This is a genomic window from Mycobacterium sp. NPDC004974, assembly GCF_053600815.1.
In genome coordinates, this window is record NZ_JBSGAQ010000006.1 from 1 (window position 1) to 112,393 (window position 112,393).

Sequence of the window (112,393 nt, forward strand, 5' to 3'; positions counted from 1 at the left end):
CGGGTCCAAGACAAACTCAACAGCCGGCCCCGACCCACCCTGGACCTCGACACCCCAGCCCAACGCCTCGCCACCCTCCTCAATCAAGCTGCGTAACCACGTTGCACTAGCCACTTGACTTTGAGGGCGCTCCGGCCGCCACTGCGTTACGAACGTGAGCGCACAATCGATTCCGTGATTGTCGCGTTCAGCATCAGCCCGACGGGCGGGGATGAAACCGGAAGTGTCGGCGCCGCGGTGGCCGAAGCGGTGCGGGTGGTGCGGGCTTCGGGCCTGCCCAACGAGACCAATGCCATGTTCACCAACATCGAAGGTGAATGGGACGAGGTGATGGCCGTGGTGAAGCAGGCCGTGGAAGTTGTGTCCGCCGTGTCGCCACGCGTCAGCCTGGTGTTGAAGGCCGATATCCGTCCCGGCTATACCGGGCAGCTCACCGCGAAGGTCGAGCGCATCGAGCAGGCCTTGGCCGACTAGTTCGATTTCGGGTCGTCATCGAGCGGTTCCTCGGCGACGATCTGGACGTTGTCCTCGATCGGCGGGGTCCAGTTGCCCGCCATCGGCGCTCCGTAGCGCGCCGCGTAGGGAACGCTGAGGTCCACCAGGCCCGGGTCCTTTCGCCACCGCCGGAGGCCCGTGGCGGCGATGAAGAGCAGTGCCGCCACGATGAAGACGATGAGGGCGATCTTCAGGACCAGCATGCTCAGGAGCGGACCAGGCGGGCGATGGCAGCCGATGCCTCGGCCAGCTTGGCCTCGGCCTGATCTCCGCCTTCGGAGACGGCCTGCGTCACGCAATGTCCGAGGTGCTCGTCCAGCAGGCCGAGTGCCACGGACTGCAGCGCACTGTTGACGGCGCTGATCTGGGTGAGGACGTCGATGCAGTACTTGTCCTCGTCGATCATCTTGGCGATGCCCCGGACCTGGCCTTCGATCCGGCGCAGCCGTTTGGCGTAGTTCTCCTTCTGCGCCGAGTAGCCATGTGCACCCGAGTTGTCAGCCGCGTCCATGACATCAGTATACGGGTACCCCACAGGGGTATCCATATCCTTTTGGCCGGGCGAAATGGTGCGAACGGGCCGCCCCTGGGCCGGATACGCTCGACGCGATGTCACAGCCACCCTGGCCTGGCCCGTACAGCGAGCCCCCGGCCTACCCCCCGTATGGCTGGCCCGTTCAACCACAGCCCCAGCCGGCAGAGCCGCGCGCCCGCTCCGGGCTCGGCACCGCCGTCACAGTGGTCAGCATGATCCTCACCGTCGCACTGTGGATCGTCGCCGTGCTCGGCGCCGCAGCGGCCGCGTGGCTGTCGTTGTTCTTCGGGATGTCGACCGACGTCTGCCACGCGACGTGCGGCCCGACCCCCTATGACGATCAGGTCTATCCGACCACCTTCGGCTGGATCGGCGGCGGACTGATTGCGGGGTTCAGCGGGAGCGTCATCATGGTGTTCTTCACCCGCCGGTGGCTGTGGGTATGGCCCCTCGTGTCGATCGTGTGCACCATCGTGGGATTCCTGATGGGGCTCGACCTCACCATCAAGTCCACCGAGTGGACCGGCTGAACACATACCCCCTTGGGTATCAGAAGAATTTGGGCGGCTAACAAAGCGGGAGGCATACTTACCTGCATGTCTGCCGAGACCCCTGACATCAAGCCCCGCAGCCGCGACGTCACCGACGGCCTGGAGAAGACCGCAGCCCGCGGAATGCTCCGCGCGGTAGGGATGGGCGACGACGACTGGGTCAAGCCGCAGATCGGCGTCGGGTCGTCATGGAACGAGATCACCCCCTGCAACATGTCCTTGCAGCGCCTGGCGCAGGACGTCAAGAACGGTGTGCACGAGGCCGGCGGCTACCCGCTGGAGTTCGGCACCATCTCGGTGTCCGATGGCATCTCGATGGGCCATGAGGGCATGCACTTCTCGCTGGTCTCCCGCGAGGTGATCGCCGACAGCGTCGAGACCGTGATCCAGGCCGAGCGCCTGGACGGCTCGGTCCTGCTGGCGGGTTGCGACAAGTCGATCCCCGGCATGCTCATGGCCGCGGCCCGGCTGGATCTGGCCTCGGTGTTCTTCTACAACGGCTCGATCATGCCCGGCGTCGCCAAGCTGACCGACGGCACCGAGAAGGAAGTCACCATCATCGACGCCTTCGAGGCGGTCGGCGCATGTGCGCGCGGGCTGATGTCGCGCGAGGACGTCGACATCATCGAGCGGGCCATCTGTCCGGGTGAGGGCGCCTGCGGCGGCATGTACACCGCCAACACCATGGCGTCCGCCGCCGAGGCCCTCGGTATGTCGTTGCCGGGCAGCGCATCTCCGGTGGCCGTGGACAAGCGGCGCGGCGAGTACGCCCGCAAGTCCGGCGAGGCGGTCGTCGAGATGCTGCGCCGCGGCATCACCGCGCGCGACATCCTCACCAAGGAAGCCTTCGAGAACGCCATCGCCGTCGTGATGGCCTTCGGCGGTTCCACCAACGCGGTGCTGCACCTGCTTGCGATCGCCCGCGAGGCCGAGGTCGAGCTGACGCTGGACGACTTCACCCGCATCGGGGCCAAGGTCCCGCACCTGGCCGACGTGAAGCCCTTCGGCCGTCACGTGATGAAGGACGTCGACCAGATCGGTGGTGTGCCGGTGGTGATGCGTGCGCTGCTGGATGCCGGTCTGCTGCACGGTGATTGCCTGACCGTCACCGGCAAGACCATGGCCGAGAACCTCGCTCACATCGCGCCGCCCGACCCGGACGGCAAGGTGCTGCGGGCGATGAACAACCCGATCCACCCCACGGGCGGGATCACGATCCTGCACGGCTCGCTGGCCCCCGAGGGTGCCGTGGTGAAGTCCGCAGGGTTCGAGTCCGACGTGTTCGAAGGCACCGCAAGGGTTTTCGAGCGCGAGCGGGCTGCCCTGGACGCGTTGGAGGACGGCACCATCACGCACGGCGACGTCGTGGTGATCCGCTACGAGGGCCCCAAGGGCGGCCCCGGTATGCGCGAGATGCTGGCCATCACCGGCGCCATCAAGGGTGCCGGGCTGGGCAAGGACGTGCTGCTGATGACCGACGGCCGGTTCTCCGGCGGGACGACGGGCCTGTGCGTCGGGCACATCGCCCCGGAGGCCGTCGACGGCGGGCCGATCGCGTTCGTGCGTGACGGCGACCGGATCCGCCTCGACGTGGCGAACGGGACGCTCGACGTGCTGGTCGACGAGGCCGAGTTCGAGGCCCGCAAGGCCGGTTTCGAACCGCTGCCCCCGCGCTACAAGACCGGCGTGCTGGCCAAGTACATCAAACTGGTCCAGTCCGCCGCCGTCGGCGCTGTCTGCAACTAAAAGAACCCGGCACGCTACGGACCGTCGGCATTTCGCCGACGGTCGCGGGCCGGTAGAGTGACGTCGGGCGTGCAGGAACGCCCGACGTCCGCTCGAAGAGGCCCAGCCTCCCTGCACACTGAGTTGCCTTGTGACCGACCTCTTCTCAGCCCGATTGCGGACGCGGGTGCGTGAGAGGAGGCCGTCATGGCCAGCCGTCTGCCGAGCAATCCCTCGATCGACCACCTACGGGTGGAAGCCCGCAAGCTGCAGCGCGCGAATCGCATCCCACTGCACGAAGCCCAGTTCGACGTCGCTCGCGACTACGGTTTCAGCAGCTGGCCCAGGCTCGTGCACTACCTGCGCGACGCGGCCGCACTCAGCGTCGACCCCGGCGCACTCGATGAGGACACCCTGGGTGCCGCGGACCGGTTCAGTTCATGGGCATCGTTGCGCTACAACGAAACCGACGCACCGCCGCGCCGGGATGCCGCCGCGGCCCTACTCGCCGCCGAGCCCGATCTGGTCGACGCCCATGTCTGGGCCGCCGCGTCGGCGGCAGATCCGGTGGCGCTGGCCCGCCATCTGACAACCCGGCCCGCACTGGCGAACACCGGTGGCGGTCCGTTCGGCTGGGTTCCGCTGATGTACCTGTGCTATTCACGAGTTCCGTTGAGCCGCAACGCCGACGAGGTGCTCGCGGCCGCAACCCTGCTGCTCGATGCCGGTGCCGACCCGAATGCCGGATACCTGTGGTGCGGGCTGTCGACACCCTTCACGGTGCTGACCGGAGTTTTCGGCGAGGGCGAGCAAGGTCCACGGCGTCAGCCCCGGCACCCGTTCGCCCCCGAACTGGCCACGTTGCTGCTGACCAGAGGCGCACACCCGGTCGACCAGCAGACGCTGTACAACCGGATGTTTCGCGCCGACGATTCACACCTGGAACTGCTGTTCGCGCACCGACTCATCGACGCCGGGCCGAGCCCATGGGAGCTGCGGCTGGGCGAGGCAATGGAATCCCGTGACGAGATGTGGCGGCGCCAGGTCACCTGGGCTGCCGAGCACGCCTTCACCGACCGGCTCGACCTGCTCGCCCGGCACGGAATCGACGTATCCGGAGTGGATGTGGTCGCTCCGGTGTTCCCCGACGACCCGAACGCCGTCGACGACGAAGGCGCGACAGCCCTGCACCAGGCCGCCTGGGCCGGCGACCTCCCGCTGATCCGGCGCCTCCTCGATGCCGGGGCCGATACGACGATCACCGACCGGCGCTTCGGCTCGACGCCGCTGGCCTGGGCCGAGCACGCCTACCAGACCGAGGCCGCGGACGTGCTGCGTCGGCACGTCATGCCGGCCCCTTCGGACCACGACGGATGATGGCGGCGAGCTGCTCACGTGAGCTGGCGCCCACACGCTGGCAGGCCCGGTAGAGGTGACCTTCCACGCTGCGCACCGACATCACCAGCCGCTCGGCAATCTGCTTGTTGGACAGGCCCGCAACGACGAGTTCGACGATCTCGCGCTGCCTGCCGGTCAGCGGCTGACCGGCCGGGTTGCGCAGCGCCGGGGTACACAGCCCGCCGCATTCGTCGGCGCCCTCCTGCGCCACGGCAGCCGCATAGGCGCTGCGCTTGCCCTGACCATGGCGACCGAACGCGACCGCGGCCTGCGCGGTGGCGTCGGTGGCGGTGGCCCGGTCACCGATCACGCGGTAACCCTCTGCGGCAGCAAGCAATCCGGCACCATCGTCGGCCGCCAGTGCCTCGATGTGGCGCGCCACCGTTTCGGCCAGCGGCAGTTTCAGCGTGTCCGCCAGCTCCCGTGCGCGCGCCGCGCCCGCGGTGTCTCCCCACTGCGCGGCCGTCTGCAGGCACAGCAGTTCATGCGTCGGCTGTTCACGTCGCGCCGCGTCGCGGCCCGCTTTGCGCACCATCTCGATGGCGTCGGTCAACGCGCCGCCGGCGGCCAGCGTCCACCCGGTGGCCACCGACATCGCGGTACCCATGAACACGTAATCCTCCGGCACCCGCTGCCGGGCCCGGGCCAGCGCTTCGGTGGCCGCGTCGGCCTGGCCGAGTTTGGCGTACGCCTCGGCCAGAGAAAAGCAGCTGGCAACCCGTAAACCCGTTGTTATTTCATGTGTTTCGGCACCGGCATACGCCTCGTGCAGGTGCTTGACGGCAGCGGCGAGATCGGCCCGGACCAATTCAGCGTGGCCGAGCAGGTAGGCGAGGTTGGCATAGGCGAGGCCGGGAACGTCACGTGCCGACTCGTCCAACCGGGCTGCCATGGCCAGACATTCGTCGATGCGGCCGGTCAGTCGGCAAGCCCGGCCGTGAACCGCGCCGAACCAGAATCGTATCGGCGAGGATTCGAATGATGTGATGGCCCGCGCGATAGCCTGCTCGGCGACGTCGGGGATCTCATCGACGTGTCCGAGGGCGCCGAGCGCCATCATCAACGCGAGCGAGGCCATCATCGCGTGCAGGTCGGGCAGCCCGCCGGAATCCAGGGCGGCCCTGGCATTCTTCTCGGCACTCGCACATTGCCCGAGTACGGCGTCGACACAAGCCTGCATCGCCAGGCGTTCCATCCGCTGCTCATCGGATTCGTTTGTGCCAGTCAGGTTTTCCAATATGGCACCGGCACCACGAGGCCTGCCCAGGATCCAGGCCAGGTTGGCCGCCCGCACTGTCGCCCAATGATGGCTGTCCGGCCTGCCGTCGGTGCTGATATCACTCAGGACCGCCTCGGCGTCGTCACCTCGGCTCAGCAAGAACAACGTCATGGCCCGCATCGGCGCGGCCTCCGGTGCACCGCATTCGCCTGCGGCAGCGGCGAATCGGTTCGCGGCATCGGGATCGAGCAGGACTGCGGCGCACCGTGCCGCAGTCAGATACAGCTCAGGATCAGGTGGCAGGTCGGAGTGCAGCGTCAGGAGCGCCCGGCGCACCGTCGCGCGCATATCCCCGTCGGGCTCCGACGCCAGCCGCCGCGCGAGCTCCCCACGGATTTTCGACAGGTGTATCTCACCGGCGGTGGCCCTACGCAATTCGCCGTACAGCGGATGAGCAAGCGTGGCCACCAGACCACGTCCGGCGCGTTCGACCGTGACCAGATGCATCTGCTCGGCGGCCTCCAGGTCGGCCTGATCGACCAGGTCAACCAGGACGTCGACGCTCAGCGGCTCGCACTGCGAAAGCGTGTCCAGCACCAGCGCCATACCGGGTTCGAGTTCGCCCAGTCGGCGTCCGACCATGTCGGTGATGCTCTGGGATACCGCCACATCTCCGTCCCACATCCACACCCCGGCGGATTTGTGCATCCGCCCGGCGGCGATCTGGTCCTTGACCAATTGCAGCAGGTACAGCGCGTTGCCTCCGGTGAGTTTCCAGAAGCGGCGCGTGCTGCGGCTGTCGACCGGTCCGGCGACCGCGGATTCGACCAGCACGGCGGCCGCGGTGGCGGACAGCGGTTCGAGGTCTATCCGGTCGAGCAGGCTGTCCTTCCACAAGGCGGTCACCGCGTCGGGTTCCGGACCGCCGGAACGCGCGGTGACGACGAGACGCACCCCCTGCGTCTGCGCCAGTTGGTGTACGACATGCGCGGACAGCGGGTCGAGCAGGTGGGCGTCGTCGATGCCGATGACGACCTTGCCCATGCGCTGCTGAGCGACGAAGGAATCGATCAGGCGCCGCACGTCCGGCAACGGGTCGCACATGCCCTGGCTGATCGATCCCGTGAATGCTCCGAGCGGGATGGCCCGCGCCGATTCGGTTCCGACGAACCAATTGGTCCGGTGCCCGGACGCCGCGGCATGGCTGAGGGCCTCCCGGGCCAACCTGGTCTTGCCGACGCCGGCACTGCCGACGATCACCACACCGTGATGGGTTCCCGGCCCACCAAGGGAACGACGGATCGCCGCCAGTTCTTCTTCCCGCCCCGCCAGCTTCATCTCAGCAGTTCGTACCCGCCATCGCCGTCATCGGAAGTCCTGCGTTTGCCCAGGATATGGCGCGAAACCCGGACCGGGGCGCAAATTGACGCATCCTCAGATACCAGGGTCGGCCCGGGCGCGCAGATTTCCCTCCCAGCCGGGATCCGGCTGGCCTCTCAGCGGCGCCTACCGGCCACTGTGCCGGTCAGGCATGCCGCGCTTCAGAATTGCGCACCCGCATCCCGAAATACATCGCGTTGAAGCCCAGCACCATCACGAGCGCACCGCTGATCACGTGCGACCAGATCATGCCTGCGGTCGGTCCACTGACAAACACCCACGGCGAGATGATCAGCCACACACCGAAGATCGGCAGTGTCCAGGTCATGCCGTGCGCCCGGTCCAGCGCGAAGCTGAAGCACATTGACAGGAACGCGATCGCCCCTCCGACGATCAGATCGTTGACCGTCAGCCTGTTGAAGGCGTCGAAGCCGACGATCCAGGGTGACAGCGCGACGTACATCGCCGTCAGCAACGTCAGGCCGAAGGTGACCTGCGCGGCCATCGACTCTGCGACACGGTCATAGCTCGCCCTCAGGGCCATGATGTCCGGGTGTAGGTCGATTGATGAATGGACTGTACTCATTTCTTATCCTTTCCGTTACACGGCAAGGCGTTTGGGCCCTACCGCACCCATCCATCGCTTTTCAGATTACGCCGCAAACGGCCAGGCGGCGCCGGCTGCCGACGACCCATGACGGCCGCCCGGTACAGTCGTCTCAATGCGGTGGCGCAGCAACGCCCGAACGGACGACCCCACCGGCGCACGTCAGCAACTCGGCTGGTTCGCAACGCTGTTCGCGATGGCGTTGGTTTTCCACTACTCCGACAGCCAGCCCCTCGCGGTGGCGCCGGCTTTGGTGGCCGGCCTGCCCGCCCTGATCTTTCCCGGCTCGGTGGCCGCCGCCGGTCTGGCTGTGGCGGCCGGCGCCACGGTGGCCGTGCTGAACCTGCCTGCCGCGTCGAACCATCTGATGTTGAGCCTGCTGGTCGCGGTCGCGCTCGCGACCGCGGCGTTATGGGCGCTGGCGGTCCGGAACCGGCCGGGTGTGCCGGACAGTTTTGTCGAGCGCTGGCTGGACGCCGCGCGTAGTCCGGTCGGCCTGGTGTTGCTGGTGGTCTACCTGTTCACCGTGTTCGACAAGTTGAACACCGCCTACTTCTCCCCGGAAATCTCGTGCGGCAGCGACCTGTTCGGCCAGCTCATCTGGCTCAATGGCTTCGCCGATGTGGTGCCGGGTCCGGCTGTCGGGCAGTTCGTGGCCGTTGTCGCGGTCGTGATCGAGGCCGCCATCCTCGGGTTGCTGGCGGTTCCACGCCTGCGGTTCTGGGGCGTGCTGCTGGGGGTGGGCTTCCACTCGATCCTGGCGCTGGCCTCGTTCTATGATTTCGCCACGGTCGTGTTCGCGGTGTACGTGCTGTTGGTCCCGACCGAGGTGTTCGCGGCCCTGGCGCCCCGAACCACTGCGCTGCGCCGGGTGGCGCTCACCGGTTTCGCGGCCCATGTGCTGCTCAGCGTGGTGTCGAGTTCGGCCGAGTCGCCGGCCAGCCCGATCGGCCTACCGTGGCACACCCTGCTCGTACTCACCTGGGCCATCGCCGTGATCCCGTTCATGGTTGCGCTGCTGCGCGGCTACCGCACCACACAGGCGACCGGCGTCCGCGCCCCGAACTGGCACCTGCGCCCCCTGGTGCTGCTCGTCGCGCCGCTGCTGGCGCTCGCCAACGGGGTCACCCCGTATGTGGGGCTCAAGACAGTCGCGAACTTCTCGATGTTCAGCAACCTGCACACCGAGGAGGGCACCACCAACCACCTGCTCCCCGGCGTCACCGCCCTCCAACTCGCGGGCTACCAGCGCGACACCGTCACCGTGGTCGGGCTGGAGTTGCCCGCGCATCCGGGCGACATGACATTCCTTCGCCGGCAGACCCGCTGGATGTCCGAAGATCCTCCGGTCCGCATCCCCTGGCTCGAGCTGCGCCGCACGGTGCTGTTGTGGAAGGACGCCGGCCTCACCGGCATCCGAATCGCCTACCTGCACGGCGGACCGCCGCAGGTGGTGAACGACGCGACCAACGACCCGGTCCTCGCGGCGCCGCTGCCGTGGTGGCAGCGGCATCTGCTCGCCTTCCGCGCCGTCGACTCCGGTTCCGGCGCCGACGTCTGCCGCTGGTAACCCAGCACCGCGGGTGCAGAATCGCGGAATGGACATCGCAGATCGGCTGAAACTCGATGTACCAGTGGTCCAAGCGGGCATGGGCGGCGGCATTGCGGGTGCACCACTGGCCGCCGCGGTGTCAGCGGCAGGCGGACTGGGCACATTAGGGCTGCTGCCGCCCAGGCAGCTCAAGACCGCCATCTCGAGGGTCCGGGAACAGGCTCCCGGCCGTGCGGTCGCGGTGAATCTGTTGATGCCGTTCACCCGTCGCCCCCACATCGAGGTTTGTCTGGAAGCGAGGATCGATATCGCGGTGATGGCCTTCGCGATCGATCGAGCCTTGATCCAACGACTCTCAGACGGTGGCGTGTTCGTCATGGTGATGGTCGGCACCGAAGAGCAGGCCACCGAGGCGCTGGCCTGCGGGGCCGACGGATTGATCGCACAGGGCCGTGAGGCGGGCGGACACCTCGTGGGCACCGTGCCGCAGGCCGATTTCCTGCCAAAGGCACTGGCATTGGCCGGTTCCCGACCGGTCTTCGCCGCGGGAGGCATCGCCACGGCAGCCGATACCCGTGCGGCGCTCAGCGCCGGCGCCGCGGGTGTGCTGGCAGGCACCCGGTTCCTGCTCACCCACGAATCCGGCGCCCACCCGGCGTACCGGCAGCGAATCATCGACGCGGACAGCACAATCGAGACGACGGTGTTCGGCCTGGGCTGGCCGGAGCGACATCGGGTGATCCCGAACGCTATGACCCGGCGCTGGTGCCGCCCCGAGGGGAGCGCACGCCGGCTGCCGGCGGCAATCAACAAATACAGCGCGCCGATGGCCCGGATCCCCGACCGCGGGGATGGTGCACTGCTGCACCTGCAACATCCGGCGCTGCCGTTCCTCACCCCGATCACGCTCACCGCAGACATGCCGGTGCACTGGGCGGACCGGGCCGCGCTGTACGCCGGTGACACCGCGTTGCGATTGCACCGGGTCACGTCGGCTGCGCAGGCCGTCGCGGACCTCGCCCCGTAGACCACATTTCAGGCGACTCCGCGCCGTACAGTCAGGTCGGGCCAACGAGGCGCTGTCCGTGAGGCCTGCCACCTCAAAGCTCGGTGAAGTTCCATCCGGCGAGGTGCGCAAGCTCCTTGGCCGCCTGCCAGCCACCTCGCTCGGGCAGAGTTTCGTCGGCGTACGGCGCTGGCACACCTTGTGCAACGCGACGCACCCACGGCGTCTTCTCCAGGGAATGGACGTGGTTGACGTTTCGCCCTGACGCACGCGGCTGCCCGACCAGCATGAGCTGATCGGCGCTCGGCATCTGCGGGAAGACTCCGGAGAGGAATTCCGTCTTCGCATAGGGACGGTCTCGGGCGAGCATGATCTCGTGCACGTACACAGTGACCCAGGCATCGGGTCGCACTCGCACGGCCCACACGTCACCCACCTCCGGCGGTCCCGTGCCGATCGATGCCGGAACCTTCCGAGGCCTCGGCGTCAATGCACGAACTCGCGCCGCCAGCCCGCCCAGCGTGGTCTCTTTCAACGGCGGAGCAGGAGACGGCCGTGGCGCTTCCGGGTCGACCACCGGAACATCGAGGAATCCGAACAGGCGGTCGAACACATCATCACGCCAACCACGATCACCGACGCTCGTATCCCACCATGCCAGCGGGGCCTGCGGTTCGATGCGCACCTTTGGGCGTTGATCCCGCTCGCGATACGTGGTGAACCTCTCGGCAAGTCCCGGGCGCTCCGGCGGCGCGAGCACCCCGACCAGCGCGAGTGTTTCGAGGAACCCGACCGCCTCATGACGGTCCATCGTTATGACCTTGGCTGCCTTGAGCGCGGTAGCCGCATTCGCGTATCGGGTCTGTGGGGGTAGAGCTTTGATGACTGCCCGCACCGCGCCGAGAACCCAACGGTCGTAGTCGGTTGCGACGGGCCGGTCCCCCACCGTCCACGAAAGCACCAGCCCACAACCGACGGGGTCTCCGTCCAGCGGCGTCGTTCCCGCCATCCGCGATGCCCACTCCTCGACGACCTGCGTGCGCCGTGCCTTCCAGCCGCACACCTCACACACATCGGCAGAATCCTCACTCCACGGCCTCAGCTCGTGCTCCGGGGCCGACGTCGCAAGCAGAACTGCCGGTAGGACGCTGCGCCATGCTCCGGGCGCGGACCACATCGAGGCGGTGAAGGCCTCCGCAGCCGCAGGCAAGTCCCACTGCGCAGCTCCCGCACGCAGGCGATCCCAGCATGAGTGGTGGCTGACCTCATCCGTCGCGTCGTGGTCAAGCCCCGCTTCACGGAGCATGCCGACCAACGGTGTGAGGTCGGCATCCCGCGACGGCACGAATCGACTCATCCCGGTTGCGTCGTCCCATTCGTAGGGGACTCGTTTGCGGATCACGCGCCAGGCAGCGAGCAGCTCGCGCACCGCGGCGTCGTGCCCAGCCGGAATGCGTGCATCAAAGGTCATGACTGGGCGCTCCCGCCTCTCGTGCGGACATCACTCGATGAACCAACGGCCCTGGAGATTAACAGAATTGGGAGACACGCTTAAGTCATCGAAACCGAGCGCTAGGGCGCCAATTTCAGGCGACGCCCACGCGTTGCGGGTTTCGGTAGATCTCGGCGTGCGCCGCGATCACATCGGGGGTGGGTAGCGGCTCGTCGCTGTCCACGTACACACCGCCGGCCCGCAGGGTGTCGTCGACCAGCAGCCAGATCCACCGCACCAAATCGGCCACCAGCCGGTCCTGCCCGGTGGAGCCGGGTTGATCGAGCCACCGACCGGTCGTCGATTCGACCAGCCCGACGATGGCGAACGCCAACGGCTGCGGATCGGTGTCAACCCCAAACGCGTTGAGGTACACCGTGAACAGCGCACCGAGCTGAGTACCGATGGTCAGCCTGATGTCCGCGATGGCGTCGGGCGCCGAACTGTCTTCGCCGAGTGAGCACCGGGCCAGGTAGCGATAGAGGTTGCGGTGCTCGACGAGGAACCCCACGTGGGCGCCGACGCTGGCCTCGATGATCTGGGCCATCGAACCGTGCGGTGTCCACAGCGGCGCGAGTTCGGTGTTGAGCATCTCGGCGGCGCGCTGCGCGATCGCGCGCTGCAGGTCGGCGGCGCCGGAGAAGTGCCGGTAGAGCTTGGTACGGGTGACACCGACGTGAGCGGCGATCTGCTCGGTCGAGGTCTGCGGACCGTGTTCGGCGATCGCGGACAGTGCGGCGTCGACGAACTCGACCCGCCGGCGTTCCCGCTGGCCCGCCCATCTCCCGGTAGTGCCGCTCTCCACAGACACACCCTAGCCAATCAAGTGGTACATCACGTACCATTCCTCCAACTGGTACGTCACGTACCACTAGATTTCGAAGGGAACGACGCAGATGGACGCGCTAATCGCACTTCGCAGAGCGGCAGGCCTGCCGGCAGTCGCCGAACCGTTGGCGCCGGCCGAGGACTACGGCTTCTTCGGCCCGGGTTCGGTCACCTGGAAGGTGTGGAGCTACCCCACGTCGATGTTGATCGGCTTCTCCCGTGCGGTGACCATCGAGCACCTCGACCCGTTCCTGGCCGCCGCGGTCGACGCCACCGGGCAGGTCTACGCGCGCACCCGGCTGCGCTACGACCGGACCATGCAATACTTCGCGCTGGTGGCCTTCGGCGACGCCGAAGCGGTCCTCAATGCGTCCGAGATCCTGGTCAAGATCCACTCCAAGGCCGTGGGCACCGAGCCGATCACCAAGCGCCCGTTCGACGCCAACGATCCGCACTCCCAGCTGTGGATCCACCTGACCGCCTGGCACTCGATTCTGTACAGCTACGAGATGTTCGGCCCCGGCAAGCTGTCGCCTGCCGAAGAGAGCCAGTACTGGGAGGAATGCGCGCGGGCCGCGGAGTTCCAGACCATCAATCCCGACGATGTGCCGCGCACCCGCGAGGGAATCCGCGAGTACTTCGAGAGCAACCGGGCCGATCTGGTCGGCTCGGAGGTGGCCCAGCGCATGATGGATTACCTGGTCGATCTGGGCTATCACATCCTGCCCGAGCGGATGCCGCGCTGGCTGCGCAAGGCGATCAACGTCCCGATGCGCGCCGCCATCATCGCCACCATGCCCCAGTGGATGCGCCTGCTGGGCGGTATCCCGCAGCGCCGGTTCGCCGACGTCGCGGCGCGCGCCGTGGTTCGCCCGGTCCTACGGGCCATCGCGGCCAATCCGCGTCTGGAACTGGCGATCCTCGACCTCACCACGCCGCACACCACGGCGATCGTCGGCCCCACACTGCTGGGAATCCCGGCCAAGAACACCGTGAGCTACAGCCCGGCCGAAGCCAGGGCGAAATGGGACCGGACCACTCCGTTCGCGCAGTACGCTGCGATCGTGGCCAAACGGGAGACGGGCGACGGCCCCACCCCGTACGCCCACAACCACCACGACGCACTGGTGCAATTCGACAAGAGCGCGAGCTGACATGACCGAAACGCAGATCGACGAGGCCCTCGGGGAACTCGCCGAGGGCGAAAAGACCTGGGCTTCCCTGTCATTGGCGGCCCGCCGCGGATTGCTCGACGAGGTGCGCGCACTGACGGTGCGTCATGCCGCGGAATGGGTCGACGCTGCCGTCGGGATCAAACAACTCGACCCGTCCTCACCGCTGGTCGGCGAGGAGTGGATGTCCGGCCCGTACTCACTGGCAGCCGGACTCGGCGCCCTGTCCGAGAGCCTGGCCAAACTCGAAGTGGGCCGCAGCCCGCTCGACGGCGCCGGGTTCGGCTACGCCCCGGGCGGCCGGACCACGGTGAAGGCCCTGCCGCTCAACACCTTCGACCAGCTGCTGCTGTCCGGGTTCAGCGCCGAGGTATGGCTGCAGCCGGGTATCGAGAAGGCCGAGGCAATTCGGTCGGCCGGTCTGGCCCAACGCGACCCGTCCCGCACCAACGGCGTGGGCGCGGTTCTGGGCGCGGGCAACATCTTCTCGATCGCCCCGCTGGACACCATCTACGAGCTCTACGCCAACAACCGCGTCGTGGCCCTCAAGCTCAACCCGATCACCGATCCGTTGCTGCCGGTGCTGACCAAGGTGTTGGCCCCGTTCATCGCCATCGGCGCGGTACGCATCCTGACCGGCGGAGCCGAGGCCGGTACATATCTGGTGCGGCACAAGCTCGTCGACCACGTGCACATGACGGGTAGCGCCCTGACCTATGACGCCATCGTGTTCGGCACCGGGGAAGAGGGTGCCCGACGCAAGGCCGCTGATGAGCCGGTGCTCGACAAGGAGATGACCGCCGAGCTCGGCGGGGTGTCGCCGACGATCGTATTGCCCGGCACGTGGAGCAGGGCCGACATCGAGTTTCAGGCCAATCACGTTGCCACGCAACGACTGCACAACAACGGTTACAACTGCGTGGCCGCGCAGGTGGTGGTGCTGCCCAAGCGCTGGGCGCAGCGCGACGAGTTCATCGCCGCGGTCCGCAAGGCCGTCAACGACGCGCCGGCCCGGGCCGCCTACTACCCCGGCTCCGACGTCAGGGTGGCCAGCGCGGACACGTCGTATCCGGACTCACAACACCTGGGCTCGCGGGGTGCCCGGGTCCTGGTGGTCGATCCGGCCGATCGCGAAGCATTGTTGTGCACCGAGTACTTCGGCCCGGTGCTCGGTGTGATCGAACTCGACGTCCCGGATGAGCAGTTCTCCGAGGAGGCCGTTCGGGTCGCCAACGACGAGTTCGTCGGCACCCTCGGAGTGAACATCATCGCCCACCCGGACACCCTCGCCGGCCTCGGCGAGAAGTTCGACCGCCTCGTCGAGCAGCTGCGCTACGGCACCATCGCGATCAACGCCTGGACCGGCGTCGGCTACCTGACACCGACGGCCACCTGGGGAGCGTTCCCCGGACACAAACGCAACGACATCCAGAGCGGAACCGGCGTGGTGCACAACGCTTTTCTGCTCGACCGCCCGGAGCGCACCGTGGTCCGGGGCCCGTTCCGGCCCGCGCCGCGTTCGGTGTTCCGCGGCGAGTGGTCGTTGTCGCCGAAGCCGCCATGGTTCGTCAACAACCGCACCGCGGCGACGACAGGCCGATTGCTGGTGGACTTCGCCGGAGCACCCGGATGGGGCAAGCTGCCGGCGATCTTCGCGTCGGCGCTGCGGGGATGATTGCTTCCGCCTGAATATTATCGGCGGACATGCGCACCCCTCCGGCATCGGTCAATGACGAACTGATCGCTCAAACCCTTGCCGACCATTGGTCGCTGGCCGTCGAAGACATCGAGCACCTTCCGGTAGGCGGCGGCGCCCACCATTGGCGGGCCACCGGGGCCGGGGGCACACTGTTCGTCACCCTGGATCAGCTCGGGACACGGCACTCGGCAGCATCATTGGAAGACGCGTATGCCACGGCCGCCGAGCTCGCGGCCGGCGGCCTGGAGATGGTGTGCGCCCCGTTGCGTAACGGGCTGGGGCGGTTCACTGTCGATGCCGGCGTCGGCATTCTCAGCGCGACGCCCTGGCTGGACGGTCATTCGCCCACCGAAGTCGAGTACCGCGCACCGGCGCACCTGACAAAGGTCATCAACGCACTCGACTCGCTTCACGCAACGACCGCCCGCGGGCCGCTGCGGGATTGGTCGCCGCGCGTCGCGTCCGACTTCGCCCAGGAGGTGCGGTTCCGCACTGAGCACCCGTGGCACTCGGGACCGTTCGGCGAAGCGGCCCGCACCGCGCTGGCCGCGCACGGTTCCGACATCGAATGCTGGACCCAGCGCTACCACGAACTCACGCAGCAGGCGCAAAGCCGATGGCACACTTGGGTACCGACGCATGGGGAACCGCACGAGGGCAATCAGGTGGTGCACGGCACTTTCCTGAAACTCGTTGACTGGGAGACCGTTCGGTTGGCTCCCCGGGAACGGGACTACTCAGACCTGATCGCCGCGGGCTGCTCCGACCGGCTGGATGCCGACCCGCTCATGGTCGAGTTGTTTGCGCTCGATTGGCGACTCAGCGAGATCACCGAGTACGCGGACTGGTTCGCCGGGCATCACGTCGGCAGCGAGGACGACGAGGAGGCGATACAAGGGCTGCACGAGGAGTTGTCCACCCAGCTACCGCTCGGCGACTGATCACAGGCTAGGCAGGAACGACGGGCGTGCGCAGCAACCGCTGCGCGCAGTCCAGCAGTACCCGGTGCAACTCCTCGTCGTTGACGTCGTTGAGCGTGGGGTCGGTGGCGCTGCCGTAGACACCGGCGGCGAGCACCGACATGCAGATCCGGTCGGCGGCATCGGGATCGGGGCCCAGCAGGATCCGGGTGAGCCGTTCGATCGTGTCCTGGAGTTCGGCGCGGCTGTGTACCAGGCTGTCGATGACGGGATCGCCGTGGAACACCGCGGTCACCCGGCGATGCCGCACCGCCATCTCCACCATGCCGCTGACCGCGGCCTCCCGCCGGGCCTCCGGCGTGGACATCGCCTCGGCGATGCGGACCAACCGCATCATGTCGTCGAAGACCGGCTGGATGACCGCCAGCGCGATCTCGTCCTTGGAATGGAACTGGTAATAGACGGCAGCCTTGCTGACGCCGAGGCGGTCGGCGATCATCTGCAGCGACGTGCCGTTGACACCGTGCTCGGCGAACAGGCTCAACGCCGCTTCCAGCACCCGCTCGCGGGCAAAGCCACGCGGCGCCACAGCCTTTGCCACACCTGTCCCTTCGTCGCGCTGAGCGTACCCAAGGGTGCTAGATCACACCGTCAATTAAACGAACTAACTTGATCGAAGTTAGCCGACTGTATAGGTTTCACTTTACATCCGGCAAGGAGAGCTGCGGGGAGGAGTGCTGATGTCGAGCTCATGCGTGGCGCACCCGTCGGACCTCCTCGACACCTATCTGATGACAGCCGTCGAGACCGGCGCCGAGCAGGTGGTTTTCCTGGCCTCCGATCTGGACCCGCGTCCTTATCAACTGCCCTGGCCCGCCGGCACCACCGTCTACGTCGTCGACGACCCGGCGATCCTCGAGGTCAAGACCGACGCCCTGGCCGGCACCACACCCACGGCTGACGTGCGCAGTGTCCCCGCCAACATCAGCGGAGACTGGCCCGCCGCGCTCACCGGGGCCGGATTCGACGCCGACCGGACCACCCTGTGGAGCGTGGAAGGCGTACTACCCTTCATCCCATTGGATGAGCAGCGTCGGCTCGTCTCCGACATCACCGCCATGAGCGCGCCGGGCAGCCGGCTGATCTCGGAGATATCGGTCAGTCCCTTCCGGGACGATTCCGGCGAGGAAGTCGCCGCTGATGTCGACGTAGAAAGAAGTTGGCGGGAATCCGCCGACGCCGACATGATCACGAAGTGGCAATGGAGCTTCGCAGCTAGCCGGTACGTCACCGCGTACCTGACCTCCGAAAGGCCGACCAGCGAATATGAAGCTGTTGAGACGGTTCTGGATTCCGTTCATCATCATCGTGGTGGTGTTGGTGGGCGGGTTCACGGTGATGCGGGTACGCACGTTCTTCGGCGCAGGCGGCGGCTCCGGCATCTCCAGCGCCAAGGTCGATGACACCAAACCGTTCGACCCCAAAGTCGTGGTCTATGAGATCTACGGCGAGCCCGGCGCGACCGCGGACGTGAACTATCTCGATCTCGACGCTCAGCCCCAGCGCATCGACGGGGTGACCCTGCCGTGGACGCTGCGGTTGGAATCCACCGCACCGTCGGTGTTCCCCAACATCGTGGCCCAGGGCGACGGCAGCACGATCAGCTGCCGCATCACCGTCGATGACGAACTCAAGGACGAGAGAACCTCCAACGGCGTGAACGCCCAGACCTTCTGCTTGGTGAAATCTGCATGAGCAATTACGACACCCCGACCGACTCGATCCCGGTCGCCTCCGCACCGCAGCACAGCAACCACGGCGGCATCGCCAAGTGGATCCGGCGCCTGGCCATTCCGATCATCCTGGCCTGGATCGCCGTCATCGCGTTCCTGAACGTGATCGTTCCCCAGCTCGAGGAAGTGGGGAAGATGCGTTCGGTGTCGATGACACCGGACGATGCGCCGTCGATGATCGCGATGAAGCGCGTCGGCGAGGTGTTCCAGGAGTTCAAGTCCAACAGCTCGGTCATGGTCGTCATCGAGGGCGACAAGCCGCTGGGCGATGACGCACACAAGTACTACGACCAGATCGTCGCCAAGCTCGAGGCCGACAAGAAGCACATCGAGCACGTCCAGGATTTCTGGGGCGACCCGCTGACCGCGTCCGGCGCGCAGAGCTCCGACGGCCTGTCGGCCTACGTGCAGGTCTACACCGCCGGTAACCAGGGCGAGGCGCTGGCCAACGAATCGGTCGAGGCCACCGAGAAGATCGTCCAGAGCGTCCAGGCGCCGGACGGCGTCAAGGCCTACGTGACTGGCCCGGCGGCGATGGCCGCCGATCAGGAGATCGCCGGTAACCGCAGCCTTGAGATGATCACCGCGCTGACGTTCGTGGTCATCATCGTCATGTTGCTGTCGGTCTACCGCTCCATCGTGACCGTGATCCTCACCCTGTTCATGGTGGTGTTGTCACTGTCGGCGGCCCGCGGCCTGGTGGCGTTTCTGGGCTACTACAACATCATCGGGCTCTCGACATTCGCCACCAACCTGTTGGTGATGCTGGCCATCGCCGCCTCCACGGACTACGCGATCTTCCTGATAGGCCGATATCAAGAGGCTCGAAGTGTCGGTGAAGACCGAGAGTCGGCGTACTACACGATGTTCCACGGCACCGCCCACGTCATCCTGGGCTCGGGCCTGACCATCGCCGGCGCCACGTTCTGTCTGCACTTCACGCGCCTGCCCTACTTCCAGTCGCTCGGTATCCCGCTGGCCATCGGCATGGTCATGGTGGTGCTGGTCGCGCTCACCCTCGGCTCGGCGATCATCACGGTGGCCACCAAGTTCGGCAAGACGCTGGAACCCAAGCGGGCCATGCGGACCCGCGGTTGGCGCAAGATCGGTGCCGCGGTGGTGCGCTGGCCCGGACCGATCCTGATCGCCACCATCGCCATCTCGCTGATCGGTCTGTTGACACTGCCCGGGTACAAGACCAACTACAACGACCGCAAGTACCTGCCTGCCGATCTGCCGGCCAACACCGGCTACGCCGCCGCCGACCGGCACTTCTCCCCGGCCCGGATGAACCCCGAACTGCTGCTGATCGAGAGCGATCACGATCTGCGCAATTCCGCCGACTTCCTGGTGATCGAGCGGATCGCGAAACGCATCGTCGGAGTGCCGGGCGTCTCCCGGGTCCAGGCCATCACGCGCCCGCAGGGAACGCCGATCGAGCACACCTCGATCCCGTTCAACATCAGCATGCAGGGCACGACCCAGACCATGAATCAGAAGTACATGCAGGACCGCATGGCCGACATGCTCAAGCAGGCCGACGAAATGCAGATCACCATCGACACGATGGACAAGATGATCGCGCTCATGGAGCAGATGCGCGACGTCATGAACAGCATGGTCGGCAAGATGCACGGCATGGTCGACGACATCAAGGAACTCCGCGACCACATCTCGGATTTCGACGATTTCTTCCGGCCGATCCGCAACTACCTGTACTGGGAACCGCACTGCTACGACATCCCGATGTGCTGGTCGATGCGCTCGGTGTTCGACACCCTCGACGGCGTCGACACCATGACAGCCGATTTCGAGCAGATCGTCCCGGACATGGACAAGATGAACGCCCTCATCCCGGTGATGATCGCGAACATGCAACCCATGATCGCGACCATGAAGACGATGAAGACCATGATGCTGACCATGCAGGCCACCCAGGGCGGCATGCAGGATCAGATGGCGGCGATGCAGGACAACTCCACCGCCATGGGGCAGGCCTTCGACAAGGCGAAGAACGACGACTCGTTCTACCTGCCGCCGGAGACCTTCGACAATCCGGACTTCAAGCGCGGCATGAAGATGTTCCTGTCCCCGGACGGGCATGCGGTGCGGTTCATCATCAGCCACGAGGGCGACCCGATGAGCCCCGAAGGGGTCGCTCACGTCGAACCCATCAAGCTGGCCGCCAAGGAGGCGATCAAGGGCACCCCGCTGGAGGGATCCAAGATCTACCTCGGCGGTACCGCGGCCATGTTCAAGGACATGCAGGAAGGCGCCAACTACGACCTGCTGATCGCCGGAATCGCCTCGCTCTGCCTGATTTTCATCATCATGCTGATCCTCACGCGCAGCGTGGTGGCCGCCGCGGTCATCGTCGGCACGGTGGTGCTGTCCCTCGGCGCATCCTTCGGTCTGTCGGTGCTGATCTGGCAGCACCTGATCGGCCTGGAACTGCACTGGATGGTGCTGGCCATGTCGGTGATCATCCTGTTGGCCGTCGGTGCGGACTACAACCTGCTACTGGTCGCCCGGTTCAAAGAGGAGATCCACGCCGGCTTGAACACCGGCATCATCCGCGCCATGGGCGGCACCGGGTCGGTGGTCACCTCAGCGGGCCTGGTGTTCGCGTTCACCATGATGTCGATGGCGGTCAGCGAGCTCGCCGTGATCGGCCAGGTCGGCACCACGATCGGCCTGGGCCTGCTGTTCGACACCCTGGTCATCCGGTCCTTCATGACCCCGTCGATCGCGGCACTGATGGGCAAGTGGTTCTGGTGGCCGCAACGGGTGCGTCAGCGGCCCAAGCCCGAGCCCTGGCCCAAGCCGGTCCAGCGCGAGCCGCAGGACTCCCTGGCCTAGTAGCTCCCCCAGCACCCCGAGCGACCGTGTCTGTACGCCAACACACTGTGAATTGCGTACATTCGCGGTCGCTCGCGGTGTTTGAGGGGGCGGTTACCTAACCAGCGCGACAGCGAAGCCGTCCCAGCCCTTGGTACCCACAGTTTGGATGGCGGCCGTATCCAGTCGCGGATGGCTACCCATCATCTCCAGCATGTCGCGCACGGCACGCGCCTGCTGGTCGTCGGCTGCGGGCGCCAGTACCCGCCCGAACCGGGTTACGTTGTCCACCACGATGATCGAGCCCGGCCGGCCCAGTTTGATGGCCCACTCGACGTAGTGGACGTTGTTCTCCTTGTCGGCGTCGATGAAGGCGAGGTCGAAGACGTCGCCACGCTCGGCCAACCGGGGCAGCGTGTCGAGGGCGGCACCGACGATCACCTCGACGCGGTCGGCGACACCGGCCCGGACCAGATTGGCCTGGGCCACCTCGGCATGGCGCGGCTCGTACTCAAGCGTGACGACGCTGCCGTCCGGTCCGACGCCGCGGGCCAGGTTGATGGTGCTGTAACCGGCGAGTGTGCCGATCTCGAGCGCCCGTCGCGCCCCGGAGATCGTGGCCAGCAGCGACAACAGCTTGCCGTGCTGGGCCGACACCTCGATGGCGGGCATGTCGGCGTCCTGTGCGGATTGGCGCGCCGCGGCCAGCGCCTCGTCCTCGGTGCGCAGTACCTCGTTGAACATGAGGTCGACATCGCGGGGTTCGGTCATGTGCGCCAGGCTAGCCGCAGATTCAGACCACACCTTCTTTTCCGTAGACCATCCGAAGCACCAGCCCGACCTCCGGCCCCATGATCGCTGTGCACAGCTCGATGTGGGTCGCGACGAAGTCCGGTCCGTGGGGCGGGTCCGCATGGCTCAGGTGATGGGCAAGTTCGTGCAGTACCACCAACTCCCGCAGTGCCCAGGTGTCGCGCTCGGGCACGGCGATGACGGCTTTGCCGTCGATCAGCTCGTAGTGCGCAGCAGTCACGCCCCGACGGCGACGCACGGCGACCGGATCAGCACCGACCCGGGCGACGACGTCGTCGACGTAGCGCTGCACCGAGTCCACCGACCCGAATTTCGCCTCCGGAGGCAAGGTGAGCGAGGTGCCGAAAAAGTCGATGGCCCGCGAACTGTGTTGTGCCGCACGGTCGAACATGGTCCGCACGAACTGCTCCGCGGCATAGACGCGGGCCCGCTGGGTGTCGCGCGCGCTCACTGCTCCAGGGCGCCGCGCGCGCCGGAGATCTCCTGGCTCCCCCCGAGACGGGCGTGGCGACCGGCACGGTCCCCGGCCCGGCGCGCCGCCGACGAGTACCCGGCCGACGCATTCGTCGCGCGCCAGGTTCCGCGGGCCTGCGACGCCGATCGGTAGAAGCTCTTCAGCTCGACATCCTTGTTCCGCAACGCGATTGCCGTTCCGGGGCGGTCATTGCGGTCGGCCTCCTGCTGGGCCTCCTCTTTGGCTTCCGACAACCGCTGCCCGATGCGGGCTCCGAACGCCAACTGGAAGTTGAGCCGGGCGGTGATGGTCGGCGTCGGGCGGTGCGCACCCGAGGAGATGTAGCCGTGGGACGCCTTCACCATCTGGAGCACCAGGCTGGTGTAGAGCGCGTGGGTGGCGTCGATGTCCTCGGCGAACCCGTAGGCGTAGACGAACGTCGAGTTGGACGCGACGTCGCACTTCACATCGTTGGCCATGCCGATCACCACGAACAGCTGCACATACGTGCGCAGACCCTTGGTGCCGGCCTCCCCGATGGTGATGGTGCGTTGCACGGGCATCTGCGCCTTGGTGCGTTCGGCCGAGTGGGACCGGGCCAGTGCCAGGTCGATGGATGTCGCCGTGGCCAGCCGTTGAGCCGCCGCCATGAACGCTTCGGCCTCATGGGTGTTGTCGGTGCCTTCAGCCTGACGCAACAGTGCTGCGATCCGCGCCAACATCTTGTCGTCGCTCACGCGACAAACCTAGCCATCGGCACCGACAAACTTGCCGACCGCGTCCACCACCTGCGGTGACAACGATCCAGGCTTGCCGTAGTTGGCGATGCTGTCGGTGGGATCGTCGCGCAGTACGTGGTTGACGCCCTTGAGCTCGACGAGCGTGAGCGCGGTGTGCTTGAGTGCGTCGATCAGCGGGCGCTCGATCTCGCAGCTGGCCTGGGAATCGGAGTCCGAGCAGGTGAGCAGCACAGGCATGCCGTCGGGCAGCGCAGCGGCCAGCTTCAGCGGGTCGATCTTGTCGGCCTCGATGATGGCGTTGAGGTTGTCCTTGTTGACGATCGCGCTCAGGCCCTCGGGGAGATTCGCGGGCACGGTCCCCTTAGTGCGGATCTCGTCCACGGCGCCCAGCCAGGCCGTCAGCACCTCGGGGGTGGCGCCGGAACGCACGCGATTGGTGATGATGTCCAGGTAGCGGCCGGACAGCGGCTGAAACAGCGCCAGCGAGTGAACCTTCGGATCGCCGGCACCGGCCAGGGTCATGGCATGGATGGCACCTTCGCCCACCGCGTAGATCGACAACTCGGCCGCGTCGGTATCGGGTCGGCCGGCCAGGAAGCGCAGCGCGGCGGCCGCCCCGCTGGTGTACACGCCGCTGACCACCTCGGTGGGTTTCTTCTCGTAGGGGCCTAGCTTGGTGGCACCGGTGCCGATCTTGTCGTAGCGCAGGCTGGCAACACCCTTGTCCGACAACGTTTCTGCGAGCTGACGCATGTTGCCGACGGGTCCGACGACCTTGTTGTCGCCGTTGCGGTCGGTGGGCCCGCTCTCGGAGATCAGGAGTGCGGCCGGGCCCTTGGCCTCCCGGTGGCGGTAGGTCCCGTGGATCGTGAGACCGTCGGCGTCGAACGTGATGTCGGTGTCGGTCCACGCCGGTTGCCGGCCTTCGTCCGACGCCTCCCTCGAACCGCAGCCGGCCACCAGCAGCACTGAAAGCAGTACCGCCACAGCCTTTCTCACAGGTGCGTCTCGATCCAGGTCGTCACGTCGTCGAGAACAAGCTCCTTCTCGGGCTCGTTGAACACCTCGTGGAACAGGCCCGGGTACACCTTCAGGTGCACGTCCGGCGATCCCACACATTCCACGAGGTGGCGGCTGCCGTCGGCGGACACCAGGCGGTCCTTCTCGCCGTGCACCACCAGCAGCGGCGCGGTCAGGGCCGAGGCTCGCTGCGGCATCGTCTCGCCCACGATCATCAGCGCCCGGGCGATGCCCGCGGGGACCTTCCCGTGCCACACCAACGGATCGGCCTTGTAGGCCGCCACCACCTCGGGATCGCGGGACACCGCGTTGGCGTCGAGATTCTCCACGGGCAGCCCGGGGGCGATCTTGCCGAGCACCTTGGCCACGGCCGCCAGCGCCGACGACACCGCTGCCTGCGCGGCCACCGCGGGCCCGGACAGCACCATCGCGGTGTATTCATCGGGATATTCGACGCCGTAACTGAACACGATGGCGCCACCCATGCTGTGCCCCAGCACGAGGAGCGGGAGCTGCGGGTACTCGGCGGCGGCGATGCCGACCAGCGTGTGGAAGTCTCCGACGTACTCGGACATGTCGCGCAGGTACACCCGCTTGCCGCCGGAACGGCCGTGACCGCGGTGGTCCAGGGCGTAGACGACCAGCCCTGCCTGCCCGAACCGCTGCGCGACGTGGTGGTACCGCCCGGCGTGTTCGCCCAGGCCATGAGAGAGGACGACCACGCCTCTCGGCGCGATGTCGGGCGTCCATACGTCGTAGACGATGCGGACCCCGCCGACGCCGTCGAAGGTCTGTTCACTGCGCGTGCTGGTCACCCTGGCGAGAGTATTCGATCGAAGTTGTCGGGGGTGCTGCGTAAGCTCGCGAATGTGACGGTCCTCGCTCACCGCCTAGACGACGACAGCCCGGCCGATGCGTTCCTGGCCGACGCCCAGCGCTACCGCCGTGAGCTGTTGGCGCACTGCTACCGGATGACGGGCTCACTGCACGATGCCGAGGACCTGGTGCAGGAAACCTACCTGCGCGCCTGGAAGGCCTACGGCGGTTTCGAGGGCAAGTCCTCGGTGCGCACCTGGTTGTACCGCATCGCCACCAACACGTGTCTGACGGCGTTGGAGGGCCGGCAACGCCGCCCGCTGCCGTCGGGGCTGGGCAATCCGAGTTCGTCGCCCACCGACGAGATCTCCGAACATCACGAGATCCCGTGGCTGCAGCCGCTGCCGGATTCCAGCGACGACCCGGCGGATCCCAGCACGATCGTCGGGACCCGTGATGCGGTGCGGCTCGCGTTCGTCGCAGCGCTGCAGCATCTGTCAGCGCGCCAACGCGCGGTGCTGGTGATGCGTGAGGTACTGCAGTGGAAGGCCGCGGAAGTCGCCGGAGCCATCGGCACTTCCACAGCCGCGGTCAACAGCCTGTTGCAGCGGGCCAGGGCCCAACTCGACGCTGTGGGCCCCAGCCAGGACGACGAGATCGACCCGCCGGACTCCCCACACGCCCAGAACCTGCTGCGCAACTACATGGCCGCGTTCGAGGCCTACGACATCGACAAGCTGGTCGAGCTGTTCACGGCCGAGGCCGTCTGGGAGATGCCGCCGTTCGACACCTGGTACCAGGGGCCGCAGGCCATCGGCGACCTGTCCCGGTACAAATGCCCGGCCGAGGAACCCGGGGACATGCGGTTCATCGCGACGAGCTCCAACGGCCAGCCCGCCGCGGCGATGTACATGCTCAACCGCGAGACGGGCCGGCACGAGGCGTTCCAACTGCATGTCCTCGAGGTACGCCCCGAAGGAATCTCGCATGTGGTGGCCTTCATGGAGCAGTCGCTGTTCGAGAAATTCGGGCTGCCGGCCTCACTCTGACTCGTAGGCCGCCCTGGGCGTTGAGTGGCCAGTTACGCCACACGATCGTCTGAAATCCGTGCAATAACTGGCCACCCGGCGCCGCGGGCCCGCAATGCCGCGCAAACCCGAGCCACGATCACCTGCGGTCGGCGATTCAGCAGATCAGCTCCGACCCTGATGATCAGCCAACCCTGCGCGGCGAGCTCGGCGTAGCGGTCGATGTCGTTGGCCCGCACCCGAGGATCGGTCCAGTGCTGGGCGCCCTCATATTCGACTCCGACCTTGAACTGGGCGTAGCCCATATCAATTCGCGCAGACCGCCTGGCGCCAAAGTTTCCGCGCACCACGATCTGCGTCTGTGGCTTCGGCAGTCCTGCGTCGATGAGCACCAGGCGAGTGCGGGATTCCGGTGGCGATTCCGCACCTCCATCCATCAGGTTGAGGACCTCGCGGAGTTGAACCAGCCCTCGAACCCCCGGATGCCGCTCGAGGAGTGGCGCAAGATCGGCCGCGCACAAGCGGGTCGCCTGCGAGAGGGCGTCCAGCTGGATGACAGCCTCGTCCCTGCCTGAGCGTCGCCCCAGATCGAAAGCTGTACGTGCGGGCGTTGTCACCGGGAGACCTGTGAACAGGCGGGTCTCGTCGGCATGCAACTCGTCGCGGTGAACGAGGATCCCCGTGGTCGGCTTTCCATTGCGGCGGTATAGCTCGGCAGGTGCTGCCGGGTCGATCCACTGCGTGCCATACACCGCCGACGCCGAGAGGCCCGTCAACGTCGCTTGGCGCCCAGACCACAGCCACGCGGCCACTGCGCGCTTCGCCGCCGTCATCTCGGCATCCTTGACGAGGTAGACGTCGCGGTAGACAGCCTCATAGCGACTCGCCAGTCCGCGCCGGGTCACTGTCCCTGCAGCCAACGCCTCTGTTCCGAGAAAGGGGTGGTCCATGCGGCTACGGTCGCCGCGCGGTCCGACACACGCCCGCCGAGCCCGGCGGGTGGCACACCTGCTGTGGATCAATGCCGCTGTGGGGATATCCCACGAGCGGCCAGTTATTGCGCGTCAAATCGGTCTCAGCGTGCGCTAACTGGCCACTCGGCAGCTACGAACCGCTGTGGGCCGCCTGCAACGCCGCGATGTCGAACTTGCCGACGGTGCTCAGCACGGCGGACATCAGCCGGGAGTCGGCCGCCAGGTCTCCCTTGCCCAACAGGTCGTAGTACTCGGTCGGGGTGATCTGCCAGGCCAGCCCGTACTTGTCCTTGAGCCAACCGCAGGGCAGTTCCTCGCCACCCTCCACCAGCGCGGCCCAGAGCTGGTCGAGCTCCTCCTGGCCAGTGACGCGCACCTCCAGTGAGATGGCCTCGTTGAAGGTGAACTGCGGGCCGCCGTTGATGCTGACGAAGCGTTGCCCGGACAGCTCGAACTCGACCACCACCGGCACGTCCTGCGGGGACGGTGAATCGGGGTGCGAGGCGATGGTGTTCACCACCCGGCCGTTGCCGCCGAACGCGGCGATGTAGTGCTGCGCGGCCTGCTCGGCCTCCCGGTCGAACCACAGATTCGGGACGATGCTTGCGTTGATCTCGGTCATGGTGGGGTAGACCCGCGTCGGTCTTGGTTTTCATCGCCGAGTGGCCACTTACGCCACGCGCCCGCCGAAGATCCGTGCAATAACCGGCCATTCGCCGTGGCGCACCCACGTGTGCCAGAGCTCGCCATCCGACGACGAAATCAAGCTTGAATCGTCGCAGGTCAAAGGCCAGTTACTCAGTGGTACTGCAACCTGTTCTATTATCGCCTTCCATGAAGACCAAAGGCGCCCTGCTGTGGGAACTCAACTCGCCATTCAAGGTCGACGAGATCGACCTAGGCGACCCCGTCGCCGATGAAGTACAGATCCGGATGCATGCCGCGGGCATGTGCCACTCGGACTACCACCTGACCACCGGCGCCACCCCGATGGCGCTGCCCGCGCTCGGCGGCCATGAGGGCGCCGGCGTCGTCACCAAGGTTGGCAAGAACGTCACCGGCATCGAGGAGGGCGACCACGTCATCCTCGCCTTCATCCCGGCCTGTGGTGAATGCCCGCCGTGTCTGAAGGGCTTCCGCTCGCTGTGCGACCGCGGTGCGGTCCTGCTGGGCGGCAAGGCGATCGCCGACGGCACCAGCCGCATCACCGCCGGCGGCCATGACGTGTCGCCGATGAACCTGCTCGGCACCTTCGCGCCGTACATGACCGTCCACAAGGATTCCGTCGTCAAGATCGACAAGGACATCCCGTTCGAGACCGCGGCCATCATGGGCTGCGCGGTGCCCACGGGCTTCGGTTCGGCCACCAACGTCGCCGACGTCAAGCCCGGCGAGACCGTCATCATCGTCGGCGTCGGCGGTATCGGCATGAGCGCCCTGCAGGGTGCGGTGATCTCAGGCGCCAAGCACGTCATCGCGATCGATCCGAACGAGTGGAAGCGCGAGCAGGCCATCAAGTTCGGCGCCACCCACGTCTACCCGTCGATGGCCGAGGCGATCGCGCCGGTCATCGACACGACCTGGGGCCTGATGGCGGACAAGGTCATCATCGCCGTCGGCGAGATGAAGGGCGAGTACATCGAAGAGGCGATGATCCTCACCGCCAAGACCGGCACCTGCGTGGTGACGGGCATGGGTTCGATGATGGACGCCGACGTCAAGCTCAACCTGTTCCTGTTCACCATGTTGCAGAAGACGTTGAAGGGCAACATCTTCGGCGGCGGCAACTCGCACGTCGAAACGCCTCGGCTCACCGCGCTGTACAAGTCGGGCCTGCTCAACATCGACGACATGGTCACGCGGACCTACAAACTCGAAGACATCAACCAGGGCTACCAGGACATGTTGGACGGCAACAACATTCGCGGTGTCATCAAGTTCGACGAGTCTGACTGGTAACGATCTGAAGCACAAGCAGCGGCGAAAACCCCCTTTTCAGCGTGGAAAAGGGGGTTTTTGCTACCTACGGTCGAGGCCCGTCAGGCGCACCAAGGCGTCGAACCCGTCGTCCGTGCCGGGCCAGTGCGCCCGCACGGCGTCCAGCCCGGCGTGGTGCACGACGCTGCGGAACACCACGGTCACGATGATGGCGTCGTCGGCGTAGCCGAGCACGGGAATGAAGTCGGGGATCAGATCGATCGGCAGCGCCAGATAGACGACCAACAACGCCAGCCGGACGCGCACGCCGCGAGGCAACGTCTTGTCGCTGGCCAACCGTGGGATCAGCCGCAGCAGGTCGGGAAGTATCCGCAGCGCCTCTTTGAACAGGTTTCCGCGGGGCCGCATGACGAGCAACGCGACGACCAGCACCAGCCAGCTCAGCAGCAGGGCGGCGGCGAGGCCGATCAGTGCGTCGCCCCACCAGGTGTCGACCACAGGACGATTCTGCCGACCAGACGCAAAACTGCCCCTTTTCCTGGCGGAAAGGGGCAGTTCTGTGTCTGGTCGCGAGAGTTACTTGGGTGGCATCCGGATGCCGCCGTCGACGCGGACGACCTCGGCGTTCATGTACGAGTTGGTCAGCAGCTCGACGACCATGGAGGCCAGCTCATCGGGCTTGCCGAGGCGGTGCGGGAACAGCACCGACTCACCGAGCTTGGCCTTGAATGCCTCGGAGGCCTCACCCTCGCCGTAGATCGGGGTGTCGATCAGGCCGGGCGCCACGGTGTTGACGCGGATGCCCACAGCGGACAGGTCGCGGGCCACCGGCAGGGTCAGGCCGACCACGCCGCCCTTGGAGGACGAGTAGGCCGCCTGGCCGATCTGGCCGTCGAAGGCCGCGACGCTGGTCATGTTGACGATGGCACCGCGCTCGCCGGTGTCGGTGAGTTCGTTCTTGCTCATCTGGGTGGCTGCGATGCGGATGCAGTCGAAGGTGCCGACCAGGTTGATGTCGAGCACCTTCTTGTACAGGCCGAGATCGTGCGCCGAGGAGAACTCGCCGTCCTTGCCGATGGTGCGCTGGGCCCAACCGACGCCGGCCGAGTTCACCAGGGCGCGCAGCGGGCCGAGGTCCGCGGCGGTCTTGACCGCATCGATGATCTGATCGGTGTTGGTGACGTCGACGGTGACGAAGATGCCGCCGATCTCCTTGGCGAGGGCCTCGCCCTTGTCCGCCTGCAGGTCAGCCACGATGACGCGGGCTCCCTTGGCAGCCAACTGGCGGGCAGTCGCCGCGCCGATACCTGATGCGCCACCGGTGACGATGGCGCTTGCTCCGTTGAGTTCCACGCCCAACAGACTAGGCCCCGGCATCAGCCGTTCCACCGGTTGGTCAACGCGGGCCGTCGGTAGGCTGGCGCCATGGCTTCGGGGACGTCCAGGGTCGATATCCGGCGCGCGGACGATCGCGGCGCCAGCACGACCGACTGGCTGAATTCGCGGCACTCGTTCTCATTCGCCGACTACTACGACCCGGCCAACACCCACCACGGGCTGTTGCTGGTGAACAACGACGACATCGTCGCGCCCGGCGCCGGCTTTGACACTCACCCGCACCGGGACATGGAGATCGTCACGTGGGTGCTGTCGGGGCAGTTGGCGCACGAGGATTCGATGGGCAACTCCGGGGTGATCTACCCGGGCCTGGCCCAGCGGATGTCGGCCGGCACCGGTGTGCAGCATTCCGAGAAGAACGGATCTGCCAGTGAGCCCGTGCATTTCGTACAGATGTGGGTGCTCCCCGATACCGCCGGAGTGACGCCGAGCTATCAGCAGCAGGAGATCGAGCTGTCCAACACGCTGACACCGATCGCCTCCGGCGCCCTCGACGCGGCCGTCACCCTGCACAACCGCAATGCCACGCTGTACGGCGCCCGCCTGCAGCCCGGCGATTCGGCCGAGCTGCCGCAGGCCCGCTACGTCCACGTGTTCGTCGCGCGCGGGTCGGTCATGCTCGAGGGATCCGGGCCGCTCGCCGAGGGTGACGCCGCCCGGCTCACCGATACGGGCGGACGGGTCACAGCTGACACTGAAGCCGAGATCCTGGTCTGGGAGATGAATGCGGGTCTGGGCGGCACGTAGCGCGATCGCACTGATCGCCGCGGTCACCCTGGCCGCGTGCGGAACGAGCCCCGAACCCGCGCCGGCATCGTCATCCAGCGCACCGCCCGCCGGGCTGGTGCCTACGCCCCTACAGGTGTCTGAGGAACTCGCGCAGGGCCCGCTCGACGAACCGCGCCAGGCCCTGATCCCCGCCGGGTGGACCATCGAGGTGATCGCCCGCGTGCCCAAGGCCAGGATGGCCGCATTCGCCCCGGACGGCGCGTTGCTGGTGTCGGTGCCGGACACGGGGCAGGTGCTGACGGTGCGCCCTGACCAGCGCACCCTGCTCGACGGGCTGGAGCAGCCACACGGACTCTTCTTCGCCGGGACGACACTGTATGTGGCCGAGAGCAATCGGATCGACGCCTTCGACTACGTCGACGGCCGGGCCGTCAACCGCCGCACCATCGCGAGTGACCTGCCGGACGCCAAGAGCCCTGAACTGCGTGGCGCCTATTCCCACGCACTCAAGAGTGTGGTCGTGGGATCCGATGGGGCGGTGTACTTTTCGATCGGCTCGACGGGCAACGCCTCTGCCGATGACCGCAGCGCCACGCCGCCGCGGGCCACCATCATGCGGGTGCCGCCGGGCGGTGGGCCGGCGGCACCGTTCGCCACCGGGGTGCGCAACGGCACGGGCCTGGCCTTTGCCCCGGACGGCTCGCTGTGGACGGCGGTGAACAACCGCGACAACGTGCCCGATCCGCAGGGCCGGGTGCGGCAGGACTATGTGGACGACCACCCGCCGGAGACGGTGGCCAAGGTGACCTCAGGGCGCGAATTGGGTTGGCCCTACTGCAATCCCGACGGTACACCGCCCGCCGGGTTCATCCGGGACGTGGAGACCAACGCCGACGGTAGCAAGCTGGATTGCGCGGCGCTGGCACCGGTCGAGCAGACGTTGGCCGCGCATTCGGCCCCGCTGGGGATGAGTTTCGCCGAACTCTCCGGCTATGGTCCCGGTGCATTGGTCGGGGTGCACGGCTCATGGAACCGGCGGTCCCCACAGGCCCCCGAGGTGTCGTTCTTTGGTTGGCACAACGGCACATTGGGCCCGCAGCAGACCCTGGTAGGCGGATTCCAGGGTGACGACGGCGCCCGCTGGGGCCGCCCGGTAGCCGCGATTACAGGTCCGGACGGCGCGGTGTACATCACCGACGACTACGCCGGCGCGGTGTATCGGCTGACCCCGGCGGCTTAGTCGTCAGTTCCGGATCGCGGGCGATCGGTGATCCACCGGGCCGCAAGAAGGCCTGAGACCGCTGTCAGCACCCCGGCTGCGACGACTGCGGACTCCAGCCCCAGCCAGTTGCCCATCGCACCGGCGACCAGTGCGCCGACGGCGTAGCCCGCGTCGCGCCAGAACCGGTAGGTACCAAGCGCATTGGGCCGCCAGCTCGGGTGCGCGTGATCGGAGACCACGGCGATCAGCGCCGGGTAGACCATGGCCGTGCCGATCCCGAGGGCGACCGCCGAGGTGACACCGGCCAACAGCGGCCAGTTCAGCAGCGCCAGAGCCAACCCGAATCCACCCGCCTGGACCAGCATTCCGGCGACCACCAGAGGTTTTCGGCCGATTCGGTCGGCGAGATGGCCGGTGGGGATCTGGCCGAGCCCCCACAACAGCGGGTAGAGGCCCTTGATCAGCCCGATGGCGGCTAGGCCGAGTCCGTGATCGGTGAACAACAGCGGGAACACGCCCCAGGTGAGGCCGTCGTTGAGGTTGTTGATCAGCCCGGCCTGGCTGGCGCCCCGCAGGCTGCGGTCACCCCAGCTGGTGCGGGCGAAGATCGTGCGCAACCCGCCGTCTGCAGCGGGCGCCGGATGTGGGTGGCGCTCGAGTTCGAGGGCCACGTGCGCCGCCGTGTCCCGTACCGCCAGCGACAGCCCGAGCCCGGCGACGACGAACACCACGCCGATGAGCTCGGGGGCTGGGCGCAGCCCGTACGCGGTGGCGAGGTATCCGGTCAGCAGCGCGGTGGCACCCACCGCCACATAACCGGCGGCTTCGTTCAGGCCGGTGGCCAGTCCCCGCCGCTCGGGGCCCACCAGATCGATCTTCATGTTGACCGTCATGGACCAGGCCAGGCCCTGATTGAGGCCCAGGAGCACGTTGGCGGCCACGATCCAGCCCCATGACGGACCCCAGGCCAGCATGAACGGAACCGGCACGCCGATTGCCCACCCCGCCAACAGCAGGTGCTTGCGGCGAAACCGTGCGGTGAGCGCTCCGGCCGCCAGATTGGTCAGCGCCTTCGTCACCCCGAACGCGATGATGAACGAGAAGACGGTCAAATCGTTTGTCAGGCCGAAGGTTTCGGATCCGATCAACGGAACCGTGGTGCGTTCCAGACCCACCAGGGCACCGACGCAAACGTTGACGACGACCAGAAGGGTGAATTGCAGCCAGTTCTCCCGCAGGCCGAGCTCGATGCCACGGGTTCGGCGATTGTCGGCATCGATGGAGCTCATGTCACGACTGTACGTTATTCCATGTAATTATGGAATAATGCAAGACATGGATCGCTCACCAGCGAAAACACGTCTGTACGAAGAGTTCGCCGCCAGCGGGAAGGCACTCTCCCATGCCAGCCGGCTCGAGCTTCTCGACTTGCTGAGCCAGGGCGAACGCAGCGTCGAGGCGCTCGCCCGCGCGGCAGGTCTGAACCTGACCACCGCCTCGTCGCACCTGCAGGTGCTCAAACAGACCGGCTTCGTCGAAACCCGTCGAGAAGGTGTCAAGGTCTACTACCGCCTCGCCGGCGACGATGTCGCACAGCTCCTGGTGTTGTTGCGCACGGTTGCCGACCGTCGCAGGTCCGAAGTCGGTGCCGCCCGCGACGCTTACCTCGGCGAGCCCGTGGGTACGGGCATCGAGCGTGACGAATTGTGGTCGCGACTCAACGACCACACCGGCGATGCGCGTGTGGTGGTGCTCGATGTCCGGCCCGACGAGGAGTTTCTCGCCGGCCACATCCCGGGCGCGGTCTCGATACCGGTGGACGAACTCGCCGAGCGCATCACCGAACTGCCCACCGACGCCGACATCGTCGTCTACTGCCGCGGTGAATACTGCGTGTACGCGCACGACGCCGTGCGGACCCTGACTGCCGACGGCCGCCGTGCCATCCGCCTCAACGACGGGATGGTCGAATGGCGGCTCGCCGGGCATCCGGTCAGCACCGGACCCTAGACGTACGATCGCGGTTGTGGCCGACCAACAGCTAGGCGATCTCAAGCTGCTGCGCCGGGTGCGGGACCGCATCGACCGTGACTACGCGCAGCCGCTGAACGTCGAAGCGCTTGCCCGCGGGGTGAATATGTCGGCCGGACACCTCAGCAGACAGTTCAAGATCGCCTACGGCGAGTCGCCGTATTCGTACCTGATGACCCGCCGTATCGAGCGCGCGATGGCACTGCTGCGCCGCGGCGACCTGTCGGTCACCGAAGTCTGCTTCGCCGTCGGCTGTTCCTCGCTCGGCACGTTCAGCACCCGGTTCACCGAACTCGTCGGGATGCCGCCCAGCCGCTACCGCGAGCAGACCGCGTCGGTGACCGACGGCCTGCCGTCGTGCATGGAGAAACAGGTCACCAAACCGATCAGGAATCGAGAAGCGCCCGCCACCCGCCTCCACCTAGCGTGAAAAACATGGAACTCACCATTCACTCAAGCATGCTGCCGCTCGACGACCCGGAAGAATCCCTCGCCTTCTATCGCGACGTCCTCGGCTTCGAGGTCCGTCTCGACGTCGGCAAGGACAAGATGCGTTGGATCACGGTCGGTCCGCCGAACCAGCCCGACACCTCCATCGTCCTGTACCCGCCGACGGCCACCCCCGGCCTCACCGACGACGAGCGTCGCACCATCACCGAGATGATGGCCAAGGGCACTTTCGGAACACTCCTGCTCGCCACCAAAGATCTCGACGGCACCTTTGAAAAGGTGCAGGCCGGAGACGTAGAGGTGGTCCAGGAACCCACCGAGCAGCCATACGGTGTGCGCGACTGCGCGCTTCGCGATCCCGCCGGAAACATGGTCCGTATCCAGGAGTTGCCCTAACCGATGAGCACCGAGACCCATCCCGCCGACAGTCACGATCTGATCCGGGTCACCGGTGCCCGCGAGAACAACCTCAAAGACGTCGACATCGAGTTGCCCAAGCGCCGGTTGACGGTGTTCACCGGCGTCTCGGGGTCGGGCAAGAGCTCGCTGGTGTTCGACACGATCGCCGCCGAATCACAGCGGTTGATCAACGAGACCTACAGCGCATTCGTGCAGGGCTTCATGCCGAACCTGGCCCGCCCCGAGGTCGACGTTCTCGACGGGCTGACCACCGCGATCATCGTCGACCAGCAGCGGATGGGCGCCGACCCGCGCTCCACGGTCGGCACCGCCACCGACACCGGGGCGATGCTGCGCATCCTGTTCAGCCGGCTGGGCACTCCGCATATCGGTTCGCCGCAAGCGTTTTCGTTCAACGTGGCCTCGATCAGCGGGGCGGGGGCGGTGACGCTGGAGAAGGGTGGCCGCACGGTCAAGGAGCGGCGTGACTTCAACATCGTCGGCGGGATGTGCCCGCGGTGCGAGGGTCGCGGCGCGGTCAACGACATCGACCTGACCGCGCTGTATGACGACACCAAATCGCTGAACGAGGGCGCGTTGACCATCCCCGGGTTCAGCATGGACGGCTGGTACGGCCGGATCTTCCGGGGCTGCGGATTCTTCGATCCGGACAAGCCGATCAGCGAGTTCACCAAGAAGGAACTCGATGCGCTGCTGCACAAGGAGGCGACCAAGCTCAAGGTCGACGGGGTCAACCTGACCTACCTCGGCCTGATCCCCCAGATCCAGAAGTCGTTCCTGGCCAAGGACGTCGAGGCGATGCAGCCGCACATCCGGGCGTTCGTCGAGCGCGCGGTCACGTTCACCACCTGCCCGGAATGTGCCGGCACCCGGCTGTCGGAGACCGCGCGCTCGGTGAAGATCGAGGGTGTCAACATCGCCGAGGTGTGCGCGATGCAGATCACCGACCTGGCCGCCTGGCTGGGCACGGTGAAGGACAAGTCCGTGACCCCACTGCTGGCGGCGTTGCAGCACGCGCTGGATTCGTTCGTCGAGATCGGGTTGGGCTATCTGTCACTGGACCGCCCCGCGGGCACCCTGTCCGGTGGAGAAGCCCAGCGCGTCAAGATGATCCGTCATCTGGGGTCGTCTCTCACCGACGTCACCTACGTGTTCGACGAGCCGACCATCGGCCTGCACCCGCACGACATCGCCCGGATGAACAACCTGCTGCTGGCCTTGCGGGACAAGGGCAACACCGTGCTGGTCGTCGAGCACAAGCCGGAGACGATCTCGATCGCCGACCATGTCGTGGACCTGGGACCGGGCGCAGGCTCGGCCGGGGGCGAGGTGGTCTTCGAGGGCAGCGTGGCGGATCTTCGGGCCGGCGACACCGTCACCGGACGCCACCTGGGATACCGCGCGGCGCTGAAGAACGAGGTGCGGGAAGCCAACGGCGCGTTGCAGATCCGCGGTGCCGACACTCACAACCTGCGGGACGTGGACGTCGACATCCCGCTCGGTGCGCTGGTGGTGATCACCGGGGTCGCGGGTTCGGGCAAGAGTTCGTTGATCGACGGCTCGGTGGCCGGCCGCGACGGCGTCGTGGTGGTCGATCAGAGCGCGATCCGGGGCTCGCGTCGCAGCAACCCGGCCACCTACACCGGACTGCTCGACCCGATCCGTAAGGCCTTCGCCAAGGCAAACGGCGTCAAACCGGCGCTGTTCAGTTCGAACTCCGAAGGTGCCTGCCCGACATGCAATGGCGCCGGGGTGATCTATACCGACCTCGGCGTGATGGCCACCGTCGAGACCACCTGCGAGGAATGTGAGGGCAAGCGGTTCGGCGCCTCGGTGCTGCAGTACACCCTCGGCGGACGCGACATCGCCGAGGTCCTGGCCATGCCGGTCAGCGAGGCGGAGCAGTACTTCTCCGAGGGCGACGCCAAAGTGCCTGCGGCACAGAAGATCCTGTCCCGGATGGCAGACGTGGGCCTGGGCTACCTCACGCTCGGGCAGCCGCTGACCACCCTGTCCGGTGGCGAGCGGCAACGGCTCAAGCTGGCCGCGCAGATGGGGGACAAAGGTGACACCTACATCCTCGACGAGCCGACCACGGGTCTACACCTCGCCGACGTCGAGCAGTTGCTCGGACTGTTGGACCGGCTGGTGGACTCGGGGAAGTCGGTGATCGTGATCGAGCATCATCAGGCGGTCATGGCGCATGCCGATTGGATCATCGACCTGGGTCCGGGCGCCGGGCACGACGGCGGGCGCGTCGTCTTCGAGGGCACCCCGGCGGATCTGGTCACCGAGCGTGCCACGCTGACCGGTGAGCACCTCGCCGAATATGTGGGTGCCTGAACCAACATTGTTGGGGCACCCGAACTTTCCGGTGTTGACCCCCAAACTTATTGTCGAATAAGCACTTTCGGACGGGACGGTTTGCATCGTCCCGTCCGGAGTGCGTATGGTGGGTGACAGCGAAGGGGAGTAGCCCCCAATCGGATATTCGACATACTGGCCGCGCAGCGATGCAGAAACGGCCCGGTTATCCGAACCGGTCACTGACCGGTGGGCGAGACCTTCGGCCGTAGACCGCATTTTGGGTTGCCGGCCGGAGGCATCTATTCAGCCCCCAACGGCAGCCAACGACCGAGGAGTTGTTGAGTGCTTGCTGCTCTGCTCTTGAGTTTCGCTGTCATCTTCGTCGCCGAACTCGGCGACAAGTCGCAGTTGATGGCCATGACCTTTGCGCTGCGCTACCGCTGGTGGGTGGTGCTCATCGGCATCACCGCGGCCACCACCGCAGTTCACCTGATCTCTGTCGCGGTCGGCCACTACCTCGGCGCCGCGCTGCCGACGCACCTGCTCGGCATCCTCGCCGGGGTGGCGTTCGTGTTCTTCGGGTTGTGGACCCTGCGCGGCGACAAGCTGTCCGACGATGAGGCGACCAAGGCCCAGCGCTCGACCGCCCCGGCGTTCTTCACGGTCACCTCGGCCTTCCTGCTCGCCGAACTCGGCGACAAGACGATGCTCGCGACCATCACGCTGGCGGCCGACAACGACTGGGTGGGGGTCTGGATCGGTTCCACCATCGGCATGGTGGCCGCCGACGCACTGGCCATCGTGGTCGGGGCGATCGCCGGCAAGCACCTGCCCGAGCGCGTGATCCAGCTGGGTGCCGCGGCGCTGTTCGTCATCTTCGGTGTCGCGATGCTGCTGGAGGGCGCGTTCCCAGCGGCCCCGGTGTGGGCGACCACCGCGGGTGCGATTGCCGTGACGGCACTGTGTGCGGCGGGTCTGCGGGCGCTGCCCGCACATTTGCGACCGGCCGCGATGCGCAAACCCGAGGCTGCCGAACCAGCAAACTCCGATCACCCAGGCGCGATCACCCCTTGACCCCGCCGTGACCAGGCTGTTACGTATGTTGACAGAGTTTCCTGTGTGGTTATTGTGTAGTTCGTGCCAGGCCTGGCAAAACTCCTCCAGCGTGCGGTCGCCACTGCGTCCGCCGTTGCCGTGTGCGCGGCACTAGCCACCACCGGCTCCCCCGTCGCACGTGCCGAGGACGCCCGGGCACTGCTGCTCGGCGCGATCGCCAACACCAAGGGCGCCTACCTCGTCTACAACTTCGGCGGCCAGTTCGCCGCGCCGTTCCTGTCCGCCGACGGCCGCGCCTACACGCTGAACAACGGCGGCCACCTGATGGCCATGAAGAACGCCTCCAGTCGGCTCAACCCGCGCCTGCTGGTCGACAGCCATCAGGGCTATCAGTCCCGGTGTGAGCGCACCCCCGGTGCACGTACCAGTGAAGGACTCTGGCAGGCGTCGGAAACCTATGCGCCCCTTGCCGCCTGGCAGGTCCTCGGGCAACCGACCATCGCGGTCAATGCCAACTTCTTCGACGTGCGCGGGCAGAAGGGCGGCTCGTGGCGGGACACCAAGTGCTCGTCACCGTTGGGCGCCTACGTGGACAACACCCGCGGGCAGGGCCGGGCCAACACCGCGGTCACCGGCACCCTGGCCTATGCCGGCAAGCAGGGCCTGTCCGGCGGCGACGAGCGCTGGGCGGCGCTGGCCACCATGATCCTTCCGATGGGCGGCGCACCGTACGTCGTGATGCCGAAGGGGCCCGACGACTACGACTCGGCCTCCCCGGTGATCCAGCGCCTGCTGGATCAGAACGCCCGGTTCGTCGCGGTGGCCGGAATCGGGCTGCTGGCCCCCGGTGACACCGGTCAGCTCAATGACCCGGGCCCCAGCGCGGCGCGTACCGCCGTCGGCTACAACCGGGCCGCAGATCAGCTGTTCGTGTTCCAGGGCGGCAGCTACACGCCGGACAACATCCAGGACCTGTTCCGCGGCCTGGGCGCGGACAACGCATTGCTGCTCGACGGTGGCGGCTCGTCGGCGATCGTGTTGCGCCGCGATTCCGGCGGCATGTGGAGCGGCGCCGGATCCCCGCGCGGGAACTGTGACACCCGCCAGGTGCTGTGCGATTCACGCGAGCGGGCCCTACCCAGCTGGCTCGCCTTCAACTGAGCGGCCGGCTAGTTCATCAGGATTTCGGCGAGAACAGCGTTCGGCATCCGCAAGGGCTGCAGGTACTTACGCAATCCCGAGTGACATAGCTGCAGAAGCCGTTCCTGCGGCTCGGCGTCTCCCATGCGTTGGCGGCCAAGGTATTTCAGTGTCGCGCCGGAGGGAAGATCACCGGCCACCGATGTCGCCGTCGTGCCCGAGATCAAGGTCTGCCCGCCGTGGGCGATGTCGCGCAAACGCTTGGTGCCGGTGCGTGCGCTGTGCACGCCGATACACAGATCAAACGGATCCAACGGCGTCAACTGCAGGTACAGCGCGCAGGACACCGCGTCAGACGCACGATCGAAGGTGGCTGTGAAACCATCGCAGGCAGGTCGCCTCGTCGACAGCGTGCCGCCGTGGAGTGCGACAAAGTGGGTCATCGTCGCTCGAAAGTACGGAAGAGCGGCGGCCATGTCCGCGGTTTGCGTTTGCCACAAGCGTGCGGATCCCTCGGTGCGGGCCATCAGCCACGTCGCCTCGGTCGACAGCTCTTCGGTCACTCGCGCGTTGCTCCCGCCCGTTCTTGCCTGATGCCCCGCGCCAAATGGCACGCAGAACGCCAGCGTAACCACTTTCCATGGGTTGCGTGGCCACGGTCAACACCGTTGCCGCCGAACGTGGTTGCCAACCCGCGGCAGAAGCGGTGTTGCCCCCGTGGGACGCGCGTAAGCGGCTACCCACCAGATTTGCTGGGCCGCGTCACGGTCAGTTCTCGAGCCACAGGTCGACGCCTTCGGCGGCGAAGATCGACAGCACGGTGCTCCAGGTGTCTTGCCCGAGCGCCTTTTTGATGTTCCGGTAGGACGTCATGGCGAACCGGAACTTGCGGTCCTCCGGAGTGCCGAAGCCCCCGCGCAGGCAGTCGGCCAGCGCGTCCAGATTCGAGCCGAAGTAGCCGCCGTCGCCGTTGACCGCCCGGCCGATCTCGGTGAAGAAGTCCGCCTTGGAGGCCACCTTGGTCCCATCGATCCGATACGTCTTCACATGCCTCCGATCAGGCAGAAGGATTCGTAGTGGTCGCCGGTGTAGTAGTACTCGGGCGGGTCGTTCTGTGGCGCGCCGCCGGTGACGATGCGCCTCTTGCCCCGGTTCTTGTTGCCGGGCGTCGGGACCGTGTACTCGTGGTAGTAGCCGCGCTCATGCTTGGGCAACCGGCCTTCGTAGTTTCCGAAGACGACGCCGTCGTTGCGCGGGTAGGGAAACGGTCCACCGGATTGGATGAGCTCCACGGTCTTGTCCGCTTCAGGCGGAAGGCCGCTCAGGTCGCACCTGCCGTCCGCTGCCGCAGACTTCGTCGGTGATGCCGGCGCCGATACCGGCGGCGCCGCTGGAGATGACGTGGGTTGAGTCGGGGCGCAACAGCCCGAAAGCAGGCCGCACAGCACTGCCAGCGCCGCAATGCGTGATCGTCCCATCGGCACGAGGCTAGCAACAGCCGGCGCAAATCCGGAGCCAACGGCGCCAGTCGTGCGACGATCGTTACTCGAGTGAACAGAGCGACGACCTTCGCGGAGCCCACGCCCCGCCGCGGAAGCCCCGCGAGCGGGCGAAAATCCCTGTCGAACAAGCAATTTCGTCCCGATATCGAAGGGTTGCGGGCGGTTGCAGTGCTCGCCGTGGTGCTGTTTCACGCCGGGGTGCCCGGGTTCGGCGGCGGATTCATCGGCGTCGACGTGTTCTTCGTCGTGTCGGGATTCCTGATCACCGGGATGTTGTGGCGCGAGGCCTCGGGCACCGGGACGGTGCGGATGGCCCAGTTCTATGCCGGGCGGGCCCGACGACTGCTCCCGGCCGCCGCACTGGTCCTGGTCGCGACATCGATAGCGGCCACTCTCCTGCTCCCACCGCTGCAGGCCCGCTCGGTGCTGGCCGACGCGATCGCCAGTGCCCTGTATGTCGGGAACTACCGCTTCGCGGCGGAGGGCACGGACTATCTGCAGGCGGAGACGGCGGCGTCTCCGCTGCAGCACTACTGGTCGCTGGGCGTAGAGGAACAGTTCTATCTGTTGTGGCCGGCGCTGATCCTCGGCACTGCCTGGCTGCTGACTCGTAGCGGCCGCGGCACCCGTTCCGCCCTCCCGTACGCGTGTGTGTTGGCGGTGGTGGCCGGTGCCTCGCTGATGGTCTCGCTTTCCTGGACCCAGACGATGCCGCCGTGGGCGTTCTTCTCCCTGCCGACCCGCGCCTGGGAGCTGGCCGCCGGTGGGCTGATCGCGTTGACGGCGGCGCACTGGCGCAGCTTGCCGCCGGTCTGTGCGGCACTGGTCGGCTGGGGTGGTCTGGCACTGATCCTGGCCACCTGCACCCAGCTCGGCACGACCACTCCCTACCCCGGGTCCGCGGCGGTGCTCCCGGTGATGGGGACCGCACTGGTGATCGGGGCGGGTTGTGCGATACCTGATCTCGGGGTGGGACGGCTGCTGTCGAAACCGGTGATGCGCGGCATCGGCCGGTTGTCGTACTCGTGGTACCTGTGGCACTGGCCGGTATTGCTGTTGGCGCCCGCGCTGTTCGGCCACGGTCTCGGATTGGCGGGCCGGCTGGCGATGATGGTGATGTCGCTGGGCCTGGCCATCCTGACCCTGCACCTGGTCGAGAACCCGGCCCGGTTCGCCACGGCGCTGCGAGGATCGTCATGGCGCAGCCTGGCCGTCGGCGCGACAGCCACCGGGGTAGCCGTCTGTGCGGGGCTGGCGCTGTTGGCAGTGCGTCCGGTGCCGACGGGAACCGGGCAGGCCGCAGTCCCGGTCGCTCTGGTCGGACCATCCCGCGCGGCCGCTCCGACGCTGACGCCCGAACAGCGGATACAGGCGGCCGTCGCCGCCTCGGCCGATCTGCGCGCGGTGCCGTCGAATCTTTCGCCGCCGCTGGGCAACATCACCAAACCCGAGGCATTCGTCAACGGTTGTGTCCTGTCCTGGATCGCGGTCGCTGTACCCGACTGCGCGTCCGGCGACACCAACTCGGCCACCAAAGTCGCCCTGATCGGCGATTCGCACGCGGGCATGTGGCTTCCAGCCCTGGAAACCGTCGCACAGCAACAGCATTGGCGGCTGGATACATTTGCGAAAGTCACCTGCCCGCCGATGGAGCTCCCGATCCTCAGCCCCTACCTCGACCGCGAGTTCACCGAATGCAAGCAGTGGCGAGCCGACGTGCTGACCCGGGTGGCCAAGGAACGCCCGGCTCTGATCGTGCTGGACATGGTGCGCCGCTACGGTGCCGATTTCGGATTCGTCAGCTACGACCCGACCTGGCTGGACGGGTTGACGCGACTGGTGTCGCAGTTGCGTGGAACCGGAGCGCGGGTGCTGGTGCTCGGCCCCGTACCCGACCCGCATACGACGGTGCCGACCTGCTTGTCGGCACACATGGACGACGCCTCGGCCTGCGCGCCCGACCGGTCGATCGCCATGAATGACACCGGAATTGCCGCCGAGTCCGCGGCGGTGCGGGCCGGCGGCGGGCAGTACGCGCGGCTGGACCAGTACTTCTGCACCGACCAACGCTGCCCGGTGATCGTCGGCAACACCCTGGTTTTCCGCGACGACAACCACATCACCGCCGAGTACGCGCAACTGCTGTCGCCGGTGATGGCCCGCCTGACCGAGATTGCGTTGGCGCCCAACTAGTTACCTTCCGTTGCCCAGCCGGCCGCCGGGAACGCTCAACGGCTTTCAGGAATCGCTCTTGGATTCCTTCTTCGAACTGCCATCCGTATCAGCAGACCCGGAATCAGAAGCAGAGGGCTTACGGTCATTCGACCGGGACTCCGTGTTGCTCCTGCCTGTGGCGGTGTGCTTCTTGCTCGTCGAAGCACTCGAGCTCGATTCCTTCTTCGGCCCGGTGGTGGTGTCCTTGGCGTCGGGCTTGGTTTCCGCCTTGGCCTCAGTCTTGCTGTCAGTCTTGACTTCGGCCTTGGTCTCGGCCTTCGTTTCAGTCTTGGCCTCGGCCTTGACCTCCGGCTTGGGATCAGCCTTGGTTTCAGCCTCTGCCGCCGACTTGGGAGCAGCCTCGGCTTCGGCGCCGGTGGCTTCCGTTGACTCCGCCTCGCCCTTCGGCGTCTTCTCGAGTGCCTCGGGCACCTTTGCGATTGCCGAGGCGGCTTCAGGAGTCGCGCCGGCAACCTCAGTGGGCGCGTTCTCCTCGACAGCCGCGCTGACAGTCTTGCGCTCTACGGCGCCGGCGGCGGGTTTGATGTCGGCCACCAAGTTCGTCACGGACACCCCGACCTTGTCCGTGCTTCCCTCGACGGACGGCGCCACCGTCGACTTCTGCGAAACCAGCGACACCGCACCGGTCGTCGACACAGCCGGCCCGTTGATCGATTCATTGATCGCCTCGACCAGGCTCGCAACGACGAAGCGGGTCACTCCCCCAAGTCCGGTGGGCGCACCTTCCTCGCCATCCGGATACCCGAAGAAGAACGACGAGGTGAGCCCGGATGCGAACGATCCTTCACCGAACTTCTCGTTGCTGAAGGCCAGGAGAGCCTTGCCGATGGTCTTGTTGACGCCGCCATCGAGAAAATCGGCGATCGACTGCGACTGCTCCGAGTCGGGACCGTTGACCTCATCGCTGATCAGAAGCGCGACCGCGCCCACGACCCCGATGACGCCTTGTTTGACGTAGGCACCCAACAACACCGACGGCACCGAGTCCGGGCCGAACACCTGGTCGCTGACCGCGAGCGCGACGTACGCGGTTACCGCGGACGAGCCGCCGTTGAGGTACGCGTTGAGCAGGCCGCCGAAAAAATCGGCGGGTTCGTCGACAACCAGCGCGGTCCGGTCCGTCTGCTCCGCTGCACCGCCGTCGGGCTGGACCGCAGCCAACGGCACCACCGGCGCGGTGCCGCCGGAGACCCGATCGACCAGGGCCACGCCCCGCAGCAGGCTTGCCGGCTCCACCACCAAGGGCTGGCTGAGGGCCACGAGATCGACATTTTCGGACGAGATCCGCTGGCCCGCCTGGGCCACCACCCATTGGTCGTGCGGTGTCAACGGTGGCGAAATCGCCGGTGCCGCAGCGATTGCGCCGACGGTCACCAATGAAATGCCGACGGAGATGTGCGGGCGAACGACCATACGTGCGGGCCTCCCGAGACGGAGTGGACTCTTGTCACAGAGAAGATATGGCAATTGCACAGACTCCGCTCAGTGAGCAGGGTCAGTTCAAATTCCATCCACGACAAGGCATGCGGACAGCCCGAGCAATGCCAGATATCGTTCGCAACAACAGACTTTCGAGAGAAGGACTCGCAAACGGATAGCCTCAAAGCTCTTGCCGCGGTGCAGCACGCGGCTCGCCAAGTATCACGGACGGCAAACTTCGCACGGTCACGGATCCGCTTTGGCGGGCGGAGGTCACAGTAGGTGTCACCGGCCGGTTTGACTACTGCTTTGTAACGCAATCCACGACGGCTGGCACGGCGTGAGCCACCCCACTCGCCGCGCCGACCCGACTGGCCGAATGTACGTTGGCGCCCAACTGGATCGGAGTGCGGGTCAGAGTGCTGCAACCCGATCGGTGAATGCGCCGTGGTAGCTCATCGGCAGGTGGAACGGCAGCCACGCCTCGGCGATCGGTCCGGCATCGATCCGCGGGGCGTCGAACACCATGAGGCGGCTGCGATGCTGCGTCTCGTCGTAGCCCACGGTCAGCACCCATCCATCGCCTTCGGCGGTGCTGTCCGGGCGCGGCACGAAGATCGGCTCGACGAGCTTGTGGCCGGGCGGGCAGTAGGTCTGCACGCTGCCGTCGGTGTGGTTGAAGCGGCCGATCCCCTCCCCGCCGCCCTCCCCGTCATTGGGGACGGTCACATAAGTCACCGAGTGCGGTTGAGTCGAGCGGCGCTGATCGATCTGCGGGAATTCGCAGCCCATCTGGGCCAGCGGTTCAACCAGGACCCGGGCGTCCGGTGTGATGCGGAAGCGGGTGAGCCGCACGGTATCCGGTACATGCTCGGCCGGAACGTCCTCGTACAGCCGGGACATGTCGCTGCGGCTGTCGGCTCCCCAGGCGTGCATTCCGCCAAAAGATTCGGGCGCGAAGCGGGGTAGTTCCACCACCACGTCGGCGCCGTCCTCGTAGGCGTTGGCGTAATGCCACATGTAGAACGGATCGGTTTCGATCGTCCGGACCCGGCCGCCGTCGCGCGGGGCGAGGATGAAGTATGACGGCTCGTCCTGCTTGAACTGCATGGCATCCCAATAGGTTTGCCGCCCCAGCGCGGCCCATGGGTTGATCCGCAGCGGCGAAAGCATGAAGACGGCGTAACGCGGGGTCAGCGCCATGTCATGGATAAGCCCCATGCCCGGCAGCGGCACCGCACGTAGGTACCGGGTGACGCCGCTACTGTCGGCCTCGTACAGGCGCAGCCGGACCCGGGGAACAGCCTCACCGGCGAGTTCCCGCAGCCGCCTGATCTTCTCGTCCCGGCTCGGCGCACTGCGGATGTGCCGCAGATCGAGGCGGGGGAAGTACGGCTCGAACCCGAAGTTGACTCGGGAGTCCGTCGTCGCATCGTAGGTGTAGTGCGCCGAGTAGGCCCCGATCGGGCCCTTGAGCACGCCGTCGAGACTGCACATTCCGATGGTGTTGAGTGTGTCGAGATCCATGCCATGCGGCCGACCGCCCTCCCACAGGGCGAGCAATCGGTCCTGGCCGATCATCACGTTGGTGTTGGCGGTATTGGCTGGGAGCCGAAATGCGTTGGCCCGCATACCTCCTGGTCGCTGGTGAGCGAATCCTCGTTTCACCATCCGGCCGGCCGCGGTAGTGGTCAGATAGTGCTCGGTGCGGACGAAGCGGTTCTTGAACCGCACTCCGTTACCGTCGATCGCGAAGGCGACCACCATGCCGTCGGCGTCGAACAGGCTGTCCACCCGTGACGCGCCGATGTTCCAGCGGCCCGATCCGTTGCGGTAGAGCGTGCCCGTCAATCCCTGCGGGATCGTGCCGGTGATCTCGGTCAGCGTCAGGTCATATTCGCCGGGGACGTCCTCCCAGTATCGCGAGGGACCGTCGACCTGAGGTGAGGCGGGAGCAGCCATAAAAGACATCGTGTCTTTTATGGCGCTCCGCTGTCAATAGCCGAAACATCGAAGGGGCTGAACGGCAGAGCCGAGCCACCGTCCCAGCACAGCGTCGTCAGGTGCTCGACGAGCTCAGCCCGGGGCATCGACGAGTCCCGGAGCCACCATTGCGCGCTGACCATCGCCGACCCGACGATGGCCCGGGCCCACGGCGCGGCCGCCGCGGTATCGGCACCACCGGCCGCCATGGACGCCGCCAGCATCGCCTCGACCGCGGCGGCGAGTTCGTCGAAGATTCCGGGCATCTCATGACCACCGGCGGCGTGGATACCCAATGCCCGGTAGAGGTTCGGATCGTCCTGCATCCAGCCGCAGATAACATCGAAGAACAACGACATACGCTGCCGCAGGTCGGCCGAACCGGCTGCGCGCCTGGTGATCTCGACCAACAGCCGGTGGGCCTGACGCTCACCGAGAGCCGACAGGATAGCCGCCCGATTCGGGAACACCGCATAGACGGCCGAGCGTACGAAGCCGGCCTCTTTCGCCACCTCGGCGATGCCCACGTCGGGACCATGGGTGCGGATCGCACGCTCGGCGGCGTCGAGCAGATCCGAGCGCCGCTGCTCGACGTCGACGCCAGGTCCGGCGGGCCTACCGCGCCCACGCCTTGCCGAAGTCACGGGTCAATCGTAGTTTCCGGCGCTCGGTGCACCAGGCCGGCCAGCCGTCGGGCGGCGTCTTTATTGGTGTCCCTCTTGGCGGCTTCACCGAATCACCGGCCTACGTGACGTTGTCCTTCACGTCGCTGACCGCCTTCTCAGCGCCTTTCTGGATAACCTCCGCCACGCCTGATCCACGACGTAATCCCCCGGGCTGTGCGCCTTTCGGTATCCATCCGGCAAGATAGCTGCGGTGGGGATAAGCCTGTTGCCTTTCACTCGCCTCTCGGACGCTGACGTCGCGGGCGCGCTCGATCATGCGGTGTCCGTGATCAATCCGGTACTCGATGTGTTCAGCCGTTTCGATCCCCTGGGGCTGAGGCGACGTACCCATCGCGAGGAGCCTGGCCAGGGCGCGGTCGGCAAGTCCCTCGACATCGCAGCCGCTTTGCTCAACATCGCTGAGCTGCCGGGTACCAAGGCCTGGGCCGAGATGGATCAAGACGGCCACGTGAAATGGTGGGTGCATCGCGTCGGGGCGGTGACCACCATCGTCGTCGCCTTTCCGGGGGCATTCGGGGTGTTCGCCGATCGGCTCGGCGTTCAGGACTTTCTGGGTTTCACCAACCAGGCCATCTTGTTGTGCGCGGTGGCCCGCGAGGACGGCGTCACCGACTACGAGGATCAGGTGCAGCTGCTCGGTGCTGTCCTGTGCGACCGTCAACTCCCCGACACCGTGGCCGACTCCTCGGAGGACGCGCCCGACGCGTCGCGATCTCTGCCCGAGAAGGTCTGGGGGTTCGCCGGCACGTTACGGGCGGTCAGCGACGAGTTCACGAAAAGACCTCACCCACAAAAGCTTTACCGCTATCTCGGCATGCTGCCCGTGGTCGGCGCGGTAGCCGACTATTTCGGTGAATTCACCGCCCTGCTTCACGCTGCCGACGAGGGTGCGGCGTGGATCAGCGAGCACTCTCCGCAGGCGCCGGCCCGGGAGCCGGCCCGAACTTGAAGATCAACGCACTGACCGCCACCACCAAGGCCGCCAGCGCGATCACCGGCGCAACAGTGAACCGCGACACCGTCGCCCCCAGGATCGCACCGCCGCACATCGTCAGCACCACGCCGTAACGCAACTTCTCGCGGTCCCCGGTGCCCCCCGCCAGCCTGCTGTCGAACCCGATGCCGACAATCGTCTGCGTCAGCACCGTGGTGCTCAACTCCTGGATGCCGAACTGGCGCGCGGTCGCGTTCTGAATGCCGAAGGTCATCGCGAGAACGATCAGGATGAACTTGCGGTTGTCCTGATAGTCCAGCACCCCCGATCCCGTGAGAATCGAAAGCACGGTCAGCAGAACGACTTCCACACCCAATGCGGTGGCCAGCCAGTTCCGGACGTGGCTGTCGAGATGGCGGCGGAGCCGCCCACCCACCACGGTGCCCAGTACGAACCCGAGGAATGCCACCAGGGCCCCGGTCACGTCGACGCCTGAGTGCGGTACGAACCAGAATCCGAGGAAGATCACGTTGCCGGTCATGTTGGCGACGAACACATGGCCCAGAACCAACACACTGACTGCGTCGACGATCCCGGTGGCGCTCGTCAACAACAGCAGTGCCACAACGGTCGACCGCTGCGTCACCGGTGAGGCGATGGCCATACCTACATCCTCGCCGCTACAGCTGCGGAGACAGGTCCAATTGGGTCAACGCCGGCATCTGAGTGATCAGCCAATCCCCGTCGGTGCGCTGCAATATCAGCCGATACGACATGTACCGCAGCGACGGAACATTCTTGGTCACCGGGCTCGTCGACACCGTATTGGTGTAGACGATCGCAGTGGCCTCATCGCGACCGATGGTCTCCACCGCGGTGCCCAACACCTCGGTGTTGTTGGTGACCTGCGCCTGCTTGTTCGTCGGCACGAGGGAATCGATCAACTTCCGGTACTGGTTCGCGAAGTCGCCCGACAGGTACTTCGCAGCCCGATCCGGCAGGGTCTCGATGTCGTCCGGGTTGTAGGTCCACAACGTGGTGATCGCCTCGGCCGAGGTCCGCGCCACTTGAAGTTTGGTCGCCACCAATGCCCGGTCGGCCAGGTACGGCTGCAACATCGCACCCCCGAATGCCCCCGCCGCCACGAACACCGCCGCCGCACCGACGGCGAGGTACGTCAGCCGCTTGCCGGCCTCGCGGTGTGGAACGAGGACCACATCCTCATCCGGCTCAGCCTCGCCCGGTTCGGCCTCGGTGTCGACCTCAGCTTCGGTGTCAGCGTCCGGCCCGGCGTCGGCATCTGGTGTGGCCTCAGCGTCGGGTGCCGGTTCAGCCGTCGGTTCCGGCTCGGCGTCTGACGCGGGCTCTGCGTCCGCTTCAGGTTCGACGTCACCTTCGGGCTCGACGGCCGCCTTGCGAGCCGCCTTGCCCGTGGGGGTACGCCGCTCCGGAGCGTCGCCGGCTTCGTCGGCCGCCGAGTCGGCGGGCGACTCGACCGATTCCTCAACCACCGGTTCGGTACGGCTACGCCGCCCGAAACGCAGTCTGCGGCGCGGCTTGTCAGGCTCGCCGGTGGTCAGATCACCTGAATCAGCTGGCTGATCTTCCACTGCTGTCCTTCCCAAATCGTCGTCGCAATCCAACGGCTGCCGCTTTCGATCACGGACTTCCCGTCAGGGGTCCGGGTGTTGACCTTCGTAGCGACCAGAACGTCGGCACTACCGTCGTCGTTCCATCGCGCGATGCCGGCATCGACTACCGAGCCCTCGGTCGGCTCGGCCCGCGCCACCTGAACGACGATCTCGTTCTGCTTCTCCTGGAACATCTTTCGGAAATCGCCGGTCGCCTGGGACGCGATGCGGTCGGCATAGTCGTTGGCGTGGAACGGATCCACCGTCGTGTACACCGTCATGAACTCACGCACGTAGTCCAGCGCGCCCGCGGTCTTGATCTCCGCACGGCGATCCGATTCGTGCCGGACCAGAATCAATGCGCTGCCCGTGATGGCCGCGGCGATGATCAGGGCCGAGATCATCCCGACGATCGGCAGGCCCCAACGGATCGGTTCCTTGGGCTCCTTGGGCTCGACGGCGAAGTAGTCGCGCTCGTCGGGCTCGATCCGACGACGCGGGCTCACTGTGCGCCCCCGCTCAGAACCGGCCGTTTGAGCACCGTCAGGCTATCGACGAGCCAGTGGTCGTCTGACTTCAGGAATTCCACCCGCACCGTAGCTGTGATGAACTTCAGCTCCTGCGGATTGGTGCCGCGCTGGCCCTGCAGCGCCAGCAGCATCGTGGCCGCGTCCTTGGTAACGCCGGGCAGCACCGCGCTGCTCACGGCCGAGTAGTCATTCGTCGTCGGACCGGCCTTGCGCACCGCGTCCTGCTGGGCGACCAACTGCGGCCGGTAGTTGTCCGTGGCCAGCGACTGCGCCTTGGTGAAATCCGCGTCGACGGAATCCACCCCGTAGCTCAGCAGCTGCTCGACGATCCGCGGGCCCTGGTCGGCGATCTGCGTGCGGGCCTCGTCCACTGCCCGATCCTGCCGGTACACCACCACATATCCCAGCCCGCCCGCGATTCCGCTGAGCAGCGCGAGCGTCAGCAACATCGCGCCGGCGCGACGCCGGACGTCAGACTCAGGCCGATCGACGCGACGCACCTCGGTGCGGGTCAGCAGATCGGCGAAGGTCCGGTTCCGCGAATCCCACAGCGGCCACAGCCAACCCAGGAACACCGCCGCGGTGTCCAGCAGATGGGCCAGGTCGCGCAGCAGCAGCCGCCCCAGACCGGCATCACCGGCCGGCGACACCACCCGAATACCGAACACCGACCGGCCCGGACTCCAACCCGTCAACGCCGGCAACAGGATGCGATTCACGCTCGAAACGGCGACCAGCAGGACCAATCCGCCCGCGTACACCGCCCACCACAGCCACGTGCCCAACGCCGTGCCCTGAGCAACCAGAGTCACCGTGGCGACCAACCCGGCAGGCGCGAGCACATCGATCGCGAACGCGCCGGCCCGAGCCGGCCACGACGCCAACCGGGTCTGGTCCGTCCCGATCCCCCCAGCGGAGATCGTTTCGGCGTTGTCCAGCACAGTGGTCACGACGTGACCTGGTCGAGCCGGGCGACTTTGTAGTTACCGTCCTCGGCGCGCGCCATCTTCACCCGCAGCCGGTAGCCCTGCTCTTCATCGGACTTCTCGGTGTTGGTGACCAACACACGCACCGCGACCAACAGGTCCATCGACCCGTCGTCGTTGTGCTTCTCCACCGCCGCCCGCAGGTCCGAGACCTTCACCTGCACGTTGGCAGCCTGGTAGGCATCGAGCAGCATGCCGCTGTAAAGGCCGGCCTGGGCCCCGAAGTCACCGGTCGCGCATTCGATGATCTTGGTCTGGGCCGCGATCATCGCCTGGGTATCGGGCGCCTGGGTTGCCGTCACGCAGTCCTTGGCCGCGGCCAGGGCCTCGGCCTCGTCGCTGGCGATGCGTTCACTGTCCTGATGTGCCCGCAACGCCAGGTAGCCGCCGACGCCGACGGCCGCCGCCAGGACAAGTAGCCCGGCGAGGATCGCCGCCATCCAACCCCGTCCCAGACGAGATGGCCGTGACGTGCCCTCCTCGGCGTCCGTGGCCGAGATCGGATCAGCGATCTCGGTGACGGCCTCCGCTTGCGGTTCGGTGGTGTGGGGGTCCTGCTGGTCGGCGAGGTTCAGCTGGCTGGTGCCAGCATCTCCTTCCATCCGTCATCTCCTGGTTTATTCGAGTTGGTGACGGAGTACTTCACACCGCCGGGACCGACCACCTCGCCGCTGGACGGACTATAGGTGGCGGTCGAACCTGCTGCCGGAGTGTAGATGCAGGGGTTCGGCTGCTGTCCACTACAACTCACATTGCCACCCCGCGGCGCGGTCAGCGGGTCGCTGCGTGGCGCCGTTGATTCCGGTGGTGGGAGCTGACTTGCCGGCAACGGGTTCAACCCATTATTCACCGAAGGCGCGGGGATGACCCGGCCCGGATCGACGGGCTGATCGCAGCGCGCGGCCGGGGCCGGGCAGTTGCGGATCTGATTCGGGTCGCCGTACCACGGGTTGGTGCCCAACGGCTGGTAGGGCGCATCGCTGTGGCACTCGGCCGGCGAGGCGGCCCGCTTGCCGGGCACGTCGGCACACGGGTAGTTACGCGCACCGCGCACCGCATTGTTCGCGTCCTTGGGGATCTTGCAGTACAGGCCCGACGGCAGCGGCGCCGTCGACGTATCCGCAGGTGAACGCCACTCCGACGCGGGCAGGAACCCGGTCAGGCACGGTGGCGGCACGTTGATGCCGAGACCGAAGTGCAGCAGGCCCTTGGGCGCGAAGATCGTCGCAGTCTGGGCAACCGCGCCACCCTGGGGCAACGCCACCAACACCTGCTCGACGTTCTTGTTGTACCGCTTGAGCATGTCGATGACGATTTCCAGGTTCGCCAGCGTCTGCGGCAACGACTCCCGGACATCGCCGAACACCGAGTTCAGCTGATCGGCCGTCGGCGCCGCCTGCTGGATGCCACTCCGCAACGCAGCGTCGTTCTGAGCGCTCTGAGCCGCCAGCGTGTTCAGGTTCTTCGCCCACCGCGAGATCGCGTCGCCCGAATTCACCTGGCTGTCGATGATCGGCCCGGAGTTCTCGACGATGTCGTTGACAGGACCGATGTTGTCCTTGAAATCACTCGCGATCGCCTGGGTGGAATCGACCAGTCGCTGCAGTGACGGCCCGAGCCCACCGACGGCCGTGGCCGTCTCGTCGAGCAGGGTTGCGATCTTCTCCTTGGGCAACGCCGCCAGACCCCGCTGAGCGGCGTCGAGCGACGGTCCCACCTCGGCGGGCACCGAGCCCTTCTCGATGGTGTCGCCGTCACGGAAGTACTTCCCGGTGCTGCCGCCCTCGGACACCAGGTCGATGAACTGCTCACCGACCGCCGACACCGAGTGCACGTTGGCACTGGCGTCCAGCGGGATCCGGTACTGGTCGTAGATGTTCATCTCGACCCGGGCGCCCTGCTCGGTGGGCTCGACGGAGGTCACCTTGCCGATCGTCGTACCGCGATAGGTGACGTTGGCCGTGGCGTACAAACCGCCCGAGTTCGGGAGGTTGGCGTTCAGCTTGTACATCCCGATCCCGGCCCAAGTCGGCAACCGTAGGTACACGAGCGCCAGCACGACCAGAGCTATCACGGTCAGCACAGTGAACAGAACGAGCTGCATCTTGATGAAGCGGGTCAGCACCATGTCTCACTCCCCCCTTTCCACAAGCGGGCCACCAGGTGCATCGTGCGGGTTCGGCGTGAACCGGACGTCCGGGATCATCGTCGCCGGATCGCGGCCCCACGCCTGCTCCAGCGCCCGGAGCATGCCCGAGACACCGGTGCCGGACAGGAACGCGTTGTCCACCGAGCTCAACGTCAGGTCGATCGTCAGCGACACGTTGATGTAGTCGCCGCGCACCGCCTTCGGGATGTTCTCGATGTTGAACGGCACCGTGAGGATCAGCTTGAGCGCTTCCACCAGGTACGGGGCCGAGCGTGCCAGCTGCTTGAGCGGCCGCTGCAGATTCTGCAGGTTGGTGTGCAGATTCGCGTTGCTGTTCGACAACGTGTCGTCGGCAGCCTTGGACAACCGGCCCAACGACGTCACCGCATCGGCGAACAAGTCGCGCGTATCGGCGAAATGCTGGATCAGCGGCGGGAACTCGGTCAGCACCCGGTCCAACGTGTCATTGCGCGCCGCAACGATGTTCAACAGCCGGTTGGTCGAATCGATCGCCCGGGTGATGTCGTTGCGCTGCTGGTTGAGCTGGTCGGTGAACGTGTCGAGCCGGCCCAGGAAGTCGCGGATCTGATCGGCGCGACCGTTGAGGATGTTGAACACCTCGGTCTGGATGGTCTCGATGTTCGGGATGCCACCGCCGGTCAGGATGCCCGAGATACCGGCCAGCGTCCGCTCGATCGTCGGATAGGCCGACGACTGCGCCAGCGGAATGGTGTCCCCGCTGCGCAGCATCTCCTTGGACGCGTCCTTGTCCGGCGGATTGAGCTCGACGTGCTGCGAACCCAGCAAGCTGGTCTGGCCGATCTTGGCCAGGGTGTTCTTCGGCAGCTCGATGCCCGGCTCAAGGTCGACCGTCAACGTGGGCACCCAGTTGATCAGCTCGATCTTGCGGACCCGGCCGACGAACACGTCGCGCACCCGCACCCGGCTGTTGGCGTTGAGCGCCAACGTCTCCGGCATCTGCACGTACAGCGTGGTGCGCCCGGACTCGGTGCCCGGCCCACCCGGCAGTGGCACGTTGGCCACACCGCGCCACTGCCCACACGAGGTGAGGATCAGCGCGGACGCCGACAACACCGCGACGCGTCGGCCGACGCGGCCCCAGTTGCGTGTCCTCATGAGCCCTGTCTTTGTCGTCATCAGCCCTGGCCTCCAGCCTCGGCAGGCAACGCGGGTCCGGCGGGAGCCGGGCCAGGCGCCGGAGCGGCCGGTGCGGGAGCCGACATCGGGTCACCCGGGATCACACCCGGCGCAGGCACCGGCGGCGGTCCGGGCTGCGGGTACCACGGTGGCGGCAGCGGGTTGCGCTCGTCGTACGAGTTCGGCGGTCCGGGCAGGTTGCCTCCCGGAGGAGCCCCGAACGCCGGCGGGGCCGGCGGGGCCGCGATGTCCGGGCCACCCATCAACTCGGACAACGACTCCGGCGTCAGCATCTGCTGCGTGGCCGGCTGCACCTGCACACCCTGCATACCCGGCGCCACAGTCCAGCCCGGCTCGTGGTTGCCGTGCGAGAACAAGGTGTCACGTGACCAGATACCCGGCACGGTGGTGTCCTTGTACCCACCCGGCGGCTGCAGGCGCGGATCCGAGTAGGAGATCTGCTTGGGCAGCGTCATCGCGGTGTTGGCCAGGTTCTGGCCGAACGGCAGGTAGTTGAACTTGATCGCGTCCAGGATCGGTGCCAGGTACTGCGCACACAACTCGGCCGAATCCTGATACCCCAACCGGCTGCCCGCCTGAATCGAACTGCAGATGAACTGCAGCGGGTTGGAGAAGTTGGTCAGGCCCGGCAGAACCGGCAAGCTCACGATGCCACCCTGGTTGGGCGAGACGATGTTGAGCACGTTGGCGGCCAGGTTCGGGTACGAGTGCAGACCCGTCTCCAGACCATTGCGCGGTTCCGGCTGCAGGATCGCCGTCGTCGCCTCCGACAAGTTGTTGACGTCGTGCGCGAGCACCCCGCCGTTCTTGTCCAGGAACTCACGAGTGGTCTTGAGCACCCGGTTGAGATCCTGCAGGGCCGTTGCCAACTCCTGATCGGTGTTGGTGAACGAGTTGGTGAACTGCGCCAGATCCTTGTTGAGCGCCACGAACTGCTGATCGCTCTTGTGCAGGGCATTGACGAACAACGCCAGGCTCTTGACCACCTGGAAGAAGTCGCCGCGACCCTGGTTGAGCGTGGTCAGCGCCTCCGACAACCCGTTGAGGGTGCGGTTGAGCTGTTCACCCTTGCCCTGGAAGCCGTCGGCGAAGGACTCGATGATGTCGCCGAACGGGCCCTTGGGCTGTTCGGCGGTCGGGCCCAGCTCGTCGAGCAGGCGGGTGATCTGGTTGCGCAGCTCGTCGTACTCAACCGGGATCTGGGTGTTCTCGATCGGGATCACCGCGTTGTTCTGCAACCGTGGCCCACCCGTGTAAGGCGGGGACAGCTGGATGACGCGCGAGGCCACCAGGCTCGGGTTCAGCACAGACGCCGTGACGTTCTCGGGCACCTTGTACTTGTTGTTGACGTGGAAGACGACCTTCATCTTGTCGCCGTCGGTCTCGATGCTGTCGATCGCACCGACCTTGACGCCCATGATGAGGACCTTGTCACCGGGGTACAGCGCGAGCACCTCGGGGAAGTACGCGGTGACCGTGGTGTTGGTCATCTTCTTGTACAGGTTCATGCCGAAGTAACCCAGCACCAGGGCAGCCACCACCGCCAGCGCACCGACGATGATGGATGCCCGGGAAGCCTTGGGCAACTTGATGTTTCGAACGTTGAAAACTGTTGACATAGCGGCGGCCTATCCCTGCGACCCGGGCGGAAGGAACGGCGGATTACCCGGCAGCGGCGGTGTCCCCACCGGCCCTGCGTCGGGACCCGGTCCCGGCGGCGCCGGGGGTGCGTTCAACGGGCCCGGATGCGGTGCGTAACCCGGGATGGGGCCCGGCGCCACCGGCAACGGTGCGATCGGAACGGTGCGGGCCCCGGGCGGACCGGGGGCCAGCTCGACCGGGGCACCCGGCTGATCCGGCGGCATGTCGCCCGGGATGGCCGCGCTGGGCACACCCGGCGAATGCGCGATGCCGTCAGGATTCGGCGCCGAGGTCGCCAGATCCGGCGGACTGTAGTTGGGTCCGTACGGGTTGTCACCGTAGGGCCCAACGGTTGCCCCTGCGCACGGCATCGGGTTGCCCGGGGACGGGATCCCGGCCGCGGTCGGCGTGTACGAGCACGGCGATCCGGGTGGGACGGCGGGTCCCGGGTGCTCCGGGGTGCCTTCCAGCGGAATCGGGGCCGGCGGCGGGGCGCCGTTCTCGAAGCGCTTTCCGTTCGGATCGGGGAACCGGGCCGACGGCAGGCCGGCGTTACGCCAGAACTCCTCGGGATCGATACCGCGCTTCTTGAACGCGGAATCGACGAACGGCTGCAGGATCTGCGGCGGGATCAGGTTGACCAGCATCACCTTGAAGTACGGGCCGGAGGCCAGGGCCTCGGCGAGTGAGGTGATGAACTTGCCTGCGACAGTGAGGGTGTCGGCCAGGTCCTGCTTGCGCTCGACGAGCAGGTCGCTGACCGTGCGCAGCTGCTCCAGCACGTGGTTGAGGTTCGGATTGTCGTTGATCAGGCCCTCGACCTGACGCGACACCGACGACACCCGCTCCAGCAGCATGCTGACGGCCTGGCCGCGCTCGTTGACCGCGGCCAGCAGGGTCTGGGCGTTCACCAACAGCTGGTTGACCTGCGTGCTGCGGTCACCGAGCACCGTGGCGATCTTGTTGGCGTTGGCCAGCAGCTTCTTGACGTCCTCATCGCGCTTGCCGATGGTCTCGGAGAACTTGGCCACGCCGTCCAGCGCGGCGCTCAGGTGCGGCGAGGTCTGATCGACCGTCTCCGACAACACGTTCAGCGATTCCTTGACCGACGTGGTGTCCCAGCCCGACGCGTTGCGCGTGACATCCAGGAACGCGTCGTAGATCTGATACGGCGTCGTCGTCTGCCCCAGCGGCAGCATCCCGCGCGGCGGCAGCGTCTGGCTGCCGCGCGGCTGGATCTCGATGTTCTTCCGACCCAGGATCGTGTCGGTACGGATCGCCGCGCGGCTCTCGGTACCGATCGTCTTCCCACCCAGGGTGTAGCCGATCTCGACCTTGTCGCCGTTGATGTCCATGCTCTTGACCGTGCCGACATCCATACCGGCGATGCGCACCTTGTCACCCAGGCTCAGGCCACCGGTATCGGAGAACTGGCCGTAGTACGTGGGGACCGCGAACAGCATCGGCACGCTCGTCAGCGTCGAGCCGACGCCGATGACCAGTGCCACCACCGCAACGCCCATGAGGCCTTTGCGGAAGCGGTCGGAACCTTGCAGTGTCCTCATCTCGGCGTGCACCTACCCGACGGCTGTGAACTGAGTTTGACGGTTCGGACAGGGCCACCTGGCTGCAACCCGTTGAGCTTCAACGAGAGGTCGCAGGCATAGAAGTTGAAGAAGTCACCGTAGATGCCACCGGCACGGCCGATGATCTTCAACGCTTCGGGGAACTGCACGAGGATGTCGTTGAGCTGCTGCTTCTGGTCGATCAGCGGCTGCTGGATGACCTCGAGGTAGCCGAGCGTGTCCTTGAGCAGCGGACGGTTGTCGGATAGCAGATCTGCCAGCGAGCCGGCCGCGTTGCTGATGTTGGCCACCGAGGATCCGATCGGATCGGCGCGGTTCTTCAGGCTGGTGATCAGTGTCTCGAAGTTCTTGAGGGTGTCGTCGAACTGCTGCTGATGCGCGACCGTGGTGTCCAGGACGATGTTGAGGTTCTTGATCACCTCACCGATGGCTTGGTCACGGTCGGCGATGCTCTGGGTGAGCTGTGCCGTCTGGTCCAGGATGTCGTTGATGGTGCCGCCCTGCCCCTGGAAGATCGTGATGATCGACTTGGAGATGGTGTTGACCTTCTCCGGGCTCAACGACTGGAACAGCGGACGGAAGCCGCCGACGAGTGCGTCGAGGTCGAGCGCGGGCTCGGTGCGTTCCAGCGGAATGGTGCTGCCCGGCGCGATCTTCGTGTCGCTCTCGCCGCGCTTGAGCTCGAGGTAGCGGTTACCGATCAGGTCCTGGTACCGGATCGCGGCCGTGGTCTGGTCGAACAACGGCAGCGACTTCTCGACGTTGAACGTGACCTCGGCCTGCTGGCCACCGTTGATCAGCTTGACGCCCGAGACCTTGCCGACCTCGACACCGGACGCCCGGACGAACTGCCCGGTGCGCAGACCGCTGACGTTCTTGAAGATCGCCGAGTACTCGGAGGTCCGGTTGAACCGGATCTGACCGAAGACCACGAAGATGATCGCAGTGAAGGTGAGCAGCACCAGTGAGAAGATGCCGAGCTTGATAATCGTGCCCTTGATGCTCATGGGTTGATCGTGTTCTCCCCCACTTGGCGGCCCCACACGTACTCGGTCACGAGAGGTTGCCCCATCTCGAGGTGGTTGTAAGGCGCGATCGATGCACCGGTATCCATCACCAGGTACGGCATGGGCCACAGGTCCTTGGTGATCGGCTGCCAGCAGCCGGGCCGTCCCTCGGGCCCGCCCTTGGCGTTGATCCGCGGCAGGTTGTCGGGATAGACGTACGGGTTGCCCACGCCGATCACCAACGACTGGGTCTGCAGTGAGTAGCCGTTACCGCCGAGCGCGCCGGCGAGCTTCGGGCCCGCGTCGTGGTAGTTGCGGATCGTGCAGAACAACGCCGGGCTGTACTTGTCGAGCAGAGCCGAACTCGGCAGCAGGTCCTGGGCGCCGCGGACCAGATACGGGCCGCCGCGCTCGAAGATGTCGCCGCCGGTGTTGCCGAATCCGACTGCGGCCACCAGTGCCTGGTCCAGGTTTCCGCGCTGTTCGTTGAGCGTGCGCGCGGTGGTGACGGCGTTGGTCAGGCCGTCGAACAGATCGGGACCGGCATTCGCGTAAACCTCGCCGAGGTCGGCCAGACCCGCGATGTCGCGGCGGATCTGGGGCATGCGCGGGTTGAGGTCCGACAGGATCTCGTTGCCGTTCACGATCGACTGGCCGAACTTGTCACCCAGGCCGTCGAGCGCTTGTGCGGTGGCCGTCAATGTCTGGTTCAGCTTGATCGGGTCGATCTGCTCGGAGATCGACGTGATCGTCTCGAACAGGGTGTTGAACTCCGTCGTCACGCCCTGGGCGCGGATCGGCGTTCCGGGCGTCAACCGGTTTGCCGAGGGATTCTTCGGCGACAGGAACGAGATGTACTTGTTGCCGAACACCGTCGTGGCCCGCAGCTCGGCGGTCACGTTGTCCGGGATCAGCTTCAGGTACTGAGGCTTGACGTCCAGCGTCAGCTTGGCTTCCGGGTTGTCGTCGACGGTGACGACATCGACGGAAGCCAGCCGGCCGATCGGCACACCGTTGAAGGTGACCTTCGAGCCCGGGTCCATCGACAGGCCGGCCCGTCCGGACAACACAGTCAGCTGCGTCTTCTTCTCGAACGTCCCGCGGAACTGCATCCACGTCAGCGCGAGGACCATGGTGGTGACGAGCGCAAGCACCAATCCGGCCAGCTTGTACGGCGGGATCTTGGGCTTGTTCAGAGGAGTTTGAGGCGTCGTCATGCCGCTACACCGTGAGGTTGAAGTTGGGGTCGGTGCCGTAGAGCGCCAACGATGCCAACAGGACCACCAACACGATTGCGATCAACGAGGTTCGCATCGACCTCCCTACTGCCTCACCCACACCGACGGCACCGCCACTGGCGTAATAGCCGAAGTAGCAGTGGTTCAACATGACAACGATGGACATGACGATGACCTGGAGGAAGGACCACATCACGTCGTCGACGCGCAGGAACGTATGGAAGTAGTGCTCATACGTACCCACCGACTGCGAGTAGAAGACCGTCGTGACGAACTGTGCGGACAGGAAGGACAGCAGGACCGCCCCGGCGTACAACGGGATGATGACGATCGATCCGGCGATGAGGCGGGTGGACACCAGATACGAAATCGACCTGATCCCCATGACTTCCAGCGCGTCGACCTCTTCGCTGATGCGCATGGCGCCGAGTTCGGCGGTGGCGCCGGCACCGACCGTGGAGGCCAGGGCCTGACCGGTGACGACCGGGGCAACGACGCGGATGTTTGCCAGGGCGGCGAAGAAGCCGGTGAAGGCCTCGACGCCGATATTGCCCAGGGACGCGAAGCCCTGGATGGCGATCAGGGAGCCTGCCGACAGCGTGACGAAACCGATGATGGCCACGGTGCCGCCGATGACGGCCATCGCGCCGGTACCCATCCCGATCTCGGCGACGAGTCGCAGAGCTTCACGACGGTAGTGCCGGAACGCGTGCGGGATGGAGCCGATGGCCTGGATCACGAACCACGCGACGTGGCCCATGCTGTCGAGGAACCGGGCCGGAGTGCCCGCGATGTCTGAGGTACGCGAGAACGCTCGAGGGAACCGGGAGCGAAGGACGGTTGCTGTACTCATGTCAATGCCCTGTTCCGAACCGCACACCGATGGTGGTGAGCACGACGTTGACTGCGAACAATGCCACCACGCACAACACCAGGGTCTCGTTCACCGCGGTGCCGACGCCCTTGGAGCCACCGGCCACCGTCAGGCCGCGGTAGCAGCCGACGAGTCCGGCGATCAGACCGAACAACGTGGCTTTGATGACCGAGATCATCACCTCGGGGAATCCGGTCAGCAGGGTCAGCGTGGACACGTAGGCACCGGCGGAGACGTTCTGGACATAGACGCCGAAGAAGAAGCCGCCAACCAGACCGATGGTGATCACCGCGCCGTTGAGCATGAAGGCCACAAAGGTGGAGGCGACCACGCGGGGAACGACCAGGCGTTCGATCGGGTCGATACCCAGTACCTCGAGCGCGTCGATCTCCTCACGCACGGTGCGGGCACCCAGGTCCGCGCAAATCGCCGTCGACCCGGCGCCGGCCACCACGAGCACCGTGACCAGAGGACCGAGCTGCGTGACCGCGCCGAGGGCTGCGCCCGCGCCCGACACATCGGCGGCACCGAACTCCGCCAACAGGATGTTGAGCGTGAAGATGATGAGCACGGTCAGTGGGATCGAGACCGCGAGCGTAGGCAGGAATGCCACCCGGATCAGGAACCAGCTCTGCAACACGAACTCTTTCCACTGGAAAGGCCGTGTGAGAAAGGCCTTTCCAGTGAGCACAGTCATCTTGAAGAAGCCACCGACCATAGCCAACGGCTTCTCCAGTTGACCACGTACGTAGCCGACGAGCCCGTCGGCGGGCGCCGTCACCGTTGCGCCCCCTGGACGTGTCGCACGCCCCCTCCTCGTCGCCTGTCAGCTTGTGTGATCCGTCTCTCCCTACTCGCGAGTAGTAATTGAGACCACCGGACTGTACCCGATAAAAACCGGGCCGTGCACTGCATCGGGTGGATTGTGCCATCAACCGTTAGCAAGGGCGTGCAGGGACAGCAAACTTTCGGTGCGACCTGCAGAAACCGTTGACGCTGAGTTACTTTCGCAAACGTCAACCCTACTGGGCGTTGACCGGTGAGCCGAAGCGTTCCCGAAGTTCGGTCTTGAGCACCTTGCCCGAGGGATTGCGGGGCAGGGCATCGACGATTTCGAGCGCCTTCGGGTGTTTGTAGCGCGCCAGGCGTTCAGTGAGGAAGCCGTCGAGATCTCCGAGATTCAGTACGTCGCCTCGGGTCAGGGCAACCACCGCAACCGGAACCTCGCCCCATTTCTCGTCATGGCGGCCGATCACCGCGACCTCGGTGATGGCGGGGTGCCCGGCGAGGACGTTCTCCACTTCGGCGCAGTAGATGTTCTCGCCGCCGGAGATGATCATGTCCTTCTTGCGGTCGACAACCCAGATGTAGCCCTCCTCGTCCTGCCGAACGAGATCACCGGAGTGGAACCAACCACCGGCGAACGCCTCGGCGGTGGCCTTGGGGTTGTTCCAGTAGCCCGCCATCAAAGTTGGGGCGCGGTAAACGATCTCGCCGACCTCGCCGACCGGGACGTCGTTCATGTTCTCGTCCACGATGCGGGCGGATACGGTGGGGATCACCTGACCGACCGAACCGAGCTTGCGAATTGCGTCGTCTGCCAACAACATGCAGGTGACCGGCGACATTTCCGTCTGACCGAATGCAGCGAGGATCTGGCTACCCGGGAACGTCTCGGCCATTGCCCGGAGCAAGGTGTCCGAAGCCGGTGCCGCACCCCATGACAGGGCTCGCAGGCAAAGATCGCGTGGATTGACTTTCTGCTCGGCGCACACCGCCTGCCACTGTGCGGGCACCAGGAAGATCGCGGTGACCTTCTCGGCCGCCAGCACGTCGAGCAACGCACCCGGGTCGAACGCGCCGAGCGGATAGATCACCGTGGGCAGGCCGAGCGTCAGACCCGTATTCACGTTTCCGGCGACGCCGGCGATGTGGAACAGCGGGACGCCGATGAAGCCGACGTCATTGTTGATGTCGACGCCACTGGTGAACAGGTTGGTCATGCCCTGCCCGACGAGGTTGGCGTGGGTCAGCACCGCGCCCTTGGGCCGGCCGGTGGTTCCCGAGGTGTACATGATCAGTGCGGGGGCGTCGCTGGGGATGTCGACCGGTTGCGCGGGGTCGCCGTCTTCGGCGATCAGGTCCTCATAGCCGAGGACGCCGTCCTCGGTAGGTGCGTCGGCCACGATGACCGTCGACAGCGTGGCATCGAGATCGCGTACCGCCGTGGCGACTCCGGCGAGGACGGGCTCGGTGACGATGACGCGGGCCTCGCAGTCGCTGACCAGGAAGGCCACCTCGGGTGGGGTCATCCGGAAGTTCACCGGCACCGCGATGGCGCCGAGCTTGTTGGCCGCCAGCATCGCCTCGATGAACTCGGGCCGGTTCAGCATCAGGATCAGCACCCGGTCGCCGAAGCCGACCCCTCGCCGGTTCAGGGCGCCGGCCAGCCTGGTCACCCGGTGGTCGAGCTCGCGCCACGTGGTGGTGTGCCCCAGGTACCGCAGGGCGGTCTTGTCGGGCTGCATCAGGGCATGCCGGGTCAGTTGATTGGCCCAGTTCTGACGACGGGCCAGGTATGGCTGCTCAGTGGGGAACGTCTCGGCAGTCAACGGATCTGCACTCCATCGGTATCGAGTTGCACGAATTTTATATTTGATCAAACATGGGGTTGCCCCGGTCACACTATGGCCTCGGCGCCTCGGCGACAAGCCCACCAGAAAGGCGACCGGATTCGCGTGAACGCACCTGCCAGAGCGGCCGTGCAACGTCGTCGCGGGGGACGGCGCGAGCAACTTTCCGACGAGGTTGCCGCCCAACTGCGGGCCGAGATCATGACCGGTGTGCTGCGGCCCGGGACATTCATCCGGCTCGACGAAACCGCCGCGGCACTCGGGGTGAGCATCACCCCGGTACGCGAGGCGCTGCGCACGCTGCGCGGCGAGGGGATGGTGCAGTTGGAGCCCAACCGCGGCCACGTCGTGGTGCCCCTGACCCGCGCCGACGTCGAAGACATCTTCTGGCTGCAGGCCACCATCGCGCGGGAGCTCGCCGCCACCGCCACGACCCGCATCACCGCGGCCCAGATCGATGAGCTGGAACAGCTGAACGCCGAACTCGCGACCGCGGTCGAAGCTCACGATCCCGTCGCGATCTCGTCCGCCGAGTTCGCCTTCCACCGGGCGTTCAACCACGCCAGCGGCCGAATCAAGCTGGCCTGGTTCCTGCTGCACGTCGCGCGGTACCTGCCTGCCCTCATCTATTCGACCGATCCGCAGTGGGGCACCGAGGCCGTGGAGAACCACCGGTTGCTGATCCACGCGCTGCGCCGGCGGGATGCGACTGCCGCGGTGGAGCTCAACGCAAACCAGTTCACCGACGCTTCCGAACGGCTCATCGCCCGGCTGAACGACATCGGGATGTGGGACTGACACGTCGGGGCAGTCCCACTGTTCACATCAGCACCGCCGTCCCGCCAGTGTGCCGAGCTGGCCGGCTACGCGCGACAATCGAGCGACAATCGCCTCATAAATATCGTCAGCACCGCTGTTCACAGGTGCAATCAACACTCTCGTCACTCCGGACCTCACCAGCCTCGTGGGCAACAGATTTCAGCTTGCCCACCTGCCAGCGACAAAGTCGCTGATAGTCGGGCACGAGACGGGTGAGGCTGACGGGGCCAGCGGTACTGGTCAGGCGGGAACGGCCAGCGACAATGGGTCTTGCGTGACCCGTAGTGCCAATGTGGCGATTGTCGCTGGATTGTCGCTCGTAGCCGGGCACATCGGATATCCGTCCGAAATCTGTGGCCCGTGTGACTTGCCGGACCGCGTTGGCACCGCGACCCCATGACGGACAAACTCGTGCTGCGGGCACCAACCTCCGCTACGTACTGACCATGCAGCTGCTGCAGCACGGCAGCAGCCGCCCGCGCGGCCTAAGCCGACAGCTGCTGCACCCTGGTGATGAGGGCGTTGGCCAGGTGATCCAGGGTGTCGCCGATGAGCTTCTTGACCATCATGGCCGGGATCGGCAGCTTGACCTCGACCTCGAGGTCAACCTGGAGCAGCGTGCTGTCCGGCCCGAGGGGCACGACCGAGAACCTCTGCTCCTGCTTGGTGAAGTGGTCGCCCTGCTGCAGCACGGTGTAGATCTGGTTCTCGGCGGGGTAGTAGACCGCGTTGATGAAGGTGCCGGATTGACCCTGGATCTCGACGTCCATACGCAGCTGGCTGGGCCGGCCGTCGTCGTAGCGGGCCAGGATCCAGCAGCCCTTGATCTCGGGGTTCCACTGCGGATAGGCCTCGAAATCACCGACGATCGCCATGATCTTGTCGGCAGGGGCATCAACCTCGACGGTCTTGCTCACGAGTGGCATCCGGCGATGATATCGACTGCAGCAGATCGCGGATCACGTCGGGAATCGGTACGGGGCGGCGCGTGGTCCGGTCCACGTAGACATGCACCCAGTGGCCGACCGCCGCCACCGGCCCGTCCGGCTCGAACAATCCGAGCCGGTAGGTGACGCTGCTGTTGCCCAACCGGGCCACCGCCAGGCCGACCACCAACGGGTCGGGGAATTTCAACTCCGCGAAGTAGCGGCACCCGGACTCGGCGACCACACCGAGCCAGGGCGCGGTGACCGGATCGACATCGCAATTGGTGTTGATCCAGCCGTTGATCGCCGTGTCGAACAGTTCGTAATACACCGCGTTGTTGAGGTGGCCGAACATGTCGTTGTCGGTCCATCGGGTCAGCACCGGCCAGTGCAGCGGAAAATCCTCGCGGGTCAGGTCGGCAGCTTCGGTCATGGCTGAAGTCTGACAGCAGGTGACAGGCTGGTGCGTATGAAGATCCGCGGAGCCGTCCTCGAGCACATCGGCCTCTCCCGCCCGTACGCCGAGTCCCGACCGATCCGGGTGAGCGACCTTGAGCTCGCCGAACCGGGCCCCGGCGAGCTGCTGGTGCGCATCGAGGCCGCGGGGCTGTGCCACTCCGATCTGTCTGTCGTCGACGGCAACCGGGTACGCCCGGTCCCGATGCTGTTGGGGCATGAGGCTGCCGGAATCGTGGAAGCGGGTGACACCGATCTGCCGGTGGGACAACGGGTGGTGATGACGTTCCTGCCGCGCTGCGGCGAGTGCCCGGCGTGTGCCACCGACGGCCTGACACCGTGCGGCCCCGGATCGGCCGCCAACGGCGCGGGCACGTTGATGAACGGCGACATCCGGCTGACCCGCGACGGCCAACCCGTGTTCCATCACCTCGGGGTGTCCGGATTCGCCACCTACGCCGTCGTCGACCGTCGCTCGGTGGTGCCCGTTCCGGGTGATGTCCCCGCCACGGTCGCGTCGCTACTGGGCTGTGCGGTACTCACCGGCGGCGGCGCGGTGCTCAACGTGGGCACGCCGCGGCCCGGCCAGACCGTGGCAGTGGTCGGCCTGGGCGGCGTCGGCATGGCCGCGGCCCTGACCGCGCTCGCGCACGACGACGTCCGTGTCATCGGTGTGGACCAGCTGCCCGACAAGCTGGCCCGAGCCCGTGAACTCGGTGTGCACGAGACCTACACCCCCGAGCAGGCCGCCGACCTCAAGGCCGACGTCGTGATCGAAGCCGCGGGCCACCCCGCCGCGTTGGAAACGTCGATCGCGCTCACCGGGCCGGGCGGGCGCACCATCACCGTCGGCCTGCCCCGTCCGGACGCCCGAATCTCGGTGTCGCCGTTGGGCTTCGTGGCCGAGGGCCGGTCACTGATCGGGAGCTACCTGGGCTCGGCGGTACCGGCCCGCGACATCCCCCGGTTCGTCGAACTCTGGCGGGCCGGGCGGCTGCCCGTCGAGCAGCTGGTGTCCTCGACCATCACCCTCGATCAGATCAACACCGGCATGGACGAGCTGGCCGAGGGGCGGGCCGTGCGCCAGATCATCGAGTTCGGTTAGAACCAGTTGTCGCGCATCTCCAGTGTGGTGCGGTCCAGGCTCGCCAGCAGGTCCAATTGCGGGGCGGTCCTGGGTAATTCGTAGCGAAAGAAATAGCGGGCGGCCTGCCGCTTGCCGTCATAGAAGTCGCCCGTACGTCCTTCGGCGGCCAGGTACTGCTCCAGCCAGATCCACGCCACCACGATGTGCCCGAACGCCTCCAGGTACACCGCGCTGTTGGCCATCGCGGCCTCGACGTCACCGGAGGCGAACATCGCGCCGGTGACCGCGACCAGCCGCTGCCAGGCCGCGTCCAGCTGAGCGGCCAGCTCAGGCGCCACACCCGTGGCCTGCGAGACGGTCACCGCGATCCGCTCCCCGAGTGCCGCCAGGCCGGCCCCGCCGTTCTGGGTCACCTTGCGGCCCAGCAGGTCCAGGCTCTGGATACCGTGGGTGCCCTCGTGGATCGGGTTGAGCCGGTTGTCGCGGTAGTGCTGCTCGACGTCGTACTCGCGGGTGTAGCCGTAGCCGCCGTGCACCTGGATCGCCAGGCTGTTGGCCTCCACACACCACTGCGACGGCCAGCTCTTGGCGATCGGGGTGAGAATGTCGAGCACCGCAGTGTCACCGGTGTCCACGAGCTTGGCGCAGTACAGCGCGAGCGCCAGCCCGCCTTCGACATAGGCCTTCTGCGCCAACAGCATTCGCTTGACGTCGGTGTGCTCGATGATGGGCACCTGCGGGGTCGACGGGTCCCTGACACCCAACGGCCTGCCCTGCGGACGCTCGCGCGCGTACTGCACCGACTTGAGATAGCCGGTGTAGCCGAGCGCGACCGCGCCCATCCCGACGCCCAGGCGGGCCTCGTTCATCATGTGGAACATGTAGACGATGCCGCGGTGCGGCTCGCCGACGAGGTAGCCGACCGCGCCGTCGAAGTTGAGCACGGTGTTGGTGATACCGCGCTGCCCCATCTTGTGATTGAGCCCCGAGATGGCCACGCCGTTGCGGGTGCCGTCGGCCAGGAACTTCGGCACGACGAACAGCGAGATGCCCTTCGTGCCGGCCGGGCCACCGGGAATCTTGGCCAGCACCAGGTTGACGATGTTCTCGGTGAGCTCATGCTCGGCGCCGGAGATCCACATCTTCGAACCGAACAGCCGGTAGCTGCCGTCGGGCTGCGGTTCGGCACGCGTGGTGATGTCGGCCAGTGACGACCCGGCCTGGGTCTCCGACAACGCCATGGTGCCCGAGAACCGGCCCGCCAGCATGGGTTTGACGAACGTCTCGATCTGCTCGGCCGAGCCGAACCGGGCCAGCAGGTTGGCGTTCGCGATGGTCAGCATCAGATAGCCCGAGGTCGACACGTTCGCCGCGGAGATCCACGCGAATGCGGCCTGCGCCACCGTGGCCGGCAGCTGCGCGCCGCCGATCTCCGCGTCCATCCCCATGGCGAGCAGATCGGCCGCCGCGAAGGCGTCCCACGCTTCTTTCACGTCAGGGATCAGCGTGACGGTCTGCCCGTCAAACGTCGGCTCGTTGGCATCGCTGAGCTTGTTGTGCGGCGCGAAGTAGCGGGTCGCGAGTTGCTCGCACAGATCCAGCACGCCGTCGAAGGTTTCGCGGGAGTGTTCGGTGAATCGGTCCAGCGTGGTGAGCCTCTCGACGTCCAGCCACTCGTAGAGCAGGAAGTCCAGGTCGCGCCGCGACATGATGGTCGACTTCATCGGATCGTGCTCACGCCGCCGTCGACCGGGATGACTGCGCCGGTGATGTACGCGCTGGCCCGGCTGGCCAGGAACACCGAGATGCCGGCGATGTCGTCGGGTTGCCCGATCCGGCCGAGCGGCAGGGCCGACCCGACGGCCTCGGATCCGCCGCGCAGCATCTCCTTGGTCATCCGGGATTCGAACAGGCCCGGCGCAATCGCGTTGACCAGGATGCGTGGGGCCAGTTCACCGGCGAGGTGGCGGGTCAGCATGTGCACGGCGGCCTTGCTGGCGCTGTATGAGAAGTTGTCCCGCCCCTTTCCGGGCGCGACGATGCCGTCGATGCTGCCTGTGTTGATCACCCGCGCCGGATCCTCTTCGGTGGCAGCGGAATTCAGCAGCGGCGTGAGAGCGCGGGTCAGCATGAACACGCCTTTGACGTTGACGTCGTAGACCTTGTCGAACCCGGACTCCGGGAACTCCTCGTACGGTGCGCCCCAGGCCGCGCCCGCGTTGTTGAACAGTGCGTGGATCGCGTCCTCGCGCCCCGTCACGGCCGCGGTGAGCGCCGCGACCCCTTCGGCGGTCCCGAGGTCGGCAGGCACCGCGGAGATCCGGCCGAGAGGGGACAACGCGTCCACCGCCGCGGCCAGCTCGGCCTCCTTGCGGCTCGAGACGTACACGGACGCCCCGGCCTGCAGCAGGCCACGGGCCATCATCAGGCCGATGCCGCGGCCGCCTCCGGTGACGACGGCGACCTTGCCGTCCAGTCGGAACAGATCAGTCATGCCCACCAGTCTGCGTATAACGGACTGTGGGAGGCAATCATGGCGACGACCAAGATCGACTTCAGCTCGGTGGAGTGGGGTTCCGTCGAATGGACCAACGTGTGCACGCTGTATCTGCGGGCCTGCGAAAGCCGTTTGTCCCGGCCGGTTCTGGGCGATCACGCGGCCGCCGAGGCCGTGGACCGCATCGACTACGACTTCAAACGCATGCGCCGGGCCTCGCAGCCATGGGCCAACCAGTTCCTGGTCGGGCTGCGCGCCAAGAAGCTCGACGACTGGACCGTCGACTTCCTGACCCGTCACCCCGACGCGGTCGTGCTGCACCTCGGCTGCGGCCTGGACACCCGGGCATTCCGGGTGAACCGTCCCGAATCCGTCACGTGGTTCGACGTCGACCAACCCGGAGTCATCGACCTGCGGCGCAAGCTGTACGACGACGGCCCGGGCTATCGGATGATTGGATCGTCGGTAACTGAAACCGGCTGGCTGGAGGAGACGCCGACCGGGCGCCCGACATTGATAGTCGCCGAAGGCCTGCTGATGTATCTGGACGAGGCCGACGTGCGCGCACTGCTGCAGCACCTCACCGACCGCTTCGAGCACGGCGAGATCGCCTTCGACACGATCGCCCCGATCGGCCCCAAGCTGTCCAGACTGTTCACCAAAGGCATCGTCAAGTGGGGCATTGACGACATCCACGAGCTCGAGCGATGGAATCCGCGCCTCCGCCTGCTCGACCGGGTTCCGGCCTACAGCGACTGGCAGCAGATCCCACTCACAGCCCAAAGGCAGTTGTTCCGGTTCGTCAACGCCACCCTGGCCGGGCGCTACGACGTGCTGAACCGGTTCGTGTTCTAAGCCTTCTCGTCGATCTCGACACCGAGCGGGGATTCGTTGCGGATCGCCTCGTCGCGGATCAGCCCACGCAACAGCGCCGTACTGAACTCAACGGCGATCTCCTTAGCGGTCCGCCTGCCGTGGGGGCGCAGCCAGCGGTAGGAGCCCAGCGTCATCCCGATGTAGCCGAGCGCCAGGACATGCGAATCGCAGTCGTAGAACTCGCCGCTGGCAATGCCGCGGTCGATCACGTCGCGGACATGCTCGTAGACCTGGGTCTCAGCGCGCCGAATGTAGGCCACCTGCTCCTCGGTGAACCATTCCGCGATGTACGGGCCTTCCTGGAAGTACACGGCCGCGCGCTCCAGGTCGTTGGCGATGCCGACCAGCAATCGCCGGGTGAAGTTGTAGATGGTCTCCCGGGCCGAGGCGGTGGGGTCGTCGTGCAGGGCCTCGACGGTGAAGTCCGCGGTGCTCTTGTAGATGTCGTAAAGGATCAGCGACTTACTCGAGTAGTAGTGGTAGACCGTGGCCTTGTTCAGGCCGACAGCCTCGGCGACGTCGTCCATCCTTGTGCCGTGATAGCCGCGGGCGGCGAACAGTTTGGCCGCGACAGTCAGCAGCTCGTCGCGGCGGGACGTCCCGTTGGCAGCCGCGCCTCCGCGGCCCCGGCCGCCCTCTGCATCGGATGACATAGCACACTCACTATCAGCATCGCCCGGACCTTGCCCAGGAAATCAATCAACTAGATGGTTGAAGAGTGTAGGCAATTCTCTTCGCGGCCCTGTTCCGGCCTTGCCTAGTGCGTCTAGACTCCGGGCATGGATCCGAATCCTGACTACGACCTCAGCGACGAGAGCGACTTCTTCTTTCCGTGGCTGGCCTGGGGTCTGCGCGGCGTCTACCCGCCGCCGGCCTATCCCCCGGTGTAATCAGGACTGTTCGTCAGTCTTCGCAGTCCTGGCGCGCTGGTGATAGCGGCGCGCCTTCATGCGGTTTCCGCAGGTAGCCATCGAACACCAGCGAGCGGTGTTCGGCTTGCTGCGATCAATCAGGAACAACCGGCAGTCCGGATTCCCACACGCGCGTAGCCGCCCCGGACTCCCGACGCGCAGCGCGTCCCAGGCCAGGATGGCCCGCACGGCGCCGCGCCGCGCCTCGTCGGTATCGAGTTCCCACCTCACGCCGCCCTTCATGGCGCGCGCCCGCAATGCCACCGCATCGAGAAGCGGCGCCAACGCGGCCGCCGTCTCGGCCCCGCTCACCACCGCCTGGAGCACGTTCCTGGCCTCGACCAGTTCCGGCAGTTCGGCCTCGGTCGCCCCACGCTCACGCAGCCAGATCCCCGCCTGCACGCGGTCCGCGAGTATGTCGCGCTGCCTTCCATCGGTCACCGGCGTGGTGTTGAGCAGATCCAGCAGCAGGGCGTCGTCGTTCAGGCCCACCTCCAGCAGCTCCATATCTAACCTCCAAACAATTATTGACAGGTTATGCCGTCCGGCGTTAGATGTCACTAACCACTAAAACTAGTTATAGGAGTTAGCCATGAGTGTTCACCATCGCTACGCCACCATCGACGGGCAGCGGTTGTTCTACCGCGAGGCGGGTGCCCCGGACGCACCGGCGATCGTGCTGCTGCACGGCTTCCCGACGAGCTCGTACATGTTCCGCGACCTCATCCCCCGGCTGGCCGAGCGCTACCACGTCATCGCGCCCGACCACCTGGGCTACGGACACTCCGCTGCACCGGCAGCCGACGAGTTCGACTACACCTTCGACGCGCTGGCCGACCTGACCGACGGCCTACTGCACCAACTCGGGGTGTCGCGCTACGCGATCTACGTCCAGGACTACGGCGCCCCGATCGGCTGGCGACTGGCACTGCGGCATCCGGAGGCCATCACCGCGATCGTCAGCCAGAACGGCAACGGCTATGACGAAGGCTTCGTCGAGAGCTTCTGGACGGGAGTGTGGGCCTACCAGCGTGCGCAGACCCCCGAGACCGAGGCGGGCGTGCGGACCGCACTGAGTGTCGACGGCATCAAATGGCAGTACCTGACCGGAGTTTCCGACGAGAGCCTGGTCAACCCGGACACCTGGGTGCATGACGCGGCGATGGTGGCCCGGCCGGGCAATGATCTGGTGCAGCTCAAGCTGTTCCGCGACTACGCGACGAACGCGCCGCTGTACCCGGCGCTGCACGAATACCTGCGCACCAGTGGGGTTCCCGTGCTCGCCGTGTGGGGCGAGGGCGACCCCATCTTCGGCCCCGACGGGGCGCGTGCCTTCGCCAGGGACGCCGTCGACGCCGAGATCCACCTGCTCGCCGGCGGGCACTTCCTGCTGGAGACACATGCCGACGAGGTCGCGCGCCTGATCGACGGGTTCCTGCGGCGCCGCGCCTGACGCCACGTGTTCAACGCATCGGCTCCGCCGAAAGTGACGCCATGGTCGTTATCCGCACGGGTTGACGACCATGGCGTCACATTCGTTGCAAACGGTTAAGCGGCGGCGAGTTTGACCGCCTCGCTCACATCTGTCCGCAACTTGAGGTACTCCGGCGAGCGGCGCAGTTCGTGAGCGTCGACGCCGGTGCGCGGCAGTTCCACCGGTAGATCCAGGGCGATCTTCCCGGGCCGCCGGGTCAACACCACGATGCGGGAGCCCAGGAACGCGGCCTCGTCGGCGCTGTGCGTCACGAAAACCGTTGTGCGACCGGACTCCGCGCTCACCTGACGGACATCCTCCTGCAAGCGCTCGCGGGTCAGCGCATCCAGCGCCGCGAACGGCTCGTCCAACAGGAACAACGGGGTCTCGGCGGCCAGCGCCCGCGCGATCGCGACGCGCTGCTGTTGTCCGCCGCTGATCTCCCAGATCCTGCGCTTGGCGGTGCCTTCCAGGCCCACGCGCTCCAACAGTTCCTCGCGCCGCTCGGCGCGCCGCTCACGAGGCACGTTGGCGTACTTGAGGGCCAGGTCCACATTGCCGCCGACGGTGCGCCACGGGAACAGCCGCGGCTGCTGGAACACCACGCCCGAGGTGACCCCGGGCGTCGGACGGGAACCGGACACCTCGACCTCGCCCTCCGACGGGGTCTCGAAACCGGCGATCAGGCGCAGCAGTGTGCTCTTGCCGCACCCCGACGCCCCCACCAGGACCAGGAACGAGCCGGGCTCGACGTCGAGATCCACCGGGCCGAGCGCGGTCACCTCCTCCGAACCGCGCCCATAGCGGTGCGCGACGTTCTTGATCAACAGGGCACCGGAGGCATCACTGCTTGACGATGACATCCGGCAACCCCTTCGTGTAGATGGCATCTTTGAACGTCTGCAGCGGCGCCGCCGCGGGGATCTGCTTCTGATCGGCCAGGAACTGCGACGCGCTCTGCAGGTTGGCGGCGATGTTGCCCGGTGCGCCGTCACTACCCAGCCACTCGGGGGAGGCCACCTGGGCCGGGGTCAGGTAGACGCCCTGCTTGAGTTGTCCGGCAACATCTTCCGGACTCAGACCGACCTCGGCCGCGATCGCCTTGGCCGCGGCCTGCGGGTCGTTCTTGATGACGTTCAGCGCGCGCGCCTGCTGCTGGCGCCAGATGTCGACGACTTCCGGGTGAGCGATGGAGAACTCGTCGGACACGGCCGCCAGATCCAGCGTGGGCTTGCCGTCCTTGGCCAACTGCCGGCTGGTGATCAGATCCTTCCCGGTCTTGCGCAGCTGGTCCAGCGTGGGCAGCCAGCTGTAGGCCGCGGCGATGTCGCCCCGCTCCCAGGCCGCAAGGATGGCCTGCGGCTGCAGGTCGATCAGCTGAACATCACTGGGAGACAGCCCGTTCTGCGCCAGAGCGGCCAGCAGGCTGTAATGCGCGGTGGACGCGAACGGGGTGGCGACCCGCTTGCCCCGCAGGTCGGCGATCGAGTTGACGCCGGCGCCGTCACGGGCCACCAGAGCCTCGTTGTCACCGGCGACGTCGAGCACGAACGCCACCTTGTACGGAATGTTCAGCGGGGCCGACAATCCGCGGGCCACCGGGCTGGAGCCCAGCGCACCGAAATCCAGTTCCTTGGCGATGAACGCGGTGTTCACATCGGCACCGGAGTCGAACTTGGTCCACTTGATGTTGTAGTCGGGCAGCGCCTCTTCGAGCCACTTGTTGTTCTTGACGATCAGGTCCCCACTCGGAAAGGACTGGTAGCCAAGGCGAATGGTGGGCTTCTCGGAGCTTCCCCCGGAGTGGTCGACCGCGCAGGCCGAGAGCCCGAACGTCGCGGCGGCCACTGCCACCGACGCGGCGAACAGCGCCTTGATTCTCATATTTTTCCTCTCCAGGGAACAGCGCGCCGCTCCACGGCGCGCAAACCTCCGTCGATCACCAGGCCGGAGATCCCGATGGCGAAGATCCCCACCAGCACGACCGGTGTGTTGTTGTAATTGCTTGCGTCCTTGACCAATCCGCCGATTCCGGGGATGCCGTTGAACAGTTCGGCGGCCACCACCGACGAGTACGCCATGCCCACGGCCAGCCGGATTCCGGTGAACGTCTCCGGCAGCGCCGAGGGCACCACGACGTCGCGGATGACCTGCGCCCGGCTTGCCCCCAGGGCCCGGGCCGCCTCCTGCAGCCCGACGGGTGCGGCCACGACCGCCGCGGTGGTGGCCACCGCGGCCGGCGGCAGCGCGGCCAGCGCGAGCAGCGTGATCTTGGGCGCCTCGTCGATGCCGAGCCAGATCACGAGCAGGAAGAAGTAGGCCAGCGGCGGCAGGGCGCGCAGGAACGTCAGCCAGGGTTCGAGCACGCTGCGCAGCCAGCCGACCGAGCCCATCAGCAGACCGAGCGCGACGCCGACGACCACGCCGATGACGACACCGGCCAGCACGCGGCGCAGCGTCATGTACAGGTGCTCGTAGAGCAGATACCCCGCGTAGCCGCGGGCCCCGTCATGCGTGGTGGAGACGTCGATGAACGCGCGCCAGACCGTCGACGGATAGGGCACGAATGTCTGATTCCAGATGCCCGCCCAGGCGACGGCCTGCCACACCGCGAAGAACACCACGACCGACAGCAGCGGCAGCGCGGACCTGGTCAGCAGGGTGCGCCAGCGGTTCGACGGCGCAACGGGACGTGGCGGGCCGGCTTCGGCCTCGCCGGGGACGATATCGACGAACACAGACACTGTGGGGCAGCTTTCTGTTGCTGAAGGCAGGGGTGGCGATTGGCTTCAGCAACAACAGCAACCAGGCAGCATTCCGTTCACCCGGGTATTGCTACCGGCGAGCGCGTCCGCGGTGAAGGTCTGAAATCGAGATGAGTTTATTAGCCACCCGGGTTGACACGGCGCGCGACTAATGAGTACGTTCATTAATGAGCGCACTCATTAGTGAGGTGATCATGACCGGCCGTCGGACGCGCAACATGCACGACAAACAGCAGCGGATCTTCGCCGCGGCGAGCACACTCTTCGAAGCACACGGATTCGAGGCCGTCACCGTGGCCCAGATCGCCGACGCCGCCGACGTCGCCGCGGGCACCTTGTTCAGGTACGCGTCATCGAAAGCCGAACTCCTGCTGATGGTCTACAACGACCAGTTCCGGCAGGCGATCGAGACCGGCATGCGCGACGCGGCCGACATCGACGATCCGAGCGCAGCCGTGTTCGCGATGGTGGCGCCCGTCATCACCGAAGCCGCACGTCAGCCGGACAACGCGACGGCATACCAACGCGAATTACTGTTCGGCTCCCCCACCGAGCGTTTCCGCGCCGAAGGCCTCGCACACGTCAAGAGGCTCGAAGACGCGATCGCCGCCCGCCTGACGCACTGTCGTGCAGCGGATCCCGACACCGACAGCGAGTTGCAGGCCAACGCCGACCGCGCCGCCAGAAGCGTCTTCGCGGCCCTGCATCTGTTGGTGGTCCAGCCGTCGACCGGCGTGAAGTGGGGCGCCGACGGTGCTCACGAACTGCTCCAGCAGATCAACCAGATCGTGCTGGGGTTCCTGGCATCCACAACACCACGAGAAGGAGAAACATCGTGACCGACTCGATCAAGACGGTGACCGTGCTCGGAACCGGAGTGCTCGGTTCCCAGATCGCGTTCCAGTCCGCGTTCAAGGGCTTCACCGTCACGACGTACGACATCAACGACAAGGTTCTCGAGACGGCCAAGGACCGCTTCGAGAAGCTGGCCGAAACCTACGCCAACGAGGTACCCGATGCCCGTGACGGCAAGGCCCAGGATGCGTTGAGCCGGCTCACGCTGACCTCCGATCTGGCCGCGGCCGTGGCTGACGCCGATCTGGTCATCGAGGCGATTCCCGAGATCCTCGATCTCAAGCGGGAGACCTACCAGAAGCTCGGTGAACTCGCGCCGGCCAAGACGATCTTCGCCACCAATTCCTCGACACTGCTGCCCAGTGACCTCAAGGACTCCACCGGGAGGCCCGACAAGTTTCTGGCGCTGCACTTCGCAAACCGCGTGTGGCAGTTCAACACCGCCGAGATCATGGGGACCACCGACACCGACCCGGCTGTGTTCGCCGCGGTGGTCGAGTTCGCCAAGGCCATCGGCATGGTGCCCATCGAACTGCACAAGGAGAAGGCCGGCTACGTACTCAACTCACTCCTGGTGCCGTTCCTCAACGCGGCCGCCGAGCTCGCCGCCGGCGGCTACGCCGATCCGAGCGCGGTCGACGACACCTGGCGGATCGCCACCGGCGCACCCGTCGGCCCGTTCCAGATCTACGACATCATCGGCCTGACCACGCCCTACAACATCATGGTCAACGGGGACGCCGAAGCGCAGAAGCTCGCGGCCTGGCTCAAAGAGAACTACATCGACAAAGGCAAGTTGGGTCTCGCCACCGGCGAGGGCTTCTACAAGTACAACTGAGGAGAAAGTGGGCGAGATGTATTACAGCAGTGGCAATTACGAAGCATTTGCACGTCCCCGCAAACCCGAGGGCGTAGAAGACAAGACGGCCTGGTTGGTCGGAGCCGGCCTGGCGTCGATGTCGTCGGCGGTGTTCATGATCCGTGACGGTCAGCTCCCGGGCAACAAGATCACCGTCCTGGAGCGATTGGCGCTGCCCGGCGGCGCCCTCGACGGGATCAAGGAACCCGAGAAGGGCTTCGTGATCCGCGGTGGCCGCGAGATGGAAGACCACATGGAATGTCTGTGGGACCTGTTCCGGACCATCCCCTCGCTCGAGATCGAGGGAGCCAGCGTGCTCGACGAGTTCTACTGGCTCAACAAGGACGATCCCAATTCCAGCCTGTGCCGGGCCACCGAGAACCGCGGCCAGGACGCCCACACCGACAACAAATTCGCCCTCAACGCCAAGGCGCAGAAGGACATCGTCAAGGTGTTCCTCGCGACGCGCGAAGAGATGGAGAACAAGCGCATCAACGAGGTCTTCGGTAAAGACTTCCTGGAGAGCAACTTCTGGCTGTACTGGCGCACGATGTTCGCGTTCGAGGAGTGGCACAGCGCGCTGGAGATGAAGCTCTACATCCACCGGTTCATCCACCACATCAAGGGTCTGCCCGACCTGTCGGCGCTGAAGTTCACCAAGTACAACCAGTACGAGTCGCTCGTGCTGCCGATGCACAAGTGGCTCCTGGATCAGGGGGTGACCTTCCACTTCGATACCGAGGTCACCGACATCGACTTCGACATCACCCCGGACCGCAAGCAGGCCACCAGGATTCACTGGATCAAGGACGGTCAGCCGGGCGGGGTCGACCTCGGCCCGGACGACCTGGTGCTGACCACCATCGGCTCGCTGACCGAGAACTCCGACAACGGTGATCACCACACCCCGGCCAAGCTCAACACCGGGCCCGCGCCGGCCTGGGACCTGTGGCGCCGCATCGCCGCCAAGGACCCGTCGTTCGGACGTCCCGACGTGTTCGGCAGCCACATCCCGGAAACCAAGTGGGAATCGGCCACCGTCACCACGCTCGACCCTCGCATCCCCGAGTACATCCAGAAGATCTGCAAGCGGGATCCGTTCGCCGGCAAGGTGGTTACCGGTGGCATCGTCACCGCCCGCGACTCCAAGTGGCTGATGAGCTGGACGGTCAACCGCCAGCCACACTTCAAGAAACAGCCCAAAGACCAGATCGTGGCGTGGGTCTACGCACTGTTCGTCGACACCCCGGGCGACTACGTCAAGAAGCCGATGAGTGAGTGCACCGGCGAGGAGATAACCCAGGAATGGCTGTACCACCTCGGTGTGCCGGAAGCCGACATTCCCGAACTGGCCGCCACCGGCGCCAAGACGGTGCCGTCGATGATGCCCTACGTGACGGCGTTCTTCATGCCACGCCAGGCCGGCGACCGCCCGGCTGTCGTCCCGCAAGACGCGGTGAACTTCGCCTTCATCGGCCAGTTCGCCGAGACCACTCGGGACTGCATCTTCACCACCGAGTACTCGGTGCGCACCGGCATGGAGGCCGCCTACCAGCTGCTAGGTGTCGAGCGCGGGGTACCGGAGGTGTTCAACTCCACCTACGACGTCCGCAAGCTGATCTCCGGAACGGTGCATCTGCGCGACGGCAAGGAGGTGGATCTGCCCATCCCAGAGATCATTCGCAAACGGGTGATCGGCAAGGTCACCGACAACGAGGTGGGTGAGCTCCTGGCCGAATACGGGTTGATTCCCGGCAACGGCTGACGATGGACACCGGTCAGGTCGCCGAGCGCGACAGCGCCCGGATCGCGTAGCGGGCGCTGAGCAGAACCAGTGTGGTGGTGACGACGAACAACGGCCAGCCCATGGCCAGGCGTGCCACCGCGAGCAGTCCGTCCTGACCGGTGTCGTAGAGGTAGTTCTGCACCAGGAACCGCGACCAGGACACCGCCGCCAGGACCGCGGTGACGATGTTGAACACCAGCCGCACCCCGGGGACCTGGCGCCAGGTGCTGTCGCGGCCGGTGGCCCAGGCCCAGATCACCCCGACGAGCGGGCGCCTGACGAGGATCGAGGCGGTCATCACGATGGCCGAGGCCAAGGACATCCAGATACCGGGCAGGTAGAAGTCTTTGGCCTGGCCGGTCACCAGGGCCAGCAGCCCGCAACCCGCAACACCGACGAATCCCCACAGCGCGGGCCTGACGGATTCGCGGCGCAACAGTTGCCAGCCGAACACGACGGCCGCCGTCACCAGAGCGGCGATGATCGCCGCGACGCGCCCCGACAACGCCGAGACCGTCGCGTACACCGTCACCGGCAGCGCCGAATAGACCATGCCGCTGACACCGCCGACGCGCGCCATCAGTCCGTCGAGTGGGGAATCCGTCATGGGGAGTGTGGGCCTCGCGTTCAAGATCTGGCAGGTCCCCACCGAGAGTACCGAGCTCAGCAGACCAGGCCGGCCGCCTCAGTCCGCCGGGTCCCCAGCATGGCCGGCAGCGTCACATAGCCGTGCAGATTGACCAGCCCACGCAGGCGGGGAGTCTCGGTCAGCCGCAGGTCGGGATACGCCTCGAACAGCGCCCGCAGTGCGGTGGCACCCTCGATGCGGGCCAACGCCGCGCCGAGGCAGGCGTGGATACCCGAGGCGAAGGCCAGGTGTTCGCGGGCGTTGGGGCGGGTGATGTCGAAGCGTGCCGGCTCACTGAACACCCGCGGATCGCGGTTGGCACCACCCAACAGCACCACAACCACGGTTCCGGCCCGCAGCCGCTGCCCGGCGATCTCGACGTCGCACTTCGCAGTGCGCGCAGTCATCTGAACCGGGCTTTCGATGCGCAGGATCTCTTCCACCGCGGTGGGCCACAGGTCCGGGTCGTCGCGTAGCAGAGCGAACTGGTCGGGGTGCTGCTGCAACAGCACGATCCCGTTGCCGATGAGGTTGACGGTGGTTTCGAATCCGGCACCGATGAGAAGCGCTGCGTTGGCGGCGAGTTCGTGGTCGTTCAGCGTGTGGTCGGCGGCCATTTTGGTGAACGGGTTGTCCTCCGCCGTTCCAGCCCGGACCCGGTCGAAATGGCCGGCGAGGAAGCTGTCGAGACCACGCAGCCCGTCGAGGCCGCGCCGGTAGGTCCGCCAGGGGATCCCGATATCTAGCAGTGGCGACCCGTCGTGACCCCACTCGAGCAGTTTCGCATGGTTTTCGCCGGACAGGCCCAGGATCTCGGCGATCATGGCGACCGGAAGAGCGGCAGCGAAATCGGCGATCAGATCGGGTCGAGGCGTGCCTGCCAGCCGGTCGACGAGTTCCGTGGTCACCTCGGCCACGCGGTCGTCGAGCTTGTCGATCGCGCGTGGCGTGAAGCTCCGAGCCACCAGCTGCCGGTACCGCGTGTGGTCCGGCGGGTCGACGATGACCATCGCCGGCGGCTCGACAGGATTGGCCACCTTCGGATCGGTCCGGTCCAAGAGCTGCTGGACCGGTTTCGGCATCCCCATTCCGGTGGGCGGGGTGACACCGAACCGCTTGTCCCGCAGGATCTGCCGGCTGACGGCGTGATCGACGGTCACCCAGACAAATGGCGTCTTCACCAGGGGCCCGCGGCGCCTGATCTCCTCCATCAGCGGATAGGAGTCGATGCCCTTGCCGTGGCTGGAGATGAGCGCGCCCATCGGATTGCCCACCCGGGCCTGAAACGACATGAACGTCTTCGGCACGGCGTGCAGCGCCAGCCAACGGGTCCACAATCCGATGCTCATGAACTCCCTCTCTTCGACTCGGACAACTATGATGAGACGTGTGAGACATAGATATGTTTATTGTCTCGCCAGTCTCGTTGGTTACGCTACAGCCGTCGGGACGCACGAGCAAGGAGGGATTCCGTGACTTCCACGCGAACGGCGGACTTCGTGCGACGCCTCGCCGAACCGGATCCCGCGGTGCTGGCCCGCGTGCGCGAGCCCGACCCGATCAGCACCCGAATCTTGTCCGCAACGCTCGAACAAGCCGAACTCGTCGGAATCCGGCGCACCACGATGGAGGATGTGGCCCGCCGCAGCGGTGTCGGCCGTGCCACGCTCTACCGGCGGTTTCCCACCAAAGACGCCCTCATCGATGCCCTCGTGCTGTCCGAGGCGCGCCGCTACCTCGAGGGCAGCGCGCAGGCCCGGGCCCACGCCGAAACCCTGGAAGACCGCATGGTCTACGGCACCGTCTTCACGGTGACCTTCCTGCGGGACCACGCCCTGCTCAAGAAGCTCCTGCGCACCGAACCCGAGACGATCCTGCCCAGCCTCACCCTCGATGCCGGGGCCATCATCGATTTCGCCACCGAGCACTCGGCCGCACAGTTGCGCACCGACCTGTACGGGACGTCCGAAACCACCCCGGCACAGGAACGCCACATCCGTACCGTCGCGGAGTTGCACACCCGACTTACGTTGTCGTTCATCGTCACTCCGCACACCGGCATCAAACTGACCAGCCTGGAAGACACCCGCGACTACGTGCGCACCTACCTGCTGCCGATGGTGACCGCGTCGTGAGGCAGGTGCAGGGACGGGTCTGGCGCGCCGGACAGCCGGTCGACGACGGCTTCAAGTTCTCGGACATCTCGGAGTGCCTGACCGACGAGGACACCCTGCTGTGGGCCGACATCTACGACCCCGATCACGAGGCACTTCGTGAACTGGCCACCGAGCTCGGGCTCAACATGTGGGCGGTCGAGGACGCCGTCGCACCCAAGGAACGCACGAAAACGTCTGTGTACCAGACCCATACGTTTTTCACGGTGTACGCGGTCGACACCCGGGAGCCGGAGGCGGACGCGGCGCCCGACACATCGCTGTTGGTCAAACATCGCATCTCGGCATTCGTCCTGCCGCGCGGCCTGATCACCGTCCGGCTGCCCAGCTTCAACGGTGAGACCACCGAGTTCGACATCAGCAAGGTGTCGCGGCGCTTCGACGACCTCGGCGGCCAGCGGTACGGCGTCGGGTCGCTGGTCCACGCGCTGCTCGACGTCGTGGTCGACGGGCACTTCGAGGCCGTCGAGGCGCTCGACGATGCCATCGAAGGGCTTGAGGACGAGTTGTTCGCCGACGGCGGTCCGCGTCACGGCCTGCAACGGCGCACGTTCCAGCTGCGCAAGGATCTCGTCGAACTACGCCGGGTGGTGCTGCCCATGCGCGAGGTGGTCAGCACGATCCAGCACCGCAGGCTCGACTCGTCAACGGAACCCGCGCTCGATCCACTTTATGCCGACCTCTACGACCATGTGCTCCGGGCTTCGGAGTGGACCGAATCCCTGCGCGACATGGTCACCACGGTGTTCGAGACCAACCTGTCCCTGCAGGACGCGCGGCTCAACACGGTGATGAAGAAACTCAGCGGCTGGGCCGCCATCATCGCGGTACCGACGGCCATCACGGGGTTCTACGGCCAGAACGTCATATACCCGGGAATCAACACCGTCGTCGGCTTCATCGCCAGCAGCATTTTGATTGTTGCGTTGGTCATCCTGTTGTATGTGATGTTCAAACGCCGGGACTGGCTGTAACCCGAGCTGGGCCTTTGATCACATCCCCCAAAAGGGGCATGGGCGTTATCTGAACACAAATGCGACACTCTTCCAGGCTGAACGAAGAGGCCTACCAGAAAGAAACGGAGCGGAGTCGATGCTCATCGGGATCCCGCGCGAGTCCCTACCAGGGGAAACGCGCGTCGCCGCCACGCCGCAGACTGTCGGACAGATTATCAAGCTCGGGTACGAGGTAGTCGTAGAAAGCGACGCCGGTGCTGCCTCGAGCTTCTCCGACGCCGCCTACGTAGAGGCCGGTGCCGAGATCGGCACGCCGTGGGACGCCGACGTGGTGCTCAAGGTCAACGCGCCCGATGATGCCGAGATCGGCAAGCTGCGCGATGGAGCGACGCTGGTGAGCTTGATCTCACCCGGGCTCAAGCCCGAGCTCGTCGAGAAGCTGTCCACTCGGCCCATCACGGTGCTGGCCATGGACGCGGTGCCGCGTATCTCGCGGGCCCAGTCCCTGGACGTGCTGTCCTCGATGGCCAACATCGCCGGCTACCGCGCCGTGGTCGAGGCCGCCCATAGCTTCGGCCGGTTCTTCACCGGCCAGGTGACCGCGGCGGGCAAGGTGCCCCCGGCCAAGGTGCTCGTGGTGGGTGCCGGTGTCGCCGGCCTGGCCGCGATCGGTGCCGCAGGCAGCCTGGGCGCCATCGTGCGGGCCACCGACCCGCGCCCCGAGGTCGCCGATCAGGTCGCCTCGCTGGGCGGCGAGTACCTGTCCGTCGCGAACGAGCAGGCCGAAGTCTCCGCCACCGGCTACGCCAAAGAGATGGACGACGACTACAAGGCCCGCGAGGCGCAGCTGTACGCCGAGCAGTGCAAGGACGTCGACATCATCGTCACGACCGCGCTGATCCCGGGTAGGCCCGCGCCGCGCATCATCACCGCCGAGATGGTCGCCTCGATGAAGTCGGGCAGCGTCATCGTCGACATGGCCGCGGCCAACGGCGGCAACGTCGAGGGCACCGTCAAGGACCAGGCGATCGTCACCGACAACGGCGTGACGATCATCGGCTACACCGATCTGGCCGGCCGCCTGCCCGCCCAGGCCTCCCAGCTGTACGGCACCAACCTGGTCAACCTGCTCAAGCTGCTGACCCCGGAGAAGGACGGCAAGGTCGTCCTCGACTGGGACGACGTGGTGCAGCGCTCGATGACCGTGGTGCGCGACGGCGAGACCACCTGGCCCCCGCCGCCCGTGCAGGTCTCCGCCGCGCCGGCCGCGCAACCCGCCGCCGCTCCGGTGGTCAAGCCGGAGAAGCGGCCGATGTCGACCGGGCGCAGGCTCGGCGTCACCTTCGCCGCGGCGGCCGCCGTGTTCGCCCTGATCGCGGCCTCGCCGGCAGCGCTTCAGGTCCACCTGACGGTGTTCGCGCTGGCGATCGTGATCGGCTACTACGTCATCGGCAACGTGCACCACGCGCTGCACACCCCGCTGATGTCGGTGACCAACGCGATCTCCGGAATCATCGTGGTGGGCGCCCTGCTGCAGATTGGGCATCACAACACCCCGATCACCGCCCTGGCTGGCGTCGCGATTCTGCTCGCCAGCATCAACGTCTTCGGTGGCTTCGCGGTGACCCGCCGCATGCTGGCCATGTTCTCCCGCAGCTAGAGCCTGCGAACCTCAGAAACCTTTGGAACGGATTCATGTTCAACGCAGAAACCATCACCAACGTGGCGAACGCGGCCTACGTCGTCGCCGCCCTGCTGTTCATCCTCGCTCTGGCCGGCCTCTCCAAGCATGAGACGTCGCGGGCCGGAAACACCTTCGGAATGGTCGGCATGGCGGTCGCCCTGATCGCCACCATCGCGCTGGCCTGGAACCGCGAGATCGAGCCACTGGGCCTGGCCCTGCTGGTCGGCGCGATGCTCGTCGGCGCCGCGATCGGCCTGTGGCGAGCCAAGGTCGTCGAGATGACCGGCATGCCCGAACTGATCGCGCTGCTGCACAGCTTCGTCGGTCTGGCCGCCGTCCTGGTCGGCTGGAACGGCTACCTGCACGTCGAGAACGACCTCGGCGGCAACGAAGCCGTGAAGCTCGTCGGCGAGAAGATGCTCGGCATCCACTCGGCCGAGGTGTTCATCGGTGTCTTCATCGGTGCCGTCACCTTCACCGGTTCGATCGTGGCCAACCTCAAGCTGTCGGCCCGCATGAAGTCCGCGCCGCTGATGCTGCCGGGCAAGAACTTCCTCAACGTCGGTTCGCTCGTGCTGTTCGTCGCACTGACCGTGTGGTTCGTCATCTCCCCGAACCTGTGGCTGCTGGTCGCCGTCACCGTCCTCGCGCTGCTGCTGGGCTGGCACCTGGTGGCCTCGATCGGCGGCGGCGACATGCCCGTCGTGGTCTCGATGCTCAACAGCTACTCCGGTTGGGCCGCGGCCGCCTCCGGCTTCCTGCTGTCCAACGATCTGCTGATCATCACCGGCGCCCTCGTCGGCTCCTCCGGTGCGTACCTGTCCTACATCATGTGCAAGGCGATGAACCGGTCGTTCATCTCCGTGATCGCCGGCGGCTTCGGCATCGAGGCCGGGCCCGCCGAGGACAAGGACTACGGCGAGCACCGCGAGATCAACGCCGAGGGTGCGGCCGACCTGCTGGCCCAAGCAGACTCGGTCATCATCACGCCCGGCTACGGCATGGCGGTGGCCCAGGCCCAGTACGGTGTCGCCGACCTGACCCGCAAGCTGCGTGAGCGCGGCGTCAACGTCCGCTTCGGCATCCACCCGGTCGCCGGCCGCCTGCCCGGTCACATGAACGTGCTGCTGGCCGAGGCCAAGGTGCCCTACGACATCGTGCTCGAGATGGACGAGATCAACGACGACTTCGACGGCACCTCCGTCGTGCTCGTGATCGGCGCCAACGACACGGTGAACCCGGCCGCGGCCGAGGATCCGAGCAGCCCGATCGCCGGCATGCCGGTGCTCACGGTGTGGAACGCCGACCACGTCATCGTGTTCAAGCGGTCCATGGCCTCGGGCTACGCCGGTGTGCAGAACCCGCTGTTCTTCCGGGACAACACCCAGATGCTGTTCGGCGACGCCCGCGATCGCGTGAACGACATCCTCGCGGCGCTGCCCGTGGCGGAGCACGTCTAGTTTCTTCCGCCGGATTTCTCCGGCGAGCAGACACAAAACTGCCCCTTTTCCTCGGAGAAGGGGCAGTTTTGTGTCTGCTCGCGGGACAAGGTGCGGCTAAGCTGCGCTGAACCAGGAGCCAAGCATGAAAATAGTTGTCCCGCAGTGGATGCAGCCGATGTGCGACGCCCACCACTTCGCGCCCGCGGTCATCGACGGCGATCACGTGCGCTGTTCGGGGATGATCGGGATCCACCCCGACATGAGCGTTGCCGAGGAGCCCCGGGCACAGTTCACCCAGGCCTTCGAGAACCTGCGCGGGCTGCTCGCCGAGGCCGGGCTGACCTTCGCCGACGTCACCGACATCACCAGCTACCACGTCGGCCTGCAACAACACGTGCAGGTATTCGGCGAGGTCAAAGACGAGTTCGTGCCCGCGCCGTACCCGGCCTGGACCGCGGTCGGCGTCACCGAGCTGGCCGTGCCGGGTGCGCTGGTCGAGATTCAGATCATCGCGCGGATGCGCTGACCGCCTCCCGCCCTCGGCAATGTCCCTCGGGGGGCACTGTGTCGAACGTGCGCACCACCGACTTCTTCTCCCGCAAATTGGGTCGCGGGCCCGCGATCACCCTCTTATAGGGTGATTGAGATTGCTGGCCTGGTGATTGATGGAGGGGTTCAATGACCTACCCGCCCGCGGGATTTCCGCCGCCGTCCGGACCGTTTTCGGCCCCGGACCCGTTCCAGGGAATGCCTACGCCGGCGAACCCCGACCCGTTCCAGCACGCAGGCCTGCCACCGTCGGCCCCCAGTCCGTTCGGGGCAGGTGGCTGGCAGCCTCCGGTGATTCAGGCGGGATACGGGCAGGGCGCTCCCACGCCGGAGCCGCCGCGCCGCAACAAGCGGTGGCTGGTGATCACAGTGGTGGCTGCCGTGGTCGTCACGGCAGTGGGCACCGGAGCGTTGCTGTGGCATCTGAATACCCGTGACGCAACCAGCCCGGCCACGGCGTCGCCGCTGCCGACGTCCGTGCCGCCGTTGGGTGCACTGCGACCACCACGCGATCAACTGGTGCCCTCGCTCGAACAGCCACTCGACAAACCACGCTGGAACTATCGCCCGGACAGCGTCTCCAACCACATTTTGGGCGGCGATGCCTACACCCTCGTGGTCAGTGTTGACAACCAACAAGGCCGAGGTGTGCTCGCAGTAGATGCCGGGAATGGCCAGCCGCGCTGGCCGAAGCCGGTGATGCCGGCCAGCCTGGCGGGCAGCAGCCTCAACTACATGTTCTCGAAATGCGTGATTGACCGGGCGGCCACGACCATCGGGTGTGCCTTCAGTGACGGTGTCCAATCCACTGACACAGGCATTGGGCTCGTGTTTTTCGACACAGCAACGGGCGCCGAGAAGAACAGCACGAAGGTGCCCGGGACCTACTGGGGAGAGATCCGAGGTATGTACAGCGCCGGCGACGGGTTCGTCGTCGTGCTCGAAGATGAGGTGGTGGGCTACCGAGCGGACGGCTCGGTGGGTTGGCGTACCCCCGACAAGCAAGTGGATCCGAGGTCGACCGGTCACCAGAATGTGGCAGTTTACGGCGATCAGGGCATCGTCGTAGCCCTGGACGGCCGAGTTCTCGATGCCAACACCGGAAACCCCATCCTCCAGGGTGCGAGCGCACTCGGAAGCGCTGCTTTCGCATCGGGGTTTGCGTTGTCAGACGGACAGACGTTCGATTTCTATGATTTCGGGGGTACCAAGACCGCATCCGTTCCGAGTGAGGGCTTCACGTTTGTCGAAGGGTTCGGAACCAACGGTCACCGCTGGTCGGTCGGCATGAATCTGCAAACCTCCGGATCATCGGGCCTCTACTACCCATTGGCCTACAACGAGGCCAGCGGCGACCTGCGTGCCTTCGACCCGGCATCCGGCCGCGCCTTGTGGACCCGGCACGTTGGTCAGAACGGAACCCGCAGCATCGCGGCATACGGCAACGGAACCACGTGTTTCATCATCCTGCGTGATGACAGTGTCGTGCGTGTGAAGGTCCAGACGTGTGAGACCGACAGTGACAACCCGTTTGTGGAGGCACCGACGGAGCTCAGCATGGGCACGTACTTCAAGTTCCTCGGGTCCGACGGTCAACGCATGCTGTTCGGCACCTACACCGAACACAACGACGAAGTTGTGGCGATTGACGGGACAACGGGGCAAGAGGTGTGGCGGAAGTCCGGCGTTTCCAACTTGGCGCTGTCATTGTGGGCAGGCAGCGGACTGTTCTCCACATACGACGGGATTTTCCGCTGGCTTTGACCGGACCGAATCCGGGTTCGTCGCCCCGGCTCGCGGAGAAACTAGGATGTGCAACTATGCCGGTTGACCGCCTCCTGCCCACTGACGAAGCTCGTGAGCTCATCGCACTGACCCGCGATGTCGCTGACAAGGTGCTCGATCCGATCGTCGACGAGCACGAGAAAGCCGAGACCTACCCCGAGGGCGTCTTCGCCCAACTCGGCGCGGCGGGGCTGCTGAGCCTGCCCCAGCCCGAGCAGTGGGGTGGTGGAGGCCAGCCGTACGAGGTCTACCTGCAGGTCCTCGAGGAGATCGCCGCGCGCTGGGCCGCCGTCGGCGTCGCGGTCAGCGTGCACAGCCTGTCCTCGCACCCGCTGCTGGCCTACGGCAGCGAGGAGCAGAAGAAGCGCTGGCTACCCGGCATGCTCTCCGGCGAGCAGATCGGTGCCTACAGCCTGTCCGAACCGCAGGCCGGCTCCGACGCCGCCGCATTGAGCTGTAAGGCCACCCGGGACGGCGACGCCTACGTACTCAACGGCTCCAAGGCGTGGATCACCCACGGCGGGAAGGCCGATTTCTACACCCTGTTCGCCCGCACCGGTGAGGGCAGCAAGGGCATCTCCTGCTTCCTGGTCCCCGCCGATCTCGAGGGGCTGAGCTTCGGCAAACCCGAGGAGAAGATGGGTCTGCACGCGGTGCCCACCACCTCGGCGTTCTACGACAATGCCCGCATCGACGCCGACCGGCTGATCGGGGAAGAGGGACAAGGTCTTTCGATCGCCTTCTCCGCGCTGGACTCCGGCCGGCTCGGCATCGCCGCCGTCGCGGTCGGTATCGCCCAGGCCGCCCTGGACGAGGCCGTCCGGTACGCCAATGAGCGAACCACCTTCGGCCGCAAGATCATCGACCACCAGGGCCTCGGGTTCCTGCTGGCCGACATGGCAGCCGCAGTGGTCAGCGCGCGGGCCACCTATCTGGATGCGGCGCGGCGTCGCGACCTCGGATTGCCCTACTCCACCCAGGCCAGCGTCGCCAAGCTGATCGCCACCGACGCCGCCATGAAGGTCACCACCGATGCCGTGCAGGTGTTCGGCGGTGTCGGCTACACCCGCGATTTCCGGGTCGAGCGGTACATGCGCGAAGCCAAGATCACCCAGATCTTCGAGGGCACCAACCAGATTCAGCGCCTGGTCATCTCGCGGGGACTGGGCTCTTGAGGAACTCCGTCACCGTAGCCAGGAACTGATCTGGCTGTTCGACCATCGGACTGTGTCCGGAACCTTTGATCACCACCGGCGTCAGCCCGGCCGCGGTGTAACGCTCAACATTGGGTGCCGTCGGGGTCAGCACGTCCTGGTCGCCCCACAGCACCAGCACCGGCTTGTGCAGTGCGGCAAGCGTTTCCACCACCGGGTGCGGTCCCTCGGTGGAGTCGCACACCCCGGCGTAGGTGAGGCGCTTCAACGAGCGGTACGCGAAGTCCGGCACCGGGTAGTCCGCGGCGAATCCGGTCTGCAGGGAGCTCTCGGTGATGGCATCGACTGTCCGGAACCGGTCCAGCGCCGGGCCGATCACCGGCCAGCACACCATCTTTCCGAGCAGCGGCATGGCGACCAGATCGTCAGCCGCAGGGGTATCGGACACCACCACGCGCTCCACCTGATCCGGATACTGCCGGGCCAGTTCGGCCGAAACCGCGCCACCCATCGAATGCCCGATCAGCACCGCATGCTGGACGCCGAGCTGCACCAGCGCATTGTGAACCGCCTTGGCCTGCTCGGCCGAGCGATACGCAGTGGCGGCGCTGGGTGCCTCCGAGCCGCCATGGCCGACCAGATCGATGGCGATCACCCGCTGATCGCGGGCCAATTGCGGGGCCACCCGTTCCCACCACTCGATGGAAGCCGAATACCCGTGCAGCAACACCACCGCGCGCTCCCCCGGTGGCCCGTACTCCCGCACGTTGAGATCGGGGCCGTCGAGCTCCAGCACATGTCCGCCGGCGAAAGGCTCGGCCTGGCGATGCGTTCTGGTCACGACCAGTTCGTTCAGCAGCAACGCCACCACGGCCAGCACGAGCACGCCCACGGCGATGCGCAATTTCATGCTCCGCACGCTAATGCCGAGGCGCCGATGTCCACCAGCCGTTTTCCCCGGTGAACGGAGTCTCAGCGAACGGCCCCATAATGGCAGGTGCCATGAACGCACCCGCCCACTCCGCCAGCGCCCCCCGGCACCGTATGCCGCGCCGCGGCGTGCGGGCTGCCCGTCGGGTGGCCGTCGGCCTGATAGCGGCAACGGTGCTGGCCGGAACCGGTGCCGGCTGGGTGTCGTACCACGGCGCGCTGGACGGCATCACCACGTCCAACGCGCTGGAAGGCGGCCCCGTCTCTTCCGGGGACACCGAGAACATCCTGATCATGGGGCTGGACAGCAGGCTGGATCAGCACGGCAACCCGCTGCCGCAGGACGTCTACGAGGCACTGCACGCCGGTGACGAGACCGTCGGCGGCTACAACGCCAACGTGCTGATCGTGGTGCACCTGCCCGGCAACGGCGGCCCGCCGACCGCGTTCTCCATCCCCCGCGACGACTACGTCGAGTTGGCCGGCTGCGACGTCGACCCGTGCAAGGGCAAGGTCAAGCAGGCCTACGGTTGGGCCTATCAGCGCGAGATGGAGTCGCTGGAGTCCTCGTCCGAAGATCCGTCGGCGAATGAGCAGCAGGCCCGTGAGGCCGGGCGCCGGGCCCAGATCGCCACCGTACGCAATCTGCTCGGAATCCCGATCGACCATTTCGTGGAGGTCACCCTCGGCGCGTTCTTCCAGATCGCCAAGGCTGTGGCGCCGATCACGGTGTGCCTCAACGCCGACACCGCGGATCCGTACTCCGGCGCCGACTTCCGAAGGGGCGTGCAGCAGATCGACGCCGCGCAGGCGATGGCCTTCGTGCGTCAGCGCCGCGACATCAATGACGAGAACTTCACCGACCTCGACCGCACCCGACGCCAGCAGGCTTTCATCGCCGCACTCGTATCGGCCCTGGGCAAGAGCGGCGCCCTCTCGAGTCCCACGATGCTGCGCGATCTCCTCAACGTCACGAAGCAGAACGTCGCGCTGGATTCCGGGTTCGATCTGGCCAAATTCGCCAGTCGGGCGTCGGCACTGACCGGTGCGCCGCCCACCCTCTACACCCTGCCCATCAAGGAGTTCGGCCAGAACTCGCTGGGTGAGGACATCAACATCGTCGACATCCACGCCATCCGGGCCATCGTGCGTGACCTGGTCGCCCAACCTGGGGGCACCACCGACGCCCCCGCAGCACCGGCGCACGTACTCGAAGGCCACGGCGCGGTGCTCGACGTCGTCAACGCCTCCACCTACTCCGGACTGGCCGCACAGCTCGAGACCACTTTCTCCGCAAATGGATTCACCCCCGGTCAGATCGGCGATGCGGAATCTCTGGCCGCCGTCACCACCATCGACTACGGGACCGGCGCCGAGGCCGCCGCCCAGTCGCTGGCCGACGAGCTGAAAGTGATCGCCACCCCGTCCTCCGAGGTGACCGCCGGGACGGTACAGCTGACGCTGGGTACCGATTTTCCCGGTGAGGACTACATGACCGGATCGGACGACTCGTCCTCGGCGAGTTCCTCGGAGTCTGAGTCGGATTCGACGTGGGGCTCGTCCGACGAGGCGGCGGAGGAAACCACCGCCAGTACGCCGGTGACCACGGTGGCCGCGACCGCGTCCGGCACCAAGTCCGCGGCTCCGACCGACCTGAGCCAGATGAAGGTCTCCGGCATTCCCTGCGTCAAATAGCCGCGGCTACAGCGTGACCCGGACCTGGGTGCCGTATCCGGCTTCCGAACTGATCGCCATCGAGCCGCCCATGGCCTCGATTCGTACCTGCAGCGAGGCCAACCCGATGTGCCCCTCGGCGACCGATTGGGCCACCGTCGACGGATCGAATCCCTTGCCGTCGTCGGCCACGGTGAGCACGACACGATCGCCCGACCGGTAGAGGCCGACCGAAATCGTGCTCGCGCCGGCATGTTTGTTGATGTTGCCCAGCAACTCGCGGGCGGCGCGGTACAGCAGGGCCTGACCTTCGGGGTGCCCGACGTCCTCCAGGTCCGCCCGCACCGTGATATCCGGCCGGGTCTCGTACTGGCGCAACAGTTCCCGCACCGCCGGGGTGAGCCCCAGCTGCGCCAGAACCTGGGGATGCAACGCGGTCACCGTGGAGCGCAGGCCGACCGCCGTCTCCTGCAGGGCGGCGTGGACCCGGTCCAGCCCAGGGTCAGGGATGCGTTCGCGGATCTCGTCGAGCTCCAGGCGTGCGGCCATCAGGATCTGCAGCGGCCCGTCGTGAAGATGTTCGGCCAGTTCGGCATTGCGCAGGTCATCGGCCCGGGTGGACTCCGATACCAGCTGGCGCCGTACCTCCATCAGCGTCCGCACCCGCGCCGAACGCCGCGCCAGCACGAAAGACAACGCCGCCGACGCGACCGCCAGCCAGGCCAGAAATCCCACGTGCATATAGACGATGTCGGGCAGACCGACGTTGTCGTCACGTTCGGAATACAGGATCCACACCGCCAGGTAGCCCAGTGCGGTGCAGCCACCGAGCAGCGCGGTCAGCCACGGACGATCCTGGAACGCAACGGAAATGGGCAACAGGAAGAACACCGGCAGCAGCGCCGCGGTAGCACCGCCCGACACCGCGCAGAGGGCGACGAGCACCAGCACGTCGACCGCGGTGGAGGCCCACTCGGCCCACGGCGGCATGGGCCCGCGGAACACCACCACCAGCCACAGCACTGCCACGGCGGTGTACACGCTCAGGATCACCGCGTACAGGACCGGTAGCCAGTGGTCGACATCCCATACCGAGACCAGCACCACGATCAGGCCGATCAGCGGCAGCCGCAGCAGCGCCGAGACCCGGACCGGTTGAGTGGTGAAGAACTCGACGACGCGCCCGCTGGCCATGTCAGTCCAGCAGCCGGCGGCGCATCGCCTCCGCGACCGCCGCGCCCCGGTCGCTCACACCGAGTTTCTCGTACAGACGTTGCACGTGGGTCTTCACCGTCGACGGGGCGAGGAACAGCTCCTTGGCCATTGCCGGGATGGAGCGGCCCTTGGCAATCAGGTCGAGCACCTCGCGTTCACGCGGGCTGAGCACCGGGACATCGGGTTCGTTGCGACGACGGATCTCGCCGGCCAGCCCGGCCGCCAGGTTCGGGTCGAGCACGTCACGGCCTTTGGCACACGACAACACGGCGTTCACCAGCTCACTGCGGGTGGACTCCTTGGACAGGAACCCGGCCGCCCCCTGCTGCAGCGCGGTGTAGACGATGGCCGACTCATCGTGCGCGGAGACCAGCAACACCCGGGTGGGCAGCTCGTCGCGGCTCACCGCGGCGGCCACCTGGGCCCCGTCGAGCTGCGGCATCCGGTAGTCCAGCAGGGCCACCTGTGGCTGATGGGTTCTGATCAATTCCAGTGCGTCGGCGCCGTTGTCGGCCTCGGCCACCACGTCGATCTCGCCGCTGGAGATCAAGGCGCGCACCACGCCTTCGCGGAACATCGGGTGGTCGTCGCCCACCACCACCCGCACCTTTTCGGCCATGCGCCACAGCATGGCACAGCGCGGGTCGGTGATCAGCGCGTTTAGAGTCGGCGGTATGCATCTGGACGAGCTGCAGTGGTTCGTGGTGCTTGCCGAGACCGAGCATGTCACCGACGCCGCAGCCGAACTCGGCATCAGCCAGCCCACCTTGTCACGCGCGCTGGCCCGGATCGAGGAGCAGGTGGGGGTGCCGCTGTTCGATCGGGTCAATCGACGGCTTCGGCTCAATGCCTACGGTCGCATCCTGTTGGAGCACGCACGTCGCAGCATCAGCGAAATCCGTACGGCCACTGAGCGAATCGCGGAGTCGCGCGATCCCGATACCGGAACGGTGCGGCTGGCGTTCCTGCATTCGCAGGCCGGCTGGTTCGTGCCCGATCTGCTGCGACGGTTCCGCGCCGAGGCTCCGTTGGTGCGCTTCGAGCTGTTCCAGGGTGCGGCCCACCAGATCGTCGAACGCCTGGCCAATGGCGAGGCCGACCTGGCGATCACCTCACCACGCCCGGAGGGTTTCCGCTGGCGCGGGCTGCACATGGAGCGGTTGTGCCTGGCTGTGCCGCGTGAGCATCGTTTCGCCCGGCGGTCCCGGATCCGGCTGGCCGACGCCGGCGCCGAACCCTTCGTGGCGCTGGCGCCGGACTTCGGGTTGCGCCAGCTCACCGATGAGCTGTGGGCCGAGGCCGGGATCTCGCCGCCCGTGGTGTTCGAGGCCATGGAGATCCCGACCATAGAAGGGCTGGTGGCGGCGGGATTCGGGGTGGCCGTCGTGCCGGTGCCGCGGCCTGAACGGGCCGAGCCGGGCGCCGCGTACATACCCCTGTCGGAGAGTTCCGCCAAACGCCAGATCGGCCTGACCTGGAACGCGGACCGCGAACTGCCGCCGGCCGCGGCCCGGTTGGCCGAATTCGTCATGCATGACGTGCATGACATTGACTAGTCTCATGCATTGGACACATCTTTGCGGGCGCCCTACCGTCGACTGAGTGTCCACCTCCCTGACCTCCGTTGACTGGCAGGGGCATTCACGTGGCTCGAACGAGTACCGGCGCCTGCTGGCCGCATTGTTCTGCGCCGGGGTCGCCACCTTCGCGCAGCTGTACTCGCCCCAGGCCGTCCTCCCGCTGATCGCCCGCGATATGGGCACCGGCGCCGCCCACGCCGCGTTGACCATCTCGGCCGCCACGGTCGGCCTGGCGCTGGGCGTGATCCCGTGGTCCGCCCTGGCCGACCGGATCGGCCGGGTCCAGGCGATGACGATATCCATCAGTGCGGCAACCGTTCTCGGGCTCATCGTGCCGTTGGCCCCGAGTGCGCCGCTCCTGCTGTCCGGCCGGCTTCTCGAAGGGCTGATGCTGGGCGGGGTGCCCGCGGTGGCCATCGCCTACCTCACCGAGGAGATCGAGGCCGGACATGCCGCCCGCGCGGCAGGCACCTACGTCGCGGGCACCACGATCGGCGGACTGGCCGGCCGCCTGGTCACCGGGCCCATCGCCGAGTTCGCCGGGTGGCGCGTCGGCGTGCTGGTGGTCGCGGTGCTGTGCGGCCTGTCGGCGTTCGCATTCGTCAAACTCGCCCCGCCCGCGCGCGGCTTCACCCCGACCCGCAGCCGCAACCTGGCCCGGCGACTGGCCGAGAACCTGCGCTCACCTCGTCAACTGGTGCTCTACAGCCAGGGCTTCCTGCTGATGGGCGGGTTCGTGGCGATGTACAACTTCCTCGGGTTCCGGCTGATGGCCGCACCGTTTCACCTGCCGCAGACCGTGGTCAGCCTGGTGTTCCTGGCTTACCTCTCGGGGACCTGGGCCTCGGCCCGGGCCGGCGCCGAGGCCACCCGGTTCGGCCGCAAGACCGTGCTGATCGGCTCGATCGCCACGATGATCGCCGGCGTCGCGATCACCCTGGCCGGCAACGTGATCGTGGTGCTGATCGGGCTGGTGATCGCCACCGCCGGGTTCTTCGGCGCGCATGCGATCGCCTCGGGCTGGGTCGGCGCGGCCGCCGGTGACGGCAAGGCGCAGGCGTCCTCGCTGTACAACCTCTTCTACTACGCCGGCTCCAGCTTGATCGGCTGGGTCGGCGGGCTGGCGTTCGACGCCGCGGGGTGGCCGGCCGTGGCCGGCACTGTAATGGGTCTGGCAGTGCTGGCCGGGGTGTTGGCCTGCACGCTCGGCGGCCACCACCCCGGCGAGCCGCGCAACTACCAGAGCTCGATGTCCCGGCCGTACTCCGACTCAGGGCGCAAACCGAAGTAACGCCGCTGCGACTCCTCGATGAGGACGTCGTTGATGCTGGCCTCGCGGCGGGCCATCAGGCCCTCCGGGGTGAACTGCCACAGTTCATTTCCGTAGCTGCGGTACCACTGGCCCTGCGCGTCGTGCCATTCGTACTGGAACCGCACCGCCATCCGGTTCTCCCGGAACCCCCACAGGCTCTTGCGCAGAACGTAGTCCAGCTCCCGCTCCCATTTGGCGGTCAGAAACTCCACGATCTGTTCGCGTCCGACGATGTGCAGGTCGCGATTGCGCCACTGCGAGTCCGGCGTATAGGCCAGGCTGACCCGCTGCGGGTCGCGGGTGTTCCAGGCGTCCTCGGCGGCCTGAACCTTCTGCAGGGCTGTTTCCAGAGTGAAGGGCGGGAAAGGCGGGCGGGTCTCGGTCATGCCACCTTTCTACCTGTCTAACCATGTGGCTATCGTGGCTGGCATGGACTTCGCGATGTCGGCCAAAGCGGCTGATTACCACTCCCGGTTGACCGACTTCATGGTGGAGCACGTTCTGCCCGCCGAAGCCTCGTACCACGCCTATCGCGACGAGAAGGGCGCAGGAGATCACACGGTGCCGCCGGTGGTCGAGGAGCTCAAGGTCAAGGCGAAGGCTGCCGGGCTGTGGAATCTCTTCCTGCCCTCGGAGTCCGGCCTGACCAACCTGGAGTACGCGCCGCTGGCCGAACTGTCCGGGTGGAGCCTGGAGATCGCCCCCGAGGCGCTCAACTGTGCGGCCCCGGACACCGGGAACATGGAGACCCTGCACCTGTTCGCCGACGAGGCACAGCGCAAGCAGTGGCTGGATCCGCTGCTGGCCGGTGAGATCCGCAGCGCGTTCGCGATGACCGAACCCGCCGTGGCGTCCTCGGATGCCCGCAACATCGAGACCACGATGCTGCGCGACGGTGCGGACTATGTGATCAACGGCCGCAAGTGGTGGATCACCGGGGCGGCCGATCCGCGCTGCAAGATCCTGATCGTGATGGGCCGCACCAATCCCGACGCCGCCTCGCATGCCCAGCAGTCGATGATCCTGGTGCCCGTCGACACCCCCGGGGTGGACATCCAGCGCTCGCTGCCGGTGTTCGGCTGGCAGGACCAGCACGGGCACTGCGAGATCGTGTTCGACAACGTGCGGGTGCCGGCCGAGAACCTGCTCCATGAGGAGGGCAGCGGTTTCGCGATCGCCCAGGCCCGGCTGGGCCCGGGCCGGATCCATCACTGCATGCGCGCGCTCGGTGCCGCCGAGCGTGCCCTGGCCTTGATGGTCGACCGCGTGCAGAAGCGCGTCGCGTTCGGCAAGCCGTTGGCCGAACAGGGTGTGGTGCGCGAGTCGATTGCCAAGTCCCGCAATGAGATCGACCAGGCCCGGCTGCTGTGCGAGAAGGCTGCCTGGATGATCGACCAGGAAGGCAACAAGGCTGCCCACGTGCTGGTCTCCCAGATCAAGTCGGTGGCCCCGCAGATCGCCTGCGATGTCATCGACCGAGCCATTCAGGTGCACGGCGCGGCCGGGGTCAGCGACGACTTCCCGCTGGCCCGGCTGTACTCGTGGCACCGCGCCATGCGACTGTTCGACGGTCCCGACGAGGTCCACATGCGGACCATCGCCCGAGCCGAGCTGGGCCGGGAGAAGTCACCTCTGGCAGCAGCGGCGGTGACTGCGCAGTGACCGCCCAACTCGGAGAACTGTCGGGGGCGTGGAATTTTCGGGACGTCGCCGAGATCACCGGAACCCGGCCCGGACTGCTGTACCGCTCCAGTGAGTTGAGCCGGCTGTCCGACGTCGGCCGTGAGGAGTTCCGCCGGATCGGCATCACCGATGTGGCCGATCTGCGTTCGGGCCGGGAGGTGCAACGGCACGGACCGGGCCAGGTGCCCGACGGCGTGTCGATCCACCTGCTGCCGTTCCACCCCGACGATTCGTCGAATCAGGAAGCGCCGCACGAGTCGACGTTCCAGCGGGTGATGTCCGAGTCACCCGGCGACGAGGACGTCAGCGAATCGGCCAAGCGCTACATGACCGAGGTGTACGAGGAGTTTCCCACCCTGCCCGGCGCGCATCTCGCTGTGCGCCAGGTGATCTCCCTGCTGAGCCAGGAGCGTCCGGTGATCGCGCACTGCTTCGCCGGCAAGGACCGGACCGGATTCACGGTCGCCACGGTGCTGCACGCCGCCGGTGTCGACCACGACCTGGTGATCGCGGACTTCCTGCGTAGCAACGACGCGATTGCGCCGCTGCGGGAACGGATCCTGGAGAACGTGCGCGCCCGGTCCGAGGGCACGCCCGAGGTGATCACCTTTGCCGAGGCACGGTTGACCGACGAGGTGCTCGGTGTGCGCGAGGAGTACCTCGCCGCGGCATGGCGCAAGCTCGACGAGGCGTACGGCTCGGTGGGAGGTTTCCTCGAGGCGGCCGCGGTATCGGCGCAGGAGGTGGCCGCGCTGCGGTCAAACCTGCTCGGTTAGGCCGGTCACACCTCCTCGAGCGCTTCGCCCAGCTGCTCGGCGATTCGGCTGTGCTCGTTGTGCATCAGCATGTGTCCGGCGCCGAGCAGCACCGCCACCGGCCAGTCGATGATCTCGACGGCCGCCAGTATCCCCAGCGCGCCGTAGTAGGCCAATTGCTCAGGGTGAGGCACCTTCACCCGGCCCACCACCGGCAACGTCATCGTGAATCCATGGGCATCGCGCACGGTGCGCACCGCGTCGCGGTGTCCTTTTGCCGATTTCGAATTTTCTGTCATTGGTCACCTTTCGGTCACGTCGACTTCGACATCTCGACTTGTCGACTTCGCAGCGTGAGAGGCGTGAGTACATCAGGTTCCGGTGCGCCCGCCGATCCGTTGACCGACGCCGTTTCCCGGGTCTTGGCCGTTCCATTGCGCGAGCTGTATGCGGTGCTGTGGCGCTGCGGGGTGCTCGACATCGACGACTGAGGCGGCTCCTGCCACAGCGGGGTGAACCTCGACACCAGCCGGGGCGCGACCGCGGCGATGCCGGTGGCCACCCCCGCCGCGGTGAGCGCCTGCGCCCATCCGAGTGGGTCCAGCGGGGTGCAGCCCAACAACTCGCTGACCCCGGGTGTGCTGATCGCCGCCGCCAGTGACACCAGGGAGCCGGCCGCGGTGGCGATCACCAGGGGGCTGTGCGAGTCGATCAGGGTCTGGGCCAGCTGGGTGGACACCAGTGCCACCAGCCCGACCGTGGAGGCGCGCCGGGGTGCCAGCGGGAAGCCCGCCGACAACCAGGCCCCGGTGGCCGCGCCCGCCGTCGCCGCACCCCGTATCGCTACCGTTCGCCACAACTCGGTCCGGTCGGGCCCGTGGCCGGCGCCCGGCGTCGATCGGGTGGTGGAACTGACCGCCAGCGCGGCGGCCGGCAGCGCATCGGTCATCATGTTCACCAGCAGCAGTTGCCGGGTGTTGAGCGGCGACCGGCCGGTGAGGGCGCTGCCGATGATCGAGAACACCACTTCGCCCGCATTGCCGCCGAGCAGTACCGCCACCGCAGCCTGAACCCGGCGCCACAGCAGGCGGCCCTCATCCAGCGCATCGATCAGGGAACCGATCTGCCCGTCGAGAAGCAGCACGTCGGCCGAACTATTGGCCGGGTCGCTGCCGCGCCCGGCCACCCCGATACCCACGGTGGCGGCCCGGATGGCTGCGGCGTCGTTGGCCCCGTCGCCGACCATGGCACAAACCTGGCCGGTGCGTTCCAACGTCTGCACGATCTGCACCTTGTGCTCCGGCGACATCCGGGCAAAGACCCGGCGTTCCCGCACGGCGCGTTCCTGGCTGCGCCGTGGCATCGCCACCCATTCCTCACCGCTGATGACCTGATCCGCGGTGACCGAAAGGCCCAATTCCGCGGCGATCGCGTTCGCCGTAACCGGGTGATCCCCGGTGATCAGTCGCACGCCGATCTTGCTCTCCCGTAACGATGCCAACACCTGGGCCGCTTCAGCCCGGGGCGTGTCGGACAATCCCACCAAGCCGACGAACCGCAAGCGCCGGGCACACAGCGCAGCCAGCTGGTCGGCATCGGCTCGGCCCCGTTCGGCCTGCGACGGGGTCAGCGTGCGTTGGGCCACCGCGAGCACCCTGAGTCCACTTCGCGCCATCTCGTCGACCGCGCGCCCGACGGCGGGGTCCAGTTCACCGCAGGCGGCCAGCACCACCTCGGGTGCGCCTTTGACAGCCAGCTCGTCTCCGAGCAGCACGGCCGAGAATTTTCGGCCGGAGCGGAACGCCAGATATGTGCCGATCCCGTTGGGCGCCAGACGAGTAGCCGCCTCGGCCACGGCCGCGTCGGTTGCGTGTTCGTAGCGGTCGCCGTTCTTCGGCGGGGTGGCCGCAGCGGCGCAATCGAGCACGTGCTGTTCAGAAGCCGCGCCACCCACCGTCCGTACTTGGGAAACCCGAAGACGGTTCTCACTGAGCGTGCCGGTCTTGTCGAAACACACCACGTCCACCCGGCCGAGCGCCTCCACGGACCGCGGACTGCGGACCAACGCCCCGGCGCGAGTCAGCCGTCGCGCCGATGCCTGCTGGGCCAAGGTCGCCACCAACGGCAGCCCCTCGGGCACAGCGGCCACCGCGACCGCCACACCGCTGGCCACCGCATTTCGCAGCGGCTGCATGCGCAGCAGGCCCAGCCCGCTGACCAGGGCGCCACCGGCAATGCTGAAGGGCAGGGCCCGGTTGGTGAGCTCGCGCAGCTGCGTCTGCAGGCCGACCGCCGGACAGGCGCCGTGCCCGATATCGGTAGCACGGCGTGCCTGGGTGGCATCGCCCACCTCGGTCACCACGGCGACCACGGTTCCGGCCACCAATGTCGTTGTGGCATAAAGCATGCAGTAACGCTCGGCGAGGACGGCGCCGGGAGTGGCCTCGACCTCTTTGGGCACCGGCAGCGATTCGCCGGTGAGCGAGGCTTCATCGACCTCGGCATCGATCGCCTCGAGGATCCGGGCGTCGGCCGGCACCACTTCCCCTGGACGCACCTCGATGACGTCTCCGCGCCGCAGCAGCGTTGCTGCCACACTCTCGTAGCCGTCGCGATCACGGTCACCGACAACTCGGCGAGCGGGCGGATCCTGAACCGCCAACAGCCGGCTCAGCAGCCGCTCGGCCCGCACTTGCTGGGTGGCCGCAAGCATGGCGTTGCCGGTCAGCACCGACCCGACCAGAATCGCGTCCACCGGTGAACCGAGCATTGCGCTGGCGGCCGAGCCGATGGCAAGCACCGGGGTCAGAGGATCGGAGAGCTCCGCGCGCAGGGCGGTGACGAGTTCCACCAGCTGCCGAGGTACGGCACTCCGGTGCCCTCGCGCCTCTTGAGACTCACCCCCGCGCGAACCACCCAGTGAGCCAGTATCTTCGGCGACTCGACCGAGTACCTGCCCGGGTGTCATCGCGTGCCAGTCTTCGACGGATTCCGCCTTGGGTTCGGCATCCAGCATGATTCTGCGTGCCAGCCAGAATCCATTGACCAGGCCTGCCGCGGCACCCACGGTCACCGGTCCGGGACCCCGGCCGCGAACGCCGGGCACCATCAGGAGCGCACCGAGCAGCGTCCCTCCGGTAGCGAGTTCGACACCACGCTCGCTGGCCCGACGCGCGGCGGGCATGGCATGCAGCAGACGCCACACCCCGGAGAGATCGGCGGCCAGGACGTCGGCCTGCCACGGGGTGCCGGCGTGCCGGCTCAGCAACCCGACCGAGAAATCCGCGGCACACAGCGCGCGGGCCGCGTCCACCGACAGCACGGCCACGGTGCGACCGTCGCGCTGCAGGGTGTCGACCGCACGCGCCAGAGCCGAATCGATGTCGGTGTCGGCCTGGTGCAGATCGTCGAACGACGAACGCAGGTCACCGAGTTCATCGAGATCCAGGGATACCGCCTGCGCGCCTGCGCGACGGACCTCGGCCAGCACACCGTGGGCGCGCGGGTCGTGACTGTGGCACACCAGCACCCGCCCCCGTGACCTGCCGTTCCGCACGGCTCCGGCGAAGGCCGGTGTCACCGGGTGCCAGCCGGCGGAGAGCTGACCCGCCTGCAGCTGGTCCTGGGCCCACTGCCACACCGCGGCACGATCGGATTGGGCGACATCGCGGAATTGCCCCACCCGCAGCTCTTCGGTGGTCAGCACCCGGGGGTCGACCACCACGGCGTCGACTCGGTCGAGGGTGCGTAATGCGTTGGGCCGCAACGGAACCAAGTCTCCACGGTCGGCCAGGCCACGACCGAGCGTGCTGGCGAAAGCCTCACGAGAGTTGCGCGCCGCCTTGGGCGCGGTCACGACGGTAGCGGTGGCGGCGGCGCCGAGATCTCGCGTCAGTACGCCCACGGCGGCAGCGGCTGCCGCCTGCGCCCGACCGCAACGTTCGGCATACCGCTCCACCACCCCGTCGGGCAGCGGGCACGGACGTGGCCTCACGGGCACCACCGTGCGACAGTCGGCGTGCGCCGCCAGCCGCGGCTCGACTGCCTGCCAGGCGTCGGCAGCGGCGACCGCCTCGGCGAGCTGGGAGAGGTGCCGGAGGAATTCCACGGTGACCGCCGCGGGAGCCTGGGTGAGCGCATACACGGTGGCGGCACCGATGCTCAGGACAGCGTCGGCGCCCTGCTGGCCGAGTCGGGCTTCGATCACCGCCCGCACCTTCGGCTGGTAGTCGACGGCGCTGATAGCCGCCATCACGCCGTCCGGCAACCTCGGCAGCATCAGCGTGCGGCCCAATACCGCGGCACCGATGCCGATACCGCTCGCCGCCGCGGCGACGCCTTTGAGGACCAGCAGAATTCCGTCGCCCGGCAGGTCGTTGGGCCGCGGTCCTGACGTCGGGGTCCCCACCGTGGATTCAGCGTCGGCCACGATGCCACACAGCCGGGGCAGGTCGATCCCGTCCGGGTCGATGTCGTCGAGCTCGATGACCACGCGCGACAGCGGATAGTTCAGTTGTGCCGAGCGCACCTCGGGCCGGGCGCGGAGTTCGCGCAACACCACGGCCCCGATCCGCCGGCCGCCCTCGGTCTGCAGCCCGCGCACCTCGATCCAGCACCGGTCGGTGCCGCGCCAACACCGGCGGGCGGGGGCACCACCGACCATCTCCACTGCCGCCGCGAGAACCGTCTGCACCGGCTGCACAAAAGGTGCCGCAGCCAGGGCGGCTGCGCCGTTGATGATCCGGCCGATCGCGGTGATCACTTAGAGCGGGTCGCCGCCCCAGTACGTCGAGCCGTCGAGCGGCGACCCGCGGCTTTGGCTGCGCTGGTTGCCGAAGAAGGCTTGGTCGTCGACGACGACTTGGGCGCCGAGGAACGCTTGGGCGCCGATTCCGCGCGGGGCGCTGCCCCGGCCCGGCCGTTCCCTGAGCGTTGATTGAGCTCGTGTACGACCAGCGTCGCCCCGCCGACGGTCAACAGCACCGGCCATTCGACGAGGCCTGCCGCCCCCACCGCGGCCAGCGTGAGTGCGGCCGCGGCAGGCGATCTGCTGCCTTGGCTCACCCCACTGCGAATACCGGCGCCAACCCCTTTGATTCCCCCGACCACTCCACTGACGGCTGCGCCGCCTACTGCTCCAGCAGCCGCGGTGGCGGCGTCAGCGGTCCGGCTTACCACCTGGACGGCGCCTGAGACGATGTTCATGATTCGGACTCCTCACGTTCACCGAATCAACAACTACCCCCTCAGCCCGCGCTCTACACCTGGGTTGGGCAAACCTGACAGGAACTTGCCAGACCGGGACGCAGCAGCTTCCGCCGGACTACGCGGCGCCACGTGCCACGGTGGCAGCAAACGTGACGCGCACCTCGTCGGCCACCTTCATCGCGCCCATCAGCATCGAGTACTGCTTGATGCCGAAGTCGCTGTGCCGCACGTTGGCCTGACCGGAGATGCGCCAGGAGTCGCCGTCCGCGTCAACCCGGACATCGACAGCCTGGTGGGCGTTGTCACCGGAGATCTCAAGGGTCCCGACGATCCGATAAGTGTCGGCTTCGTGGACGATCTCGGTGGATCGAAAGATCGCCAGGGGGAATCGCTTCGCGCGCAACGTCTTCAGCGCATTGGATCGGATCAGCACCTTCTCGGCACCAGACAACGGAGTCATGCCGCCCTCACCCCTCAACACGTCCAGGGAATCGAGGTCGACGGTCACCTCCACCGCCGCCGGCTCCTCGCCATCCCATTCCACGGTCGCGTGCCAGGAGCGCATCGCGATCGTCAACCGATGGCCCATCCGCGACGCACTCCCCGTCACGCCGGTACGCAGCAGCAGTTCGCCCGAGTCGGGGCCCAGGTTCCACTGCGTCACGACGCGATCACCAGACCCGCCACCCACGTGATGGTCGCCAGGAGGGCTCCGGTCAGCTCGACACCGACCGACAGCGCAACTCCCTTGAGCGCGTGCACAGTTGACGTCCAGGCCCGCCGGTAGTCACGACGTGCGGCCAACTCCGCCAGGTACACACCCGCGACGAAGCCGATCACCAACCCGATCACCGGGATGACGAAGAAGCCGATCAGGCCGAGGACCCCACCGGCCACCAGGCTCCACATCCCCACCTCGGCGGCCCGCATCCGCCGGACCGGCCACGCGTACTTGATCACCTCGGCCGTCACGAAGAACACGGCCGCCACGCCGAGCGTCACCCACGACGCCGTGGTGTGTTCGACGACGGCCCACACCGCGATCGCGGCGAATACCAGAAACCCGCCGCCAGGCAGGACGGGCAGCACGATGCCGATGAGTCCGACGGCGATTACAAGTGCGACAAGAACAATTCCGAGTGTGCTCACGGTTTCTGCCCGCGCACCCACTGCATGGTGCCCATGGTCTTGGAACGTACCCGCTCCAGGCCGAGCCCCTCGAACCGATCGGCGAGCTCATCTTCGGCGAAGAAGCGGGCACCGCCCTTCGAGAGCAGCCGCGCGGGCCCCCGGGTCATCGCCGTGGGCACCATGATCGCCATACGTCCGCCGGGGCGCAGCACCCGCACCATCTCGGCCAGTGCGGCCTCGGCGTCGGGGATCAACTGCAGCACCGCAATCGAGGTCACCGCATCGAAGACGCCATCCCGGAACGGGAGCTTCTGAGCGTCGGCGCGCACGAAACCGACCTGCCGACCCGCTTCGGCCTCGACCGCACGCGCCAGCATGGGCTCCGAGATATCCACACCGAGCGCGTACCCGTCCAGCCCGGCCGCCCGTGCCAGCGCGGCCGTCACGTTCCCCGGACCGCTGCCGACATCGAGCGCGACCCCGCCGGGCGGGATGTCGAGCCATTCGGTGGGCTCCTGCCACGCCGTCAGCACCTTGCGCCCGATCCCCTGGGCACCGTCATAGAGCATCGACCCGACCGGTGACGCCCACATCTTCTGGATGAATCCCGCATTTTTGGGGGCGTCGCTCCCGTCCCCCAGCAGATCGAGATACCCCTTGCTGACTTCCGGCTCGGCCGGCGGATCGATCAGGAGGTCCAGCGCCTTGCGCAATGCCCCACTCGATGCGGTGTCCACACCTCTACGCTACGCACCGAGTTGGTCGGCGAGGTCGACAAAATCCGTCGCGACGATGTCGAAGTCATCGGACGTGACGTCGTGCGGAGCCCGATCCGGCCCGTACTCCAGAGGCCGGGCCACGTATGCGGTCCCGAGCCCGGCCGCGCGGGCGGCCCGCAGGTCGGAGGGATGGGCTGCAACGAGCGTCAGCTCCTCGGGCTCGATGTCGAGCAGCTGGGCGCAGCCCTGATAGGCCTCCGGGTCCGGCTTGTAATGCCGGAACAGCTCGGCTGAGATCACGCAGTCCCATGGCAGCCCGGCATGTTTGGCCATGTTGGTGAGCAGTGAGACGTTGCCGTTCGACAACGTCGTGATGAGGTAGCGCTGCTTGAGCCGGGTCAGCCCGACCACCGAGTCCAGCCACGGATCCAGGCGGTGCCAGGCCCGGTTGAGATGGTCGATCTCAGCGTCCCCGGCCCGGATGCCCGCGGCGCCGAGCAGGTCGACCAGGATCGCGCGATGCAGATCGTCGATCCTGGTCCACGGCAGCTCACCGCGGCGCACCCGGTCCATCGCCGGGGCGTAGCCGGCCCGCCAATGATCGGCGAACTCCGGCCAATCCCGTTGCAGCCCAAGGCTTTCGCCGAAGGCTTCCAGCTCACCGATGATGCTGGACCGCCAGTCCACGACAGTCCCGAACACATCGAAGGCCAGAGCTCGCATCATGGCTCCAGGACGAGCTTCCCGCGTACCGAACCGTTGGCCAGCGCATCGAGCGCAGCCGCACCCTCGGACAACGGGAACCGCACCGGTGGCGGCGGACGCAACCCGGCGGCCACCAACTTCGTCAGCTCGGCTCCGACCTGCGCCTGGGCGGCCGGGTGGCGGCGCACGAACTCTCCCCAGCCGACACCGACCACGCTGACGTTGCGCAGCAACAGCCGGTTCACCTTGACCGTCGGGATCCCGCCGCCCGCGGCGAAACCGATGACGAGCAGCCGACCTTCTGGGGCCAGCACCCGGATCGCGTCGTCGAAGGCGTCGCCGCCGATCGGGTCGACGACGAGGTCGACGCCCTGGCCGTCGGTGGCTTCCATCACGGCCTCGCGCCAGCCATCGGCCAGCGGCAACACCACGTCGGCGCCGAGCGACGACACGAACTCCTCGGCCCCGGACCGGTGCACCATCGCAATGACCTTGGCGCCCATGGCTTTGGCCAATTGGATCGATGCGGCACCGATGCCGCCCGCCGAGCCGAGGACCAGGACGGTCTCCCCCGGAACCAGCCCGCCGCGACGGGCCAGCGCGAACTGCATCGTGTAGTAGTTGCCCAGCAGCGATGCCGCTTCACCGTCATCGAGACCGTCGGCGGTGGGGATCACGTTGGCCGGTACCGCCGCGACCTGCTCGGCGTACCCGCCGATCATCGAGAACGCCGAAACCCGCTGTCCCGGGGTGAACCCGGAGCCCTCGGGTGCCGAGCGCACCGTTCCGGCCACCTCCATGCCGGGCGTGAACGGCGGTTCCAGCCGCAGCTGGTACTCACCGCGCAGCAACAGCAGATCGGGGAAGCAGACGCCGGCGGCGCCGACGTCGATGATGACGGTGCCCGCATATGCGGGATTACCGGCCAGATCATCGACGTCGACGTACGCCAGCCCGGATGTACCGGTAAGTGCCTGCGCTACAAGCGCTTTCACCAGTCCTAGCCCAGCTTGAAGCTGGCTTGCTGAGCGGCGGAAAGATCGGTGATCTCGCCCCACTTGGCAGCGATGTCATCGACGGAGGGCACGTCGGTGAAGGTGATGCCGTCGTTCTGGAACAGTGCGGTGCGCTGCACCTTGCCACCGCCGACGATGAACACCGAGTCGGTGTCGGGCAGTTCCTCGGTCATCAGGTAGGCCACCACCGGGGCGACGTACTCGGGGGTGAGTTTCTCGAACACCTCGGGCGGCAGGATGTCCTGGGTCATGCGGGTGGCGGCGATCGGGGCGACCGCGTTGGTCTTGATGTTGTACTTGGCGCCTTCCTGGGCCAGCGTGTTGATCAGACCGACCAGGCCGAGCTTGGCGGCACCGTAGTTGGCCTGACCGAAGTTGCCGAACAGACCGCTGGTGGAGGTGGCGACGACGACACGGCCGAAGCTCTGCTCCCGGAAGTGCGGCCACGCCGCACGGATGACGTTGTAGCCGCCGTAGAGGTGCACCTTGAGCACCGCGTCCCACTGCTCGAACGTCATCTTGTGGAAGGTGCCGTCACGCAGGATGCCGGCGTTGGAGACGACGCCGTCGACCTTGCCGAACTCGTCGATCGCGGTCTTGATGATGTTCTCGGCGCCCTCGGACTCGGCGACGCTGTCGTAGTTGGCGACGGCGCGCCCGCCGGCGGCCTTGATCTCGTTGACAACCTCGTCGGCCATGTTGTGGCCGGCGCCGGTGCCGTCGCGGGCGCCGCCCAGGTCGTTGACGACGACGCTGGCGCCCTCGCGGGCCAGCGTCAGGGCGTATTCACGGCCCAGACCACCACCGGCTCCGGTGACGACGACAACACGGTCCTGCACTCCTGGCATGGGGATTCCTCCTCGGTAACGGGCCGCGAAACGGCTCAGCTCCCCTCCTGTATACGGCGGGCGGATAACTGCCGGTTAACCGGGTCGGCTAGCACTCAATCGGGCTGGGCCGACATGTTTCTGCCATCGAGGGGTCAATTGCCGCCAACGTCGCGGATCCGGAAATCAACCCCGCCCGGCTTTAGTTGAACTAGTCAAGAAAGAGAATCGAGAAGAGGCAGAGGAAATGAAGAAGTTCGGATTCACCGCAGTCATCGCCAGTGGACTGGCCGCCGCCGTCCTGGGCCTGGCCGGCCCGGCTTCCGCCGATGTGTCCCACCACGGTTGGCTGGATCAGATCGGCCCGCACGTGACCGTGCCGCACGTCGACACCACCGTGCACCAGAGCCACTGAGACGTCGCCGGGATCACAGACGAGGCACGCGAACAAGTGCCGATGAACCGGTGGGTCCAGTGACCACTGTCACGAGGTCCGGCAGGGTTTAACAGGAATAAACCCCGAGGTCCGCCGGTTGAAATTACGCGGAATGTGTTCCCAAAAAGGATAGAAATAAATGAAGAAGTTCGGAATTACCGCATTGTTCGTCAGCGGATTGGCCACCGCCCTTCTGGGCCTGGCATCACCCGCCTCCGCCGGAGTCGACCACCACCTCTGGGTGCACCAGATGCACCAGAAGGCGACCGCTCCTCAGGTCGACACCACGGTCAAGCACACCAACGTGACTCGCACCAACGCGATGCCCAACCGCTGATCGACAACGAAAAAGGAAGGGGCGCCCCATAATCGGGGCGCCCCTTTCGTTGTGTCAGAGGTCGGGATCAGAGCTTTTCGGCTGTGACGAACGTCGAGAAGCCGGCCGGGTCACGGTGGATCGTTTCGACATAGCGGCCCAGGCGGCGCATCTCGTCGAGGGAGTGCACCCCGGCCGAACGCCAGCCGTGCTCGGCAAGCCACTGCTCGACATCGGCCCGCTGCGGGTCGTCGTACATCAACTCCTGGACATCGAGCGCATGCTGCATGTTGAACGTGGCCGCGAACCGCTCGAAGCGCTCCCGCATCTCCTCACGTCGTTCGCGAGCCGTCACGCCCGCGGTCTCGGCCGCGATTCGACTACCCGGCGCCGACAGTTCGGTGACGAGATCGAAGAGACGATCCTGGGCATCGGCAGGCAGATACATCAACAGGCCCTCGGCCAGCCACGCGGTCGGCTGCTGCGCGTCAAAACCCGCTTCCCGCAAGGCCGTCGGCCAGTCGAAGCGTAGATCGACCGGCACTTCACGACGCTGCGCGGCGGGCTCGACCCCATGCTCGGCCAATGTCGCCGACTTGTACTCCAGCACCTTGGGCTGGTCGATCTCGAACACCGTGGTGCCGGCCGGCCACTCCAGCCGATAGGCGCGGGAGTCCAGGCCCGACGCCAGGATGACGATCTGACGGATACCCGCGTCGACGGCATCGGCGAAGAAGGCGTCGAAGAAATGGGTGCGCACCGCCTGATAACTGCCCATGTGCTCGAAGACCGCGGCGGCCTCGGTATCGACAGCACCGATCTTCTCGACGAGGTCGCCGTCCAACAGTGACTCCCACACGCCGGTTCCGGCACCGGCGACAAGGATCGCCGCGTACGGATCGCGGATCAGCGGGTTCTCCCGGCCGGTCTCCCCGGCCCGGGCGGCGGCGACCATGACGGCCGTCGAGCCCACGCTGGTGGCGATGTCCCAGGTGTCGTCGTGGCTGCGCAGTGAGCTCATCGGGATTCTCCATCCAGTCGGGCGCGCAACAGCACGCTGTCCAAGCCGAGTTCAGCCAGTTCGTCGGCGCGGACCGGCCGGCCCAACCGGGCCATCTCGTCGGCGCTGTTCACCGCGTCCACATCCCAGCCGTGTGCCGCAAGCCATTCGGCGGCGTCGGCCCGCTCGTCATCGGTGTACATCAGCGCGTCAGCGTCGATATCCAGCCCCAGCGAGGTCCGCATGTGCTCGCCCCGGGCCCGGCGCGCGGCGCGCTTCTCCGGGGTGTAACGGGCCGGATCCATGGCGAAATCCTCGACCGCCAGGCGGCTGCCGGGTGCGCTGTGGGCGCCGACGAGTTCGAACAGCCGGTCCTGGGCCTCGCCGGGCAGGTACGGCAGCAGACCCTCGGCCAGCCACGCGGTCGGCTGCTCCGGGTCGAATCCGGCTTCGATCAGGGCTGCGGGCCAGTCGTCGCGGAGGTCAACCGGCACCGGGACGTGTTGTGCCTGGGCGACGGCCCCGTGCGCCTCCAGTGTTGCTGACTTGTACTCCAGCACCTTGGGCTGGTCGATCTCATACACCGTGGTGCCGGCCGGCCAGTCGAGCCGGAACGCGCGCGAGTCCAGTCCTGCGGCCAGGATGACGACCTGGCGGATGCCGTCGTGGGTGACCTCGGTGAAGTAGTCGTCGAAGTAGTGGGTACGCACGGCCTGGTAGTTGCGGGCCATGACGTGGATGCGGTGGGCCTCCGGATTGTCGCCGATCCAGTGCGGTTCGCTACCGGCCAACTGCGCCCACGCGGGACCGGCCGCCGCCGCCAGCAGAAAGGCGAACTCGTCACGAATCAAAGGATCGGGTTGTACGGTCTCGGCAGCACGGGCGGCGGCCACTGCCAGCGCGGTGGCCCCGACGCTCTCGGTGACGTCCCAACTGTCGCCCTCGGCCCGACCCGGCCGCACATCGCTCAGATCAGTCATTTGCCAGACAATGCTACCGAAGAACTTAGCCGAGCTATACGGCTATGTGGGGCACCTCACGGTGCCGATGCGTCAGTCGCGCAGCTGCCAGAGCTTGTTCGCCATCAAGAGTTCGAACTTGTCCACGATGACGGCCACGTCGTCGCGATGCCCCACGTAACCGGCATAAAAGCCCATGCCCCACATCACCGCGACCAGCATCTCCACGATCGCCGGGATGTCGGTGTCGGTGCTCAACTCACCGCCCTGGATGGCCTCGTCGACCGCCCACTTGACGAACTCCCGCGAGCTGCGCAGCGCGTCGTGCTCCTCGGAAATCAGTTCGGGATGACGCTGGGCCTCCAGGACCGAGGTGACCAGAAACGCGGCCGCCGACCGGTCAGTCGATTCCGCATCCATCGCCGCGGCGAAGAACGCCGAAATCCGGTTCAGCAGAGTGGTGGCGTCCCGGGCTTTGGCAATGCCGGCGGCGATCACCTTCGCATTGGTCTGCTCGACCACATCCCGATACAGGACACGTTTGCTGCTGAAGTAATGGTTGATTGCCGGGCGGGTGAGATCGGCGCGAATCGCTATCGCCTGAAACGTAGCTGCGTCGTAGCCAAGTTCGCTAAAAACTTCACGGGCAGCACGCACGATGCGTTCACGAGTCTCCGCCGCCTTTGCTGCGGGAGGACGTCCCGGTCCTCGGCTCGCTGTGTGGGCCACGATCAAATTGTGCCACACGTCACCTGAGAGTCCCGATGCCGTCATGTTGGTGTGCGTTATATGCGGCTGACCAGCAAAGCCCCAGCGCGCCCGAAAACCGACGACGAACTAGCGTGGTGCGTCATGGCGGGGGTTGTTTCACGGGAGGCGTACTTCGACATCGGTCTGGACGTGTTGTCCGATCTCGGGTACGGCGGGCTCAAACTCGCGGAGGTGTGCAACCGGCTGGGCGTCACGACCGGGTCGTTCTATCACTACTTCCCCAACTGGGCGTCCTACACGAAGGAACTGATCGCGCACTGGCGGGAGGCCCGCACCTTGCGCGTGGTCGAGATGGTCCGCGCCGACCACGATCCACACCACCGCATCGAAACCCTGATCGGCGAGACACTGGACCTGCCCTACGGAGCCGAGGCGGCGATCCGGGTGTGGAGCTCGCTGGATCCCGACGTCTACACCGTCCAGGCCGTGGTGGATCAGCTGCGCTTCGACATTCTCTTCGAATCCGCGCTCGAGCTCATCGGCGATGAACGCAACGCCCGGTACTTCGCGGCCT

111 protein-coding genes and 1 pseudogene (1 of these 112 cut by a window edge) are annotated in these 112,393 nt (G+C 66.6%); 48 read left to right on the forward strand and 64 right to left on the reverse strand.

The window, feature by feature from the left end; translation table 11 throughout:
- The first annotated feature begins 174 nt into the window (after positions 1-174).
- Complete coding sequence (locus tag ACWEFV_RS15520) at positions 175-474, forward strand: thiamine-binding protein (protein WP_135451499.1); 300 nt, start codon at positions 175-177, stop codon at positions 472-474.
- On the opposite strand, the gene ACWEFV_RS15525 is transcribed toward ACWEFV_RS15520, so the two are convergent.
- Entirely contained in the window at positions 471-698 is a 228-nt protein-coding gene (locus tag ACWEFV_RS15525) for a hypothetical protein (protein WP_450070800.1), read from the reverse strand. The genes ACWEFV_RS15520 and ACWEFV_RS15525 overlap by 4 nt on opposite strands.
- A gap of 2 nt (positions 699-700) precedes the next feature.
- Positions 701-1,006, reverse strand: a complete 306-nt coding sequence (locus ACWEFV_RS15530) for a copper-sensing transcriptional repressor RicR (RefSeq protein ID WP_044514570.1) — start codon at positions 1,004-1,006, stop codon at positions 701-703.
- Positions 1,007-1,104: 98 nt separating this feature from the next.
- On the opposite strand from ACWEFV_RS15530, the gene ACWEFV_RS15535 reads away from it, so the two are divergent.
- The 3 genes from ACWEFV_RS15535 (at position 1,105) to ACWEFV_RS15545 (ending at position 4,683) form a co-directional block, all read left to right on the forward strand.
- Positions 1,105-1,560, forward strand: a complete 456-nt coding sequence (locus ACWEFV_RS15535; RefSeq protein WP_450070801.1) for a hypothetical protein — start codon at positions 1,105-1,107, stop codon at positions 1,558-1,560.
- Between the two features lie 66 nt (positions 1,561-1,626).
- The gene (gene ilvD, locus ACWEFV_RS15540) at positions 1,627-3,327 is read left to right on the forward strand and encodes a dihydroxy-acid dehydratase (protein ID WP_450070802.1); all 1,701 of its coding nucleotides are present in this window, start codon (positions 1,627-1,629) and stop codon (positions 3,325-3,327) included.
- 186 nt (positions 3,328-3,513) lie between these two features.
- Positions 3,514-4,683 carry an ankyrin repeat domain-containing protein gene (locus ACWEFV_RS15545; RefSeq protein ID WP_450070803.1) on the forward strand — a complete coding sequence of 390 codons (1,170 nt, stop codon included), beginning with the start codon at positions 3,514-3,516 and terminating at the stop codon, positions 4,681-4,683.
- Here the strand turns inward: ACWEFV_RS15545 and ACWEFV_RS15550 are convergent.
- Both ACWEFV_RS15550 and ACWEFV_RS15555 read right to left on the reverse strand, forming a co-directional pair.
- Positions 4,652-7,261, reverse strand: coding sequence for a LuxR C-terminal-related transcriptional regulator (locus ACWEFV_RS15550; protein WP_450070804.1), 2,610 nt, complete (start codon positions 7,259-7,261; stop codon positions 4,652-4,654). The genes ACWEFV_RS15545 and ACWEFV_RS15550 overlap by 32 nt on opposite strands.
- 187 nt (positions 7,262-7,448) lie before the next feature.
- Positions 7,449-7,889 carry an SPW repeat protein gene (locus ACWEFV_RS15555; protein ID WP_135451493.1) on the reverse strand — a complete coding sequence of 147 codons (441 nt, stop codon included), beginning with the start codon at positions 7,887-7,889 and terminating at the stop codon, positions 7,449-7,451.
- Between the two features lie 136 nt (positions 7,890-8,025).
- Here ACWEFV_RS15555 and ACWEFV_RS15560 point away from each other — a divergent pair, with 136 nt between their 5' ends.
- Both ACWEFV_RS15560 and ACWEFV_RS15565 read left to right on the forward strand, forming a co-directional pair.
- On the forward strand, positions 8,026-9,480 hold the full coding sequence (locus tag ACWEFV_RS15560) for a hypothetical protein (RefSeq protein ID WP_450070805.1): 1,455 nt from the start codon (positions 8,026-8,028) through the stop codon (positions 9,478-9,480).
- A 28-nt stretch (positions 9,481-9,508) separates the two neighbouring features.
- Positions 9,509-10,489, forward strand: a complete 981-nt coding sequence (locus ACWEFV_RS15565; RefSeq protein ID WP_450070806.1) for an NAD(P)H-dependent flavin oxidoreductase — start codon at positions 9,509-9,511, stop codon at positions 10,487-10,489.
- Between the two features lie 73 nt (positions 10,490-10,562).
- Here the strand turns inward: ACWEFV_RS15565 and ACWEFV_RS15570 are convergent, their stop codons facing one another.
- Entirely contained in the window at positions 10,563-11,939 is a 1,377-nt protein-coding gene (locus ACWEFV_RS15570; RefSeq protein ID WP_450070807.1) for a hypothetical protein, read from the reverse strand.
- A 115-nt stretch (positions 11,940-12,054) separates the two neighbouring features.
- The gene (locus tag ACWEFV_RS15575; RefSeq protein ID WP_450070808.1) at positions 12,055-12,765 is read right to left on the reverse strand and encodes a TetR/AcrR family transcriptional regulator; all 711 of its coding nucleotides are present in this window, start codon (positions 12,763-12,765) and stop codon (positions 12,055-12,057) included.
- Between the two features lie 91 nt (positions 12,766-12,856).
- Between ACWEFV_RS15575 and ACWEFV_RS15580 the strand changes: the two genes are divergently transcribed.
- Genes ACWEFV_RS15580 through ACWEFV_RS15590 form a run of 3 tightly spaced genes read left to right on the forward strand, consistent with a single transcriptional unit; the run spans position 12,857 to position 16,600 of the window.
- Entirely contained in the window at positions 12,857-13,942 is a 1,086-nt protein-coding gene (locus ACWEFV_RS15580) for an oxygenase MpaB family protein (RefSeq protein WP_450070809.1), read from the forward strand.
- A gap of 1 nt (position 13,943) precedes the next feature.
- Positions 13,944-15,635 (forward strand): aldehyde dehydrogenase family protein, encoded by a 1,692-nt coding sequence (locus ACWEFV_RS15585; protein ID WP_450070810.1) that lies wholly within the window; start codon positions 13,944-13,946, stop codon positions 15,633-15,635.
- Positions 15,636-15,664: 29 nt separating this feature from the next.
- Complete coding sequence (locus tag ACWEFV_RS15590) at positions 15,665-16,600, forward strand: phosphotransferase (protein WP_450070811.1); 936 nt, start codon at positions 15,665-15,667, stop codon at positions 16,598-16,600.
- A gap of 7 nt (positions 16,601-16,607) precedes the next feature.
- Here the strand turns inward: ACWEFV_RS15590 and ACWEFV_RS15595 are convergent, their stop codons facing one another.
- The gene (locus tag ACWEFV_RS15595) at positions 16,608-17,180 is read right to left on the reverse strand and encodes a TetR/AcrR family transcriptional regulator (protein WP_450070812.1); all 573 of its coding nucleotides are present in this window, start codon (positions 17,178-17,180) and stop codon (positions 16,608-16,610) included.
- A gap of 139 nt (positions 17,181-17,319) precedes the next feature.
- Here ACWEFV_RS15595 and ACWEFV_RS15600 point away from each other — a divergent pair, with 139 nt between their 5' ends.
- From ACWEFV_RS15600 to ACWEFV_RS15610, 3 genes are read left to right on the forward strand one after another with little or no spacing between them, the layout of a single operon-like run.
- Positions 17,320-18,042 carry a class I SAM-dependent methyltransferase gene (locus ACWEFV_RS15600; RefSeq protein WP_450070813.1) on the forward strand — a complete coding sequence of 241 codons (723 nt, stop codon included), beginning with the start codon at positions 17,320-17,322 and terminating at the stop codon, positions 18,040-18,042.
- Complete coding sequence (locus ACWEFV_RS15605; protein ID WP_450070814.1) at positions 17,960-18,334, forward strand: MmpS family transport accessory protein; 375 nt, start codon at positions 17,960-17,962, stop codon at positions 18,332-18,334. Before ACWEFV_RS15600 ends, ACWEFV_RS15605 begins: the two co-directional genes overlap by 83 nt.
- Positions 18,331-21,231, forward strand: coding sequence for an MMPL/RND family transporter (locus ACWEFV_RS15610; RefSeq protein ID WP_450070815.1), 2,901 nt, complete (start codon positions 18,331-18,333; stop codon positions 21,229-21,231). Before ACWEFV_RS15605 ends, ACWEFV_RS15610 begins: the two co-directional genes overlap by 4 nt.
- A 93-nt stretch (positions 21,232-21,324) precedes the next feature.
- Here the strand turns inward: ACWEFV_RS15610 and ACWEFV_RS15615 are convergent, their stop codons facing one another.
- From ACWEFV_RS15615 to ACWEFV_RS15635, 5 genes are read right to left on the reverse strand one after another with little or no spacing between them, the layout of a single operon-like run.
- A complete protein-coding gene (locus ACWEFV_RS15615; RefSeq protein WP_450070816.1) occupies positions 21,325-21,981 on the reverse strand; it encodes an O-methyltransferase in 657 nt (218 codons plus the stop codon).
- Positions 21,982-22,003: 22 nt separating this feature from the next.
- Complete coding sequence (locus ACWEFV_RS15620; RefSeq protein ID WP_450070817.1) at positions 22,004-22,474, reverse strand: TIGR04338 family metallohydrolase; 471 nt, start codon at positions 22,472-22,474, stop codon at positions 22,004-22,006.
- Positions 22,471-23,214: a DUF2786 domain-containing protein gene (locus tag ACWEFV_RS15625; protein WP_135451481.1), complete on the reverse strand. Its 744-nt coding sequence runs from the start codon at positions 23,212-23,214 to the stop codon at positions 22,471-22,473. Before ACWEFV_RS15625 ends, ACWEFV_RS15620 begins: the two co-directional genes overlap by 4 nt.
- Positions 23,215-23,223: 9 nt before the next feature.
- On the reverse strand, positions 23,224-24,216 hold the full coding sequence (locus ACWEFV_RS15630) for an alpha/beta fold hydrolase (RefSeq protein ID WP_135451480.1): 993 nt from the start codon (positions 24,214-24,216) through the stop codon (positions 23,224-23,226).
- The gene (locus ACWEFV_RS15635) at positions 24,213-25,052 is read right to left on the reverse strand and encodes an alpha/beta hydrolase (RefSeq protein ID WP_450070818.1); all 840 of its coding nucleotides are present in this window, start codon (positions 25,050-25,052) and stop codon (positions 24,213-24,215) included. The genes ACWEFV_RS15630 and ACWEFV_RS15635 overlap by 4 nt, the downstream gene beginning before the upstream one ends.
- A gap of 24 nt (positions 25,053-25,076) precedes the next feature.
- Between ACWEFV_RS15635 and ACWEFV_RS15640 the strand changes: the two genes are divergently transcribed.
- Positions 25,077-26,102 carry a sigma-70 family RNA polymerase sigma factor gene (locus ACWEFV_RS15640; RefSeq protein ID WP_450070819.1) on the forward strand — a complete coding sequence of 342 codons (1,026 nt, stop codon included), beginning with the start codon at positions 25,077-25,079 and terminating at the stop codon, positions 26,100-26,102.
- 32 nt (positions 26,103-26,134) lie between these two features.
- Here ACWEFV_RS15640 and ACWEFV_RS15645 read toward each other — a convergent pair whose 3' ends face one another.
- Positions 26,135-27,031, reverse strand: coding sequence for an endonuclease domain-containing protein (locus ACWEFV_RS15645; RefSeq protein ID WP_450070820.1), 897 nt, complete (start codon positions 27,029-27,031; stop codon positions 26,135-26,137).
- Between the two features lie 154 nt (positions 27,032-27,185).
- On the reverse strand, positions 27,186-27,677 hold the full coding sequence (locus ACWEFV_RS15650; protein ID WP_450070821.1) for a VOC family protein: 492 nt from the start codon (positions 27,675-27,677) through the stop codon (positions 27,186-27,188).
- Between the two features lie 212 nt (positions 27,678-27,889).
- Here ACWEFV_RS15650 and ACWEFV_RS15655 point away from each other — a divergent pair, with 212 nt between their 5' ends.
- Positions 27,890-29,014, forward strand: a complete 1,125-nt coding sequence (locus tag ACWEFV_RS15655; RefSeq protein ID WP_135451475.1) for an NDMA-dependent alcohol dehydrogenase — start codon at positions 27,890-27,892, stop codon at positions 29,012-29,014.
- 60 nt (positions 29,015-29,074) lie between these two features.
- Here ACWEFV_RS15655 and ACWEFV_RS15660 read toward each other — a convergent pair whose 3' ends face one another.
- Both ACWEFV_RS15660 and ACWEFV_RS15665 read right to left on the reverse strand, forming a co-directional pair.
- Complete coding sequence (locus ACWEFV_RS15660) at positions 29,075-29,491, reverse strand: YkvA family protein (RefSeq protein ID WP_450070822.1); 417 nt, start codon at positions 29,489-29,491, stop codon at positions 29,075-29,077.
- Positions 29,492-29,569: 78 nt separating this feature from the next.
- Positions 29,570-30,346 (reverse strand): SDR family NAD(P)-dependent oxidoreductase, encoded by a 777-nt coding sequence (locus ACWEFV_RS15665; protein WP_167857662.1) that lies wholly within the window; start codon positions 30,344-30,346, stop codon positions 29,570-29,572.
- Positions 30,347-30,418: 72 nt separating this feature from the next.
- On the opposite strand from ACWEFV_RS15665, the gene ACWEFV_RS15670 reads away from it, so the two are divergent.
- A complete protein-coding gene (locus ACWEFV_RS15670; protein ID WP_450070823.1) occupies positions 30,419-31,138 on the forward strand; it encodes a pirin family protein in 720 nt (239 codons plus the stop codon).
- Entirely contained in the window at positions 31,116-32,360 is a 1,245-nt protein-coding gene (locus ACWEFV_RS15675; RefSeq protein WP_450070824.1) for a PQQ-dependent sugar dehydrogenase, read from the forward strand. Before ACWEFV_RS15670 ends, ACWEFV_RS15675 begins: the two co-directional genes overlap by 23 nt.
- Here the strand turns inward: ACWEFV_RS15675 and ACWEFV_RS15680 are convergent.
- Positions 32,357-33,631: an MFS transporter gene (locus tag ACWEFV_RS15680; protein ID WP_450070825.1), complete on the reverse strand. Its 1,275-nt coding sequence runs from the start codon at positions 33,629-33,631 to the stop codon at positions 32,357-32,359. The genes ACWEFV_RS15675 and ACWEFV_RS15680 overlap by 4 nt on opposite strands.
- 46 nt (positions 33,632-33,677) lie before the next feature.
- On the opposite strand from ACWEFV_RS15680, the gene ACWEFV_RS15685 reads away from it, so the two are divergent.
- The 6 genes from ACWEFV_RS15685 to ACWEFV_RS15710 all read left to right on the forward strand — a co-directional run bounded on the left by ACWEFV_RS15685 (position 33,678) and on the right by ACWEFV_RS15710 (position 39,767).
- Positions 33,678-34,352 (forward strand): ArsR/SmtB family transcription factor, encoded by a 675-nt coding sequence (locus tag ACWEFV_RS15685; RefSeq protein ID WP_450070826.1) that lies wholly within the window; start codon positions 33,678-33,680, stop codon positions 34,350-34,352.
- A gap of 16 nt (positions 34,353-34,368) precedes the next feature.
- Positions 34,369-34,803, forward strand: a complete 435-nt coding sequence (locus tag ACWEFV_RS15690; RefSeq protein ID WP_450070827.1) for a helix-turn-helix transcriptional regulator — start codon at positions 34,369-34,371, stop codon at positions 34,801-34,803.
- A gap of 5 nt (positions 34,804-34,808) precedes the next feature.
- Complete coding sequence (locus tag ACWEFV_RS15695) at positions 34,809-35,219, forward strand: VOC family protein (RefSeq protein ID WP_450070828.1); 411 nt, start codon at positions 34,809-34,811, stop codon at positions 35,217-35,219.
- Positions 35,220-35,222: 3 nt separating this feature from the next.
- Positions 35,223-37,586 (forward strand): ATP-binding cassette domain-containing protein, encoded by a 2,364-nt coding sequence (locus ACWEFV_RS15700; protein ID WP_450070829.1) that lies wholly within the window; start codon positions 35,223-35,225, stop codon positions 37,584-37,586.
- A 306-nt stretch (positions 37,587-37,892) separates the two neighbouring features.
- Positions 37,893-38,624 carry a TMEM165/GDT1 family protein gene (locus ACWEFV_RS15705; RefSeq protein ID WP_135451465.1) on the forward strand — a complete coding sequence of 244 codons (732 nt, stop codon included), beginning with the start codon at positions 37,893-37,895 and terminating at the stop codon, positions 38,622-38,624.
- A 63-nt stretch (positions 38,625-38,687) separates the two neighbouring features.
- Positions 38,688-39,767 (forward strand): phosphodiester glycosidase family protein, encoded by a 1,080-nt coding sequence (locus tag ACWEFV_RS15710; RefSeq protein ID WP_135451464.1) that lies wholly within the window; start codon positions 38,688-38,690, stop codon positions 39,765-39,767.
- Positions 39,768-39,775: 8 nt separating this feature from the next.
- Here the strand turns inward: ACWEFV_RS15710 and ACWEFV_RS15715 are convergent, their stop codons facing one another.
- From ACWEFV_RS15715 to ACWEFV_RS15725, 3 genes are all read right to left on the reverse strand, one after another.
- The gene (locus ACWEFV_RS15715; protein ID WP_450070830.1) at positions 39,776-40,309 is read right to left on the reverse strand and encodes a LuxR family transcriptional regulator; all 534 of its coding nucleotides are present in this window, start codon (positions 40,307-40,309) and stop codon (positions 39,776-39,778) included.
- A gap of 205 nt (positions 40,310-40,514) precedes the next feature.
- The gene (locus ACWEFV_RS15720) at positions 40,515-40,793 is read right to left on the reverse strand and encodes a barstar family protein (RefSeq protein WP_135451462.1); all 279 of its coding nucleotides are present in this window, start codon (positions 40,791-40,793) and stop codon (positions 40,515-40,517) included.
- The gene (locus ACWEFV_RS15725) at positions 40,790-41,224 is read right to left on the reverse strand and encodes a ribonuclease domain-containing protein (RefSeq protein ID WP_450070831.1); all 435 of its coding nucleotides are present in this window, start codon (positions 41,222-41,224) and stop codon (positions 40,790-40,792) included. Before ACWEFV_RS15725 ends, ACWEFV_RS15720 begins: the two co-directional genes overlap by 4 nt.
- A 72-nt stretch (positions 41,225-41,296) precedes the next feature.
- On the opposite strand from ACWEFV_RS15725, the gene ACWEFV_RS15730 reads away from it, so the two are divergent.
- Positions 41,297-43,441, forward strand: a complete 2,145-nt coding sequence (locus ACWEFV_RS15730; RefSeq protein ID WP_450070832.1) for an acyltransferase family protein — start codon at positions 41,297-41,299, stop codon at positions 43,439-43,441.
- A 45-nt stretch (positions 43,442-43,486) separates the two neighbouring features.
- Here the strand turns inward: ACWEFV_RS15730 and ACWEFV_RS15735 are convergent, their stop codons facing one another.
- The 3 genes from ACWEFV_RS15735 to ACWEFV_RS15745 form a co-directional block, all read right to left on the reverse strand.
- Positions 43,487-44,896, reverse strand: a complete 1,410-nt coding sequence (locus ACWEFV_RS15735; protein ID WP_450070833.1) for a hypothetical protein — start codon at positions 44,894-44,896, stop codon at positions 43,487-43,489.
- A 420-nt stretch (positions 44,897-45,316) separates the two neighbouring features.
- Entirely contained in the window at positions 45,317-46,864 is a 1,548-nt protein-coding gene (locus ACWEFV_RS15740; RefSeq protein ID WP_450070834.1) for a carotenoid oxygenase family protein, read from the reverse strand.
- Positions 46,865-46,881: 17 nt separating this feature from the next.
- Positions 46,882-47,529 carry a TetR/AcrR family transcriptional regulator gene (locus ACWEFV_RS15745; RefSeq protein ID WP_135451458.1) on the reverse strand — a complete coding sequence of 216 codons (648 nt, stop codon included), beginning with the start codon at positions 47,527-47,529 and terminating at the stop codon, positions 46,882-46,884.
- 247 nt (positions 47,530-47,776) lie between these two features.
- On the opposite strand from ACWEFV_RS15745, the gene ACWEFV_RS15750 reads away from it, so the two are divergent.
- The gene (locus tag ACWEFV_RS15750) at positions 47,777-48,520 is read left to right on the forward strand and encodes a hypothetical protein (RefSeq protein WP_450070835.1); all 744 of its coding nucleotides are present in this window, start codon (positions 47,777-47,779) and stop codon (positions 48,518-48,520) included.
- Here the strand turns inward: ACWEFV_RS15750 and ACWEFV_RS15755 are convergent.
- The 14 genes from ACWEFV_RS15755 to fadD5 form a co-directional block, all read right to left on the reverse strand.
- On the reverse strand, positions 48,471-49,169 hold the full coding sequence (locus ACWEFV_RS15755) for a YoaK family protein (protein WP_450070836.1): 699 nt from the start codon (positions 49,167-49,169) through the stop codon (positions 48,471-48,473). The two genes, ACWEFV_RS15750 and ACWEFV_RS15755, sit on opposite strands and share 50 nt — an antisense overlap.
- A 16-nt stretch (positions 49,170-49,185) precedes the next feature.
- A complete protein-coding gene (locus ACWEFV_RS15760; RefSeq protein WP_450070837.1) occupies positions 49,186-50,115 on the reverse strand; it encodes a mammalian cell entry protein in 930 nt (309 codons plus the stop codon).
- Positions 50,082-50,642, reverse strand: coding sequence for a mammalian cell entry protein (locus tag ACWEFV_RS15765; protein ID WP_135451454.1), 561 nt, complete (start codon positions 50,640-50,642; stop codon positions 50,082-50,084). Before ACWEFV_RS15765 ends, ACWEFV_RS15760 begins: the two co-directional genes overlap by 34 nt.
- A complete protein-coding gene (locus ACWEFV_RS15770) occupies positions 50,639-51,616 on the reverse strand; it encodes an RDD family protein (protein ID WP_450070838.1) in 978 nt (325 codons plus the stop codon). The genes ACWEFV_RS15765 and ACWEFV_RS15770 overlap by 4 nt, the downstream gene beginning before the upstream one ends.
- Entirely contained in the window at positions 51,613-52,254 is a 642-nt protein-coding gene (locus tag ACWEFV_RS15775; protein WP_450070839.1) for a hypothetical protein, read from the reverse strand. The genes ACWEFV_RS15770 and ACWEFV_RS15775 overlap by 4 nt, the downstream gene beginning before the upstream one ends.
- Positions 52,224-53,777: an MCE family protein gene (locus ACWEFV_RS15780; protein WP_450071022.1), complete on the reverse strand. Its 1,554-nt coding sequence runs from the start codon at positions 53,775-53,777 to the stop codon at positions 52,224-52,226. The genes ACWEFV_RS15775 and ACWEFV_RS15780 overlap by 31 nt, the downstream gene beginning before the upstream one ends.
- Positions 53,778-53,783: 6 nt before the next feature.
- Positions 53,784-54,938, reverse strand: a complete 1,155-nt coding sequence (locus tag ACWEFV_RS15785; RefSeq protein WP_167857661.1) for a virulence factor Mce family protein — start codon at positions 54,936-54,938, stop codon at positions 53,784-53,786.
- 20 nt (positions 54,939-54,958) lie between these two features.
- A complete protein-coding gene (locus ACWEFV_RS15790) occupies positions 54,959-56,599 on the reverse strand; it encodes a virulence factor Mce family protein (protein ID WP_135451449.1) in 1,641 nt (546 codons plus the stop codon).
- Between the two features lie 9 nt (positions 56,600-56,608).
- Positions 56,609-58,186, reverse strand: a complete 1,578-nt coding sequence (locus ACWEFV_RS15795; RefSeq protein ID WP_135451448.1) for a virulence factor Mce family protein — start codon at positions 58,184-58,186, stop codon at positions 56,609-56,611.
- On the reverse strand, positions 58,183-59,214 hold the full coding sequence (locus ACWEFV_RS15800; protein ID WP_135451447.1) for an MCE family protein: 1,032 nt from the start codon (positions 59,212-59,214) through the stop codon (positions 58,183-58,185). Before ACWEFV_RS15800 ends, ACWEFV_RS15795 begins: the two co-directional genes overlap by 4 nt.
- The gene (locus ACWEFV_RS15805) at positions 59,211-60,431 is read right to left on the reverse strand and encodes an MCE family protein (protein WP_450070840.1); all 1,221 of its coding nucleotides are present in this window, start codon (positions 60,429-60,431) and stop codon (positions 59,211-59,213) included. The genes ACWEFV_RS15800 and ACWEFV_RS15805 overlap by 4 nt, the downstream gene beginning before the upstream one ends.
- A gap of 4 nt (positions 60,432-60,435) precedes the next feature.
- Positions 60,436-61,305, reverse strand: coding sequence for an MlaE family ABC transporter permease (locus ACWEFV_RS15810; protein ID WP_450070841.1), 870 nt, complete (start codon positions 61,303-61,305; stop codon positions 60,436-60,438).
- Position 61,306: 1 nt separating this feature from the next.
- On the reverse strand, positions 61,307-62,044 hold the full coding sequence (locus ACWEFV_RS15815) for an MlaE family ABC transporter permease (protein WP_167858059.1): 738 nt from the start codon (positions 62,042-62,044) through the stop codon (positions 61,307-61,309).
- Positions 62,045-62,348: 304 nt separating this feature from the next.
- The gene (gene fadD5 / locus ACWEFV_RS15820) at positions 62,349-63,938 is read right to left on the reverse strand and encodes a fatty-acid--CoA ligase FadD5 (RefSeq protein WP_450070842.1); all 1,590 of its coding nucleotides are present in this window, start codon (positions 63,936-63,938) and stop codon (positions 62,349-62,351) included.
- Positions 63,939-64,064: 126 nt separating this feature from the next.
- Between fadD5 and ACWEFV_RS15825 the strand changes: the two genes are divergently transcribed.
- A complete protein-coding gene (locus tag ACWEFV_RS15825) occupies positions 64,065-64,757 on the forward strand; it encodes a GntR family transcriptional regulator (RefSeq protein ID WP_450070843.1) in 693 nt (230 codons plus the stop codon).
- A 506-nt stretch (positions 64,758-65,263) separates the two neighbouring features.
- Here ACWEFV_RS15825 and ACWEFV_RS15830 read toward each other — a convergent pair.
- Both ACWEFV_RS15830 and ACWEFV_RS15835 read right to left on the reverse strand, forming a co-directional pair.
- Complete coding sequence (locus tag ACWEFV_RS15830) at positions 65,264-65,704, reverse strand: SRPBCC family protein (protein ID WP_450070844.1); 441 nt, start codon at positions 65,702-65,704, stop codon at positions 65,264-65,266.
- Positions 65,673-66,137, reverse strand: coding sequence for an acyl-CoA thioesterase (locus tag ACWEFV_RS15835; RefSeq protein ID WP_450070845.1), 465 nt, complete (start codon positions 66,135-66,137; stop codon positions 65,673-65,675). Before ACWEFV_RS15835 ends, ACWEFV_RS15830 begins: the two co-directional genes overlap by 32 nt.
- A 36-nt stretch (positions 66,138-66,173) precedes the next feature.
- Between ACWEFV_RS15835 and ACWEFV_RS15840 the strand changes: the two genes are divergently transcribed.
- The gene (locus tag ACWEFV_RS15840; protein ID WP_450070846.1) at positions 66,174-67,265 is read left to right on the forward strand and encodes an alcohol dehydrogenase catalytic domain-containing protein; all 1,092 of its coding nucleotides are present in this window, start codon (positions 66,174-66,176) and stop codon (positions 67,263-67,265) included.
- Here the strand turns inward: ACWEFV_RS15840 and ACWEFV_RS15845 are convergent.
- Together ACWEFV_RS15845 and ACWEFV_RS15850 are read right to left on the reverse strand one after the other, a co-directional pair.
- Positions 67,262-68,971, reverse strand: a complete 1,710-nt coding sequence (locus ACWEFV_RS15845; RefSeq protein WP_450070847.1) for an acyl-CoA dehydrogenase — start codon at positions 68,969-68,971, stop codon at positions 67,262-67,264. The genes ACWEFV_RS15840 and ACWEFV_RS15845 overlap by 4 nt on opposite strands.
- Positions 68,968-69,741 (reverse strand): SDR family oxidoreductase, encoded by a 774-nt coding sequence (locus tag ACWEFV_RS15850; protein ID WP_450070848.1) that lies wholly within the window; start codon positions 69,739-69,741, stop codon positions 68,968-68,970. The genes ACWEFV_RS15845 and ACWEFV_RS15850 overlap by 4 nt, the downstream gene beginning before the upstream one ends.
- A gap of 39 nt (positions 69,742-69,780) precedes the next feature.
- Between ACWEFV_RS15850 and ACWEFV_RS15855 the strand changes: the two genes are divergently transcribed.
- Entirely contained in the window at positions 69,781-70,599 is an 819-nt protein-coding gene (locus tag ACWEFV_RS15855) for a class I SAM-dependent methyltransferase (protein ID WP_450070849.1), read from the forward strand.
- Here the strand turns inward: ACWEFV_RS15855 and ACWEFV_RS15860 are convergent.
- Positions 70,596-71,273: a TetR/AcrR family transcriptional regulator gene (locus ACWEFV_RS15860; RefSeq protein WP_450070850.1), complete on the reverse strand. Its 678-nt coding sequence runs from the start codon at positions 71,271-71,273 to the stop codon at positions 70,596-70,598. The genes ACWEFV_RS15855 and ACWEFV_RS15860 overlap by 4 nt on opposite strands.
- A gap of 126 nt (positions 71,274-71,399) precedes the next feature.
- Between ACWEFV_RS15860 and ACWEFV_RS15865 the strand changes: the two genes are divergently transcribed.
- Positions 71,400-71,510: a hypothetical protein gene (locus ACWEFV_RS15865; RefSeq protein WP_003883225.1), complete on the forward strand. Its 111-nt coding sequence runs from the start codon at positions 71,400-71,402 to the stop codon at positions 71,508-71,510.
- On the opposite strand, the gene ACWEFV_RS15870 is transcribed toward ACWEFV_RS15865, so the two are convergent.
- Positions 71,511-72,038 (reverse strand): CGNR zinc finger domain-containing protein, encoded by a 528-nt coding sequence (locus ACWEFV_RS15870; RefSeq protein ID WP_450070851.1) that lies wholly within the window; start codon positions 72,036-72,038, stop codon positions 71,511-71,513.
- An 85-nt stretch (positions 72,039-72,123) separates the two neighbouring features.
- Between ACWEFV_RS15870 and ACWEFV_RS15875 the strand changes: the two genes are divergently transcribed.
- Positions 72,124-72,984, forward strand: coding sequence for an alpha/beta fold hydrolase (locus ACWEFV_RS15875; RefSeq protein WP_450070852.1), 861 nt, complete (start codon positions 72,124-72,126; stop codon positions 72,982-72,984).
- A gap of 95 nt (positions 72,985-73,079) precedes the next feature.
- Here the strand turns inward: ACWEFV_RS15875 and ACWEFV_RS15880 are convergent, their stop codons facing one another.
- From ACWEFV_RS15880 to ACWEFV_RS15890, 3 genes are read right to left on the reverse strand one after another with little or no spacing between them, the layout of a single operon-like run.
- Positions 73,080-73,868, reverse strand: coding sequence for an ABC transporter ATP-binding protein (locus ACWEFV_RS15880; protein ID WP_450070853.1), 789 nt, complete (start codon positions 73,866-73,868; stop codon positions 73,080-73,082).
- The gene (locus ACWEFV_RS15885) at positions 73,849-74,889 is read right to left on the reverse strand and encodes a taurine ABC transporter substrate-binding protein (protein WP_450070854.1); all 1,041 of its coding nucleotides are present in this window, start codon (positions 74,887-74,889) and stop codon (positions 73,849-73,851) included. The genes ACWEFV_RS15880 and ACWEFV_RS15885 overlap by 20 nt, the downstream gene beginning before the upstream one ends.
- The gene (locus ACWEFV_RS15890) at positions 74,886-75,749 is read right to left on the reverse strand and encodes an ABC transporter permease (protein WP_450070855.1); all 864 of its coding nucleotides are present in this window, start codon (positions 75,747-75,749) and stop codon (positions 74,886-74,888) included. Before ACWEFV_RS15890 ends, ACWEFV_RS15885 begins: the two co-directional genes overlap by 4 nt.
- Positions 75,750-75,937: 188 nt before the next feature.
- Between ACWEFV_RS15890 and ACWEFV_RS15895 the strand changes: the two genes are divergently transcribed.
- Genes ACWEFV_RS15895 through ACWEFV_RS15905 form a run of 3 tightly spaced genes read left to right on the forward strand, consistent with a single transcriptional unit; the run spans position 75,938 to position 79,249 of the window.
- Positions 75,938-76,609, forward strand: a complete 672-nt coding sequence (locus tag ACWEFV_RS15895) for a TetR/AcrR family transcriptional regulator (protein ID WP_450070856.1) — start codon at positions 75,938-75,940, stop codon at positions 76,607-76,609.
- On the forward strand, positions 76,606-77,463 hold the full coding sequence (locus tag ACWEFV_RS15900; protein ID WP_450070857.1) for a 3-hydroxyacyl-CoA dehydrogenase: 858 nt from the start codon (positions 76,606-76,608) through the stop codon (positions 77,461-77,463). The genes ACWEFV_RS15895 and ACWEFV_RS15900 overlap by 4 nt, the downstream gene beginning before the upstream one ends.
- A 16-nt stretch (positions 77,464-77,479) precedes the next feature.
- Positions 77,480-79,249: an oleate hydratase gene (locus ACWEFV_RS15905; protein ID WP_450070858.1), complete on the forward strand. Its 1,770-nt coding sequence runs from the start codon at positions 77,480-77,482 to the stop codon at positions 79,247-79,249.
- A gap of 13 nt (positions 79,250-79,262) precedes the next feature.
- Here the strand turns inward: ACWEFV_RS15905 and ACWEFV_RS15910 are convergent, their stop codons facing one another.
- Positions 79,263-79,877 carry a DUF3159 domain-containing protein gene (locus ACWEFV_RS15910; protein ID WP_450070859.1) on the reverse strand — a complete coding sequence of 205 codons (615 nt, stop codon included), beginning with the start codon at positions 79,875-79,877 and terminating at the stop codon, positions 79,263-79,265.
- A gap of 56 nt (positions 79,878-79,933) precedes the next feature.
- Positions 79,934-81,247, reverse strand: coding sequence for a cytochrome P450 (locus tag ACWEFV_RS15915; RefSeq protein ID WP_450070860.1), 1,314 nt, complete (start codon positions 81,245-81,247; stop codon positions 79,934-79,936).
- A gap of 123 nt (positions 81,248-81,370) precedes the next feature.
- Between ACWEFV_RS15915 and ACWEFV_RS15920 the strand changes: the two genes are divergently transcribed.
- The 7 genes from ACWEFV_RS15920 (at position 81,371) to ACWEFV_RS15950 (ending at position 89,663) form a co-directional block, all read left to right on the forward strand.
- A complete protein-coding gene (locus ACWEFV_RS15920; RefSeq protein WP_450070861.1) occupies positions 81,371-82,033 on the forward strand; it encodes a helix-turn-helix domain-containing protein in 663 nt (220 codons plus the stop codon).
- Positions 82,030-83,046, forward strand: a complete 1,017-nt coding sequence (locus tag ACWEFV_RS15925) for a magnesium transporter CorA family protein (RefSeq protein WP_450070862.1) — start codon at positions 82,030-82,032, stop codon at positions 83,044-83,046. Before ACWEFV_RS15920 ends, ACWEFV_RS15925 begins: the two co-directional genes overlap by 4 nt.
- Positions 83,047-83,164: 118 nt before the next feature.
- Positions 83,165-84,688 carry a Re/Si-specific NAD(P)(+) transhydrogenase subunit alpha gene (locus ACWEFV_RS15930; RefSeq protein WP_450070863.1) on the forward strand — a complete coding sequence of 508 codons (1,524 nt, stop codon included), beginning with the start codon at positions 83,165-83,167 and terminating at the stop codon, positions 84,686-84,688.
- Between the two features lie 35 nt (positions 84,689-84,723).
- Positions 84,724-86,172, forward strand: a complete 1,449-nt coding sequence (gene pntB / locus ACWEFV_RS15935; RefSeq protein ID WP_450070864.1) for a Re/Si-specific NAD(P)(+) transhydrogenase subunit beta — start codon at positions 84,724-84,726, stop codon at positions 86,170-86,172.
- A gap of 124 nt (positions 86,173-86,296) precedes the next feature.
- Positions 86,297-86,680 carry a RidA family protein gene (locus ACWEFV_RS15940; RefSeq protein WP_450070865.1) on the forward strand — a complete coding sequence of 128 codons (384 nt, stop codon included), beginning with the start codon at positions 86,297-86,299 and terminating at the stop codon, positions 86,678-86,680.
- A 152-nt stretch (positions 86,681-86,832) separates the two neighbouring features.
- The gene (locus ACWEFV_RS15945; RefSeq protein ID WP_450070866.1) at positions 86,833-88,467 is read left to right on the forward strand and encodes an outer membrane protein assembly factor BamB family protein; all 1,635 of its coding nucleotides are present in this window, start codon (positions 86,833-86,835) and stop codon (positions 88,465-88,467) included.
- A 56-nt stretch (positions 88,468-88,523) separates the two neighbouring features.
- Positions 88,524-89,663 carry an acyl-CoA dehydrogenase family protein gene (locus ACWEFV_RS15950; RefSeq protein ID WP_450070867.1) on the forward strand — a complete coding sequence of 380 codons (1,140 nt, stop codon included), beginning with the start codon at positions 88,524-88,526 and terminating at the stop codon, positions 89,661-89,663.
- On the opposite strand, the gene ACWEFV_RS15955 is transcribed toward ACWEFV_RS15950, so the two are convergent.
- Entirely contained in the window at positions 89,638-90,552 is a 915-nt protein-coding gene (locus ACWEFV_RS15955) for an alpha/beta fold hydrolase (RefSeq protein WP_450070868.1), read from the reverse strand. The two genes, ACWEFV_RS15950 and ACWEFV_RS15955, sit on opposite strands and share 26 nt — an antisense overlap.
- A gap of 92 nt (positions 90,553-90,644) precedes the next feature.
- Between ACWEFV_RS15955 and ACWEFV_RS15960 the strand changes: the two genes are divergently transcribed.
- On the forward strand, positions 90,645-92,267 hold the full coding sequence (locus tag ACWEFV_RS15960) for an LCP family protein (RefSeq protein WP_450070869.1): 1,623 nt from the start codon (positions 90,645-90,647) through the stop codon (positions 92,265-92,267).
- Positions 92,268-92,273: 6 nt separating this feature from the next.
- Here the strand turns inward: ACWEFV_RS15960 and ACWEFV_RS15965 are convergent, their stop codons facing one another.
- A complete protein-coding gene (locus ACWEFV_RS15965) occupies positions 92,274-93,440 on the reverse strand; it encodes a sensor histidine kinase (RefSeq protein WP_450070870.1) in 1,167 nt (388 codons plus the stop codon).
- A gap of 1 nt (position 93,441) precedes the next feature.
- Positions 93,442-94,092 (reverse strand): response regulator, encoded by a 651-nt coding sequence (locus ACWEFV_RS15970; RefSeq protein WP_135451415.1) that lies wholly within the window; start codon positions 94,090-94,092, stop codon positions 93,442-93,444.
- Between the two features lie 43 nt (positions 94,093-94,135).
- Between ACWEFV_RS15970 and ACWEFV_RS15975 the strand changes: the two genes are divergently transcribed.
- Positions 94,136-95,017 (forward strand): LysR family transcriptional regulator, encoded by an 882-nt coding sequence (locus ACWEFV_RS15975; protein ID WP_450070871.1) that lies wholly within the window; start codon positions 94,136-94,138, stop codon positions 95,015-95,017.
- 46 nt (positions 95,018-95,063) lie between these two features.
- The gene (locus tag ACWEFV_RS15980; protein ID WP_450070872.1) at positions 95,064-96,332 is read left to right on the forward strand and encodes an MFS transporter; all 1,269 of its coding nucleotides are present in this window, start codon (positions 95,064-95,066) and stop codon (positions 96,330-96,332) included.
- Here ACWEFV_RS15980 and ACWEFV_RS15985 read toward each other — a convergent pair.
- Entirely contained in the window at positions 96,278-96,739 is a 462-nt protein-coding gene (locus ACWEFV_RS15985; protein ID WP_135451413.1) for a nuclear transport factor 2 family protein, read from the reverse strand. The genes ACWEFV_RS15980 and ACWEFV_RS15985 overlap by 55 nt on opposite strands.
- Positions 96,740-96,794: 55 nt before the next feature.
- On the opposite strand from ACWEFV_RS15985, the gene ACWEFV_RS15990 reads away from it, so the two are divergent.
- Positions 96,795-98,015 (forward strand): acyl-CoA dehydrogenase family protein, encoded by a 1,221-nt coding sequence (locus ACWEFV_RS15990; protein WP_450071023.1) that lies wholly within the window; start codon positions 96,795-96,797, stop codon positions 98,013-98,015.
- On the forward strand, positions 98,012-98,812 hold the full coding sequence (locus tag ACWEFV_RS15995) for a tyrosine-protein phosphatase (protein WP_450070873.1): 801 nt from the start codon (positions 98,012-98,014) through the stop codon (positions 98,810-98,812). Before ACWEFV_RS15990 ends, ACWEFV_RS15995 begins: the two co-directional genes overlap by 4 nt.
- A gap of 5 nt (positions 98,813-98,817) precedes the next feature.
- Here the strand turns inward: ACWEFV_RS15995 and ACWEFV_RS16000 are convergent, their stop codons facing one another.
- Positions 98,818-99,090 (reverse strand): hypothetical protein, encoded by a 273-nt coding sequence (locus tag ACWEFV_RS16000; protein WP_450070874.1) that lies wholly within the window; start codon positions 99,088-99,090, stop codon positions 98,818-98,820.
- On the opposite strand from ACWEFV_RS16000, the gene ACWEFV_RS16005 reads away from it, so the two are divergent.
- On the forward strand, positions 99,025-99,282 hold the full coding sequence (locus ACWEFV_RS16005) for an Rv1535 domain-containing protein (protein WP_450070875.1): 258 nt from the start codon (positions 99,025-99,027) through the stop codon (positions 99,280-99,282). The two genes, ACWEFV_RS16000 and ACWEFV_RS16005, sit on opposite strands and share 66 nt — an antisense overlap.
- Here ACWEFV_RS16005 and ACWEFV_RS16010 read toward each other — a convergent pair.
- From ACWEFV_RS16010 to ACWEFV_RS16045, 8 genes and pseudogenes are all read right to left on the reverse strand, one after another.
- Positions 99,174-103,454 (reverse strand): annotated as a pseudogene (locus tag ACWEFV_RS16010) (cation-translocating P-type ATPase); the annotation flags it as partial. The gene ACWEFV_RS16005 and the pseudogene ACWEFV_RS16010 overlap by 109 nt on opposite strands.
- 95 nt (positions 103,455-103,549) lie before the next feature.
- The gene (locus ACWEFV_RS16015) at positions 103,550-103,996 is read right to left on the reverse strand and encodes a hypothetical protein (RefSeq protein ID WP_450070876.1); all 447 of its coding nucleotides are present in this window, start codon (positions 103,994-103,996) and stop codon (positions 103,550-103,552) included.
- Between the two features lie 118 nt (positions 103,997-104,114).
- The gene (locus ACWEFV_RS16020; protein WP_286174533.1) at positions 104,115-104,663 is read right to left on the reverse strand and encodes a YceI family protein; all 549 of its coding nucleotides are present in this window, start codon (positions 104,661-104,663) and stop codon (positions 104,115-104,117) included.
- Complete coding sequence (locus ACWEFV_RS16025) at positions 104,660-105,148, reverse strand: DUF456 domain-containing protein (protein ID WP_450070877.1); 489 nt, start codon at positions 105,146-105,148, stop codon at positions 104,660-104,662. The genes ACWEFV_RS16020 and ACWEFV_RS16025 overlap by 4 nt, the downstream gene beginning before the upstream one ends.
- Complete coding sequence (locus tag ACWEFV_RS16030) at positions 105,145-105,867, reverse strand: methyltransferase domain-containing protein (protein ID WP_450070878.1); 723 nt, start codon at positions 105,865-105,867, stop codon at positions 105,145-105,147. The genes ACWEFV_RS16025 and ACWEFV_RS16030 overlap by 4 nt, the downstream gene beginning before the upstream one ends.
- A gap of 9 nt (positions 105,868-105,876) precedes the next feature.
- Complete coding sequence (locus tag ACWEFV_RS16035) at positions 105,877-106,575, reverse strand: haloacid dehalogenase type II (RefSeq protein ID WP_450070879.1); 699 nt, start codon at positions 106,573-106,575, stop codon at positions 105,877-105,879.
- A complete protein-coding gene (locus tag ACWEFV_RS16040; protein ID WP_450070880.1) occupies positions 106,572-107,549 on the reverse strand; it encodes an NADPH:quinone oxidoreductase family protein in 978 nt (325 codons plus the stop codon). The genes ACWEFV_RS16035 and ACWEFV_RS16040 overlap by 4 nt, the downstream gene beginning before the upstream one ends.
- Positions 107,550-107,554: 5 nt before the next feature.
- Positions 107,555-108,418, reverse strand: coding sequence for an SDR family oxidoreductase (locus ACWEFV_RS16045; RefSeq protein ID WP_135451404.1), 864 nt, complete (start codon positions 108,416-108,418; stop codon positions 107,555-107,557).
- Between the two features lie 226 nt (positions 108,419-108,644).
- Between ACWEFV_RS16045 and ACWEFV_RS16050 the strand changes: the two genes are divergently transcribed.
- Both ACWEFV_RS16050 and ACWEFV_RS16055 read left to right on the forward strand, forming a co-directional pair.
- Positions 108,645-108,812, forward strand: a complete 168-nt coding sequence (locus ACWEFV_RS16050; RefSeq protein WP_450070881.1) for a hypothetical protein — start codon at positions 108,645-108,647, stop codon at positions 108,810-108,812.
- Positions 108,813-108,972: 160 nt separating this feature from the next.
- Positions 108,973-109,170, forward strand: a complete 198-nt coding sequence (locus ACWEFV_RS16055) for a hypothetical protein (protein WP_450070882.1) — start codon at positions 108,973-108,975, stop codon at positions 109,168-109,170.
- A 67-nt stretch (positions 109,171-109,237) separates the two neighbouring features.
- Here ACWEFV_RS16055 and ACWEFV_RS16060 read toward each other — a convergent pair whose 3' ends face one another.
- The 3 genes from ACWEFV_RS16060 to ACWEFV_RS16070 all read right to left on the reverse strand — a co-directional run bounded on the left by ACWEFV_RS16060 (position 109,238) and on the right by ACWEFV_RS16070 (position 111,837).
- The gene (locus ACWEFV_RS16060) at positions 109,238-110,170 is read right to left on the reverse strand and encodes a class I SAM-dependent methyltransferase (protein WP_450070883.1); all 933 of its coding nucleotides are present in this window, start codon (positions 110,168-110,170) and stop codon (positions 109,238-109,240) included.
- Positions 110,167-111,129: an SAM-dependent methyltransferase gene (locus ACWEFV_RS16065; RefSeq protein ID WP_450070884.1), complete on the reverse strand. Its 963-nt coding sequence runs from the start codon at positions 111,127-111,129 to the stop codon at positions 110,167-110,169. Before ACWEFV_RS16065 ends, ACWEFV_RS16060 begins: the two co-directional genes overlap by 4 nt.
- A gap of 72 nt (positions 111,130-111,201) precedes the next feature.
- Positions 111,202-111,837 carry a TetR/AcrR family transcriptional regulator gene (locus ACWEFV_RS16070; protein WP_135451399.1) on the reverse strand — a complete coding sequence of 212 codons (636 nt, stop codon included), beginning with the start codon at positions 111,835-111,837 and terminating at the stop codon, positions 111,202-111,204.
- 123 nt (positions 111,838-111,960) lie between these two features.
- Here ACWEFV_RS16070 and ACWEFV_RS16075 point away from each other — a divergent pair, with 123 nt between their 5' ends.
- A protein-coding gene (locus tag ACWEFV_RS16075) for a TetR/AcrR family transcriptional regulator (protein ID WP_450070885.1) crosses the window boundary here: on the forward strand, positions 111,961-112,393 show its 5' portion. It continues 143 nt past the right edge of the window; only the first 433 of its 576 coding nucleotides appear in the window; the start codon lies at positions 111,961-111,963; the stop codon falls past the right edge of the window.

What these genes read in the sequence shown, in the direction of transcription:
- ACWEFV_RS15875 (WP_450070852.1), top strand. Translation starts at nt 72,124, where the DNA reads ATGAGTGTTCACCATCGCTACGCCACCATCGACGGGCAGCGGTTGTTC.
- ACWEFV_RS15695 (WP_450070828.1), top strand. Translation starts at nt 34,809, where the DNA reads ATGGAACTCACCATTCACTCAAGCATGCTGCCGCTCGACGACCCGGAA.
- ACWEFV_RS15650 (WP_450070821.1), bottom strand. Translation starts at nt 27,677, where the DNA reads ATGACCGAGATCAACGCAAGCATCGTCCCGAATCTGTGGTTCGACCGG.
- ACWEFV_RS15930 (WP_450070863.1), top strand. Translation starts at nt 83,165, where the DNA reads ATGCTCATCGGGATCCCGCGCGAGTCCCTACCAGGGGAAACGCGCGTC.
- ACWEFV_RS15970 (WP_135451415.1), bottom strand. Translation starts at nt 94,092, where the DNA reads ATGCTGTGGCGCATGGCCGAAAAGGTGCGGGTGGTGGTGGGCGACGAC.
- pntB (WP_450070864.1), top strand. Translation starts at nt 84,724, where the DNA reads ATGTTCAACGCAGAAACCATCACCAACGTGGCGAACGCGGCCTACGTC.
- ACWEFV_RS15845 (WP_450070847.1), bottom strand. Translation starts at nt 68,971, where the DNA reads ATGAAGTCGACCATCATGTCGCGGCGCGACCTGGACTTCCTGCTCTAC.
- ACWEFV_RS15775 (WP_450070839.1), bottom strand. Translation starts at nt 52,254, where the DNA reads ATGGAAGGAGATGCTGGCACCAGCCAGCTGAACCTCGCCGACCAGCAG.
- ACWEFV_RS15815 (WP_167858059.1), bottom strand. Translation starts at nt 62,044, where the DNA reads ATGGTCGGTGGCTTCTTCAAGATGACTGTGCTCACTGGAAAGGCCTTT.
- ACWEFV_RS15945 (WP_450070866.1), top strand. Translation starts at nt 86,833, where the DNA reads ATGACCTACCCGCCCGCGGGATTTCCGCCGCCGTCCGGACCGTTTTCG.
- ACWEFV_RS15855 (WP_450070849.1), top strand. Translation starts at nt 69,781, where the DNA reads ATGGCGACGACCAAGATCGACTTCAGCTCGGTGGAGTGGGGTTCCGTC.
- ACWEFV_RS15590 (WP_450070811.1), top strand. Translation starts at nt 15,665, where the DNA reads ATGCGCACCCCTCCGGCATCGGTCAATGACGAACTGATCGCTCAAACC.
- ACWEFV_RS16035 (WP_450070879.1), bottom strand. Translation starts at nt 106,575, where the DNA reads ATGATGCGAGCTCTGGCCTTCGATGTGTTCGGGACTGTCGTGGACTGG.
- ACWEFV_RS15800 (WP_135451447.1), bottom strand. Translation starts at nt 59,214, where the DNA reads ATGAGCATCAAGGGCACGATTATCAAGCTCGGCATCTTCTCACTGGTG.
- ACWEFV_RS15865 (WP_003883225.1), top strand. Translation starts at nt 71,400, where the DNA reads ATGGATCCGAATCCTGACTACGACCTCAGCGACGAGAGCGACTTCTTC.
- ilvD (WP_450070802.1), top strand. Translation starts at nt 1,627, where the DNA reads ATGTCTGCCGAGACCCCTGACATCAAGCCCCGCAGCCGCGACGTCACC.
- ACWEFV_RS16000 (WP_450070874.1), bottom strand. Translation starts at nt 99,090, where the DNA reads ATGACAGAAAATTCGAAATCGGCAAAAGGACACCGCGACGCGGTGCGC.
- ACWEFV_RS16005 (WP_450070875.1), top strand. Translation starts at nt 99,025, where the DNA reads ATGGGCATCGCGCACGGTGCGCACCGCGTCGCGGTGTCCTTTTGCCGA.
- ACWEFV_RS15985 (WP_135451413.1), bottom strand. Translation starts at nt 96,739, where the DNA reads ATGACCGAGACCCGCCCGCCTTTCCCGCCCTTCACTCTGGAAACAGCC.
- ACWEFV_RS15670 (WP_450070823.1), top strand. Translation starts at nt 30,419, where the DNA reads ATGGCTTCGGGGACGTCCAGGGTCGATATCCGGCGCGCGGACGATCGC.
- ACWEFV_RS15805 (WP_450070840.1), bottom strand. Translation starts at nt 60,431, where the DNA reads ATGACGACGCCTCAAACTCCTCTGAACAAGCCCAAGATCCCGCCGTAC.
- ACWEFV_RS15700 (WP_450070829.1), top strand. Translation starts at nt 35,223, where the DNA reads ATGAGCACCGAGACCCATCCCGCCGACAGTCACGATCTGATCCGGGTC.
- ACWEFV_RS16055 (WP_450070882.1), top strand. Translation starts at nt 108,973, where the DNA reads ATGAAGAAGTTCGGAATTACCGCATTGTTCGTCAGCGGATTGGCCACC.
- ACWEFV_RS15550 (WP_450070804.1), bottom strand. Translation starts at nt 7,261, where the DNA reads ATGAAGCTGGCGGGGCGGGAAGAAGAACTGGCGGCGATCCGTCGTTCC.
- ACWEFV_RS15885 (WP_450070854.1), bottom strand. Translation starts at nt 74,889, where the DNA reads ATGAGAATCAAGGCGCTGTTCGCCGCGTCGGTGGCAGTGGCCGCCGCG.
- ACWEFV_RS15530 (WP_044514570.1), bottom strand. Translation starts at nt 1,006, where the DNA reads ATGGACGCGGCTGACAACTCGGGTGCACATGGCTACTCGGCGCAGAAG.
- ACWEFV_RS15645 (WP_450070820.1), bottom strand. Translation starts at nt 27,031, where the DNA reads ATGGACCACCCCTTTCTCGGAACAGAGGCGTTGGCTGCAGGGACAGTG.
- ACWEFV_RS15905 (WP_450070858.1), top strand. Translation starts at nt 77,480, where the DNA reads ATGTATTACAGCAGTGGCAATTACGAAGCATTTGCACGTCCCCGCAAA.
- ACWEFV_RS15655 (WP_135451475.1), top strand. Translation starts at nt 27,890, where the DNA reads ATGAAGACCAAAGGCGCCCTGCTGTGGGAACTCAACTCGCCATTCAAG.
- ACWEFV_RS16060 (WP_450070883.1), bottom strand. Translation starts at nt 110,170, where the DNA reads ATGAGCTCACTGCGCAGCCACGACGACACCTGGGACATCGCCACCAGC.
- ACWEFV_RS15790 (WP_135451449.1), bottom strand. Translation starts at nt 56,599, where the DNA reads ATGTCAACAGTTTTCAACGTTCGAAACATCAAGTTGCCCAAGGCTTCC.
- ACWEFV_RS15580 (WP_450070809.1), top strand. Translation starts at nt 12,857, where the DNA reads ATGGACGCGCTAATCGCACTTCGCAGAGCGGCAGGCCTGCCGGCAGTC.
- ACWEFV_RS15840 (WP_450070846.1), top strand. Translation starts at nt 66,174, where the DNA reads ATGAAGATCCGCGGAGCCGTCCTCGAGCACATCGGCCTCTCCCGCCCG.
- ACWEFV_RS15615 (WP_450070816.1), bottom strand. Translation starts at nt 21,981, where the DNA reads ATGACCGAACCCCGCGATGTCGACCTCATGTTCAACGAGGTACTGCGC.
- ACWEFV_RS15810 (WP_450070841.1), bottom strand. Translation starts at nt 61,305, where the DNA reads ATGAGTACAGCAACCGTCCTTCGCTCCCGGTTCCCTCGAGCGTTCTCG.
- ACWEFV_RS15990 (WP_450071023.1), top strand. Translation starts at nt 96,795, where the DNA reads ATGTCGGCCAAAGCGGCTGATTACCACTCCCGGTTGACCGACTTCATG.
- ACWEFV_RS16015 (WP_450070876.1), bottom strand. Translation starts at nt 103,996, where the DNA reads ATGAACATCGTCTCAGGCGCCGTCCAGGTGGTAAGCCGGACCGCTGAC.
- ACWEFV_RS16050 (WP_450070881.1), top strand. Translation starts at nt 108,645, where the DNA reads ATGAAGAAGTTCGGATTCACCGCAGTCATCGCCAGTGGACTGGCCGCC.
- ACWEFV_RS15940 (WP_450070865.1), top strand. Translation starts at nt 86,297, where the DNA reads ATGAAAATAGTTGTCCCGCAGTGGATGCAGCCGATGTGCGACGCCCAC.
- ACWEFV_RS15675 (WP_450070824.1), top strand. Translation starts at nt 31,116, where the DNA reads ATGCGGGTCTGGGCGGCACGTAGCGCGATCGCACTGATCGCCGCGGTC.
- ACWEFV_RS15570 (WP_450070807.1), bottom strand. Translation starts at nt 11,939, where the DNA reads ATGACCTTTGATGCACGCATTCCGGCTGGGCACGACGCCGCGGTGCGC.
- ACWEFV_RS15685 (WP_450070826.1), top strand. Translation starts at nt 33,678, where the DNA reads ATGGATCGCTCACCAGCGAAAACACGTCTGTACGAAGAGTTCGCCGCC.
- ACWEFV_RS15735 (WP_450070833.1), bottom strand. Translation starts at nt 44,896, where the DNA reads ATGGTCGTTCGCCCGCACATCTCCGTCGGCATTTCATTGGTGACCGTC.
- ACWEFV_RS15545 (WP_450070803.1), top strand. Translation starts at nt 3,514, where the DNA reads ATGGCCAGCCGTCTGCCGAGCAATCCCTCGATCGACCACCTACGGGTG.
- ACWEFV_RS15965 (WP_450070870.1), bottom strand. Translation starts at nt 93,440, where the DNA reads ATGGCCAGCGGGCGCGTCGTCGAGTTCTTCACCACTCAACCGGTCCGG.
- ACWEFV_RS15955 (WP_450070868.1), bottom strand. Translation starts at nt 90,552, where the DNA reads ATGAAATTGCGCATCGCCGTGGGCGTGCTCGTGCTGGCCGTGGTGGCG.
- ACWEFV_RS15585 (WP_450070810.1), top strand. Translation starts at nt 13,944, where the DNA reads ATGACCGAAACGCAGATCGACGAGGCCCTCGGGGAACTCGCCGAGGGC.
- ACWEFV_RS15850 (WP_450070848.1), bottom strand. Translation starts at nt 69,741, where the DNA reads ATGACTGATCTGTTCCGACTGGACGGCAAGGTCGCCGTCGTCACCGGA.
- ACWEFV_RS15600 (WP_450070813.1), top strand. Translation starts at nt 17,320, where the DNA reads ATGTCGAGCTCATGCGTGGCGCACCCGTCGGACCTCCTCGACACCTAT.
- ACWEFV_RS16045 (WP_135451404.1), bottom strand. Translation starts at nt 108,418, where the DNA reads ATGCCAGGAGTGCAGGACCGTGTTGTCGTCGTCACCGGAGCCGGTGGT.
- ACWEFV_RS15915 (WP_450070860.1), bottom strand. Translation starts at nt 81,247, where the DNA reads ATGAGCATCGGATTGTGGACCCGTTGGCTGGCGCTGCACGCCGTGCCG.
- ACWEFV_RS15610 (WP_450070815.1), top strand. Translation starts at nt 18,331, where the DNA reads ATGAGCAATTACGACACCCCGACCGACTCGATCCCGGTCGCCTCCGCA.
- ACWEFV_RS15895 (WP_450070856.1), top strand. Translation starts at nt 75,938, where the DNA reads ATGAGCGCACTCATTAGTGAGGTGATCATGACCGGCCGTCGGACGCGC.
- ACWEFV_RS15680 (WP_450070825.1), bottom strand. Translation starts at nt 33,631, where the DNA reads ATGAGCTCCATCGATGCCGACAATCGCCGAACCCGTGGCATCGAGCTC.
- ACWEFV_RS15975 (WP_450070871.1), top strand. Translation starts at nt 94,136, where the DNA reads ATGCATCTGGACGAGCTGCAGTGGTTCGTGGTGCTTGCCGAGACCGAG.
- ACWEFV_RS15830 (WP_450070844.1), bottom strand. Translation starts at nt 65,704, where the DNA reads ATGCCACTCGTGAGCAAGACCGTCGAGGTTGATGCCCCTGCCGACAAG.
- ACWEFV_RS15795 (WP_135451448.1), bottom strand. Translation starts at nt 58,186, where the DNA reads ATGAGGACACTGCAAGGTTCCGACCGCTTCCGCAAAGGCCTCATGGGC.
- ACWEFV_RS15535 (WP_450070801.1), top strand. Translation starts at nt 1,105, where the DNA reads ATGTCACAGCCACCCTGGCCTGGCCCGTACAGCGAGCCCCCGGCCTAC.
- ACWEFV_RS15725 (WP_450070831.1), bottom strand. Translation starts at nt 41,224, where the DNA reads ATGGGACGATCACGCATTGCGGCGCTGGCAGTGCTGTGCGGCCTGCTT.
- ACWEFV_RS15910 (WP_450070859.1), bottom strand. Translation starts at nt 79,877, where the DNA reads ATGACGGATTCCCCACTCGACGGACTGATGGCGCGCGTCGGCGGTGTC.
- ACWEFV_RS15740 (WP_450070834.1), bottom strand. Translation starts at nt 46,864, where the DNA reads ATGGCTGCTCCCGCCTCACCTCAGGTCGACGGTCCCTCGCGATACTGG.
- ACWEFV_RS15880 (WP_450070853.1), bottom strand. Translation starts at nt 73,868, where the DNA reads ATGTCATCGTCAAGCAGTGATGCCTCCGGTGCCCTGTTGATCAAGAAC.
- ACWEFV_RS15525 (WP_450070800.1), bottom strand. Translation starts at nt 698, where the DNA reads ATGCTGGTCCTGAAGATCGCCCTCATCGTCTTCATCGTGGCGGCACTG.
- ACWEFV_RS15565 (WP_450070806.1), top strand. Translation starts at nt 9,509, where the DNA reads ATGGACATCGCAGATCGGCTGAAACTCGATGTACCAGTGGTCCAAGCG.
- ACWEFV_RS15950 (WP_450070867.1), top strand. Translation starts at nt 88,524, where the DNA reads ATGCCGGTTGACCGCCTCCTGCCCACTGACGAAGCTCGTGAGCTCATC.
- ACWEFV_RS16065 (WP_450070884.1), bottom strand. Translation starts at nt 111,129, where the DNA reads ATGACTGATCTGAGCGATGTGCGGCCGGGTCGGGCCGAGGGCGACAGT.
- ACWEFV_RS15560 (WP_450070805.1), top strand. Translation starts at nt 8,026, where the DNA reads ATGCGGTGGCGCAGCAACGCCCGAACGGACGACCCCACCGGCGCACGT.
- ACWEFV_RS15785 (WP_167857661.1), bottom strand. Translation starts at nt 54,938, where the DNA reads ATGAGGACACGCAACTGGGGCCGCGTCGGCCGACGCGTCGCGGTGTTG.
- ACWEFV_RS15960 (WP_450070869.1), top strand. Translation starts at nt 90,645, where the DNA reads ATGAACGCACCCGCCCACTCCGCCAGCGCCCCCCGGCACCGTATGCCG.
- ACWEFV_RS15555 (WP_135451493.1), bottom strand. Translation starts at nt 7,889, where the DNA reads ATGAGTACAGTCCATTCATCAATCGACCTACACCCGGACATCATGGCC.
- ACWEFV_RS15755 (WP_450070836.1), bottom strand. Translation starts at nt 49,169, where the DNA reads ATGGCCATCGCCTCACCGGTGACGCAGCGGTCGACCGTTGTGGCACTG.
- ACWEFV_RS15860 (WP_450070850.1), bottom strand. Translation starts at nt 71,273, where the DNA reads ATGTCATCCGATGCAGAGGGCGGCCGGGGCCGCGGAGGCGCGGCTGCC.
- ACWEFV_RS15835 (WP_450070845.1), bottom strand. Translation starts at nt 66,137, where the DNA reads ATGACCGAAGCTGCCGACCTGACCCGCGAGGATTTTCCGCTGCACTGG.
- ACWEFV_RS15870 (WP_450070851.1), bottom strand. Translation starts at nt 72,038, where the DNA reads ATGGAGCTGCTGGAGGTGGGCCTGAACGACGACGCCCTGCTGCTGGAT.